This window comes from Amycolatopsis saalfeldensis, assembly GCF_900110575.1.
Classification (GTDB): Bacteria; Actinomycetota; Actinomycetes; order Mycobacteriales; family Pseudonocardiaceae; genus Amycolatopsis; species Amycolatopsis saalfeldensis.
The window spans coordinates 1-113,908 of the sequence record NZ_FOEF01000005.1; the positions used below are offsets into that span (position 1 = coordinate 1).

The window sequence follows — 113,908 nt, forward strand, 5'->3', positions numbered from 1 at the left end:
CGGCGCAACCGTTGCAGCTCGGCCCGCTCGGCCGCCTCCAGAGGCTTGTCGCCGTGGACCTCGGCGGCGGTGATCCGGCGTCGTTCGTCTTTGACCCAGACGCTGAGCATGCCCGCGTCGATGCCCAGCTCGCGGGCGACCTCGGTGATCGTGCGGCCGGAATCGATCACCCTGTGGGCAGCCTCGACCTTGTACTCGGCCGTGTAGGACCGGCGCTTGCGAGGAGGCATGGGGACATCCTTTCAGCAGGACAGCTGGTCCTGCTAACTCGGTGTCCACTACCCGGGGTGAACCTCAAGCAGCGCGGAGCCGGACGTGCCGTGCCAAGGCATGCAGTCCGGGTTGGTGGCGTAGCGGAGCGAGTTGTCCTGCTGGTAGCCGCCCTCGCGCAGGTGCGGGACCACGGCCTCGGCGGTGCAGGCGAAACGGCGGCCGCTGTAGGCCATCGCCAGCGAGTCGCCCGGCCGCGCGGGGGTGGAGCTGAGCCGGAAGATCTTCGCGCCCTCGGCCGTCAGCTGCGCGTAGGTCTTGTCCAGGCGGTAGAGCGCGATGTCGGTGCCGGTCATCGTCGCGTACTCCAGGCGGTTCGCATGGGCGGTGGCACCGGGATAGCCCTGACGATCGTCGACGGACACCTTGCGGTCGGCGGGCTGATCCACCAGCGCCGCCCCCGGCGCGGGGCGCTGTCCCTGCACGCAGTGGCCGTTGGTGAGCAGCAACGCCGGATCGTCCGGCGCGGAAGTGGCGGTGCGGACCACCGAGCCCATGCAGCCGGACAGGTCCACCGCGCCCTCGACGTTCGGGATCGGGTCGTCGGGCGGCACATCGGTGCCGCTGATGATGCCGTTGATCCAGTCGACGTGTTTGGTGACGTCGGTGAAGAGCGTCGGCGCGTGGTCACCGCCGGGGCCGCTGACCACGCCGGCCAACGTCCACTGGCCGCGTTCGCGGACCAGCGCCGGCCCGCCGGAGTCCATGTTGGTCGCGGCGACGCTGCCATCGCGGCTGCCGACACACAGCTCTCCAGCGCTGGCCGACGGGCAGGTCGAGATCGGCTGCACGGCGGTGTCGGCTTCCCGCAGTCGCGTGGGGAAACACGCGGGGTTGTTCATGTCGTCGCAGGTCATGCCCCAGCCCAGGATGCGGGCGGGCGTGTTGTCCCGCGGCGTGGCCGAGGCGATCCGGATGGGCTTGGCCTTGACCGGGGCCTTCAGGTGCATCAGCGTGAGGTCCTTGCCCCAGATCCCGCCTTCGTCCTGGAAGTTCGACAGCCGGTAGAAATGGTCGACCCGGGCGACCTCGCCGCCGGACGTGGTGTCCAGAGACCCGATGCGCACCTGCCAATCACGGGGGACGCCCACCTTCGCCAGGGTCGGCGTCCTGGCGCAATGGCTGGCGGTCAAGACCCATTGCGGCGCAAGGACTTCCACTCCGCAGCCGTGCCCGTCCGCGCGCGGTGGCGCGGGATAGGCCGGCTGGAACGAGCCCATGAACGAGTACGCCTGGGTCGACTCGGTACCGCCGACGACGGCCTGCGCCGGGGCATTCAGCACGGTTGTGGTCAGCGCGAGAGCGGCGCCGACCGGTAGGAACAGAGATCGAATTCGCATGCACGGCAGCATGTTCGGCCGATGTCCGCGTGGTGCGATCGCAGTTCGACCGTTCCGTAACAGGCTCACCGCGAGCCGCCGTCCGGCTGGGAACGTGGTGCGTGGGTCGGTCGGATGGCCGGGGACGTCCGGCCGGAAGACCGATGCGGCCGGGTCCGCGGGACAGTTGACTCGGTCCCATGAATCTCATCGGGAAGAGGACGGTCCGGGTCGGCGCGGCGGTGGCCGGGGTGGCGGTGGCGAGCACGCTCGCGGGGTGCGGTCTCAGCGAGGCCGTCACCGAGAAGGCGAACGGCCACGTCAAGGCGGTCGACTACCGGACCGGCACGGAGGGCAAGGCCGACAAGGACGTCCAGCTGCCGGGCTGGGTGCCGGACCAGGCCCAGTCGGTCTCGGAGGCCATCCGGACGACCGGTTCGGAGCGGATCCTGCGCTACACCGCCGCCGGCACCAAGCTGCCGGGCACCTGCCTGCCGAGCGCCGCCCCGAAGACGGCGCCCACCCTGACCGCGGACTGGTGGCCGAACGGCCAGGAGACCAAGACCACCACCATCTGCGACGCGGTCTGGCACATCTCCACCGACGGCACCACGGTGTACGCGTACAAGCCGGAGACGATCGATCAGCGCGGCGCGAACTGACGCGGCACGGGAAAGCGCCGGGTTCGCCGGAACAAAGAAGGCCGGGGCCGCCCACTGCGGGCCGCCCCGGCCTTCCAGTCCACTGTGGTCAGTCCTTCGGTGGGGTCAGCTCGAGCACGGTGGCCTTCGCCTGGCCGCGCGGCGTGCGGTAGGTGATCTCGTCGCCCGCCTTGGCGCCGACCAGGGCCAGTCCCAGCGGGCTGTCCGAGGTCAGGGAGTCCACGTCCTCACCCGGGATGGTCACCACGTTGAGCACCTCCTCGTCGCCATCGGCGTAGCGGAGGGACACCCGAGTGCCGTCGGGAAGCAAGTTGCTGTCGTACGCGCCGTGCTCCAGCTTCGCGGACACGTCGGCGATCTGTCGTTCCAACCGGGCGGCGGACTCCGCGCGGTCGATCACGTCCGCCTGGTCCGCCGCGTCCCCCGTGCGTTCCTGTTCACCCGGCTGCGGCGCGAGCGCCGCCCGTTGAGCGCGCAGGTCGGCTATTTCCTTCTCCAGCTGCCGGCGCGCTGCCGGGCTGAGCCCCTTGTCCCCTGAGATCACCATGCCGCGCATTGTCCGCGTTGCGGACCGGGGTGGCCAATCCGGTTTTTCACCCGGGGGAGCAAGCTGGGACATCTGCCCTAGGATTCGGGCCTGTCGTCCTGAATAACGTAACGAGGATCACCGTGAGCGCCGTACCCGGTCGCAGCGCAGAGCTGTCGCCCAACCAGCTGCAGAAGCAGGAGCAGATCGTCGAGGCCGCGCGTGTGGTGCTGGCCAGAGACGGGCTCGCCGGGTGCACGGTCCGCGCCATTGCCGACGCCGGGCCGCTCACCAAGAGCGCGGTCCACTACTACTTCGCCGACATCGACGTGCTCATCGACCGCGCGATGGCCGCGCACATCAACACCTTCGCAGCCGGTTTGCGCACCGTCGCGGAGAAGCACGAGGACCCGCGCGATCGCCTGTTCGCCGTCACCGAGGCGTACCTCGCGGAGTTCGCCGAACGGCCGAACGGCGCGTTCCTCTGGTTCGAGTACTGGATCGCCGCGGGCCGCGCGCAGCATCCGCAGGCCATCGACGCGATGCTGACGTCGATCACCGAGCTGCTCACCGAACTGCTGTCCCCGCTGGACGTCGACGACCCGCGCGCCCGCGCCCGCGCGCTGCTGTCGTACCTGCTCGGCGCGGTGGTGCAGCAACGTGTGCGGCCGCGGCCCGTCGAAAGCCTGCGCGCCGACGTCGAGGCGCTCTGCTTCGCGAACTATCGCTGACGCCGCTTAGGGTGCGGGCATGCCTCTGTTCTCCTTCGAGGGCGCCAGCCCGCAGGTTCACCCGGACGCTTGGATCGCCCCCACCGCCACCCTCATCGGCGACGTGACGGTGGAGAAGGGCGCCTCCGTCTGGTACGGCGCCGTGATCCGCGCCGACTTCGGCCCGATCGTGATTCGCGAGGGCGCGAACGTCCAGGACAACTCCGTGATCCACTCCGGCGGCGGGACCCCGACGGAGGTCGGGAAGAACGTCACCGTCGGGCACCAGTGCCTGGTGCACGACTGCACCGTCGGCGAGCAGGCCCTGATCGGCAACGGCTCGACGGTGCTGGACAAGTCCGTGATCGGCCCGCGCTCCCTCGTCGCCGCGGGCGCGACCGTGACGCCGGGGACCGAGGTGCCCGCCGAGACGATCGCGATGGGCAGCCCGGCCAAGAAGTTCGTGCCGCTCACCGATTCCGCGCGGCTGTGGGTGGAGCACAACGCCGGCATCTACCAGGACCTCGCGCGGCGCCACCGCGACGGCTCCGAGCCTGTGTAGCCGATCCCGGCGTCGACTAAACTGCGGCACGCAGCTGCGACTGGCGCCATCAGAGGTGGAGCACCACCGGGAAGCGACGACGAGGCCGGCACCGCGCGCCTGGGTGAGGGCCACTGCAGAGCCGGAGTACGCCATGACCCATCAGCCTGCCCTGTCCGCACTCGCCGCGACGGACCCGAGGATCGCGGAGCTCGTCGAGGACGAGGCCCAGCGACAGCACGACAAGATCCGCCTCATCGCGTCGGAGAACTACGTCTCGCAAGCCGTGCTCGAGGCCACCGGCACGGTGCTGACCAACAAGTACTCCGAGGGGTACGCGGGCCGGCGCTACTACGAGGGCCAGCAGTTCGTCGACCCGATCGAGACGCTCGCCATCGAGCGCGCCAAGGCCCTGTTCGGCGTCGACCACGCGAACGTGCAGCCGTACTCCGGCTCCCCGGCGAACCTGGCCGCGTACCTCGCGTTCGCCCAGCCCGGCGACACCGTGCTCGGCATGGCGCTGCCCGACGGCGGCCACCTGACCCACGGCTGGAGCGTGTCCGCGACCGGCAAGTGGTTCAACCCCGTGCGCTACGGCGTGCGCAAGGAGACCGGGCGCGTCGACTTCGACCAGGTGCGCGACCTCGCGCGGCAGCACCGGCCGAAGCTGATCTTCTGCGGTGGCACGGCGATCCCGCGCACCATCGACTTCCCGAAGTTCGCGGAGATCGCGCGTGAGGTCGACGCCGTGCTGGTCGCCGACATCGCGCACATCGCCGGGCTGGTCGCCGGCGGGGCGCACCCGTCGCCGGTCGGCCACGCGCAGGTGATCACCACGACCACGCACAAGACCCTGCGCGGCCCGCGTGGCGCGATGATCCTTTCCGACGCCGACCACGCGAAGGCCGTCGACAAGGCGGTGTTCCCCGGTCTGCAGGGCGGCCCGCACAACCACACGACGGCGGCCATCGCGGTCGCGCTCGGCGAGGCGCAGCAGCCCTCGTTCGCCGAGTACGCGCACGCCATCGTCGCGAACGCCAAGGCGCTGGCCGACGCCCTGGTCGAGCGCGGCTACGACCTCGTCTCCGGCGGCACCGACAATCACCTGCTGCTGATCGACCTGACGAACAAGGCCGTGCCCGGCAAGCCGGCCGCGCAGGCGCTGGACCGGGCGGGCATCGAGCTGAACTACAACACGGTGCCGTTCGACCCGCGCAAGCCGTTCGACCCCTCGGGCATCCGGCTCGGCGCCTCGGCCATCACCACGCGCGGCCTCCGGCCCGAGCACCAGCCGCAGGTCGCGGAGTGGATCGACCGCACCGTGACGGCCGCGGCGGCCCAGGACGAGGCCGCCCTCGGCACCATCGCGGCCGAGATCCGCGAGTTCCTGACGCCGTTCCCCATCCCGGGCTACTCGGCCTGACGTTCACCGCCGAAAGGGCCGTCCGCTGTCGCGGGCGGCCCTTTTCGCTGGTCAGCGGCCGGAGACGAGCGTCACAGGCAATTTGCTTGCCCAGTACAAGCTTTTCGGGAACACTTGCACCCGGCAAGTAGTTGAGGGGTACAAGCAACTACTCCGGAACCTCAGGGAGACCCGATGAGCGACACCATTACCGCGGAAGGGGGCGCCGCGACGAACGGCAGGCTTTCGCACCGCCAGATCCTCACCGTGCTGTCCGGGCTCATGCTCGGCATGTTCCTGGCAGCACTCGACCAGACCATCGTCTCGTCGGCGATGAAGACGATCGCCGACGAACTGCACGGGCAGAGCCTCCAGGCCTGGGCCACCACGGCCTACCTGATCACCGCGACGCTTTCGACGCCGCTGTACGGCAAGCTGTCCGACCTCTTCGGCCGCAAGCCGATGTACCTGACGGCGATCTCGCTGTTCCTCGTCGGCTCACTGGCCAGCGGCATGGCGAGCTCGATGTACGAGCTGGCCGCGTTCCGCGCGTTCCAGGGGCTCGGCGCCGGCGGCCTGATGTCGCTCGCGCTGGCGATCATCACGGACATCACCGCGCCGCGTGAGCGCAGCAAGTACCAGGGCTACTTCATGGCGGTCTTCGGCATCTCGAGTGTCGCGGGCCCGGTCGTCGGCGGCTTCTTCGCCGGCCTCGACTCGTTCGCCGGCCTCACCGGCTGGCGCTGGGTGTTCCTGGTGAACGTGCCGATCGCGCTGGCCGCGCTGGTCGTCGTCAGCAAGGTGCTGAACCTCCCGCACGTGCGCGTCAAGCAGCGCGTCGACTTCCTCGGCGCCGGTGCGCTGGCGCTCGGCCTGGTGCCGCTGCTGGTCGTCGCCGAACAGGGCCGTGAGTGGGGCTGGGGCTCGCCCACTTCGCTGGCGATGTACGCGGTGGGCTTGATCGGCGTGGTGCTGTTCATCCTGCAGGAACGCCGCATGGGCGACGCCGCCCTGCTGCCGCTGCGGCTGTTCAGCCGTCCGGTGTTCCGGGTGGCCACGATGGTCACGGTGATCCAGGGCATCGGGATGTTCGGCGCGATGATGTCGCTGCCGCTGTACCTGCAGATCGTCAAGGGTGCTTCGCCGACCCAGGCCGGCCTGCAGATGCTGCCGCTGACGCTCGGGATCATGGTCGCCAGCCTCGGCAGCGGCGCGCTGATCTCGCGGACCGGCCGGTACAAGGCGTTCGCCGTGACCGGGCTCGGCCTGATGGCGGCGGCCCTGTTCGGGCTCGCGACGATCGGCGTCGACACCCCGCTCGGCGTGGTCATGGCGATCGCGTTCGTGATGGGGCTCGGCCTCGGGTCTTCGATGCAGACGCTGCAGCTGGCGGCCACCAACGACGTCTCGCCCCGGGACATCGGTGTGGCGACCTCGTCGGCCACGTTCTTCCGGCAGATCGGCGGCACGGCGGGCACCGCGGTGTTCCTCTCGATCCTGTTCGCCACGGTCGGCGACCGGATCGCGGCGGCCGTCCGCTCGGCGCTGGCCTCCCCGTCCTACGTGGCGGCGCTGGCCCAGCACCCGGAGTTCGCGAAGCAGATGGCGGGCGGCGTTGACGTCAACGACACGTCGTTCCTCTCCTCGCTCGACCCGGTGCTCGCCCGGCCGATCCTCGAAGGGTTCGCCAGCTCGATGAGCACGGTGTTCGTGGCCGGCGGGATCGTGCTGACGATCGGCTTCGCGCTGGTCTGGCTGCTGAAGGAGAAGCCGCTTTCGGACAAGTCGGCGATGGAGCAGCGCTCGGAGGAAGACGCCGCCCAGCTGGCGCTGGCGCACTGACCCGGCTCCGCTGAAACGCCGAAGGGCCGTTCACTCAATTGAGTGAACGGCCCTTTTCGCGTCGGCGGTCAGTGCTCTTCGCCGTTGATCTCCAGCTTGGCGAGGCGGTCGGTCTCACGCTCGTAGGAGCGCCCGATCTCGGCCTCGGCCTCGGCGCGCCCGACCCACGACGAGCCCTCGACGCTCTTGCCCGGCTCCAGGTCCTTGTACACCTCGAAGAAGTGCTGGATCTCGAGCTTGTGGAACTCGTTGAGGTGGTGGATGTCCCGCAGGTGCTCGAGGCGCGGGTCGTTCGTCGGGATGGCGAGGACCTTGTCGTCCGGGCCCTTCTCGTCGGTCATCCGGAACATGCCGATCGCGCGGCAGCGGATCAGGCAGCCCGGGAAGGTCGGCTCCTGGACCAGCACGAGGACGTCCAGCGGGTCGCCGTCCTGGCCGAGGGTGTCGTCGATGAAGCCGTAGTCGGCCGGGTACTGGGTCGCGGTGAACAGGGTCCGGTCCAGCTTGATGCGCCCGGTCTTGTGGTCGACCTCGTACTTGTTGCGCTCCCCTTTGGGGATCTCGATCGTGACGTCGAACTCCACGGCCGTCCTCGCTACTTCTCGAATCTCGGTATCCCACGCGTCGTGGGCGGCAACCGTAATCACCTCATTGACGTCACTAGTGTGGACTACGCCCCGCCGGTCGGTCCCATGGATGTCGGCTAGGCGGCATGTGAGCTTGGCCCCTCCCCGGGGCAGGTGAGAAGGAGTGGTGGGTGCCGGACAACGACCAGCCGATGTGGCCCGAGGGCGACGAAGACACGTCGTCACGCGGCGGCGGCGCGACGGCTCGCCTCCCGATCCCGAAGCCCGGCCAGACCGTCACCGACCGCCTCGCCGTGCCGAACGTCACACCGGGCCCGCCCGGCTCGTGGTTCAAGCCGAACGTCCCACCGGACCTGATCCCAGGCGTGAACACCCCCGACGACGGCGCGGCTGCGGCGGGTTCGCCGGGGGGTTCGCCCGGTGGTGGCGGGCCGGTGGCGGCGGGTTCGCCGGGGACTGGTTCGCCGGGGTCCGGTGGGCAGGCAGCTGGTGGCCAGTCGGGTTCCGTGGGGCAGCCCGGGTCGGGTTCTCCGTCGGGTTCTCCGGGGCTGGGCGGTCAGCCGGGTTCTGGCGGTCAGCCGGGGCCAAGCTCTCCGGGTTCCGGCAGCCGGCCGGGTTCTGGTGGTCAGTCGGGACTGGGTTCGTCGGGGCCGGGTAGTCAGCAGGGTGCCGGGGGTCAGTCAGGACCGGGTTCGCCTGGGCCGGACAGTCAACCGGGTTCGGGCGGTCGGCCGGGGTCAAGCAGCCAGCAGGGTTCTGGTGGGCAGAGCGATCAGCAGGGACTTGGCTCACCGGGGCAGAGCGGTCAGTCGGGGCGGGTTTCACCGGGGCAGGGTTCGGGGCAGCCGCAGCCGCCGTCGTGGGCGCCGATTTCGCCGTCGCCGCAGGGGGCGCAGGCTCAGCCCTCACCTCAGGCGCCGCGGCAAGAGCTCGCTGATCGTCTGGGTAATGACTCGCGCTCTGCCGACGCCGGTCGCGCGGGCGACCAGCAGCGTGCCCAATCGCAGTCATCGCAGAACTGGCAGCCACAGCAGTCCCAACAGCCACAGCAGGCGCAGGGGCAAGAGCCGGGTTCGGCGCAGCCATCGCAGGGGGACCAGGGCCGGTCGTCCCAGCAGAACCGGCCGGAGCAGCAGAACCAGTCGTCCCAGCAGAACCCGCTGTCTCGGCGGAACCAGCCGGAGCAGCAAAACCAGCTGTCCCAGCAGAACCAGCCGGGGCAGCAGAACCAGCCGGGGCAGCAGAACCAGCAGGACCAGTCGAACCAGCAGAACCGGTCGTCCCAAGGGCAGTCTCAGGCGGAGCGGCCGGACCAGTCGACGCAGCAGTTGCCGGTCCGTTCGCAGCAGGTGCCGTGGGTTCCGGTCGAGCGTCCGGCCCGGAAGGGTGAGGCGCAACGCGAGGAGGCTCGTCCGCCGTCGATCTGGACCGATCGTCGCGAGGAGCTGACCGGCGAGCCGCAGAGCCGTGGCGACCAGCCGGCGGAGTCACTGTGGACGGACCGGCACAGCGGCCGACCGGGCCAGGAAACCCAGCCCCGTCCGGACTCCCTCTGGATCGACCACCACACCAAGCACGCCGACGAGCAGCCGTCGGACAGCACCCGCAGCGAGGGGATCGGCCAGCGCCAGGACAGCGTCCCGGCCGGTTCGCGTCCAGACGGCCTCGGCAGCCAGCGCCCCGCCGGGCAGTACCCCGAGGGACAGCGCTCCGCCGGCCAGCGCCCAGACGACCAGCGACCTGACAGCCAGCGCCCCGGCAGCCAGCGGCCCGAGGGCCAGTGGTCCGACGACCAGCGCTCCGGCGGCCAGGGCCCCGGCAGCCAGCGGCCCGAGGGCCAGTGGTCCGACGACCAGCGCTCCGGCAGCCAGCGGTTCGACAATCAGCGACCTGAGGGCCAGCGACCCGACGACTCCCGGCGCGACGGGCCCCGCGAAGACCAGCGGTGGAACAGCTTCCGCAGCGAGGCGCCGGACCAGTTCCGCGATGACGGCCAGCCGGGTCAGCGGCCCGGTGACTGGTCACAGCAGATCGAACTGCGGGAGGGGCACGGCGACGAGCCCGGGGACCGGCGGGGTCTGCCGCCCGAGCCGCCGCGGGGGATGGTGCCCTCGGCGTCGTCTTCGGTGAACCAGGCTCGGCCGATGCGGATCGAGCCGTCGGGGGAGCAGTTCCCGGCGGAGGCGACCGTCGGGATCGAGCGGCCCAGTGAGGGCTTCCCGCTGCTTTCCGGCCAGCCCGGTCAGCAGAACCAGCCCGGTCAGCAGGGTCAGTACGTCCCCCATGGCCAGGACCACGACCCGGCCGACGACCGCGGATACGGCGACGGGCCGCCCCAAGAGCCGCCGTACGAGCCGTACTCACCCGCCGAGCCGCCGCGGAAACGCAAGCGTGGCAAGAAACTCGTGGTCATCGGCGCCGTTGTGGTGCTGCTGCTCGCGGCGGCCGGAGTCGCGGCGGCGATGCCGAAGGTGTCCACGAAACTCGGCCTGCCTTGGGCGCCGGCGAACGCGCCCAAGAGCGACATCCCGGATCCCGCGTCGGTCAGCCTCGCGTTGCACGGTCCGGACACGACGGGGCAGGGACCGTCGGCGGGCGGGGTGGGATCCGCGCTCTCCGGCCCGGCCGCCAACAAGGCGCTCGCCCAGCTCACCGGCAGCGTGATCGACCCGGCCACCGGCGATGTCCTCTGGGACCACGGGTCCACGACCGCGCTGACGCCGGCGTCGACCACGAAGATCCTCACCGTCTCGGCCGCGCTGCTTTCGATGGAGCCGACCAAGCGGCTGACCACGAAGATCGTCCAGGGCGCGCAGCCCGGCACGGTGATCCTGGTCGGCGGTGGCGACCCGAGCCTGACCACACTGCCGATCGGCACGGACTCGCCGCTGTACCCGGGCGACGCGCACGTCGACGACCTCGTCGCGCAGGTCAAGAAGGCCACCGGCGGCGACGTCAGCAAGGTGCAGCTCGACCTGAGCGCCTACACCGGCCCCCAGACCGCCCCCGGCTGGGAACCCGGCGACGCGCCGTCGACCTATGGCGCGCCGATCGTCCCCGCGATGACCGACGGCGGCCGCATCAACCCGAAGGTCGACGAGACGCCGCGCTCGGGCACGCCCGCGACTGCACTGGCCCAGCTGATCGCCGGCAAGCTCGGCGCGCAGGCGGGCGGCACGGCCAAGGCGCCGGACGGTGCAAAGGTCCTGGGCCAAGTCCAGTCCGCGCCGTTGCCGGACCTGGCCTACGCGCTGCTGCAGATCTCCGACAACGTCCTCGCCGACGCACTCGGCCGTCAGGTCGCCATCACGGCCGGTGCCGACCCGTCGTTCACGGGCGCGGGCGAGTCCGTGAAGAAGGTGCTTCAGGACCATGGGTTCGACGTGAGCAATCTGCAGCTGTTCGACACCAGCGGGCTGTCGAACCAGAACCGGGTGCCCGCGCGCCTGCTCGCGCAGATCCTGGCGGCGGCGGCCGCGCCGGACGGCAAGTCCGCGGACACCGCCAAACTCCGTCCGCTGCTCGCGGGCCTGCCGGTCGCGGGCAGCCCGGCCGGCACCCTCGGCCCGCGCTACCAGTCCGGTGACTCCGCGGCGGGCAAGGGCTGGGTCCGCGCCAAGACGGGCACCCTGACCTCCGTGAACACCCTCGCGGGCTACGTCCTGGACAAGGACAACCGGGTCCTGGTCTTCGCGTTCATGTCGAACGGCTCGGACAAGAACCCGGGCCAAGCCGCGCTGGACGTCCTGGCGACGACACTGCGCAACTGCGGCTGCCACTGACAGAAACCGGCGCGCCAGCGCGCGGCGACTGAACTGTGCTGCTGCGCTGCCGCTGGTCGGGGTGGCCTGGGTGGGGTTTTGTCGCTGGCCGGACCGACTGGCGCCGAGTGCTGCGATTGGCCGAGGCCACCGGGGTGGCGGCCTGCGGCTGGCCGGAGCTGCTGGGGCGGGTGCTGCAGTTGGCCAGAGTTACCAACACAGAGCGCCGCGAATGGCCGGGGCCGCCAGGACAGCGTCCCGCGACTGATCGGGGCGCCGGTGCCGGGTGCTGCCGTCGACCCGTAGCCGCCGGCGTCGGGTGCTGCCATCGACCCGACGTTGCAGAGGCAGGGTGCAGCGACCGGCCAGAGTGGCCCGAGCAAGGCACCGCTCTTCGCCGCAGTAACCGGTGCAGAGTGCCGCCGCCGGCTACAGCAGCCAGCGCGCAGTGGCCCGCGGCCGAACAACCAGGCAGGCCAAGGGCCGACCTCGGCGTGTTCAGGTTCCGGTCAGGCCCACGCACCCTCCCCGGTCTCAGCTCACCTCAGGCCACTTCCCCTGCAGCACAAGGGAAGTGGGCAAAGCCGGGCATTCCGCCTCCGTCGGGCCCGCTCCCCACATGCACGGCACTCGCACCGTCCCCTCGACTCAGATGATCACCACCTCGCCCTCCGCGCATGGTCCCGTTGCGAACCTCGACACCTGGTACCCCCTCATTTCCGTCATGGGACCAGTGCACCACCCGGGTACGACATTTTCCGGCGCCCGAGGATCCGAACGCTGCGCTCAGGCTGGAAAAGGGGCCGGGGCCGGGTAGCGTCAGAGGGGTGAGCCAGGAAACCGAGACCCGCCGGCGGCCGATGGTCGACTGGGACCTCGCGGCGTCCACTGGGGCGTTGCTCGTGCGGGGCGGACCGCAGGTCCCCCGCGACGTTGCCGAACAGGCGGTCGTCGACCTGCGCGAGCTGACCGTCGAGGCCGAGGGGCATGTGCGGGGGCTCACCGGGCTCGGCCGGGATCTGCCGTTGCTGCCCGGCACCGTCGTCGACCGGGCGGGGTGGGTGCGGGCGGCCGCGTCCGGGCTCGACGCGCTCACCGGGCGCGCGCTGCCCGAGGCGCAGAGCGGCCCGCTCGGGCCGATCCTCGCGGGCGGCGCCGGAGTGCAGACCGGGTTGGTGCTGTCCTTCCTCGCTTCTCGCGTGCTCGGCCAGTACGACCCCTTCGGCGGCCCCGAGCGCGAAGGCGAGCTGTTGCTCGTCGCGCCCAACGTCGTTGCCGCGGAGCGGGCGATGCAGGTGCCCGGCCGCGACTTCCGGTTGTGGGTCTGCCTCCACGAGTGCACCCACCGCCTCCAGTTCACCGCCGTGCGGTGGCTGCGCGACTACTTCGCCGACGAGGTCGAGCGCCTCGTCACCGGCATCGCCGGCAACTCCGCCGACGGCCTGTCCGACCTGGTCGGACGCCTTCCTGAGGCGCTCAAGCAGCGGGGCAAGGGCGTCGGCATCGCCGAACTCCTTCAGTCGCCGAAGGAGCGCGCCGTCTTCGACCGTCTCCTCGCTCTCTCGACGCTGCTGGAGGGCCACGCGGACTACGTGATGGACGCCGTCGGCCCGCAGGTCGTGCCCAGCGTCGACACCATCCGCTCGCGCTTCACCGCGCGTCGCAAGGGCGGTGGCCTCTTCGACCGGATGCTGCGCGCGTTGCTGGGCATGGACGCGAAGATCCGGCAGTACGAAGAAGGTGCGAAGTTCACGAAGCACGTCGTCGACGCCGTCGGCATGGACGGCTTCAACGCGGTCTGGCGCTCGCCGAACACCTTGCCGACCCGGGCCGAGATCACCGATCCCGCGGCTTGGGTACGGCGTCTGCACGGGTGAGCGCGGTCGCGGCGGTCCGCAAGGCGGTGCGGGATTTCCTCGGCACCGTCGAGCTTCCCGCCGAGTTGTGCGTCGCCGTCTCCGGTGGTGCGGACTCACTCGCGCTGGCCGAGGCGACCGCGAACGCCGGACGGCTCCGCCAGATCCCGACGCGTGCCCTCGTCGTCGACCACGGGTTGCAGCCGGGCTCCGCGAAGGTGGCCGAAGAGGCGGCGGCGCGGGCGAAGCAGCTCGGCGTCGAGAGCGCCGAAGTGTTGACCGTTCGCGTAGAGGGACGCGGTGGCCCCGAAGCAGCCGCGCGCACCGCGAGGTACGGCGCGCTCCACGAAGCCCGCGGCGAGGCTCTCGTGCTGCTAGGACACACCCTCGACGACCAAGCGGAAACCGTCCTGCTGGGCCTCGGCCGCGGCTCCGGGCCGCGGTCGCTCGCGGGGATGCGGCCGTACGACCCGCCGTGGGGACGGCCGCTGCTCGGCATCACCCGCGAGCAGACGCGGCTGGCCTGCGCCGAACTCGGCGTCGAGCCTTGGCAGGACCCGCACAACGCCGACCCGCGCTTCACCCGCGCCCGCCTCCGGGCCGAAGTGCTGCCGCTGCTGGAGGACGTCCTCGCCGGCGGGGTCGCCCCGGCGCTGGCCCGAACGGCCGCACAGCTGCGAGACGACACCGAGGCGTTGGACACAGTGGCTGACCGGATCCTCACCCGCGCGGGCGGCTCCGAAGGCCTGGACGTGGCCGTGCTGGCCGCCGAGCCCGCGGCACTGCGGAGGCGGGTTCTCCGCAGGTGGTTGCTGGACTCCGGGGTGCGCGAGCTCACCGACGCGCACCTGCGGTCGGTCGACGCGCTCGTCGTCCGCTGGCGCGGGCAGGGCGGCGTTTGGCTGCCGGGCAAGTTGGAGGCGAGACGGGGCCATGGCAGGCTCTCGCTGAACGGACCCGAACCCACCACCCGAGGGGAATGACCCGTGTACGAGGGCGAGATCGCCTCCGTGCTCATCACCGAGCAGCAGATCAACGAAAAGATCGCGGAGCTGGCGGCCAAGATCGCCGCGGATTACCCCGAGAACGGGCAGGGCGAACTCCTGCTGGTCGGCGTCCTCAAGGGCGCCGTCATGTTCATGACGGACTTCGCGCGGGCGCTGCCGTTGCCGACCCAGCTGGAGTTCATGGCTGTGTCGTCGTACGGCTCGTCCACGTCGTCTTCCGGGGTGGTGCGCATCCTCAAGGACCTCGACCGCGACATCGCGGGGCGGCACGTCCTGATCGTCGAGGACATCGTCGACTCCGGCCTGACGCTGTCGTGGCTGCTGAAGAACCTGGCGAGCCGGAATCCGGCGTCGCTCGAGGTCGTCTCGCTGCTGCGCAAGCCCGACGCCGTGAAGGTGGAGGTGCCGGTGAAGTACATCGGCTTCGACATCCCGAACGAATTCGTGGTCGGCTACGGCCTCGACTACGCCGAGCGCTACCGCGACCTGCCCTACATCGGCACGCTGGACCCGCGGGTCTACACGTCGTGACGAACGCCCGGTGAACCTCACCGGGCGTTCGCGCGTGTGGATGGCGGAGGCGGTTTGTCCACAGGTTCGCGGAACCTGTTGCGGCGATCACCCCCGGTACGGAACCCTGGGTCAGGCGATCGCGTCATAGGTGCCGACCAGGTGCGTTAACCTATGCGAAGACCTATTGCCATGCGGGCGGGGCGAGCTCGCGCGGGGGAACGGAGAGAGGGCAGATGGGCAACAGCAGCTTGGCCGACGCCAACGCGTTCAAGAACGCCGCCGCCAACGGTCAGGTCGGCATCGATCCTGACGCGGCACAGACTGTGCTGAACAAGATCCGCACCGGCAAGGACGCGATCGAGGCCCTGCTCAACAGCTCGGGCTCGCTGGCGCAGCCGCCGAAGCTGGGGGCCAACCCGGTCGGCCAGGCGATGGCGGCGAAGTTCGTCCAGCGCGCCGACGGCGGCGGCGACTCCTACGCCTCCGCGCTGAAGAACCTGCTCGACCAGTACGAGGCGGCCGAGCAGGGCATCGTCACGGCGATGTCGAAGTACCACGAGATCGACCAGTCCGCCGCCGACCCGTTCCGCAAGGCCTGACGTCCGAGGGGGATCACCAGTCATGGCACCGAATCACGACAACAGCGGCACCGGGCAGCAGCAGACGCCGCTCTCGCCGGGGACGTCCGGCACGCCCCTCGTCCCGATGGGCGACAACTCCGAGTCGCAGAGCATCGTCGCGTCCGCGCGCTCCAGCGCCGGCGGTTTCGAGATGGGTGGCGACCGCGCCATCGCCAACCCGCCGAACTGGAACTCGCAGCAGAGCCAGGAGCTCTACAACGGCGCGGTCACCGACAACGACCCCGGCACCGCCGAGGCCACCGGCCAGCAGTGGACCAAGCACGGCACCGAGCTGAAGCAGGCGTCGGACCACCTCTACAACGCGATTTCCGAGCTGGGCAACGCCTGGGTCGGCCATGGTGCTGCGGGTGCGCAGGGCGCGCTCGTGTCCATCGCCAACTCCGGCCAGCAGGCCTCGGACGCCGCGCACACGATGGCCGACCGCCTCGGCAAGCAGGCCTCGGCCGCCGCCGAGGTCAAGAAGATGCCGGCCCCGCGCGACTTCGACCCGAAGCAGGCGATGGCCGCCGCGCTGGCCGGCGGTCCCGCCGCGATGGCCGCGGACCAGAAGGTCCAGGCCGACGCCGCGAACGACGTCAAGGCGCAGCAGGTCGCGTTCTTCAACGCGTACACGCAGTCGATGAGCGAGGTCGACGGCTCGACCCCGAGCTTCGGCCCCGATTCGCTCGGCATGAAGCCCACTGCCTCGCACTTCAACGGCAACTCGTTCAACTCGCTCAACGGCGGCTCGCACTCCGGCAACATCGCCGGCGGGCCCGGCGTGGGCACCCCCGCTTTCGGCGGCCCGGTCGGCGTCGGCGCCGGCGGTCACGCCAGTGCCCTCGGCACCGGCGGCCCGCACGTCACCGGTGATTCGGGCACGTACGGCGCTTCCGGCGCGGCCCCGGCCGCCCTCCCCGCGGCGGGCTCGGGTGCCGGTGCGGGCGCGGTGAGCGGCGCTGCCGCGATCACCCCGTCGGCTCCGGCCGGCGGCGGCGGTGCCGGTGGGGTCGGCTCGGCACTCGGACTGGGCGCGGTCAGCGGCGGCCTCGGCTTCGCCGGCGCCAAGCTGGGCCAGGGCACCCGCAGCGGGTCTCGGAACAACGAGGAGAGCACGTCCGCGGCGGCCGAGCACCAGAACGGCCAGAGCGCGGCTTCGGCGGTTCCGCAGCAGGGCGGTGTGGTCCCCGCCGGCGGCACCATCGGCGGCCAGACCGCGGCACCCGGCATGGGCGGCAGCATGGGCGGTATGGGCGGCGGCATGGGTGGCGGCCAGGGCCAGGAGGACGAGGAGCACACGCACGCGTCGTTCCTCATCGAGCCGGACCCGGACGACGCCTTCGGCGCCAACGAGGCCACCCCGCCGCCGGTCATCGGCGCGTGGTCGGACGAAGACGACGACTGAAGCCTTTCCCACGGGCGCGCGGCCTTTCCGGCCGCGCGCCCGTGTTTTTCCTGAAACGCTGGTGTGACAAGGGGCTGGTCGATGCCGAACGCGGAGCTGCTCACCCCGCTCGAGCTGGACTTCCTGTGGGAGTCGGCCGGGATGGGGGAACTGCCGTACCCGCTGCGGGTGCGCTCCCACGGGGGCACCGTGGACGAACGGGCCGCGCTGCGCGGGCAGGCGCTCAACGGACTGGCACAACGCGGGCTGGCGGACGGGCGCGGGCGGCCGGAACCGCACGTCGAGGACTTCTTCGGCATCCTCGCCTCACCCGACCTGAGCCTGGACTCCGTCCAGCTGATCGACCCGAACGCGGAGCCGCTGCTGGCCGTCGCGGGCGCGCTCGGCGGCCAGGGACTGCTGGCCGTCCAGGACACGCGTGGACTGCACCTTCAGCCCTGTCCGGCGGACGGCCTCGCGACGGCGATCGTTTCGCTGCTGCCGGGCGCTCCGCGCGGCACGGAGAAGTCGATCACGGTGCCGTTGGAACAGCTCGTGGGCGCCTCGGGCGTCGACTTCATGCAGCGGCGCGGCAACCAGGTGGACGCGTCGGGCCGGGCCAGCGTGGACGAGGACCGCAAGGCCCTCGCGCGGCTGCACGCCCAGCCCCGGCTGCGCGGCGGCCAGGTCGGCGCCAACGCCCGCAACCGCATGGGCGGCCGGAGCCGCTCCCCGGTGCTCAGCTGGTTCGACACCGAGAGCGGGCGGTACTTCACGCAGGCCACCAGCGGCCGCGACGGGCGTGACTGGATCACCATCGCCCCGGCCGACGCCGCCACATTGCGCCACCGTCTCGGCGAGATGCTCTCCGGCGCGGCACAGGCGAGCACCGCCGCCTTCTGACGGTCCGGCCCGCGGACGGGCCGGTCCCTGTTCACGTGGAAAGCGTTGACCCGGGCCAGGCCCTCCGCGCTACGCTGAGCCAGAGTTCGATCCTGGAGAGTGAGCAGCACCGCATGCAGCAAGAGTTCTTCACCCCGCTGGCGTTCGACTTCCTCTGGGAGTCCATGAAGCTGGGCGAGCTGCCGTACCCGCTGCGGGTGCGGTCGCACGGCGCCACCGAAGACGAGCGAGTCTCGCTGCGGCACCGGGTCGACGTCGAGCTGAAGGCGCGCGGCGTCCGCGATTCCCGCGGTTACGTCGAGCCGCGCCTCGACGACTGGCTCGGCCTGCTCGCCCGCGGCCCGGTGTCGATCGACGCGGTGCACATCCCGCAGTTCCAGGCCCACCCCATCGCGATCCTCGCCGCGGGCGACGACCGCACCGGCGTGGTGGCGATCCAGGACGGCGACGGCATCTGGCTGCGCGGCGTCCCGTCGGACGGTTTGGCGTCCGCGGTGATCGACCTGCTGCCGGCGGGACCCCGCGGCAGCGAGGCCTCCGTCACACTCCCGCTCGACGAGGCGCTGAACACGCGCCCGATCCGCGTGCCCGTCTCGGCTTCGAGCGGGCCCGCCGAGGCCGAGGAGAAGGGGCGCCGGGGGAGGCGTCAGTCACTAAGCGAGCGCGTGACGGTCGACCCGAAGGAGACGTACGGGCTGATCTCGGGCCAGCCCCGGCAACGCGGCGGTCAGCTGGCAGCGAACAGCCGGTCGTCGCTCGGGAGCCGGCAGCGGTCCCGCGTGCTCGGCTGGTTCGACACCGCCACCGGGCGTTACCTGAGCCTCTCACGTGCGGGTTCGGACGGCCGTGAATGGGTGACGGTGGCTCCGGCGGATCCCAAAACACTGCGTACGCGGCTTGGTGAGATGGTGGCGTCTGTGGCGGTTGACACACGCTAGGGTGACCGGGTCCGGAACGATCCGGGAACCCTGGTGCGGTATCGCCCGTTGACCTGCGTGAGGCTCATCGGGGTCCAGCGTCCGCCCGGACGGTACCCTGATGTAACCGGTGCGGGAGCACCATGGGTTGTCAAGATCGTGATGGCGGGTATCACAGGAGCCGCCCAACCAGGGAGGGTCGAGGCCACCAGGGCCGAGTCGTATGAACCGGAAGAGCGTGCTCAGGAACCCACTGCTGTGGATCGTCGCGGGGTTGCTGGCGTTGTTCGCCTACAACACGATCTTCGACAGCGATCGTGGATACACCCAGGCTCCCATCTCAGTGGCTGATCAGCAGATCAAGCAGAACCACGTCAAGGAAGCAAGCCTCGAGGACAAGGAGCAGCAGGTCAAACTGCTGCTCACGCAGAAGATCGACGTCGACGGGACGCAGACCGACCAGATCGTCGCGCAGTACCCGGCGAACGCTTCGCAGGAGATCTACGACAAGATCCTGGCGGCGAACAACGGCGGTCAGCCGATCAAGTTCACCACCAAGGTCACGCAGCAGAGCATCCTGACGCAGATCCTCATCTTCGCGATCCCGCTGGCGCTGGTCCTCGGCCTGCTGATGTGGATGATGAACAACGCGCAGGGCGGCGGCAACCGCGTCCTCAACTTCGGCAAGTCCAAGGCGAAACAGCTGAACAAGGACATGCCCAAGACCACCTTCGGCGATGTCGCGGGTGCGGACGAGGCTGTCGAAGAGCTGTACGAGATCAAGGACTTCCTGCAGAACCCGGCGCGATATCAGGCGCTCGGCGCGAAGATCCCGAAGGGCGTGCTCCTGTACGGGCCGCCAGGCACCGGTAAAACGCTGCTCGCGCGAGCCGTCGCCGGTGAAGCGGGAGTGCCGTTCTACACGATCTCCGGCTCGGACTTCGTCGAGATGTTCGTCGGTGTCGGTGCCTCGCGAGTGCGTGACCTGTTCGAGCAGGCCAAGCAGAACGCGCCGTGCATCATCTTCGTCGACGAGATCGACGCGGTCGGCCGCCAGCGCGGCGCCGGCCTCGGCGGCGGGCACGACGAGCGCGAGCAGACGCTGAACCAGCTGCTGGTCGAGATGGACGGCTTCGACGCCCGCGGCGGCATCATCCTGATCGCGGCCACCAACCGGCCCGACATCCTGGACCCGGCGCTGCTGCGCCCGGGCCGGTTCGACCGGCAGATCCCGGTGTCGGCACCCGACATGCGCGGCCGCCGCGCGATCCTCGAGGTGCACGCCAAGGGCAAGCCGATCGCGCAGGGCACCGACCTGGGCAGCCTGGCCAAGCGGACCGTCGGCATGTCCGGCGCCGACCTGGCCAACGTGCTGAACGAGGCCGCGCTGCTCACCGCCCGCAAGAACGGGCACGTGATCGGCGACGTCGAGCTGGAGGAGTCGGTCGACCGCGTGGTCGGCGGGCCCGCCCGCAAGAGCCGGATCATCTCCGAGAAGGAGAAGAAGATCACGGCCTACCACGAGGGCGGGCACGCGCTCGCCGCGTGGGCGATGCCGGACATCGAGCCGGTCTACAAGCTGACGATCCTGCCGCGCGGTCGCACCGGTGGGCACGCCCTGCTCGTCCCCGAGGACGACAAGGAGCTGATGACCCGCTCGGAGATGATCGGCCGGCTGGTGTTCGCCATGGGCGGGCGCACGGCTGAAGAGCTGGTCTTCCACGAGCCCACCACCGGCGCGTCGGCCGACATCGAGCAGGCGACGAAGATCGCGCGCTCGATGGTCACCGAGTACGGCATGAGCGCGCGGCTCGGCGCGGTCAAGTACGGCCAGGAGCAGGGCGACCCGTTCCTGGGCCGCTCGGCCGGCCGCCAGGCCGACTACTCGCTCGAGGTGGCGCACGAGATCGACGAGGAGGTGCGCAAGCTCATCGAGACCGCGCACACCGAGGCGTGGCACGTGCTCAACACCTACCGCGACGTGCTCGACGAGCTGGTCATCGAGCTCCTGGAGAAGGAGACGCTGACCCGCAAGGACCTGGAGCGGATCTTCGCGACGGTCGAGAAGCGCCCGCACATCACCGTGTTCAACGAGTTCGGTGAGCGGACGCCGTCGGACAAGCCGCCGATCAAGACCCCGGGCGAGCTGGCGATGGAGCGCGGCGAGCCGTGGCCTCCGCCGGAGAAGGAGAACAAGCCGGTCCGCCAGCCCGAGCCGACCCCGGTCGGCACCGCGCCCGGAGCCGGCGACCTGCCCGGCGGGCCGCCGTACCCGGCCCCGGACCCGAACGCCAACCCGTACGCGCCGCCGCAACCGGGCGCGCACCCCAACGGCGGCCGTCCGAACGGTGGGCCGAACGGCACCGGTTACCGGCCCCAGTCGTATGGTGGTCAGCAGCCGGGCGGTCCGGCAGGCGGCTACTACCCGGGTGGCCCGGGTGGTGCGCAGAGCGGGCCGCCGAACTACGGTGCGCCCCCGGGGTGGACCCCGGCGACGTCGCCGGGCGGCAACCCCGGCCAGCAGTCCTGGCGTCCCGCCGAAGACCGTCCGTCTGAGCAGGGCTGGTTCGCCGATGGGGCGAACGGCCAGCAGCCGGACGAGGGGCAGCAACGGCGTGACGTGGACGGACCAGACAAGCAGTAACAACGGCGTGGCCCGCCCGGTCTTCGATCAGGACCGGGCGGAGAACGCCGTCCGCGAGCTCTTGCTCGCCTGCGGCGAAGACCCGGACCGGGATGGCCTCAAGGACACCCCGGCCCGGGTCGCTCGCGCTTACCGGGAGATGTTCAGCGGGCTGTACCTCGACCCGGCCGAGGTGCTGGACAAGACGTTCGACGAGTCCCATGAGGAGCTCGTGCTCGTCACCGACATCCCGATGTTCTCGACCTGCGAGCACCACCTGCTCTCCTTCCACGGGGTCGCGCACGTCGGCTACATCCCGAACGCCAACGGCAAGGTCACCGGGCTGTCCAAGCTGGCCCGGCTGGTCGACCTCTACGCGAAGCGGCCGCAGGTCCAGGAGCGGCTGACGTCGCAGGTGGCGGACGCGCTGGTGCGGAAGCTGGAGCCGCGCGGGGTGATCGTGGTGATGGAGGCCGAGCACCTCTGCATGTCGATGCGCGGGATCCGCAAACCGGGCGCGCGCACCACCACTTCGGCCGTACGGGGGCTGTTGCGGACGTCCGCGTCCTCGCGGGCCGAGGCGATCGAGCTGATCAAGGGGCGAAGGTGAGCTCGCTGCCCGCGCCGGGGCGGTGCGCGGTGATGGGGGTCCTCAACGTGACCCCCGATTCGTTTTCGGACGGTGGCCGTTACCTCGACACGGACCAGGCGCTCGACCACGCCCGCCGGATGTGGGCGCGCGGCGCGGACCTGATCGACGTCGGCGGCGAGTCCACCCGGCCCGGCGCGTTGCGCGTCGACGCCGAGACGGAGGTCGCGCGGGTGCTGCCGGTGATCCGGCAGCTGGCCGGTGAGGGCGTGGCGCTGTCCGTCGACACCACCCGGGCCGCGGTCGCGGCGGCCGCGCTGGAGGCCGGCGCGCGGGTGATCAACGACGTCTCCGGCGGCCTCGCCGACCCGGGCATGGCGCACGTCGCCGCGGACAGCGGGGCACCGTGGGTGCTGATGCACTGGCGCGGGCACAGCAAGGACATGAACGCGCTCGCCAGCTACACCGACGTCGTCGCCGAGGTGCGGGCCGAGCTGCTGTCCCGAGTGGACGAAGCCCTCGCGGCCGGGGTGAAGCCGGACGCCATCGTGCTCGACCCCGGTCTCGGCTTCGCCAAGCAGGCCGAGCACGACTGGGCGCTGCTGCACGGGCTGGACTCCTTGCTGGAGCTGGGTTTCCCGGTGCTCGTCGGTGCTTCGCGCAAGCGGTTCCTCGGCCGTCTGCTGTCCGGAAAGGACGGCGAGCCACGGCCGCCGTCCGGCCGGGAGGACGCCACTGCCGCCCTTTCGACGCTTGCCGCCGCGGCGGGTGCTTGGGGGGTGCGCGTGCACGAGGTGGGTGCTTCGCTCGACGCGGTCGCCGTCGCGGCCGCCTGGTCACGAGGACGGGCCGATGGCTGACCGCATCACACTCACCGGGCTGCGGGTGTTCGGCCGCCACGGCGTCTTCGAGCACGAGAAGCGCGACGGGCAGGAGTTCGTCGTCGACATCACCGTGTGGCTCGACCTCGGCCCGGCCGCGGCCTCCGACGACCTGACCAAGACCCTGCACTACGGCGAGCTGGCGGAGCTGGCGGCGGGCATCGTCGCGGGCGAGCCGTACGACCTGATCGAGAGCGTCGCGGGCCGGATCGCCGACGGGGTGCTGCTCGACGCCCGGCCGAACGCCGTGGAGGTCACCGTGCACAAACCGTCCGCGCCGATCCCGCTGACTTTCGACGACGTCGCCGTCACCGTCCGGCGGGAGCGGTGAGCCGCGCCGTCCTCTCGCTCGGCTCGAACCTCGGCGACCGCCTCGGGTACCTGCGCGGCGCGGTCGACGCCGTGCGGCCGTGGCTGGTCGCGGTGTCCGGCGTCTACGAGACGAAGCCGTGGGGGGTCGAGGAGCAGCCGGACTTCCTGAACGCCGTCTGCGTCGTCGACGACCCCGCGCGTGACCACTGGGCCTGGCTGCGCGCCGGGCAGGCAGCCGAACGGGCCGCCGGCCGGGTGCGCGAGCAACGCTGGGGCCCGCGCACGCTGGATGTCGACATAGTGACAGTCGACGGCGTCCGCTCGGACGATCCCGAACTGCTCCTGCCGCACCCGGGCACCCCGGACCGTGCGAGCGTCCTCGTCCCCTGGCTGGAGATCGAGCCGGCGGCGGTCCTGCCCGGCCACGGGCCCCTGGCGGACCTGCTGGCGCTGCGGCCGGAGTCCGATCGCGCGGGGGTCGTCCGGCGGCCGGACCTCTCGCTGGCCTGACGCCGGACTCCCGATTCGGGCGACGGCGCGCCAAACCGCATGCCCAGGGCCCCTCGGTACGGTGGGGCCATGCACTTCACCCGGCCCCGCGACCTGGTGGTGGCCGCGGTACTCGGCCTCGTCCTGATCTACGTGGTGTTCCAGTTCGCGTACGGCGACCTGCCGCAGCTCCCGCTGCTGGCCGGGGTCACCTTCGCGGTACTCGCTGTGATCGAGGTGATCCTGGCTTACTCGATCCGGTCGAGAATCCGTGGCGGACGAGTGGTCGGAGCGATCGGGATTGCACGCTCGGTAGCGCTCGCCAAGGCGTCCTCGTTGGCCGGGGCCTTCATGACGGGGGCCTGGGTGGCCGCGTTCGCCTATGTTTTTCCGCGACGTGACGAACTCGTCGCGGCCGTCTCGGACAGCCGCTCGGCGGTGGCCGGCGTGGTGTGCTCCGCGCTGCTGGTAGCTGCGGCTTTGTGGCTGGAGCACTGCTGCCGGACCCCCTCGGAGAGCGATCGGGGCGGCACTCGCGGGACGACCGGTTAGCGATCGAAATCGGCCGCTCGAAGTACCGACTAGGTCTCGTTCGGGTCACTGGAAGGTACGGTGTCAGGCATGACCGGCGTGGGTGACGACTCGCGCGGCCGCCTTCTGGGTAGGCCGTGGCTTGTTGTCGGATTCCTCCTCGTCATCGGAGCCACTCTCGCACTGGTGCTCAGCAACGACCTCCGGTTCCTCCGGCTGGGCATCGTCGCCGCCCTCTGGGCCGCCCTGATCGGCGCCTTCCTGGCCGTGAGGTATCGCAAGCACGCGGCACACAGCGAGGACACGGTCGCCGAGGCGCAGGCGGTATACGAGTTGGAACTGGAACGCGAGATCGCGGCTCGGCGTGAGTACGAGCTGGAGATCGAAGCCGAAACGAGGGAGGCCGCACAGGCCCATTCGCGCGAGGAGCTCGAAGCTCTGCGCGCCGAGGTGTCCGCGCTGCGGGACAGCCTGCAGTCGCTGTTCGGCGGCGAGGTGCTGCTCGAGCGGGTCGCGCTGACCGCGCAGGCCACGCGCATGCGCGCGCTGAACGACGAGCAGCGGCTCGTCTCCGCGGGTTCGGAGACCAAGAACGGCAACGGCAAGAAGCCGGCCCAGCTGATGGCGCCGAAGAAGCCGGCGGTCGAGGTCAACGAGCGGCCGACCGAGCTGATGGACCGCGTGCTCGACTCCGCGGCCGTCGAGCGCCGGCGCAAGCCGTCGAACGGCGCGGGCCCGCACGGCCCCGGCGGCCAGCAGGGGCCGAACGGCAAGCCGCCGTCCACCGTCAACACCCAGCGCACGCAGCAGATCTCGCGGCCGAAGCCGGGCAACCGCCCGCAGCCGGAACCGCAGGAGTCGGCCGCCGCGCGGGCGGTCAAGGCCGCCGAGTTGCGGGCCGAGGCCTCGCGCCGGGAGGCCTCCGAGTCACAGCCGACCCGCACTGTCGCGCCGGTCGCGAAGCCCGAGTCCTCGTCCGCCGAGGCGACGCGGCACGTGCCGCGCCCGCAGCCGCGTCAAGAGGAGCGGCCCGCCGAGGAGTCCCGGCCCGCGATGCGTCCGGCTTATCGCGCGGAGATGTCCCAGCCGGAGATGCGACGCGTCGAGGCTCGTCCGTCCGAGGCATCCCAGTCCGGGATGCGGCGGGTGGAGCAGCGTGGCGAGGCGTCGCAGTCGGACATGCGCTGGGTGGAGCCACGCTCGGCCGAAGCGTCGCAGTCCGGGATGCGGCGGGTGGAGCAGCGTGGCGAGGCGTCGCAGCCGAGCATGCGCCGGGTCGAGCCGCCCGTTTCGCGTTCCGAGGTGTCGCGGCCGGACCTGCCGCGGGTGTCGCCTGCCGCCGGTGAGGCCACGGCCACCTGGAAGCCCGCTTGGGACGGTGGCCGCAAGCCGGGTGAGAACCTCAGCGCCGCGTTCCAGAAGCGGGACGATTTCGCGGAGCGGCCGCGTCCGTCGGCGAAGCCGGACAACCCGCCGAAGCCGCGTACGGACCTGCCGTCGCTCGACACACCGGTGCACGTGCCGGACCCCGCGCCGCGCAAGCCTTCGCGGCTGGAGCAGTTCTCGCGCGCGGACCTTTCGCCGCTTTCGTCCGAGCCGACCCCGGCGCCCACGTCGCGGCACGGTGCGCACCGCTCGTCGGACGAGGAGCCGGCCGAGTCGTCGGTGAACCCGACGCTCCCGGAGGCCGTCCGCAGCAGCGTCGCGAACAAGGGCGGTGGCCGTCGCCGCCGCTCCGACGACGAGTCCACGCCGACGCCCGAGCCCACCGGTGGCGGCCGCCGTCGCCGCGCGGACGGCGAGCCGCCGTCGTGGGAGGGCATGGGGTCTTCGCCGAGCCACCGCGAGGCCAAGCCCGAGCCGCAGGAGCCGAGGCCGGCCCGTGGCCGCCGTTCCGCGGAGGACGCTCCGCAGAGCGGTTCCCACACCGCGGGCCGCTCCGTGACGGAGTTGCTGGCCGCCAACGGAGCCGACGCCCCGAGCCCGCGGCGTCGTCGCCGAGCGGAAGACTGACGCCGTTCTCGGCTGATCGCCTACACCGGGCGACCGGGCAGTTTCACGACTGCCCGGTCGGCCGGTGGTTTTTTCGGTGCTGACAAGGCGATTCCGACAGTTGGGCGACCAGGCACGACAGCACCTCCCCGCCCCCGTAGGGTGACTGCCCGTGAGCGGATCCCTCTCCAGCGCACCGGGCGCCGTCCGGAGCCGGCTGCCCCGCCGGGTCACCGTCCTGCTGCCCGTGCTCGGGCTGCTCGTGGTGGCCCTCTGCGGCCTGTTCCTGTTCGGCCTGGCGACGGCGCGGGTCGGCTGGCTCGCGGTGGCCATCGGGGTGGTCGCGGCGCTGGTGCCGGTCGGGGTGGTCGTCGCGGGATTCCTGTGGGTGGACCGGTGGGAGCCGGAGCCCGCGAAGCTGCTTCTGGCCGCCTTCGCGTGGGGTGCGTGCGTTGCGACGATCACCGCGCTGCTCATCAACAGTGGCGCCGAAGCCGTGGGCGACATGCTGCTCGGCAGCGGCGCCGGCAGCAAAGTCAGCGCGCTCGTTTCCGCGCCTCTCGTCGAGGAAGCGGTGAAGGGCGCTTTTGTCCTGTTCATCTTCTGGCGCCGCAGTTCCGAGTTCGACGGGATCGTCGACGGCATCGTGTACGCGGGCTTCAGCGCCGCCGGTTTCGCGTTCACCGAGAACATCTACTACTTCGGCCGCGCGTTCGCGGATTACGGCTTCGGCAACGGCGCCAACGCCGGCGTCCTCGCCGCCTTCTTCCTGCGCGGGGTGCTTTCGCCGTTCACGCACCCGCTGTTCGGCGTGATGACGGGCATCGGGTTCGGTGTGGCGGCGCGGACCAGGCAGAAGGCGGTGCGGATCCTCGCGCCGCTCGGCGGTTACGTCGTGGCCGTGTGCCTGCACGCGCTGTGGAACAGCTCGGCGATCCTCGGCGGCTCCAAGGCGTTCCTGACCGTCTACTTCCTGATCATGGTGCCGCTGTTCATCGGCGTCTTCTACGTGATCGTGCTGCAGCGCCGCCGGGAACAGCGGATCGTCGCCGCCGCGCTGCCGAGGATGGCCGCGGCGAGGTGGATCGCGCCGTCGGAGGTCGAGCTGCTGGGCAGTCTGTCCGGACGGCGGGCGTGGCGGCGCCAGGCCCGCCGCGAGTCCGGCAAGGCCGCGGCGAAGGCCGTCGGCCAGTACCAGGCGAGCGTCACCGAGCTGGCCTTCCTGCGCCGGCAGCGACTGCGGACCGACGACGACCGCCGGCGTCAGGACGAGCTGCTGCGGACGCTGAGGTCGGCGCGCGCCGAGGCCGTCCGTCTGGCGACGGACCCCACTGGGTGAAGCTGGTCACCTTCAACTCTGTCCGCCGGGCGGATCGGGGCTACTCTCGCGCCGTCGTCTGGTACCCGCGCCGTAAGAGCGGGACTGGAACGAGCCAAGGGAGTCAGCGAGCCATGAGCGTCCACAGGCGCACGCCATGATCGAGCCGGCGGATGGACCAGCCACGCCGAGCGTCAGCGAAGTGGGCCCGTGAACCGGCCCGCCCGCCTCGCCGTGGGCGTGGTGTCGACCGGCCGGGTCGGCAGCGTGCTCGGCGCGGCGCTGGCCCGCGCGGGCCACACCGTGGTCGCCGCGTCGGGGCTGTCCGCGGCGTCCGTCGCCCGGGCCGAGCGCCTGCTCCCCGACGTCCCCCTGCTGCCGCCCGACGAGGTCGTCCGGCGCGCGGACCTGGTGCTGCTGGCGCTGCCCGACGACGCGCTCGCGGGCATGCTGCGCGGCCTGGTGGCCACGGAGTCGCTGCGGGCGGGCCAGATCGTCGTGCACACCTCCGGCGCCCACGGCGTGGACGTCCTCGCGCCCGCCGCCGAGGCCGGCGCGCTGCCGCTGGCGCTGCACCCGGTGATGACGTTCACCGGCCGCGCCGAGGACCTGGAACGGCTGGCCACCGCCAGCATCGGCGTCACCGCGACGGCCGAGGACGAGGCGGCGTGGAACGTCGGCGAGGCGCTCGCCGTCGAGATGGGCGCCGAGCCGGTGCGCATCCCCGAGGAGTCCCGCGCGCTCTACCACGCGGCGCTGGCCCACGGCTCGAACCACCTGATGACGCTGGTCGCGGATTGCACGGAACTGCTCCGCAAGGCCGGAATCGGGCAAGCGGAACGACTCGTCGCACCGCTGCTTTCGGCGGCACTGGATAATGTCCTCCGACACGGCGACCGGGCCTTCACCGGTCCGGTCGCGCGTGGTGACCTCGGCACCGTCCGCAAGCACCTCGCGGTGCTGACGGAGGCGTCGCCGGAGATCGCCCCCGCCTACCGGGCACTGGCCCGGCGCACGGCGGAGCGGTCCCGGGCCGCCGGACAGCTCGACCCGGCGGCCGCCACCGAGCTCACCGAACTTCTCGACGACCCCGCCGAAGGACAGAACCCGTGACCACACCGAAGTTCCAGCGCGGCACGTTGAACACATTCCAGCCGCCCGAGCACATCAGCCAGGTGAGCCACGCGCTGCGCGCGGTCGGCCGCAAGGTCGCGCTCGTGCCCACCATGGGCGCCCTGCACGACGGGCACCGCGAGCTGCTGCGCCGCGCGAAGCGGGTGCCGAACACGATCGTCGCCGCGTCGATCTTCGTGAACCCGCTGCAGTTCGGCGAGGGCGAGGACTTCGAGGCCTACCCGCGCCCGCTGGACGTCGACCTCGCCACCCTGGCCGAAGCCGGCGTCGAGCTGGCCTTCACACCCAAGGCGTCGGACCTCTACACCGAGGGCGCGGCCGTCACCGTGCACCCCGGCCCGCTCGGCGACGAGCTGGAGGGCGCCGCGCGGCCCGGCCACTTCTCGGGCGTGCTGACCGTCGTGGCGAAGCTGCTCAACCTGCTTCGCCCGGACTACGCGTTCTTCGGGGAGAAGGATTACCAGCAGCTCGTGCTGGTGAAGCGGATGGTGCGGGACCTGAACATCGGCACCCACGTGATCGGGGTGCCGACGGTGCGCGAGCGGGACGGGCTCGCGCTTTCTTCACGCAACGTCTACCTGACGCCGGAGCAGCGGGAGGACGCCGTGGTGCTGTCCGCGGCGCTGTCCGCGGGGGCGCACGTCGGGCGCGACGGGGCGGAAGCGGTTTTGGACGTGGCCCGCCGGACTCTGGCCGCGCGTCCCCAGGTGGCGGTGGACTACCTGGAATTGAGGGGAACCGATCTCGGGCCGGCGCCCGTCGACGGTGAGGCACGGCTGTTGATCGCCGCCCGGGTGGGGAGCACCCGGCTGATCGACAACGTGGGACTGCTGCTCGGAAACGCGGTGGAGCATCCGAGCGTGGAGCTGGACGCAGGGGAATAAGGGAGAGTCCACGATGTACCGCACGATGCTGAAATCCAAGATCCACCGGGCCACGGTGACCCAGGCGGATCTGCACTACGTGGGGTCGGTGACCGTCGACGAGGACCTGATGGAGGCCGCCGACCTGCTGCCGGGCGAGCAGGTGTCCATTGTGGACGTCACCAACGGGGCCCGCCTCGAGACGTACGTGATCAAGGGCGAGCGGGGCAGCGGCGTGCTCGGCATCAACGGTGCCGCCGCGCACCTGGTGCACCCGGGCGACATCGTCATCCTCATCGCCTACGGGCAGATGGACAACGCCGAGGCGCTCGAGTACGAGCCGCGGGTGGTGTTCGTCTCCGAGGACAACCGGATCGTCGAACGCGGCGCGGACCCGGCGCACGTGCCGGAGGGCTCGGGGCTGCTGTCGGGCACCGTCCTGCTGCCGGACGAGGACATCATCGCGTTCCCGGTGGCGGAGACGGCCGACGCGCGCCGCCTGGACGCGCTGCTGCACGCGGAAAGCTGAATCAACCCCACCGCCACCGGCGGGAAAGCAGTAAAGGAAAACGCGTGCTGCTCACCGTCGACGTCGGCAACACCAACATCGTGCTCGGCCTGTACGAGGGGCAGCAGCTCGTCGGCGACTGGCGCATGCGCACCGACGCGCGCATCACCGCCGACGAGCTCGCGCTCACCATGCGCGGCCTGCTCGGCGCGCACGCCGACGCGGTCACGGGCATCAGTGCGCTGTCCACGGTCCCGGCGGTGCTGCGCGAACTGCGCGTGATGCTGGGCCGCTATTACGCGCGGCTGCCGAAGATCGTCGTCGAGCCGGGGGTGCGCACGGGCGTGCCCCTGCTCGTCGACAACCCCAAGGAGGTCGGCGCGGATCGGCTGGTGAACACCCTCGCCGCCCACCACCTGCACGCCACCGCCTGTGTGGTGGTCGACTTCGGCACGTCCACGAACGTCGACGCGATCTCCGCCAAGGGGGAGTTCCTCGGCGGCGCGTTCGCGCCCGGGATCGAGATCTCGGTGGACGCGCTGGCCGCGCGCGCCGCGGCGTTGCGCAAGGTGGAGCTGGTGCCGCCGCGGTCGGTGATCGGCAAGAACACCGTGGAGTGCCTGCAATCCGGCATCCTCTACGGCTTCGCGGGCCAGGTCGACGGGCTCGTCCGCCGGATCGTGCGCGAGCTGGAGCCGGACGGCGCCCGGCCGGTCGCGGTGATCGCGACCGGCGGGCTGGCGCCGCTGGTGCTCGGCGAGTCGGAGACGATCAAGGAGCACGTGCCGGACCTGACCCTGATGGGCCTGCGGCTGGTGTACGAGCGCAACGTGCGTTGAGCCTTCAGCGCAGCCCCAATGCAGCCCCTAGTGCAGCACCTTCAGCCCGACCACCCCGGCGACGATCAGGACCAGGCAGGCGATCCGGCCGAACGACGCCGGGTCGTGCTGGGCCACGATGCCGTAGACGGCGGTCCCCACCGCGCCGATCCCGACCCACACCGCGTAACCGGTGCCGAGCGGAATGGTGCGCAGCGCGTACGCGAGACCGCTCATGCTGAGCAGCAGCGCGACGCCGAAGGTGATGATCGGGATGGGGCGGCTGAAACCCTTCGCCGCGCCGAGTGCGGCAGCCCAAACGGTTTCGAGTACGCCGGAGACGATGAGCACGAGCCAGGACATGAGCGGAGCCCTTCGCAGTGACTTTTCAGGGGCACTGCGTCGTCTTGTCCTGACCGGGTACGACGCTCTCGTCCGGGACGCCGAGGCGTCACTGATGAAATTAGCACCGCCCGGGCCGCGCGGCGGGTGACCTTCGTCGCCGGGGTCAGAGCCGCCGGGCGCGGAACACGGTGGTGAGCAACGGCAGGTCGAACTCGCCGTTTCCGGTCGCCGGGTTCGAGAGCAGGTACGCGCGCGCCGCGGCGAGGATCCGGTCGCGCTCCGCCGGCTCGGCCACCAGCAGGTGCGAGTGGGTGGCGACCGTCGCCAGCAGCGAGTCGACCGTCCGCCGTTGCGCGTGGTGGAACCGGTTCTCTTCGAACGGCGCGAAACCCGGTGGCGTGTCCAGCGTCCGCTCGCCGCTGGCCCAGGCCTGGCTCACGCCGCTGCGCACGATGGCGGAGAACTCGGCGACCCACGGCACGCTCACGTCGTCGTGATTCCACAGCGGCTGCACGATCCCGCCCGGCCGCAGCACCCGCGCGATTTCGGCGAACGCGGGCTCCAGGTCGAACCAGTGCAGTGCCTGGCCGATGAACACCGCGTCCACCGAAACATCGGGCAGCGGGATTTCCTCGGCCTTGCCGAGCAGCGCGGTGACGTCCGGCAGCAGCCGGGTCAGCTCGGCCAGCATGCCCGGGTCCGGCTCCACCGCCGTCACCGAGACGCCCAGCTCCACGAGGCCCTGCGTGAGCTTTCCCGTGCCCGCCGCCAGGTCCAGCCCGTCCTTCGCCGGGTGCGCGACGCCTTCGAGGCCCCAGGCCAGCGCGGCCCGCGGGTAATCGGGCCGGTGCTCGGCGTAGGCGGCCGCCTCTTCGCCGAACGACGAGGCGCGCCGGGAGTGCAGTTCCGGGTCATGCGTGGGTTCGGTCACAAGATCTCAGCGTAATACTCGAAAGGCCCGGGCCCGCGGCGCGAAGGGTAATCCGGTTGGCGTAGGCGGCCATCGGCTTCGTACGCTATGCGCCATGACCGAATTCCCCGCGTCCGACGCGCTGCCCGATGACGACCTGCCCGAACAGATGCGGGTGCGCCGGGACAAGCGCGACCGGATAATCGCGGAGGGTGCCGATCCTTACCCCGTCGAGGTTCCCCGCACCCACTCGCTCGCCGAGATCCGGGCGGCGCATTCGGATCTCCCGGCCGACACCGGCACTGGTCAGACGGTCGGCGTCACCGGCAGGGTGATGTTTCTCCGCAATACGGGCAAACTGTGTTTCGCCACTCTTCGTGAGGGTGAGGGCACGGAACTGCAGGCGATGATCAGCCTCGCGAAGGTCGGCGAGCAGGCGCTCGCGGCGTGGAAGTCCGATGTCGATCTCGGTGACCACGTATTCGTCGAGGGCGAGGTGATCACTTCCAAGCGCGGTGAGCTTTCCGTGATGGCGGACAAGTGGCAGCTCACGTCCAAGGCCTTGCGCCCGCTGCCCGTCGCGCACAAGGAGCTGGCCGAGGAAACGCGAATCCGGCAGCGTTATGTCGACCTGATTCTGCGCGACCGGGCGCGTGATGTGGTGCGCACCCGCGCCGGCGTCGTGCGCTCGTTGCGCGAGTCGTTCCACCGGCGTGGATTCACCGAGGTCGAGACGCCGATGTTGCAGACCCTGCACGGCGGCGCCGCGGCTCGGCCTTTCGTCACGCATTCGAATGCGTTCGACCTCGAGCTGTACCTCCGGATCGCGCCCGAGCTGTACCTCAAGCGCTGTGTGGTGGGCGGGATCGAGAAGGTTTTCGAGATCAACCGGAACTTCCGCAACGAGGGCAGCGACTCCTCGCACTCGCCCGAGTTCGCGATGCTGGAGTACTACGAGGCCTACGCCACGTACGACACCAATGCCGTGATGACGCGGGAGCTGATCCAGGAGGCCGCGGAGAACGTCCTCGGTACCCAGATCGTCACCCTCGCCGACGGCACCGAGTACGACCTTTCCGGCGAATGGACGACGCTCGGGATGTACGAGTCGCTCTCGGCCGCGCTCGGTGAAGAAGTGACGCCGGAGACATCGGCCGAGGCGCTGCACAAGTTCGCCGAAGCGCGTGCTATCGAGGTCGATCCGAAACTCGGTCACGGCAAACTCGTGGAAGAACTGTGGGAACACCTCGTCGGCGACGATCTTCAGGCTCCCACTTTTGTCCGTGATTTTCCGCTCGAGACCTCGCCTCTGACCAGGCAACACCGCACTCGCGCGGGGGTCGCGGAGAAGTGGGACCTCTACATACGCGGTTTCGAACTCGCGACCGGTTACTCCGAACTGGTGGACCCCGTGGTGGAACGCCAGCGGCTGACCGAACAGTCCCGGCTGGCGGCCGGGGGCGATAGCGAAGCCATGCCTCTCGACGAGGATTTCCTCCGGGCCCTCGAGTACGGAATGCCCCCGAGCGGCGGTGTCGGAATGGGTGTCGACCGGCTGCTGATGGCGCTGACCGGGCTCGGTATCCGGGAGACGATCCTCTTCCCGCTCGTCCGGCCCGAATAGCCGTCGCGCAGAACCGCTGAGGTTTATCTCAATCGAGATTTGCACAGGTCGGGGTGAGCGGGTATTAATACAGGTGTCAAAGACTTCTGTCCCGGGGCTCGCCCCGTACCCAGATCATTCGCGTAAGCCCCCGCAGGAGGAAACAGATGGCACAGAAGGTGCTGGTCTCGCTGGTCGATGACCTCGACGGCAGTGAGGCTGAAGAGACTCTCGAGTTCGGTTTGGATGGCGTGAGCTACCAGATCGACTTGTCCTCGGAAAACGCCGAGGAGTTGCGCGACGCGCTCGCCCAGTACGTCGAGCACGCCCGCCGCGCCGGTGGTCGTAAGCGCGCGGCCCTTCGTCCGGTCGCGGGCGGGAAGGCGGCGGCGCGGCCGGCCACGGTCGACCGCGAGCAGAACCAGGCGATTCGCTCTTGGGCGCGTAAGAACGGCTACCAGGTTTCCGATCGCGGACGCATCCCGTCCGAGGTCGTGGAGGCTTACCACAAGAAGAACTGAGGGGCTCTGACGCTTCGAAGCGGCCGCCGGGTTATCTCCGGCGGCCGTTTTTGTTGTCCGTTTCCTGTCCGGTTCCGCGGTGTGCCGGCCGGTGCTCACGCCGCCGCCTCGTTCGGCCGGTATATCCGGATCACCCACGTGCCGGTCCGAGGCGCGCCGATCGGCCGCCATTGTTTACCCGGTGTCGGCGGTCGAGTACTCGACGAGTCGGCGTGCCCGACCGCTTTGCCGTCGGCAACTTGTCGATTGCAGCGATCATTTCCCCGCCGGGACCCCATTTCCGCACGGATTCCGCCAATTCGCCGCCGGGCCGCGCACCTGCGGGACCCCGCGAGTGGTGATCCGGCCTGGACCTGCTGGAAGTCCACCCGGCCGGGCTAATCCTTCAGCGGGCGCAGACCCGCGGGCACTCTCCGCACTCGGCTTCGCCGGGCAGCAGGTAGGAGAAGCAGCAGCTCTCGCGACGGCGAGCCCACTCGCGGTGGCCGTCCGGGCCGTCGGTGAGCCGCAGGGTCGAGGCCGAGGTCAACGGACGATGACGCTCGTCGAGCACCAGTGCCGCGTCGGCGACGCCCGCGCCCTCCGCGTCCTGGGTGCCGCCCTGGCGGCCGGCCCACCAGAGCGAGTTGTCGAGCGCGTCCGTCGCGGCGGCCCACAGCATGCGGCGGCCGAGCCGGGTTCCCGGCGCGTACGCGCGGACGAATCGGGCGGCGTGGGCCACGTACTGGGCCCGCAGCACGCCGGCCAGCGCGCGCTCGTCACGCACCACTGTCGCCTCCGGGCGGGCCGAGCCGGGATCGGTGGGCAGGCAGTAGAACGCGTCGCCCAGCACCGCCATCCCCTCCGGGTGCGGGCGGTCTTCGCCGAGGCCGAACGCGAGGAGTTCCGGTTTGAGGGAAGGAACCCGGCGCTCGTGGTGCAGCAGCAGCGCGCCGACGTACGCGGGCACGTGGAGGTACCAGGACATGACGTAACTGGCGGCGGTCTGCGAAGGCGCCGAGCCGTGCTCCCCGATCAGCCACGAGGACAGCACCTCGCGCCACTCGTCGAACAGCACCGGCCGCGCGAGCAGGTCGGCGCAGCGGAACCAGTCGGCCGGCACGTCGCGTCGCAGCTCCCCGCGCTCCTGCAGCCCCCCGACCCGCAGCAACGAGGAGGCGAGGCCGTCGCCGACATCGCGGGCATCGCGGAAGGACCGCTGCTGGTTCACCGCGGCCCTCCTGTCCGCCAACCTCATTAGGCCTGCCTAACCTTACAGGCGATCGCCGACTACGCCAATCGGGTGCCCAACTGGTGGAACTCGCAGCGCACAGGGCGTGTTCGCGGTGAGCGGACAGGGGGCCCCGAGCGGAATCCGGGTGGCGGTTCGCACGTTCTCCTTGACGTAAAGGTGCAGGGCAACCGGATGATGAGGGGTGACCGGACGGTCACCGGCCGGGTGCGAAAGGACCACCGAGAGCAGTAGTGGTACGTCAGCGCGACCGCGCGGCTACTACAGTGGTCTGCACGGTGCTGTCCGTCGTGGGTTCGTTCCACGAAGGAAACGGGCCGCCGACGCAGCAGTCGAGGGAGTGCGCATGTTTGAGAGGTTCACCGACCGCGCGAGGCGGGTGGTCGTCCTGGCCCAAGAAGAGGCCCGGATGCTCAACCACAACTACATCGGCACCGAGCACATCCTCCTGGGTCTGATCCACGAGGGTGAGGGTGTCGCCGCCAAGGCGCTGGAGTCGCTGGGCATTGCCCTCGAGGGAGTGCGCCAGCAGGTCGAGGAGATCATCGGCCAGGGCCAGCAGGCGCCGAGCGGGCATATCCCGTTCACGCCGCGGGCGAAGAAGGTGCTGGAGCTGTCGCTGCGCGAAGCGCTGCAGCTCGGCCACAACTACATCGGCACGGAGCACATCCTGCTGGGCCTGATCCGCGAGGGCGAGGGTGTCGCCGCGCAGGTGCTGGTCAAGCTGGGCGCGGACCTGAACCGGGTGCGCCAGCAGGTGCTGCAGCTGTTGTCGGGTTACCAGACCGGCGAGAAGTCGACCGAGTCCGGCTCCGGCCGCGGCGAGGGCACGCCGTCGTCGTCGCTGGTGCTGGATCAGTTCGGCCGCAACATGACCGTGCTGGCCCGCGAGGGCAAGCTCGACCCGGTCATCGGGCGCGGCAAGGAGATCGAGCGGGTCATGCAGGTGCTGTCGCGGCGCACCAAGAACAACCCGGTCCTGATCGGTGAGCCCGGCGTCGGCAAGACCGCCGTGGTGGAGGGGCTGGCGCAGTCCATCGTCAAGGGCGAGGTCCCGGAGACGCTGAAGGACAAGCAGCTCTACACGCTGGACCTGGGTTCGCTGGTCGCCGGCTCCCGGTACCGCGGTGACTTCGAAGAGCGCTTGAAGAAGGTGCTCAAGGAGATCAAGACCCGCGGCGACATCATCCTGTTCATCGACGAGCTGCACACGCTCGTCGGCGCGGGTGCCGCGGAGGGCGCGATCGACGCGGCGTCGATCCTGAAGCCGATGCTGGCCCGGGGCGAGCTGCAGACGATCGGCGCGACCACGCTCGAGGAGTACCGCAAGTACATCGAGAAGGACGCCGCGCTGGAGCGCCGGTTCCAGCCGATCCAGGTCGGCGAGCCCTCGCTCGAGCACACGATCGAGATCCTGAAGGGCCTGCGGGACCGGTACGAGGCGCACCACCGCGTCTCGATCACCGATTCGGCGCTGGTCGCGGCGGCGACGCTGGCCGACCGGTACATCAACGACCGGTTCCTGCCGGACAAGGCGATCGACCTGATCGACGAGGCCGGCGCCCGGATGCGGATCCGCCGGATGACCGCGCCGCCGGACCTGCGCGAGTTCGACGAGAAGATCGCCGACGTGCGCCGGGACAAGGAGTCCGCGATCGACGCGCAGGACTTCGAGCGGGCCGCGCGGCTGCGGGACGAGGAGAAGACCCTGCTGGGCCAGAAGGGCGAGCGGGAGAAGCAGTGGAAGGACGGCGACCTCGACGTCGTCGCCGAGGTCGACGACGAGCAGATCGCGGAGGTGCTGGCCAACTGGACCGGCATCCCGGTGTTCAAGCTGACCGAGGAGGAGACCACCCGGCTGCTGCGCATGGAGGAGGAGCTCCACAAGCGCATCATCGGGCAGGAGGACGCGGTCAAGGCCGTGTCCCAGGCGATCCGCCGTACCCGCGCCGGGTTGAAGGACCCGAAGCGGCCGTCGGGGTCGTTCATCTTCGCCGGGCCGTCGGGTGTCGGCAAGACCGAGCTGTCGAAGGCGCTCGCGGCGTTCCTGTTCGGTGAGGACGACGCGCTCATCCAGATCGACATGGGCGAGTTCCACGACCGCTACACGGCCTCGCGGCTGTTCGGTGCCCCTCCCGGCTACGTCGGGTACGAAGAGGGTGGCCAGCTGACCGAGAAGGTGCGGCGCAAGCCGTTCTCGGTGGTGCTGTTCGACGAGATCGAGAAGGCGCACCAGGAGATCTACAACACGCTCCTGCAGGTGCTGGAAGACGGCCGGCTCACCGATGGCCAGGGCCGCACGGTCGACTTCAAGAACACGGTGCTGATCTTCACCTCGAACCTGGGCACGTCGGACATCTCCAAGTCCGTCAGCCTCGGCTTCTCCTCCGGAGCGGACGTGTCGAACCGCTACGAGAAGATGAAGCAGAAGGTCAACGAGGAAATGAAGAAGCATTTCCGGCCGGAGTTCCTGAACCGGATCGATGACATCATCGTGTTCCACCAGCTCACCCAGGACCAGATCATCCAGATGGTCGACCTGATGATCGGGCGGGTGGAGAAGCAGCTCAAGGCCAAGGACATGGAGATCGAGCTGACCGGGAAGGCCAAGGCACTCCTGGCCAAGCGCGGCTTCGACCCGGTGCTGGGCGCGCGGCCGCTGCGTCGCACGATCCAGCGGGAGATCGAGGACCAGCTCTCGGAGAAGATCCTCTTCGGCGAGATCGAAGCCGGCCAGATCATCCTGGTCGACGTCGACGGCTGGAGCGGCAACCCCGAAGACCGCGACGACGAAGCCCACTTCACCTTCCGCGGTGAGAAGCGCCCGTCGTCCGTCCCGGACGCGCCGCCCGTCTCGATCGGGGCCGTCGGCCACGACGAGAACCACGAAACCGAAGCGGACTGACGTCTCGGCCGATCAGTTCACCAGGAGGGCGGTTCCCCATCGGGGAGCCGCCCTCCTGGCTTGTCCGCGCAGGGTCGCCCGTTCGTGAGACGATGCCCGAGGCCTTCGGGAGGGGAGCGAGTGGACGTCCTGTCGATCGATTTCGGCACTTCCAGCACGGTCGGCGTGCTTTCGGCGTTCGGCCGCGGGCCTCGGGCGATCGAGGTCGACGGTTCCGTCACCATGTCGTCCGCGGTGTACGCCGGTGACGACGGGCTGCTGGTCGTCGGGCAGGACGCCGAGCGCCGAGCGCGGCTCGACCCCAGCCGGTTCGAGCCGAACCCCAAGCGCCGGATCGACGACGGCCGGCTGCTGCTGGGCGAGCGCACCTACGACGTCGCCGACGCGTTCGCCGCCGTGCTCCGGCGGATGGGCGAGGAGACCGAGCGCCAGCTTTCGCGTGGGCCGGGGCAGGTCCGCATTTCCCATCCCGCGGGCTGGGGTGCCGCCCGGCAGCAGACGCTGCGTGACGCCGCGACGCGGGCCGGGTTCACGAACGTCCACCTCGTGCCGGAGCCCGTCGCCGCGGCCGCCCATTACGCGACGTTGCGTACCCAGACCCCGCATAACGGCCCGCTCGCGGTGTACGACCTCGGCGCCGGGACGTTCGACTGCGCTGTGGTCGGCATCGGCACCCAGGGCTTCTCGGTGCTCGCCGAGGACGGCCTGCCCGACCTCGGCAGCCTCGACATCGACCAGGCGCTGCTGGTCCACGTTGGACGGTCGGTCTCGCACGCCGACCCCGCGCAGTGGCAGCAGCTGCTGCGCCCGGAGAACACCGGCGACCGGCGCCGTCGCCGCGCGCTGCTGCAGGATGTCCGCGACGCCAAGGAAAGCCTCTCGCGCCACCAGCAGACCGAGGTGCCGATGCCCGACCCGTTCGGCGATGTGCTCGTCACGCGCGCCGAGCTGGAAGCGCTGGTGCGGCCGAGCCTGCTGCGCAGCGCGGAGCTGCTGGCCGCCACGATCCGCCGCGCCGGCCTGGCGCCCGGGCAGCTCGGCGGCGTGTACCTGGTCGGCGGGCCGAGCCGGATGCCGCTGCTGGCCGGGCTGCTCGGCTCGACCCTCGGCGTCGTCCCGACCACTCAGGACCAGCCGGAGACCGCGGTCGCGTTCGGGCTGCACCACGTGCCACTCGGCGACGGCGGACCGAGCCTCACCGTGCCCGCCTTCGCCCCGGTCCGCCCGCCCGCGGCCCGGCCGGATCAGGCCTGGCCGTCGCCGCGGCAGAGCCAGCCGGTGGCCGCCTATCCGGCGCCGCACCAGAGTCAGCCGGTCGCCGTGCAGCAGAGCCAACCTGTTGCGCCGCAAGCGTTTCAGCCGCCTTCCCAGCAGTCGCCGGTGCAGTTGTGGCAGCCGCCGAAGAAGAGCGCCAAGAAGCCGATTCTGATCGGGGCCGGGGCGCTGGTGCTCGTCGCGATCGTCGCGGTGGTGCTGGTGCTGACGCTCGGCGCCGGCTCCGGCACTCCGGCCGTGGCGAGTGGCTGCGAGCAGACCGGCGCCCCGGACAGCCTGGGGTTCACGCCGTGCGTCCGCCCGCTCGCGGGCACCGTCGCCAGCCGGTCGTCGTGCGCCCCCGCGGAAGTGCTCGCCCGCACGGTCTCCGCGCAGAACGCCGTGACCTGCGAGTTCGGCTCCGGGACCGGGGCGGGCAAATCCGTGACGTACTACCAGGGCCTCAGCCTCGACGTGCTCGAAGCCGGCGCGCAGACGCAGATGGGCGGCGGCAGCAAGATCGTCCGCGGCACCTGGTCGGGCGGCGGGATGCAGGGCCGGTACGTCGCGGGCATCGGCCAGCTCGCCGGCCTGCTGATCTTCGAAGCCGACGGCCGGCCCGCGTGCGGGATGCTGGTGAGCGTCGACGCCGCCAAGGCCAAGGAAACCCCCGAGGACCTGGTCCGGTTCTTCACCGAACAGCTCAAGCCGGGTGTCGCCTAGTTCAGTGTCCCGGCGGACACCGTGAGGTCCTCACGCACGGACAGGACCGTGTCGACCACCGCGTTCAGCGCCGCCGCCGACTGCTCGACCGGCAGGCTCGGCCCGCCGTCGGGCACCTGGTCCGGTGACGAGGGCACGTGCACGAAACCGCCGCGCAGGCCGGGGAAGTCCGTGGCCAGCAGGTGCATCAGGCCGTAGAAGACCTGGTTGCACACGTACGTCCCGGCGGTGTGCGAAACCGAGCCGGGCAGGTTCGCCGCGCGGATCGCCGCCACCGCGGCCTTCACCGGCAGCGACGTGAAGTACGCCGCCGGGCCGCCCTCGACCACGGGCACGTCCACCGGCTGCGCGCCGGCGTTGTCCGGGATGCGCGCGTCGACGAGGTTGATCGCGACGCGCTCCGGCGTCACGTCCGCGCGGCCGCCGGCCTGACCGACACAGACGACGACGTCGGGCCGGTGCCGTTCGATCGCGGCCCGGAGCGCGGGCAGCGACGCGTCGAAGGCGCACGGCAGCTCCACGGCCACCACCTCCTCGCGCCGCGCGGCCACCAGGGAGACCGCCTCCCAGGACGGGTTGGTCGCCGAACCGCCGAACGGCTCGAACCCGGTCAGCAGCACCGTCATCCGTGTTTCTCCCTCCGAACGCCGTGAAGGCCTCCCCACCAGAGTAGGGAGGCCTTCACGAACCGGCGGGGTCAGGCGGTGGGCTTGAGGCCACCCGGGTAGAGGTACTGGTCGGCGGGCTTGCCGCTGCCGTAGATCCACGCGTCGAAGAACCCCTGCAGGTTCTTGTGCGACACCGACTCCGCGTAGTGCTGGAACTCCTGCATGCTCGCGTTTCCGTTGTGGTGCAAGCTGTTCCAGGTCTTCAGCACCCGGTCGAACGCGGCCTGCCCCATGTACTTGGACAGCGCGTGCAGCGCGAGCGGGCCCTTCGAGTACACGTAGGTGAACTCGTTGCCGGGGCCCATGTCGTACAGCTTGCCGTTCCAGAACGCGGTGCTCGCCGTCTTGACCTGGTCGAGGTACTGGGCGTCGAGGTCGACCCCGTCCTTGGCCTGCGACCACAGCCACTCCGCGTACGAGGCGAAGCACTCGTTGAGGCAGACGTCCTTCCAGTGGTCCACGGCCACGGTGTCGCCGTACCACTGGTGCGCGTTCTCGTGGACGATCGTGTCGACGTTGCCCGCGCGGCCCGAGTAGATGGGGCGGCTCAGCGTCTCCAGCGAGAACCCGATGGGCTCGGCCAGGAAGATGCCGCCCGCCGCGTCGACCGGGTACTTGCCGAACTTCGACTCCAGGAAGTCGAGGATCTCCGGCAGCTTCGCCTCGGCCTGCTTGGTGGAATCGGGCGTGCCGGGCGCGAAGGCGCTGACGATCGGCGTGCCGTCCTGGCGCTTCTGCCGGTCGAACGTCCACTTGTCGATGGCGACGGTGGTCATGTACGGCGCCACGGGCGTCGACTCGGCCCACATGTGGGTGGTGCCGTTCGCCGTCTTGTGCGAGCCGACCTCACGGCCGTTCGCGATCACACCCCACTCGTCGGGGACGGTGATGGCGAGGTGGAAGGTCGCCTTGTCGCGCGGGGTGTCGTTGACCGGGTACCAGGTGGTGGCCGACTTCGGCTCGCCCGCGGCGAACGCGCCGCCGGACTTGCCGAACTGCCAGCCGTTGGCGCCCAGCGACGGGTCCTGGATCGGCGCCGGCACCCCGTGGTAGGCGATCACGGTCCGGAACTGCTGGCCGCGGAACAGCGGCCGGGACGGCTTGATCACCAGCTCGTGGTCGCCGGTGCGGCTGAACTCCGCGGTGCGCCCGTCGACCTTGACCGAGTCGACGGTGAGGCCCCTCAGGTCGAGGTCGAACGAGCTGAGCGACTGCGTGGCCCGGGCGGAGACGGTCTGCAGGCCGGTCAGCTGGTGGGTGTCCGGCGCGTAGCCGACCTTGAGGTCGTAGTCGGCGACGTCGTAGCCGCCGTTGCCGTCCTGCGGGTAGTAGCTGTCGCCGGCGCCGTCGGACCCGGGCGTCGGCGCGCCCCAGCCGTCCTGGCCCGCCGAGGCGACCCCGCTGGTCAGGCTGAGCGCGGCCAGCGTGGCCGCGGCCATCACGGCCGGACGACGCCAGCGGTGCTGCAAAGTCATGGACGCTCCTGTCTGCACATCTGCTGCGTGGAACCCGGCTGCAACTTATCTCCCGGCCCGGCCCACACTCAGCTGGTTCGGGCTTTTTGTCGTAAAAGTCCACACTTCCGTCGGTTCCCGCCCGGCCGTTCGTGCTCCGTCCGGGCGACGGTCTGGAAAGCTGGTGTCATGCGCCTGGCGCTGCTGGGGCCGCTGCGCGCGGCCGGTGAAGACGGCACCCCGATCGACATCGGCGGGGCCCGCCTTCGCATGCTCCTGGCCCGGCTCGCCCTGGACGCCGGCCGGGCCGTTTCCGCGGAGGCGCTGATCGACGGCCTGTGGGGCGACGAGCCGCCTTCGGACGCCGCGAACGCGCTGCAATCGCTGGTCTCGCGGCTACGCCGGGCGTTGCGGCCGGCCGGCGCCGAGCTGGAGTCCGGCTCCGGCGGTTACCGGCTGGCGCTCGAAGCGCGGGCTGTCGACGTACACCGCTTCGAACGCCTGGCGACCGAAGGGCGGCGCGAGCTTTCCGCGGGCCACGACACCCGCGCGGCCGAGCTGCTGCGTGAAGCCCTCGGCCTGTGGCACGGCGACGCGTTGGCCGACGTCCTCGACGCGCCCTTCGCGCCCGCGCCCGCGACGCGGCTGGAGGAGTTGCGTACAGAGGTCACCGAGGACCGGTTCGAGGCCGAACTGCGCCTGGGCGGCCATGCCGACGTGCTCGCCGACCTGACCACGGCGGCGGAGGCGCATCCGTTGCGTGAGCGTCTGGCCGGCCTGCGGATCCGGGCGCTGTGCGCGGCCGGGCGGCAGGCCGACGCGCTCGCCGTCTACGCCACCCTGCGGGCGACGCTCGCCGACGAGCTGGGCGTCGACCCGTCGGCGGAGCTGCAGGAGGTGCACCTCCAGGCGTTGCGCGGTGAGTTCGCCCCGGCTGCCCCGGTCGCGGACCGGCTGCCGGTGCGGCTGACCAGCTTCGTCGGCCGTGACGACGAGCTCAAGCTGCTGGCCGAGCTGCTGGCCGGATCCCGGCTGGTGACGCTGGTCGGGCCGGGCGGCGCGGGCAAGACGCGGCTGGCGACCGAGGCGGCCTCGCGGCATCCCGCGCACGGCCGCGGCCGCGTCTGGTTCGTGCCGCTGGCCGGCGTCCGCGACTCCCACGACGTGCTGGGCGCGTTGCTCACCGCGCTCGAGGTCCGCGACATCCGCGCCGGCGAGGCCGAGGTGCTGCGGCGGCCGGTCGACCTGCTCGACCATGCCGTGGAGGCGCTGACCGGCGGGGATTCGTTGCTGGTGCTGGACAATTGCGAGCACGTGGTGGACGTCGCCGCGCAGCTGGCCGACGATCTGCTGCGCCGCGTGCCCGGGCTGCGCATCCTCGCCACCAGCCGGGAGCCGCTCGCGATCACCGGGGAGGCGCTGTGCCCGCTCGGTTCGCTGGAGGTGCCGGCGGAATCGGCGTCGCCGGGCGAAGTCGGGGTGCTGGACTCGGCGCGGCTGTTCCTGGACCGCGCCGTCGCCGTCCGGCCGGATTTCACCCTGAACGAGTCCACAGTGGACGCCGTGATCCAGATCTGCCGCCGCCTCGACGGGATGCCGCTCGCGCTGGAGCTGGCCGCGGCGCGGCTGCGGTCCATGCCCGTGGCCCGGATCGCCGAGCGCCTCGACGACCGGTTCCGCCTGCTCACTTCGGGCAGCCGCACCGCGTTGCCGCGCCAGCGGACCCTGCGCGCGGTCGTCGAGTGGAGCTGGGACCTGCTCACCGACGCCGAGGTGACGCTCGCCCGGCGGCTCGCGGTGTTCGCGGCGACGTTCGACGAGACCGCCGTCGAGCAGGTCTGCGCCGACGACAAGCTGCCCGCCGGCGAGATCGGCTACGTGCTGGGCTCGCTCCTCGAGAAGTCCATTGTGGACACGATTGACGTCGGCGGCGAGCAGCGGTACCGGATGCTCGAAACGCTGCGGGTCTACGCGACCGAGCGGCTCGTCGACGCGGGGGAACGGGAGGCGCTCCAAGCCTCGATGGTGCGGTACTACCTCGCACTGGCCGAGCGCCTCGACCCGATGCTGCGCTCGGCCGCCCAGCTCGAGGCGATCGACGTCTACGAGCGGGAGAACGACAACCTGACCGGTGCGCTGCGTGCCGCGATCGAGATGTCCGACGCCGATTCGTCCGGCCGCCTGCTCTTCGGTTTGGTCTGGTACCTCACGATTCTCGGCCAGAGCGAGCGGGCGCGGGCCTACTCGGACGAGGTGCTGGCCTTCGGCGACCGGTTGCCCGCGGACACCGCGGCGGGGCTGCGGCTGATCCGGATGATGATGCGGGCGGTGATGGGGCCGGAGCAGCTGGAGGGTGCCGAGGACCTGATCGAGGACTGCGTCCGCACCGGCGCGGTGGACCGGAACCCGTGGTTGTGCGTCGCGCTGCCGATGGTCGCTTTCCTCAGTGGACACCGGGAGCTGGCCCGCCGGGAGATCGAGCGGGCGCTGAACACCTCGGACGACTGGGGCCGGGCCGCGGGCCGCTGGGCGGAGAGCTTCCTGCTCAGCGACCTCGGCGAGCTGGAGGCGGCGGAACAGGCCCGCGAGGAGGCGCACGCGGGGTTCGCTGCGGTCGGGGACCGGTGGGGGCTGGCCATGACGCTGAGCTTCCGCGCGAACAGCCTTTCGGAGCGCGGCGATCGTGAAGGGGCCATCGCGGCCTACACCGAGGGGCTGCGGCTGGCACTGGAACTGCGCTCCGACGACGACGCGGTGCAGCAGTGGTGGCGGCTGGCCATCGAGCGGTCCCGCGCCGGGGACCACGCCGGGGCCTGGCGGGAGCTGGAGGCCGCCGAGCGTTACGCGGCGGGGAATCGTCAGCTGCTGATGCTCCTGTCGTTCGGCCGGGCCGAGATCCTGCTGCGCGAGAAGCGGCTGCCCGAGGCCTGGGCCATGACGCGCGAGATCGAGGCCATGGCCGGGACCTGGCCGTTCCCCAGTGAGTTCGAGGCGGAGTGGCTGGGGCTCTACAGCGCGGCGATCCACCTGACCGAACACCACCCGGACCTCGCGGAGCCCGGTGCGGTGGCGGTGATCCGGTCGGTCGTCCGGCGATCGGACATGCCGGACCTGGCCCGGGTGGTGGAGCTGCTCGCGCAGATCCGCTTCCAGCAGGGCCGGGGCGAGGTCGCCGCCCGGCTGCTCGGCTTGTCGGCGGCGGTCCGCGGGCGGTTCGACCTCGGCAACCCCGAGGTGGTCACCCTGATCGGCGAGCTGGAGGCGGCGCTGGGGCCGCGGTACGCCGAGATCGTCGCGGAGATCCGGGCGCTGCGGCGCGAGGACGGGATCGCCTGGCTGATGTCCGAAGTGGACACTGACGCCTGAGCCGCGGACGGCGGCGGGCGGTCTTCCCGGCACCCCCGCGCCAGGAAGACCGCCCGCTCCGGCACCCCCGTGCCGCCCCCTTCACACCCGCCGGCGGTAGGCCCAGGTGGCCAGCGGGAAGAAGACCAGGATCAGGCCGACCATCCAGGCCAGCGCGCCGCCGAGCGGGCCGGCGACCGCCCCGCCGTTCATCAGTCCGCGCAAGGCGTTGGCCATCAGGCTCACCGGGCTGATGTCCGCCCAGGCGGCCAGCCAGCCGGGCATCGTGGCGGTGGAGACGAACACGTTGCTGCCGAAGGTCAGCGGCATGACGAACACGAACATCAGGCCCTGCGCGGCACCCGGGGTCTTCATCAGCATCCCGACGAACACCGAGGCCCAGCAGAAGGACAGGCCGAACGCCACCACCAGCAGGATCGCGACGACGAACTGGCCGGGGTCGGTGCCAAGCCGGTAGCCCATGATCGTCGCGACGATCATCAGCACGGCCAGGCAGACCAGGTACCGCACGATGTCCGCCAGCACCGCCCCGATCAGCGGCGCCGACCGCGCGATCGGCATGCTGCGGAAGCGGTCGAACACGCCCTTGTTCACGTCGGTGTTCAGCTGGACGCCGACGCTCAGGCTGGCCTGCAGGATGTTCATCACGATCACGCCCGGCACCAGCGTCTGCAGGTAGTTCGTGATCGAGCCGCCGAGGGCGTTGCCGAACAGGTAGGTGAAGATGAGCAGGAAGATGATCGGCATCAGCGTGACGTCGGCCAGCTGCTCCGGGTTCTTGCGGATCTTCAGGATTCCGCGCCACGCCAGGGAAAGCGCGTGCTGCGCCCCCTTCGCCGGGCTGATGTGCCGCGGCGGCTCCAGTGCCAGGGTCGTCACGACGGGGTCCTTTCCAGTGAACGGTCCGAAGCGGGCTCTTCGGCGGTGTGGCCGGTCAGCGCCAGGAACACCTCGTCGAGGCTCGGCAGGCGCAGGGCCAGCTCGTCGGAGGTGATGCCGGCCTCGTCGAGCTTGCGGACGAGCGTGGACAGCAGCACCGGGTCGGACACCGGGGCGGTGAGCAGGCCGGTGTCGTCGTCGCGCGTCGGGCGCACGCCGGTGAGGTTGGCCAGGATGCGGAAGACCGCGTCCAGGTCGGCCATGGAAGTGGGCCGGACCTGCAGGGTCTGGCCGCCGGTGCGGCGCTTCAGCTCGTCCGCGCGGCCGTCGGCGACCACGCGCCCGCGGTCGATCACGGTGATCTTGTCGGCCAGCTGGTCGGCCTCTTCGAGGTACTGCGTGGTGAGCAGCACGGTCGCGCCCTCGGCGACGAGGTTGCGCACCACCGCCCAGACTTCGTTGCGGGCGTGGGGATCGAGCCCGGTGGTCGGCTCGTCGAGGTAGAGCACCTCGGGCCTGCCGACCAGGCTCGCCGCCAGGTCGATCCGGCGCCGCATGCCGCCGGAGTAGGTGCGGACCGGGCGTTTCGCCGCGTCGGACAGCTCGAACCGCTCCAGCAGCTCCTTCGCCCGGGCCCTCGCGTCGGCCCTCGAATAGTCGAGCAGCCGGCCGATCAGCATCAGGTTCTCGGTGCCGTTCAGGTCCTCGTCCACCGACGCGTACTGCCCGGTGAGCCCGATCAGGCCGCGGACGCGGACCGGGTCCTTGACCACGTCGTAACCCCCGACCGTGGCGTGCCCGGAATCCGGCTTGAGCAGTGTCGCGAGGATGCGCACCGCCGTCGTCTTGCCCGCGCCGTTCGGCCCGAGCACCCCCACCACCTTGCCGAACGGGACCTCCAGGTCCACCCCGTCCAGCGCCTTCGTCTCCCCGAAATGCTTGACCAGGCCCTCGGCCCGGATCGCATGCGACATTCTTGGTGCCTCCTCCTGCTGTCGCTTGAGTACCACTGTGGGCGGGGGCGCTGTCAGCACGCGCACAGCGCGCTGTCAGCCGCTGTGAAGGTCTGGTGGAGGAACGGTGCGGTCCCCACCCGTGGCGAACGGGGGTCGGCATACTCAAGGCCATGGTGATCGACAACGAGGTGCGCGTGCGCCGGCCGCGAAACCGGCTGGTCACGGGCCTGCTGCTGCTCGCCGGGGTGCCGTTTGCGCTGCTCACGGCCCTGCGCACGGTCGGCTACGACGGCGGCTGGTACACGCTGGCGCTGCTGTCCCTCACGCCGTACGCGGTGGTCTACGGCCTGCTGCTCGGCGGGCTGGCGCTCGCGCTGCGCCGCTGGTGGACGGGCGGGATCGCGCTCGCGATGGCCGTCCTGCTGGCGGTTTTCGTCACCCCGCGGGTGCTGGCCGACGACCAGCCCGCCGTCACCGGTCAGACGCTGCGCGTGATGTCGTCGAACCTCTACCTCGGCCGCGCCGACCCGCAAGCGATCGTGAACCTGGTCCGGGACAACCACATCGACGTGCTCAACCTGCTCGAGCTGACGCCGGCCGCGGTCGCCGGGCTGACGCAGGCGGGCCTGTTCGCACTGTTGCCGAATCGCGTGCTGCACCCGGCTTCCGGCGCGAACGGCTCCGGCATCGTCTCGCGGTTCCCGCTCACCGAGGAGAACTACACGGGCGATTCCGCCGCGAAGCAGCCCGGCGCGCTGGCCGACCTCGGCGGGGGCACGACGGTGGAGCTGGTCGCGGTGCACCCGCTGTCCCCGGACAGCGGCGCGGACCAGTGGGAGGCCGAGATCAAGGACCTCTCGCGCGCCGCCGGCGAGCACGGCCTGCGGATCCTGGCCGGCGACTTCAACGCGACGCTCGACCACGCCGCGTTGCAGACCGTCCTGACCCGCGGCTACCAGGACGCGGCCGATCAGCGCGGCGACGGCCTGCTGCCCACCTGGCCCGCCGGCCGGGTCCCGCTGGTGACCCTGGACCACGTGCTGGTCGACAAGCGCGCGGCCGTGCAGGACTACCGCGTGCTGGACGTGCCGGGCACCGACCACCGCGCGGTGTACGCGCAGGTGCGGCTGCCGTGAGCGTCGAGCTGAGGTCCGCTCGAGGACCGGCGGAATTCCCGAGGCTGCTGGAGATCTGGCGCAGCGCCGTCGAGGCCACGCACGACTTCCTGACGCCCGAAGACGTCGAGTACTACGCGGCGCTGATCCCGGGTTACCTGCCGGAAGTGGAGCTGACCGTGGCCGTGGTGGACGGGCAGGCGGTCGGCTTCTCCGGCACCGGCGGCGGCGAGCTGCACATGCTCTTCGTGCACAACGACTTCCGCGGGCGCGGCGTCGGCACGGCACTGTTGCGTGCGGCGCTGGCGCGCTACCCGGCGTTGACCCTGGACGTCAACGAGCAGAACCCGCAGGCAGCCGGTTTCTGTGCGCGGCAAGGGTTTGTGGTCGCGGGCCGGTCTGAAACCGACGGTGAAGGCCGCCCGTTCCCGTTGCTGCACCTCAAGCGGCCGCTCACCCGAGACTGAGCAACGTCTCCAGCGCCCCGGCCGCGATCGAGACGCCGCGGCCGTGCCGGACTTCGGGCTCACGCGGGTTGATCCGGACCAGCGCGCCGTTCGCGGCACTGGCCAGCTCGGCGTACCGGCGGACGGTGGGCACGGCCTGCCCGGCGCCCAGCTCGACCACCACGAGGTCCCGGTGCTCCCGCCGCCACGCGGTCAGCTCGTCGAGCTGCTCCTCGCTGCGGTGCGGCACCCAGGAGAAGTCGCCGAACATCAGGATGTTGGGCCGGGCCAGGCCGCCGCAGCGTGGGCAGGACGGGAGCGGCGGCCGGGCGCGCATGGTCGCCTCGTCGATGTCGATGTCCACATCGGATGCCGGCCAGATCTCATCCGCGCAGCCGTCGACGCACTGGAGGTGGTGGATCGAGCCGTGCGCCTCGGCGACGCGCGGGAAGCCGGCCGCCTGGAACTGGCCGTCCACATTGGACGTGAACACGCGCGCGCCGCCGGGTTTCGCTTCGCCCCACGCGCGCAGCAGCTCGAATCCGCGATGCGGCACGGTCCGGCGGTACAGCGCGAGCCGGTGCCCGTAGAAGCCCCACGCCAGCTCGGGGTCGTCGGCGAAGTGCCGCGGGTCGGCCAGCTCTTCGAAGCGCAGGCCGAGCTGGGCGTACGGCGGGTAAGCCCGCCAGAACCCCTCGCCACCGCGGAAATCGGGCAGCCCGGAGTCCACGCCCATGCCGGCACCGGCGCAGACCAGCAACGCGCCGGCGCCGTGGATCAGCTCGGCCGCGCGGGTGAGTTCCTCACTCACCCGGCTTGGACGCCTGGACCACCTCGAACTCCAGCAGGTTCGCGCCGGAGGAAACCGGCTTCGCCCGCTCGCCCGCGTGGGCCTCGCGCGCCGGTCCGGCCGCCCAGGCCTGGTAAGCCTCTTCCGTCTCCCACTTCGTGTAGACGAAGTAGCGCGTCTCGCCGGAGATCGGGCGGAGGAGCTCGAAGCCGAGGAAGCCCTCCTGGTTGTCGACGGCGTGCAGCCGCGCGGCGAAGCGCTTCTCCAGCTCGGGGCCGGCGCCTTCGGGGACCTCGATTGCGTTGATCTTGACCACTGCCATGCCCCCAGCCTACTGACCCTCCCCGACAGTCGGCCCGGCCTGAGGGGTCCGATCCGTGTCACCATGGGAGGCATGGGGGAAGAACACGAGCTCGCCCGCGACTTTCAGCGCCTCGTCAAAGCCGCCGCCGATTCGGTCGCGGGAGGCCAGTCCAACGAGCTGATCGACCGGGTCACCGGGCACCTCGGCGTGCCGCTGGCGCAGGCGCTGGTCGTCACGCGCGTCTTCGAGGACTGGGAGCACGCGAACATCCAGGCCGGCGTCGACGCGTACCTCGCCGAGCACGGCACGGTCACCGACTGGTTCGGCATCGCCGGCGGGCAGCGTGGCCACGAGGACCTGGTGGGCATGCTGGTCGCCGGGCGGAACCACGGGCTGTACGAGCTGGGCGCGGTCGACTACCGCACGGCGGCGGTCGGGCCCGAGGCGGCGGCGGACGTGGTGCAGCTCGGCCTGGTGGGCACCGTCGCGCCGGACGGCGCCCGGGTGCTGATCGGCGTCCGCGGCGCGAATCCCCAGTACGGCCAGATGCAGTGCCGGCTGGAGGTGCTCTCGGGCAGTCGCGCGGCGGCCACCGCGGCGCGCGACCGCATCGAGCAGCTGATGGTCGAGCACGACGTGCTGCGCGGCCAGGTGCTGGCGTTCGGCGTCAGCGAGCACCGTGGCAACGAGCTGCTCACCTTCCTGCCCCGCCCAGCGCTGGACGAGGGTGAGGTGGTGCTGCCCGAGGGCGTGCTGGACGCCGTCGAGCGGCACACCATCGGCATCGCCGAGCAGGGCGCACGGCTGCTCGCCGCCGGCCAGCACCTCAAGCGCGGCCTGCTGCTGCACGGGCCGCCCGGCACCGGGAAGACCCACACCGTCCGGTATCTGATGGGGCGGCTGCCCGGCAGCACGGTGGTGGTCCTGACCGGCACGGCGATGCGTTTCGTCGCCAAGGCGGCCACTCTCGCGCGCCGGCTCCAGCCGAGCGTGGTCGTGGTCGAGGACGTCGACCTGATCGCCGAGGACCGCAGCCACCACTCGGGCGGCGGCCCGCTGCTGTTCAGCCTGCTCGACGCGATGGACGGCGTGGGCGGCGACGCCGACGTCACGTTCCTGCTCACCACCAACCGCGCGAGCCAGCTGGAGAAGGCGCTGGCCGACCGGCCGGGCCGGGTGGACCTGGCCGTCGAGATCCCGCTCCCCGACGCCGCCGGCCGCGCCGCGCTGCTGCAGCTGTACTCCCGCGGGTTGAACGTGACCGCCGACCTGGCGCCGATCGTCGAGGCCACCGCGGGCGTCACGGCTTCGTTCGTGAAGGAATTGCTGCGCCGCGCGGCTCTGCGCGCCATCACCGTCCGGCCGGACGACCCGCAGGTCACGGTCGTCGACGCCGACCTGACGGAGGCGCTGGCCGAGATGAAGGACGCTCGTGGCGCGCTGACCCGCTCGCTGCTCGGCAGCTCCGATCAGGAACGCAGGGAGCCGGGGTAGAGGTCGGCGTCGTCCGGCCGTTTCGCGCCGCGGAACCAGTCGTCGACGAACGCGGTCAGGTTCTGCCCGCTGACCTTCGACACCAGCTGCTCGAACTGGTCCCACGTCGCGTTGCCGTGGCGGTGCTCGGCGGGCCACTCGTGCAGCAGCCGGTCGAACGCCGTCTCGCCCATCCGCCGCCGCAGCGCGTGCATGGCGAGGATGCCCTTGTCGTACACGCCTTCGAACTCGTGGCCGGCCCCCATCCCGGTGAGCTTCTGGCTCCAGAAGTCCGTGCTGTCGTGGGTGATTTCGACGGCCGCGCGGTAACGGTCGTCCAGGTTCTGGCCCTCGCGCTCGGCCCAGAGCCACTGCGCGTACGACGCGAAGCACTCGTTCAAGCAGATGTCCGACCAGGAATCCAGCGAAACCGAATCGCCGAACCACTGGTGCGCGTTCTCGTGCACCAGGGTGAGCAGCTCGGCCCACTTCGCGTACGTCGGACGCGTCTGCGTCTCCAGCGAGAAGTGGATGTCCTCGTCGAGGTAGATCCCGCCGGCGGCGCTCTGCGGGTACGGGCCGAACTTGCCGGCCAGGAAGGCCAGCACGTCGGGCAGCTGGCTCCCGGTGCCTTCGCGGGCCTCGGCGCCCGGCGCGTACGCGGACACCACGGGCGTCCCGTCCGGCAGCGTCGAACGCTCCACGGTGAACTTGTCGATCGCGATGGTGGTGAGGTAGCTGGCGATCGGGTTCGGCTCGGTCCACGTGCTGGTCGTCTTCCCGGCCGTCGTCGAGCTGCCCTGCTCACGGCCGTTGGAGATCACCGTCCAGCCCGCCGGCACGTGCGCGGTAAGGGTGAAGGTCGCCTTGTCACGCGGGGTTTCGTTGACCGGGAACCAGAACGCCGCCGAGTGCGGCTCGCCCACCATGTACGCGCCGCCGTCCGCCGAGCGGCTCCAGCCGTTCTCGCTGGCGCCCTCGTGCGCGGTCTTCGACGGGTCCCCGCCGTAACGGACCCGGGTGTGGAACGTCGTTCCCGCGCGCAGCGGCGAAGGCGGCGTGACCACCAGCTTGAGGGCCTTGTCACGGCTGAACTTCGCCGGGCCGCCGTCGATCTCGACCGACTGCACGTCGAGGCCGCGCAGGTCGAGGTCGAAGCGGCTGAGGTCCTGGGTGGCCTTCGCCGTCACCGTGGTGTCGCCGTCGAGGCGCCCGCTCGCCGGGTCGTAACCGACGCCGACGTGGTAATCGAGCGCGTCGTAACCGCCGTTGCCGTCGCCGGGGTAGTACGGATCGCCCGCGCCGGCGGCGCCCGCCGTGGGATGCATCGGCGGCGGATCGTCCGTACTGCACGCGGAAAGCGCGAGCACGCCGACGAGGGCGATGGCGACGAGGCGGCGGCTGCGCATCGTTCCACCCTAAGCGGTGCGATGTGATTGGCTGGCTGGCAAACGGGCGGGAGACACGATGCGACCAGGGCTGATCCACTTCGGCGGCGACTCCGGCACGGGCGTGTCGGTGGTCTTGCTGCACGGGCTGATGGGCCGAGCCCGGACGTGGTGGCGGGTCGCGCAGTGGCTCAAGCCGTACGGCGAGGTGTACGGCCTCGACGCGCGGGGCCACGGCCGCGCGCCGCGCACCGGGCCGTGGACCACGGAGCAGTTCGCCGCCGACGTCGCCGAGGTGCTGCGCGAGATCGGCCCGAGCGTGCTGATCGGGCACTCCATGGGCGGGCTGCACGCGTGGGCGACGGCGGCGGCGCACCCGGACCTGGTGCGCGCCGTGGTCAGCGAGGATTTCGCGCCCGACCAGCGCGGCCGCACCGTGGAGACCTGGCGGGGCTACTTCGAAAGCTGGCCGTCGGCGTTCGAATCGCTCGCCCACGTCCGCGAGTTCTTCGGCCCGGCGGGCGACTACTTCACCGAGTGCGTCGAGGAGCGCGACGACGGGTACCACCTGCTCGCCGACCTGCCGGACCTCTACGAGATCGCCGCCGAGTGGGGCCGCCGCGACTACTGGTCCATTGTGGACGGAATCCGGTGCCCGCTGCTGGTCGTGGAGGGCGAGGACACGGCCATGCCGGCCGGCCAGCAGGCCGCGGTCGCCGAGCGGGTGCCGGGCGCGCGGCACTTCGTCGTCCCCGGCTCGGCGCACCTGCCGCACGCCGAGGCGCCGGAGACCTACCGCGGGGCCGTCGAGGCGTTCCTGGCCGGGCTTTAGGGCCTGGCCCGGTCGGCCACGTGTACCGCCCTCGCTGGCACACGTGACCGCCGGATCAGCGTGACGAGGCCAGCTCGGCCCGCCACGCCGCTGTCGAGCGGCCGGACGGCACGATCAGCGGCCAGACGTCCGAGCCGAGGAAACCCGATTCGTCGGCCGCTTTCGCCGCCGTGCAGCTGTCCCGGGAGAGGCCGTGCGCGGCGGCCAGCGCGGTCACGGCGTCCTTTGTGGACCGGCCGAACACCCCGTCGGCCGGCACGCCGAACCCGGCGGCGCGCAGGAACGTCTGCGCGGTACGCACGTTCGGTCCGGTATCGCCGGGTTTGAGCAGGGGCCACTCCGGCGCGTCCGCACGCGAGACGGCCACGCCCAGCACGCCGCCGACCGCCGTCCGCAGCTCCGGGAGCCGGTTGTAGAGCACCTGGCCGCAGCACTCGGTGGAGTTGAAGTCGCGGTGGCCCTTGATGAAATCGGGGGTGATGCCGTACTGGTCGGCGATGTAGGCGATCAGCTTGACCAGCGAGTTCCACAGCGCCACCGGCACGTCGACGCTGGTGTACAGGCCCTCGTTCTCGATGCCGAGGCACTCGCTGTTGTGGTCGGCGACGTTCGCGCCCTGCACGTGCTGCGTGCCGCCGCGCAGGATCTCCAGGCTGCGGTGCCTGCCCTCGGTGACGTACCCGCCGCGGCTGTTCGTGAACTGCTGGCCGGTGTCGATCCAGCCGCGGGTGTCCATGTGGAAGTTCTGGATGTCGCGGGAGATCTGCAGCGCGTGGGCCAGCGAGTAGTCGGTGTTGTTGCCCGGGTCGACGGTGTGGTGCACGACGATGTAGGTCGGCTTGTGGTTCTCCACCACGATCGCGCCGGACGCGGGCCGCGCGTTCCACTCCGACGTCGGGTGGATGTCCGGCACGGCCTGGTCACTGGCGCTCGCGGTGCGCGCGGCGGCCAGCCCCAGCGCGCCGGCCGCGGTGATCGTGAGCCCGCCCCGGAGAACGGCGCGGCGAGTCGGTTCCCCCATTGCGAAATCCCTCCGCCGGAACTGCGTCGGGGGGAAACTAACCCGGAGGCAAGATCATGACAACTTCTTACCGACTTTCGTCGTAACGCGTTAGTGTTCCCCGGGCAGCGCGAACAGCCCGCCGGACGTCTGTTCCAGCAGCCCGTCGACCAGCAACGAGTCGAGGCACCGGTCGCGCTGCCCGGCCTCGTGCCAGACGAGGTCGAGGCGGCCCTTGTCCACCGGGCCTTCGCTGCCGCGCAGCACGTCGAGCAGCAGACCGCGCACCTGCCGGTCGGTGCCCGCGAACTTCTGCACAGGCTTGGCCGGCCCGGCGTACGCGGGTTTGCCGGCGCGCTGCCACGCGCAATCCTCGTAGATCGGGCAGTCGGCGCAGCGCGGCGAACGCGCGGTGCAGATCAGCGCGCCCAGCTCCATCAGCGCGGCCGACATCTTCGCCGCGGGCGCGTCCTCCGCCGGCAGCAGCACCTCGACGTCGGCCATGTCGCGGGTGTTGGACGCCGGACCCGCGTCGCCGGCGCCGTGCACGGCTCGCGCGACCACACGTCGCACATTGGTGTCCACCACCGGCGCGCGCTTGCCGTACGCGAAGGCCACCACCGCCCGTGCGGTGTAGGCGCCGATGCCCGGCAACGCGAGCAGAGTGTCCACATCGGACGGCACGACGTCGCCGTGCTCGGCCGCGACCACCGTGGCCGCCGCGTGCAGCCGCAGCGCGCGACGCGGGTAGCCGAGCTTGCCCCACGCGCGCACCACCTCGCCGGTGGTCTCCGCGGCCAGCGCCGAGGGCACCGGCCAGCGCGCCATCCACTCCAGCCAGATCGGCTGGACCCGCGCGACCGGCGTCTGCTGGAGCATGATCTCGCTGACCAGCACACCCCACGCCGTGCAGTCCGGCTCCCGCCACGGCAGGTCCCGCCCTTGTTCGGCGAACCAGTCGAGCAGCACATCCGCGTCCACAGTCACCCGGACAGTGAAGCCGATGCGGTTCACTCCACCTCGGTCAGGCTCCCGGTCTTCACGTCGTAGACGAAACCGCGCACGTTGTCGGTGTGGGCCAGGAAGTCGCTGCGCCGCACCCGCTCGATCGACACCCGCACGCTGTCCTCGACCTTGCGGAACGCCTCGACCGACCAGGTCGGGCGCAGCCCGGTGGCCTGCTCCAGCTCGTCCTTGAAGTCGTCCTCGGTGACCATCGAGAGGCCGCAGTTGGTGTGCTGGACGATCAGCACCTCGCGGGTGCCGAGCTTGCGCTGGGAAAGCGCCAGCGAGCGGATCATGTCGTCGGTGACCACGCCGCCGCCGTTGCGCAGCACGTGGGCCTCGCCTTGGATCAGGCCGAAGATCTCGAACACCCGCACCCGGGCGTCCATGCAGGTCAGGATGGCGACCTGCAACGAGGGCTTGGGCGAGGAGCGGTCGCCGGGCACGACGTTGCCGAGTTCCTCGTTACGCTTGAGCAAGATGTCGATGGAGGTCATGGTCACCTTCCGGCCACACTTCCCCGACTACGCGGGCGGTCCCTCCCATGGAACCCGGCCGCGGCCCCGGACACAATGCGATAGGTGCGAAGTCACGGTGAATCAGGGGGCCGGGAGGGCGGTCTCAGCCGCCGAACCAGGGCTCCTCGACCGTGCGCGGCGGCGCCGAAGTACGGCCGATCCGCAGCTCGGTGGGCAGGGTGATCACCTTCGGGCCGACCCGCTCGGCCGAGCCGAGCAGCAGCCGTCCGGCCACCTTGCCCTTCTCCAGCACCGGCTGGTGGACGGTGGTGAGGCCGGAGCGCTCGGCCTCGGAGATGCCGTCGAAGCCGGTGACGGTGAGGTCCAGCGGCACGCGCAGGCCGCGTCGCTCGGCCTCGGCCAGCGCGCCGAGCGCGAGGATGTCGGAGGTGCAGATCAGGGCCGTGACCTGCGGGTACGCGTCGAGCAGCTGGCGGGCGCCGGACGCGCCGTCGTCCACCGTGTGGTCGAAGCGCTCGACCACCGGCACGCTCGCCCAGTCGACCCCGGCCTCGGAGAACTCCGCGGCCAGCGCCTCCAGCCGGGTGCGCTGCACGTGGAAGTGGGCGCTGCTCTGGCGCTGCGGGTTGACGAAGTCGTCGTTGCGCTCGCGGCCGAGGCGCATGCAGAGGACCCCGACCTGGCGGTGGCCGAGTGAGACGAGGTGCGAGGCGAGCTTGGTGACGGCGGCGGCGTCGTCCGGGCCGACGCGGTCCACACCCTCGACGCGGGGCTGGTCGATGATCACCGTGGGCACGGGCCGCTCCAGCACCGCGGCCAGATGCGGGTCGTCGTCCGGCACGGAGTAAACGACAAAACCGTCGACCCCGGCGCGGTGCACGGCCGCGACGTCCTCGCGGCCGGGGCTCGCCGGCACCAGGTGCAGGCCGACCCCGGCGTCCTCGCAGGCGAGGGCGAGGCCTTCCAGCACGCCGACGGCGGCCGGGTCGCGGAACGCGTAGGAGAGGTTCTCGGTCAGCAGCAGCCCGACGGCGCCCGCTTTGCGCGTGCGCAGCGATCGGGCCACCGGGTCGGGACCGGGATAACCGAGCCGTCGCGCGGTCTCGAGGACCCGGCGGCGTAGTTCCGGGGACAGCTGGTCCGGCCGGTTGTAAGCATTGGAAACGGTGGTCCTGGACACCCCGAGTTCCGCCGCGAGCGACGCCAGTGTCGCCTGCCTCCGGGTGCGAATAGGACGTCCCATCAGCAAACCGTAACGGTTCAGATCGTTTTCCAGAAGCGACACCCCTGTGGTGAGGGTCTCGATCCGCACAGTGACGAGACCGGGCTCCGGCACCCGGTCGAGCAGCGTTGTCATCCGGATGGGGTAAAGTGAATCTGACAACGGTTTCCATTAGCTGTTCGGCCCCGACCCAGGAGAGTTCTCGATGAGTTCCCGCCGCACCAGGAGCGTGCTCGCCGCCGCTTCGGCTCTGACCGTGTTCGCGCTCGGCGCGTGCTCCAGCACCGGCACTTCGGACGGCTCGGGCTCCGGGTCCGGTTCGGGCTCGGGCGACCAGATCAAGGCCGTCGCCGCCACCGACGTGTGGGGCAGCGTGGTTTCGGCCGTCGGGGGCGACAAGGTGCAGGTCAAATCGATCATCCACGATCCGTCGGCCGACCCGCACTCGTACGAGTCGACGGCGGACGACGCGCTCGCCGCGCAGACCGCCCAGCTCACGCTCGCCAACGGCGGCGGCTACGACGACTTCTTCGGCAAGCTGACCGCGCAGGCGAGCGGCGCCAAGAAGCTCGTCGCCTACGACATCGCCGCGACCGGCGACGAGAACGAGCACATCTGGTACGACCTGCCCGGCGTCGAGAAGGTGGCCGACCAGGTCGCGAACGCCCTCGGCGAGATCCAGCCCGCGTCGAAGCAGCTGTTCCAGGACAACGCCAAGGCGTTCAACGGCCAGGTCGAGGGCCTGCTGAAGAAGGCCGTCGACCTGGGCGCGGCGCACCCGGGCACGAAGGTCGTGGTCACCGAGCCGGTGGCGCACTACCTGCTGGAGAGCGCCAAGATCACCGACTCGACGCCGAAGGCCTTCTCGGACGCGGTGGAGAACGACACCGACGTGCCCGCCGCCGCCGTCAGCCAGTTCACCCAGCTGATCAAGGGCAAGCAGGTGAAGGCGCTGGTCAACAACGTCCAGACGGTCACCCCGCTGACCCAGCAGGTCGTCGGCGAGGCGAAGTCCTCCGGGGTCGCCGTGGTCGATGTGGCCGAGACGCTGCCGGCGAGTGTCACGGGCTACATTGACTGGATGACCAAGGAAGTGGACTCGCTGTCCGGGGCGCTGAACAGCTGATGTCCGCCGCGCTTTCGCCGGTCCGCCCCGCGGTCCGCGTCCGCGGGGCCGGGCTGGCGTTCGGCCGCCGCACCCTGTGGTCCGGCCTGGACCTCGACGTCGAGCCGGGCGAGTTCCTGGCCATCCTCGGGCCCAACGGCTCCGGCAAGAGCAGCCTGCTGAAGGCGTTGCTCGGCATGCAGGGGCTCTCGTCGGGCAGCGTCGAGATCGCCGGCGGCCGCCCGGGCGGCGCCAACCGCAAGGTCGGCTACATCCCGCAGCAGCGCGCGATCGACGACGCGCTGACGCTGCGTGGAGTCGACCTCGTCGGTCTCGGCCTCGACGGGCACCGCTGGGGACCGGGTTTGTTCGGTCACGGGGCCAGGCGGCGCCGGGTCGCCGAAGCGATCGAGGCCGTCGGCGCCACGGCGTACGCGAGGCAGCCCGTCGGCCGGCTTTCCGGCGGCGAGCAGCAACGGCTTCGGGTGGCGCAGGCGCTGGTCGGCGACCCGTCCGTGCTGCTGTGCGACGAGCCGTTGCTCTCGCTCGACCTGGCGCACCAGCGCGCGGTGAGCGAGCTGATCGACCGCCGTCGCCGTGAAGCGGACACCGCCGTGTTGTTCGTGACGCACGAGATCAACCCGGTGCTGTCGTTCGTCGACCGCGTGCTCTACCTGGTGAACGGGCAGTTCCGCATCGGCAAGCCCGACGAGGTGATGAACACCGAGGCGCTGTCCGAGCTGTACGGGACGCGGATCGAGGTGCTGCGCGTCGGCGGGCAGATCCACATCGCCGGTGCGCAGAGCGCGTTGTGCGAGGAAGAACCGCACCACCACGAACAGGAAGTTGCAGGCTGAGTTGTGGACGGCATGTTCGACTTCGCCAAGACCTGGCAGCTGATCACCGCACTGCCCAGCGTGCAGACCGCGCTCATCGCGGCCGCCGTGCTCGGCCTGGTCGCGGGGATCCTCGGCCCGCTGATCGTGATGCGCCGGATGTCCTTCGCCGTGCACGGCACTTCGGAGCTGGCGTTCACCGGCGCGGCGGGCGCCCTGCTGATCGGCGTCGGCGTGGAGTACGGCGCGCTGGCCGGCGCCGTGGCCGCGGCCCTGCTGCTCGGCATCCTCGGCACCCGTGACGCCGACCGCGACTCCGTGATCGGCGTGATCCTGTCCTTCGGCCTCGGCATGGGCGTGCTGCTGCTGTCGTTCTACAAAGGACGGTCGGCCAACAAGTTCGGCATCCTGACCGGCCAGATCATCACCGTGGACAGCACGAACCTCACCGCGCTGGTCATCTCGGCGGCGGCCGTGCTGCTGGTGCTCGCGTGCGTCTACCGGCCGCTGCTGTTCGCGAGTGTGGACCGCAACGTCGCCGTCGCGCGCGGCGTGCCGGTGAAGACGTTGACGGTGGTGTTCGCCCTGCTCGTGGGGGTTTCGACCGCGCTGAGCGTGCAGATCGTCGGCTCGCTGCTGGTGGTCGCCCTGATGGTGACCCCGGCCGCGGCCGCCGCCCGCGTCACGGCCAGCCCCCTGCGCGCCACGGTGCTGTCCGTCGTCTTCGCGGAAGTCGCCGCACTGGGCGGGATCATCCTTTCGCTGGCCCCCGGCAAGCCGGTGAGCGCCTTCGTCACGGCGATCTCGTTCCTGATCTACCTGGTCTGCCGCGTGATCGCCTGGGCCCGCGACCGCCGCACCGGCGTCCGCTCCAGCCCGGCCGACACCGTCGAAACGGCGCCGGTGCCGGTCGGCTGAGTGGAGCCGGTCAGTACCCCTGCACCCACGCGGTGCAGACGACTTCCTGGTTGTACGTGATGGGGTTCTGGAACCACGCGCAGGCGCGGTAGCGCAGCCCGCCCTGCCTGGGCGTGAACTGGGTGTAGCCCTGCCCGACGGCGAGGTGGTTGGCCTGGTTGCTGTCGATCCACACGTCCTGCGGGGAGCTCTTGGCCGCCTTGACGATCCCGGCCGGGTAGGCGGTGACGCTGACGAACCCGCCGTTGGCGTCGGTTCGGCAGTTCCGGTAGTCGCCGTGGTCGATGCAGCCCTGCAGGGCCGAGGCGGCCGGCGCGGTGAGGGCGGCTCCGCCGAGGAAGGCACCGGCGATGACCAGCGTGGACGCGATGATGTTCGGCTTCTTCATGAAAACGATCATGACATCCCGATGATCTTCGCGTAGGCGTTTTACCCGGATTGGGTGCCCTCAGCGCACGGGATGCGCGGCCAGCGCCGTCTTGACCGCCGAGATGAACCCGTCGTCGGTGAACGGGACCAGCCCGCCCGCGACGTTGCGCTCCACCGCCTCCAGCACGACCACCTGCGAGTTCACGAACTGGTCCACCGCACCGGCCTGGGTGGTCTTGTCGGTGGAGTAGGCGAGGTAGGTCAGGTTCGTGAACGCCGCGTCGAGGTACCGCGAGGACGCCAGGCTGAACGAGTCGCCGTAGACCAGCGTCGGCTTGTTCACGGTGCCGTCGAGCGGGCCGGACTTGCGCTGCACCGGCTGGTCGATGCTGCCGATGAACCCCGTCGCGCGATCGTTGACGCCGTCCGGGAGCAGGCTGTACTGCGTGTTCGTCTTCACGCCCGACTTGCCGAGCAGCAGCGGCAGATCGGCGACGGCGTCGTACTGGCCGTCCGGGGCGGACATCCACGAACTCGTGCTGCCGGGCTGCACGGCCTCCGCCAGCGCCCGGGTCAGGACGAGACCGCCCTCGTCACGCCAGTGCGTGTCGTTCGGCGCGTAGATCGGGTGGCCGACGTGTGCCGCGGACGCCGCCAGCGCCGGGCGCAGGTCCAGCGAGCGGCCGACGGTGGTCATCTTGTACCAGTCGTTCGGCGCCGCGGCCTGCGAGCACTCCTTGCCCGGGTAACTGCCGGGCAGGAACTGCGGCACCATCGTCGACTTGTCCGGCGTCACCGCGAAGACGAACTTCCGCCCCGACGCCTCCACCGCGTCCCGCAGCTCGTTGACCTTCTTCAGCGTGGTGTCGATGTCCTGCGTCGGCGTGCACTTGGCCTCGGCGTCGTAGCCGTAGTACAGCCAGCCGTCCAGGCCCTGCACCACCTTGCGGTAGCCGGCCTGGTTGCTGCCGGGCACGCTCGGCGCCGTCGGGCCCGTGTTCGGCGCGCCGGGCTGCTGCAGCGGCGGCGCGGGGATCGGGCCCGCGTTGGCGGCCGGGCCCTGGTCGAGCGGCGCGTCCTCGCCGAAGAGCGAGCGGCTGATCCCGTCGGCGGCCGCGATCGCGCCCGCCCGGAACGACAGCTGGTCGGTGGCCCAGGTCGGCAGGTCGGTGAAGAAGTTGAACCCGCCGGCCAGGCTCGGGAAGCTCGCGAGCTTGTGGTTTTCGATCTCGCCGGGCCGCACTCCGAACACCCACAGCAGCGTCGGCGTGGTGAAGAACAACAGCGCCGCGACCAGCGCCGTCATCTGCCGCTTGCCGTGCCGCGGCCGGTGGAGCGCGTGCTCGCGAGGCAGGTAGGCCTCGTGGACGGCGGGCAGCTGTTGCTGGTGGTGTTCGGGCGGCACGCGTTCACGGTAGCCACTCGGGGTGAACCGGGTGTGGGCAACCGCCGAACTCAGCCGAGCATGAGCAGGACCTGCAGCTCGCCGACCAGGAAGCCGATCACCCCGCCGACGGCGATCAGCTTCCACTCGTCCTGCCGGAACGCCGGGCGCAGCAGCCCCTCGAACTCCAGCGGGGTCAGCGCGAGCATCCGCTGTTCCACCATCTTCGCGACGTCCATCGCCTCGGTCAGGTAGCCCTCGGCGTAACGCGCGGTCTGCGGCAGATCGGTCAACGCCCGCGTCGCCGCCGCGTGTTTCATCTCCTGCAGCCGCCGCCCGCCGACGGCCAGCGCGAGCATCGGCTTGGCGACGCTGGCCTGCTCGTCCACGGCGTGCCCGACGGTCCGCTCGACCATCGCCACCAGCCGGTCGGACTTCGGGCCGCGCAGCAGCGCGTCGAGCAGGTTCGGCACGGTGAGCACCTCGTTGGCGATCAGCTCGCCGTACTGCCGGGCGACCTCGGCGCGCCGGCGCTGGAACTTGCCCTGCAGGATCACCCGGCCCACGCGCACCGGCTCCCGCGGCACGAAGATCAGCTTGATCGCCAGCCAGTCGGTGAACAGGCCGATGCAACCGCCGAAGATCGGCAGCACCAGGGGCTGGCGGGTGAGCGCCCAGACGATGGCCTGGACCAGTCCGAGCCCGAAGCCGAAGAAGATCCCGGCCCGCGCGATGAACGTCATCTCCGGCCGCGAGGTCTCGCGGATCAGCCGGACCAGCAGGGCCTTGTCGCGGGTCAGCCGCTCGACGGTCATGTGCCGGACGTCGAGGACCTCGTCCAGGTTGTCGCGCACCTCGTCGAGGAACTCCTGCACCAGCCGCGGCGCCGACGCCTGCACCTGCTTGATCAGCATCTCCTGCGCCAGCGTCGGCAGCACCTCCCACAACCGGGGGTGGTGCTCCTCCAGCACGTCGCGCGCGATGCCGTCGACGGCGCGCAGCAGGGGCTGTTCGAGCTCGCGGGTGATGATGACCGGGTCGATCTTGCCGAACACCTCGTTGATGTCCAGCAGGTTCGCGGTGAGCAGCTCGGTGGCGACCGCCGCCATCCGACCGCCGTGCTTGGGGACCACGCCCTGCCAGCCCAGCAACGGCTTGATCCCGACGAACTCCAGCGGGCGGAACATCATCTCGATCGCGACGCGCTTGGTGACGTAACCGATCAGCGCGGCGATGAACGGCATCGTGGCGTACACCGGCCAGTGCCGCGCGAGGTCGTCCAGGACCGCGTCCACCCGGCCTCCTCCCCGCATTCGCCGGACGAACCGTATCGCACGGAGGCGGGTTCAGTGCAGCAGCAGCAACGCCTGCAGCTCGCCGACCAGGCCGCCGATCACCGCGCCGACGGCGATCAGCTTCCACTCGTCCTGCCGGAACGCCGGCCGTAACAGCTGCTCGAATTGCAGCGCGTTCAGCCGGCGCATCCGGTCGACGATCGTGTTGCGCACGTCGAGCGCGTTGATCGCGTAGTGCTCGGCGTGCCGGATGGTCTCGGGAACGCGTTCGGCCGCTTTCCCGGCGGCGGCCTGTTTCATTTCCTGGAATCGTTTCGTGCCGACGGCAATCGCGACGAACGGCTTCACGACACTCGCCTGCGCGTCGATCGTCTTCTGCACTTCGCGGGTGATCAGGGTGAAGAGCCGGTCGGACTTGGGCCCGCGCAGCACGGCTTCCAGCAGGTTCGGCACCGTGATGATCTCGCGCGCGATCATGTCGCCGTAATCGGCGGCGACCTGGTCGCGGCGCTTCTGGAAGACGCCCTGCCAGGTGTAGAGGCCGAAGAACCGGCACGGCTCCCGCGGCAGGAAGATCATCTTGAGCGCCAGCCAATCGGTGAACCAATGAACCGCATCTCCGGCCGCGAGATGTCGCGGATCAGCCGGTTCAGCAACGCCTTGTCCCGCACCAGGTTCGTCACCACCATGTGCTTGAGGTCGAGCACGTCCTCGATGTTTTCGGAGATTTCCCGCATGATCTTGGTGATCGCCCGCGGCGCCTCGGCCTGCACGCGTTTGAGCAGCAGTTGCTGCGCGGTCGCGGGGAGGACTTCCCACAGCCGTGGCTGATAGGTCTCCATCACCTCACGGGTGACGTCCTCGACCACCCGCAGCAACGGCTGTTCGATCTCCTTCGCCACCTGCGCGGGGTCGAGCCGGGCGAAGATCTCCTTGGGGTCGACCAGATTCGTGGTCAGCATCTCGGTCGCGGTGCTCGCCATCCGCTCGGCGTTCGCCGGCAGCACGCCCTGCCAGCCGAACACCGGCCGGATCCCGGCGAACTCGACGGGCCGGAACATCATTTCGATCGCCACGCGTTTCGTCACGTACCCGATCAACGCCGCGACAAACGGCATGGTCGCGTAGACCTGCCAGTGCTGCACCGCCATTGCCTCCCCGTGTCGATCAACCGGCACGGTAGCTGGCACGGTTCAGTGCAGCAGGAGCAGGACCTGCAGTTCGCCGACCAGTCCGCCGATGATCGCGCCGACCGCGATGAGCTTCCATTCGTCCTGCTTGAAGGCCGGGCGCAGGATTCCTTCGAACTCGATCGGCGTCAGCTGCCGCATCTTCGTGACGACGGTGTTGCGAATGTCGAGCGCGTCGGTGGCGTAACCCTCCACGTATTTCACCGTTTCGGGAAGGTACTCGATGGCTTTCGCGGCGGCGGCTTTTTTCATCTCCTGGTACTGCCGCCCGCCGACGGTGAGCGCCACGAGCGGTTTCGCGATGCTCGTCTGCGCGTCGATGGTCCGCTGCACCTCACGCGTGATGAGCGAGAACAGCCGGTCGGCGCGCGACCCGGTGAGCACGGCCTCCATCACGTTCCGCACGGTGAGGACCTCGTCGGCGATCAGGGCGCCGTAGTCGGCGGCCACCTGCATCCGGCGTTTCTGGAACATGCCCTGCCAGGTGAAGAAGCCGAACCGGCGCGGCTCACGCGGGTAGAAGATCATCTTGAGCGCCAGCCAATCCGTGACGAAGCCGGTGACGAAACCGAAGATCGGCATGATCAGCGGCTCCTTCGTCAGCGCCCACGCGACGAACTGCACCAGCCCGATCACGAACCCGAACCAGATGCCGGACCGGGCGATGAAGCGGAACTCGGGGGTGGCGACGTCGCGGATCAGCCGGCAGGTGAGCGTTTTGTCGCGGACCATGGCGTTGATCAGCATCTCGTTGACGTCGAGGACGTCGTCGATGTTGGCCGAGACCTCACGCAGCAGCCGCTTCACGACCTCGGGCGCCTGCGCGCGGACCTGGTCGACGAGCAGTTGCTGGGCGCGCGTCGGGAGCAGCTCCCACAGCCGCGGCTGGTAGGTCTCCATCACTTCGCGGGTGACGTCGTCGACGGCTTTGAGCAAGGGCGTTTCGAGTTCCTTGAGCATTTCCTCCGGGTCGAGCCGGGCGAAGACCTCGCGGGGATCAAGCAGGTTCTTGGTCAGCAGGTCGACGGCGGTGGCCGCCATCCGCCGGGCGTTCGCCGGGATCACGCCCTGCCAGCCGAAGACCGGCTTGATCCCGACGAACTCCAGCGGCCGGAACATCATCTCGATCGCGACCCGTTTGGTCAGGTAGCCGATGAGCGCCGCGATGAACGGCATGGTCAGGTACACGTGCCAGTGCGTCGCGATGTCGTCGAGGATCCCCGTACCGTCCATTCAGGTCTCCCGCTCGTTCACCTGTTCTTCGGTTGACCAAGGATGCCATGCGTGACGAGGGGTTAGGCGTTTCGTAATGCAGCCGTTTGGCGGTACGCGCCGAAGGACCCCGGCTCACTAAGGTGGCCCGATGGTCGCGCCCGAGAAGTCCGAGCCCACCCCGAAGAGCGCCCCCTTCGCCGTCACCGTCAGGGGCTACGACAAGCGCCAGGTGGATGAGCGGCTCAACGAGATCACCAAGGAACTCAGGGAGGCCGCCCGCAGCCGCGACGAAGCGATCGCGACGTCCGGCGAGCTGTCGAAGGCCCTCAGCTACGCGCAGAACGAGCTGGGCGAGACGAAGGCCGCGCTCGTGCGGCTGAGTTCGAGCCCGTCCGGTGCCGGCGCGATGGCCGAGCGGGTCCGCATGATGATGCAGCTCGCGGAGGAGGAGATCGACGACCTCCGCAAGGCCGCGGAAGCCGACGCCGCCTCGACCCGCGCCGAGGCCGACAAGTACGCCCACGAAAGCCAGCGCACCACCGAGAAGCTGGCAAAAGACGCCGAAGCCGAACGCGAACGCCTCCTGGCCGAAGCCAAGTCGGACATCGAGTCGCGTACCGCTGCGGCGGACGCGGACATCGAATCCCGCACAACGGCGGCGAACGCCGACATCGAGTCGCGCACGGCTGCCGCCAACGCCGACATCGAGTCCCGCACCACCGCTGCCGACCGCGCCCGCACCGAGGCCGACGAGGCCGCAGCCGCCGCCCGCGCTTCAGCCGACGCGGCCGCCGCCGAAGCCCGCGCTTCGGCTGACGAAGCGGCGGAAGCCGCAGCCGCCGCCCAGCGCGCCGAAGCCGACCGCGTGGCCTCCGAAGAGATCACGACCAAGAAGTCCCAGGCCGACGCCGCCCTCGCCGACGCCCTGCAAAAGCAGACCGAGGCCACCGAACAGCGCACGCTGGTCCTGAGCCTCCGCACGAAGGTCGCCGACCGCCTGGCTGCCACCGACGCCGCCGTCCAGGAAGCCATCCGCCTCCTGACCCCGTCCGACGAGCCAGCCGACCCGACCGCGGACTCCGCCGACTCCGCCGACTCCCCAACGACCGACGCTGCTCCCGCTTCTGCTCCCGCCTCTGCTTCCGCTGGCGCCACATCGGCCGAAGCTTCCCCGTCCGACAACTCAGCCCCCGCTTCCGACACCACCTCGAAGAAGACCGCGTCCTCCTCGACCCGCTCTGCCCCGCAGGCCAAGTCCGCGAAGCCGACCGCCACAGCCAACTAGCCAACCACGACGCCAACCAGCACCCACTCCAACGGCCGACTGACTCCGACCACAATCCTCATTTGACCCAACGCGCGGGCCCACCCTCTTCCAGGGCCCGCGCGTTTCTGCGCCCAGCCCTCCGCGACGGACATCGCTCCGCTGCTTTCCCGCACGACCCCGGGCGGCACAGTCCGACCCGAGAGCACGAAGGTGGTCTACGCCCCTCTCCCCTCGCCCCTCGCCTGCGACCGGTGCTCCGCGCCTCAGCCCAGCGCCAGCGGACGCGCCCAGACCCGCGCCCCTCACCCGCGCCCCTCATCCCCACCCGCGACCAGCGTTCCGCGCCCCCGCCCAGCGGCGGTGGGCGCGCTAGCCCGCGAGCCTCACCCTCACCCTCACCCTCACCCTCACCCTCACCCGCACCCTCACCCGGTGCTCCGTGCCTCTGCCCTGCCTCGGCGGACGCGCCCTGTCCAGCGACCCGCACCAGTGCCCACGCCCAGCGCCACTGCCCGCGACCCAGCTCGGGCTCGGGCTCGCAGAGTGTCGGCTGGCTCCAGCTCCGGCCCGCGCGGTGTCGGCTTGCCTGCTCGGGCTCAGAAAGCGTCGGCGGCTCCGCTCCGGCTTGGGCCCGCAAAGCGTCGGCTGGCTCCGGTTCCGGCTTGGGCACGCGCGGTGTCTGAGTGCCCGGCTCGGGTTCGGAGAGTGTCGGCTGGCTCCGGCTCGGGCGGTGTCGGCTTGCCCGGTTTGGGCTCGCAAAGTGTCGGCCGGCTCCGGTTCCGGCTTGGGCACGCGCGGTGTCTGAGTGCCCGGCTTGGGTTCGGGCTCCCGCGGTGTCGGCTTGCCTCGCTCGGGCTCGCAGAGTGTCGGCTTGCTCCGGCTGGGCACACGATGTCCGCTTGCGCGGCTCGGGCTCCGGCTCGCGCGGCTCCGGCTGGCCTGTGTCGACCCGTGTCGGTGTCGGCTCACCGGTGTCGGTCCGCCGGGCGTCAACTCGGCTCGGCCTCGAGGTGCTCCATCCAGGCTCGCCAAAGCCCCGGCCGGCCCGGTCAATGGCTGCCAGCCCCGGCACCCGGTCCAGGCGTCGCGCATTCAGCCCATGGCCGTCGCGTGTAGCTCGTCGTCGATCCACCCCCTTTGGTGGAGTGCGGTGCAGAAGTGGCGGTAAGAGGCCGACAGTGCCTCCCGCTCCGCCGGCACCGGTTCGACCAGCGTGTCCTCCTGCGGTGCCACGCAGGCCTCGGTGAGACCGCCCGGCAGGATCCCGGCAGCGGCGAGCAGCGCGGCGCCGTAACCGGTCTCCGCGTGGGGTGCGACGCGAATGCCGAGGCCGGTCGCGGTAGCGCGAATCTGCGTCCACAGTGGACTCCGGCTGCCGCCGCCCGCCGCCAGGAGCGGCCCGTGCACGGAGATCCCGAGGCGTCGCAGGTGGTCCAGCGCCAGTCGCTCGACGAACGCCACTCCCTCCAACCTCGCGCGGTGCAGCTCGACTTCGTCGGCTGGTTCGCCGAGGACAAAACCGGCCGCGCCGGCACTGGCAAACGGGAACCGTTCCCCCTTGCGCCGCAATGGAAACACGACCACGCCGGCCGGTCCACGCGCCTCCGCGGCAGCATCCAGCGCGGGCAACCCGGCGCTGGCGGACACCGCCTCGCCGCCTGTGTTCGACGCCCCGCCCGGCAGCCACCAGCCGTCCGGATGACGGTGGCTGTACATCACCCCGGTGGGGTCCGGGACCAGCGACTCGGTGACCCCCTTCAGCACATACGTGGTCCCGAGAATCCCGACGAACCGGCCCGGCGCCACCGCGCCCGCCGCCAGCTGGCCCGCGCACCCGTCGGTCATGCCGGCCACCACGGCGCACCCTTTGGGCAGCCCCCCGACCGGCCGGGCCACGAGGCCGAGCACCGTCGTCGGCGCGACCACGGGCGGCACCATCGCGGACGGCACCCCCAACCCCTCGAACACCTCGCCTGGCCATTCACCGGCGAGTGGGTCGTAGCCGCTCTTGAGCGCGTGTGACCAGTCCGCGGCGACGGGGCCGCCGACGAGCTTCGCCGCGACGACGTCCGCCGTGTGCCGCACCGCGACCGCGCCGGTGTGCTCGGCCAGCCAGGCGATCCGCCCGAGCGCGGCGGTCGGTGCGACGCCGGATCCCAGCGCCTGCCAGCGTTCGGCACCCAGCTCGGCCGCTTTGGCGTTGTAATCCGCGCCGCGACGGTCGTCGTACATCAGCGCCGGCGTGACCGGCTCACCGTCGGCATCGACCCCGACGATCGTTCCCGAGGTCGCGGCCACCGCGACGGCCGCGACCTCGGCACCGCGGCCCGGCAACGCCGCGGTCACCCGCGACAGCGCCGATTCGACGGCCGGCCACCAGGCCCTCGCGTCCTGCTCGCTGTGGCCGGGCACGGAACGCGCCGGTGCCGGCAGCTCGGCCGCGGCCGTCGCCAGCACCACGCCGCCGCCCACCGCGAAGGCCCGGACCCCCGCGGTGGCGACGTCGATCCCGATGGTGACCGGCTCGTTCACGCGGTACTGACCTGCTCCCCGGCGTCCTGCAGGCTGACGTCGCGCGTGATCGCCTGCTCGGTTTCCTTCGGCAGCTTCAGGAATCGCACCAGCACGGCGGCGACCAGGTACAGCGCCGCGAAGATGATCACCACTCCACCGGCCCCGGCCGGCCCGAGGAACAGCGACACGATCGCCGGGCCGACAAACGCCGCCGCGCCGGCGCCCAGGTTCAGCAACGCCATCGCCCCGCCCTTGTGCTCTGGTGCGAGCGAGGGCAAGAGCGCGGAGATCGGCACGAACCCGGCGAGCGTCGCCCCGTACAGCGCGCCGACGATCAGTGCCAGCCAGTAGTACTGCGCGCCCATCGCGATCGGGACGAAGTACAGCAGCAGGATCGAGATCGCACAGCCGATCGCGCCGAACCAGAAGATGGTGGTGCGCCAGCCGATCCGGTCGCTCAGCACGCCGAAGATCAGGTTGAAGAAGATGTTCGTCCCGTAGATCACGGACACCAGCAGCAGCCAGCGGTTCTCGCCGAACCCGATCTGGCTGATGAAGATCGTCGGGAAGAACACCAGCATGCCGAACTCGGGCGCGGTGTTGATCACCCGCACCAGCATCCCGATGCCGACCCGCGGGTTCTTCCACGCGATCGAGACGCTGGAAACGAGGCTCTGCACGGGTTTCACGTCCGGCGGTGCGAGGCGCTGGAAGCCGGTGCGCTGCCGCACGCCGAGCACCGCGATCAGCCCGCCCAGCGTGAGCAGGCCGACCGACACCCACAGCGTGCCGTAGTGCCCGAACAGCGGGTTGGTGAAGCTCGCGACGAGCGCGCCCAGCGTCGGCAGGCCGCCGGTGAACGCGAAGTAGAACCAGCCCACCGCCGCGCCCAGCCGGGCCACCGGCGCCACCGCCGTGATCCACACCAGGAAGCCGAACGCGAACATCGGATAGCCGAAACCCCTGATCCCGTAGCAGATCAGCATCAGGGTGTAGTTCCCGCCGCCGAGCCCGACGGTCAGGAACAGCACGTCGAACACCAGCCAGACGGCCAGCCCGATCAGCATCACCCGGCGTGGTCCCCACAGCTCCGACAGCGCACCGGACAGCCACGACGCCAGCATCACCGCGACGCCGTACACCGTGATCACATACGAGGCCTTGATCTCCGTGCCCGCGCCGTTGTCCGCCATGTACGGCGCGATGAAGCCCGACTCGACCCCGTCGCCGATCATGAACAGCAACAGGCCGACGTAGCCGAGGAACAGGGGGGCGGGCAGCCCCCATCGCGTGAGCAGGCGGGTGAAGCCACCCTCTGGCCGGGACAACCCCGCTGTTGCCGACTGGTTCATACACGCCTCCATGACGTCGAATCCAACGTATCATGGACCGTGTTAACTTCGCACGCAAGAGTGTTAGCGAAACCGGCTCTTCACTCGCGCTCGGAGGCGACCTGCACCCGGACCCGACTCCGCAGCTCATCGACCAGATGCGCCTGGATGTCGTAGTCGATGATGAGCTGGTCGAAATCCTCCAGTGGCGCGAGCCGGTGCAGGGCCGAGCGCTCCATCTTGGTGTGGTCCATCAGCAGGACCTTCTTCCGGGCGCTGGCCAGCATCGCGCGCTTGATCATCACGATCTCGGGCTCCTGGTGGAACGTCATCTGCGAGTTCATCGCCGAGGTCGAGACGAACGCGACGTCCACCGAGAGCCGTTCGATCGCCTCCAGGCTCTGCATGCCGAGGAACGAGTCGTGGGTGATCGAGTAGTCCCCGCCGATGCAGATCAGCCGGACCTCGTCGACCTCTTTCAGCTCGTCGATCGCGCCGAGGTAGTTGGTGGCGACGGTCAGCGGGGTCACGTTGTGCAGCAGCCGGGCCAGCGCGAGCGCGCTCGTCGAGTCGTCGAGCAGCACGGACATGCCGGGCTCGACGTGGTCCAGCGCCTGGAGTGCGATCAGGCGCTTGGCGGTGGCGTTGGCGCTCATGCGGTACTCGGCGTTGCTTTCGAAGACGGTCGACGGCATGGCGGAAACGCCGCCTCGGTATTTCCGCAGCAGGCCGCGGCGGGCGAGTTCGTCGACGTCGCGGTGCACCGTCATGTTGCTGACCCCGGTGAGGTCCACCAGTGCGTTGATCGACGCCGAGCCCTGGCGGAACACGTAGTCGACCACCGTTTGCTGACGGGTTTCGCGCGTGTGCGCGACGGGTTTCTCACTCGACATGACGTGATTATCGCGTGTCGAGTGGCAGGTTGAAGCGCAGCAGGGCCGTGCGGTCGCCGTCGATCTCCAGTTCGGTCACGGCGGCGTTGCCCAGCTGGGGGAACACGGTGCGGTAAGCGGCGAGCGGGATGCCGAGCAGGTGGCAGAAAGTCAGTCGCAGCAGCGTGTTGTGCGCGACCACCAGCGCGAGCCCGTGGCCGTGCCGCGCGATCTCCCGGACCGCGCGCGCCCCGCGCCGGGCGGCCACGTGCGGGTCCTCGGCGCCGGGGAACGAGCCGGCGACCGGATCGGCCAGGAACCGCTCGATCACCCCGGGGTCGACGGCCCGCACCTCGTCCCTGGTGCGTCCTTCGGCGATTCCGAAGTGGGTTTCCCGCAGGTCGTCGACGATTTCGGGGGTCAGGCCGAGTGCCTCCGCGGCGGGCGCGATCGTGCGGCGCGCCCGGTCTTGCGGCGAGCAGAACAGCGCGGTCGGCTTCACCTCGGCGGCGAACCGCGCGAGCGCTTCGGCCTGGCGAAGACCTTCCGCCGTCAACGCCACCTCGCTGCTGCCGGCGTACCTGTTCTCGGCGTGCCATTCGGTCTGTCCGTGCCTGGCCAGCAGCACTCGTGCGCCCACGGGGTTGCTCCTTTTCGTGTGAACCACCCTTGCGAACTTCTCATCATCGATGTTAACTTAACATGGTCCGTGTGAAGCGGTCGGCTCTTGCGAAAGGATCTGGTGGATGACGCTCGAAGCGGTGGTGTTCGACCTCGACGGTGTGCTGGTCGACAGTGAACACCTCTGGGAGGAGAACTGGGTCGCGTACGCCGCCCGTCACCGGGTCGAGTGGACGGCCGAGGACACGGCTTCGGTGCAGGGCATGAGCGCGCCCGAGTGGGCTGCCTATCTCGCGCGCCGCTGCGGGGTTCCGGAGCGGGCCGAAGAGGTGGAGCGCGCGGTGGTCGACGGCATGATCGCCGCCATCGAGGCAGGCGAGGCCCCGCTGCTGCCGGGCGCCGGCGAGATGGTGCGCGAGGTCAGCGCCCGGGTGCCGGTGGCGCTCGCGTCTTCGGCGGCGCGCCGGGTCATCGACGCCGTGCTGGACAAACACCAGCTGACCGCCGAATTCACCGCCACCGTCTCCAGCGCCGAGGTCGCGCGCGGCAAGCCGAGCCCGGATGTCTACCTCGAAGCGGCCGCACGGCTGGGGCGCTCCGGCGAGGACTGCCTCGGGGTGGAGGACTCCGGCAACGGCATCCGGGCGGCGGCCGCGGCCGGGCTCACCGTCGTCGCGCTGCCGAACCCCGCCTACCCGCCGAAGCCGGACGCGCTGGAGCTGGCCAGCGTGGTGGCCGAGGACAACCACGACGTCCGCCGGAAGCTGCTGGCCTACCTGGCCGGCGAGCCAGTGGCGGCGAGGGACTGACCATGACCACCTTGGGCACCGCGGACACGTTCAAGCGGCAGTGGCTGGACGGGTTCGTCACCGCGTACGGCCGCACTGTCCGCAAGGTGCCGGACGCGTACGGCGTGATCCGGCGGGAGGGCGGCACGCGGCCGGGCAAGGTCGCGGTCGTGATCGGCGGTGGCTGTGGGCATTACCCGGCGTTCGCCGGGCTGGTCGGGCCGGGCCTCGCCGACGGCGCGGTGGTGGGAGACGTCTTCACCAGCCCCAGTGCCGAGCAGGTCTACCGCACGGCGCGCGCCGCCGATACCGGTGCGGGCGTGCTGTTCGGCTTCGGGAACTACCAGGGCGACGTGCTGCACTTCGGCCTCGCCGCGCGAAGGCTGGCTGCCGAGGGCGTCAAGAGCCGCACGATCCTGGTCACCGACGACATCGCGAGCGGCCCGGCCGCCGAGCCCGAGCGCCGCCGCGGCGTGGCGGGCGACTTCCTCGTCTTCAGGATCGCCGGGGCGGCGGCGGAACGCGGCGACGACCTCGAGTCGGTGCACGCGGTCGCGGAGAAGGCGAACGCGCGCACCCGCACGTTCGGAGTCGCGTTCGGCGGCTGCACACTGCCCGGCGCCGCGGAGCCGCTGTTCACCGTCGCCGACCGCGAGATGGAGGTCGGGCTCGGCATCCACGGCGAGCCGGGGGTCCGCACGGTCGGCCGGCTCTCCGCGGCCGAGCTGGCCGACGAACTCGTCGACGGGCTGTTGCCGGAGCTGCCGGCCGGCGGCCGGGTGGTGGCGCTGCTGAATGGGCTGGGCCGCACCAAGTACGAGGAAATGTTCGTCACCTACACGCGGGTGCACGAGCGGTTGGCCGAAGCGGGCCTCAGCCCCGTGCACACCGAGGTCGGCGAATTCGTCACCTCGCTCGACATGGCCGGGGTCTCGTTGTCGATCCTGGTGCTCGACGACGAACTGGCCGAGCTGTACGCGGCGCCGTGCGACACGCCGGGTTACCGCACCACCGGCGCGGAGCTGTCACAGGTGCCGCTGGAGTCCACAGTGGACGAACTGCTCGCGGAGACCGAGCCCGGCACCGGGCTCGTCGACCGTGTCCTCACTGCCGCGCTGCGGAGCATCGAGGAGAACGAAGCGGAGCTGGGCAGGCTTGACGCGGTCGCCGCGGATGGTGATCACGGGCTCGGCATGACCCGCGGGATGCGCGCGGCCGTTGTCGCCGCACGGCGGAACGAAAGAACGGTGTCCGAAGCCTTGCTCGCGGCGGGAACCGCCTTTGCCGACGCCGCGGGCGGTGCTTCCGGTGCCCTCTACGGTGTGCTGCTCGCCGAGACAGGCGCGGGCCTGAGGGCACTCGCCGCGGAGGAGATCACCACGGCTGCACTCGCCGACGCCGTCGATGGTGCGGTCCGGGCGTTCACCGAGCTGGGCAAGGCCGAGCCGGGGGACAAGACGATGCTCGACGCCATCGAGCCGTTCCGCGCCGAACTGCGTGAACGGGCCGGGGCAGACGTCGTCGAGGCTTGGCGGAAGGCGGCGCGGGCGGCGGTGACCGCGGCTGAGAACACCGCGCATCTGTTGCCGGCGAAGGGGCGTGCGGCACGGCTGGCGCAGCGGAGCAAGGGGCACCCGGATCCCGGTGCGGTCTCGTTCTCCCTGCTGGTGACGGCCGTCGGCGAAGAGCTGGGAAGGAGCGTGGGCTGATGCGGATCGTGGTGGCGGCGGACAACGCCGGGGTGGAGCTGAAGAACCAGCTGCGGGACCAGCTGTTGGCCGACGACCGGGTCGAGTCGGTGGCCGACCTCGGCGTCGCGGATGCGGAGGACGACCGGGCCTATCCGCTGCTGGGCCTCGCCGCGGCCGAGGCGATCGCCGGCGGCGAGGCGGACCGCGGGGTGCTGGTGTGCGGCACCGGGATCGGTATGGCCATCTCGGCGAACAAGGTGCCGGGCGTACGGGCGACCGTCGCGCACGACTCCTATTCCGCCGAGCGCTCGATCAAGTCCAACAACTGCCAGGTGATCACCTTCGGCGCGCGCGCGATCGGGCCCGAGGTGGCGAAGAAGATCGTCGCCGAATGGGTCGGCTACCGCTTTGACCCCGCTTCGGCCAGCGCGAGCAAGGTCGAGCACATCACCAAGTACGAGAACGCCCGTTGAACCGGGGCCAGGTCGTTCAGTCGGCACAGAGCGAGTGAGGGAGCAGAGTTGCACATTCTCGCTGCGGGAGACCATTTCGTCGGCCCCGGTCTGCTGGCCGGCGCCGTCCGCGCCGAGCTCGGCGGTGGCCATGAGATCACCGAGCTCGCCCTGCCGTGGCCGGTGGAGCCGTTCGGCCCGGTCGGCACGGTGCTCGAGGCCAGCGGCACCGAGGCGCAGGTGATCGAGGCGCTCGCGGGTGCCGAGGTCGCGGTGACGCAGATGGCGCCGTTCACCAAATCGGTGTTCGCCGCCGCGCCGGGGCTCAAGCTGGTCTCGGTGTGCCGGGGCGGGCCGGTGAACGTCGACCTCGCGGCGGCGACGGAGGCCGGTGTCGCGGTGACGTACGCGCCGGGCCGGAATGCCGGTGCGGCGGCAGAGTTCGCCGTCGGCATGATCCTCGCCGCGATGCGGCGGATCGCGACGTCGTCGGCCGAGCTGCTGCGCGGCGCCTGGCGCGGCGACTACTACGCCTACGACCAGACCGGGCTCGAACTGGGCGGCACGACGGTCGGGCTAGTCGGTTACGGGGCCATCGGCTCCCGCGTCGCCAAGGTCTTGCTCGCGTTCGGTGCCGAAGTACTGGTCGCCGACCCCTTCGCGGACCCGGCGGCGATCGCGGCCGACGGCGCGCACCTCGTGGGGCTCGACGAGCTGTTGCGTCGCAGCTACGTCGTCAGCCTGCACGCGCGGCTCACCGAGCAGACGCGGCACCTCATCGACGCGAGCAAGCTGGCGCTCCTTCCCGAAGGCGCAGTGCTGGTCAACACCGCGCGCGGCGGCCTGCTGGACTACGCGCCCCTTCCAGAGGCCTTGCGCTCCGGCAAGCTCGGCGCGCTGGCACTCGACGTGTACGACGTCGAGCCACCGCCCGCCGACTGGGCGCTGCGCGAAGCTCCGAACGTGATCGCCACCCCGCACCTCGCCGGGGCGAGCCGGCAGACAGCGGAGCGGGCGGCGGCGATCGTGGCGGCCGAGGTCGGCCGGTACGCCCGCGGTGAGCGACCGGCGAACCTCGCCAACCCCGAGGTGTTCGGGCGGCAGCCATGATCGTCGGGGTCGACATCGGCACGTCGCTCACCAAGGCCGTGGTGTTCGACGAGGACGGGACGTCCGTCGCGAGCGCGTGCACACCGTCCGAGGTGCACCACTTCGCCGGCGGCTGGGTCGAGCAGGATCTCGACCAGGTGGTGGCCACGGTCGTCACAGTGGTGCGGGAGGTCGCCGCCCGGTTGCCGGGCCCCGTCACCGCGCTGGCGCTCACCGGGCAGGGCGACGGCATGTGGCTGCGCGACGAGTCCGGGGCCGCGGTGCGGCCCGCGATCTCGTGGCTCGACGGCCGGGCCAACAGCCTGCTCGCGCGGTGGCAGGCCGAGGGCGTAACCCGGGAAGTCTTCCGCCGCACCGGATCCGGTATGTTCCCGGGCTGCGCCGCCGCGATCATGTCCTATTTGGACACCCACGAACCCGAGGTGCTCGACCGGGCCGTTGTCGCCGGCTACTGCGTGGACGCGGTGCTGCAGCGGCTCACCGGCGAGATCGCCGTCGACGTGTCCGACGCGTCGCTGCCGTTCCTCGACCCGGTCACCCGGCGGTACGACGAAGCCGCCATCGAGGCCTGCGGGCTCGGCCACCGGCGGGCCCTGTTCGCCGAGCCGGCGCCGGCCAAGTCGGTGTTCCGGCTCGACGCGCGAGGGGCGGCCCTGCTCGGCCTGCCGGTGGGGCTGCCGGTCACCGCCGGGCCGTTCGACCTGCCGGCCAGCGCGATCGGGGCCGGCGTGCGGGAAGCAGGCGACGGCATCCTCACGGCGGGCACCACGCTGGCGTGCCAGGTGCTCACGGCCGACACCACGTTCGACGCCGAGGGCGAGCCGGCCGGGATGTTCCTCTGCACTCCCGACGAGGCCGAGTACTTGCGCGCGATGCCGGCGATGGTCGGCACCGCGGGCATCGACTGGGTGTGCGCGCTGCTGGGCATCGAGGTCGCCGAGATCGACCCACTGCTGGCGAGCAGTGAGCCGGGCGCGCGTGGGGCCAGGGCGTTGCCGTTCCTGTCGGTGTCGGGTGAGCGCGCGCCGTTTGTCGACGCCGGCGCGCGGGCGCAGTTCGCCGGGATCAGCCTCGAGACCGGGCGGGCGGACCTGGTGCGGGCGCTGTGCGAGTCGATCGCGTATGCGGCGCGGCACTGTTTCGAAGCGGCTGGGCTGTCTGGCCGGCTGTATGCCTGCGGTGGCGGTGTGCGGTCACCGGAGTGGATCCGCATCTTCGCGGACGTACTCGGCCGGCCGATCGTCATCCCGAGCGACCCGGGGGTGGGGGCGCGCGGCGCCGTGCTCACCGCCGCGGCAGCGCTCGGCACTCCGTTCGACCGCGAGCGGTGGGCAGCGAACTCGCGTGTGGTGGAGTTCCGGCCCGAGAATGTGACTGCGTACGAGCGCGGTTACGCCGACTACCAGGCATCCCTGTCCGCCGCGCGTGGTCTCTGGAGGCTGTGAATGATCCTGGCGGAGGAACGAGCGGCGGTCTGTGAGTACGCCCGCCGGATGACGGCCGACGGGCTGGTGGTCGGGACGTCCGGCAATGTCTCGGCGCGAGACGGGGCGCTGGTCGCCGTCACGCCCACGGGAGTCGACTACGCCGGGCTCGAGCCGGCCGATATCCCGGTCGTCGGGCTGGACGGCGAGATCGTCGAGGGGGAGCTGAAGCCGACCAGCGAGCTGCCCATGCACCTGGCCGTCTACAACCGGGCCGTGGACCCGGACGGTGCTTCGGTGACGGCCGTCGTGCACACGCACTCGGTGCACGCCACCGCGGTCTCGACACTCCTCGACGAGGTGCCGCCGATCCACTACATCCTCGCGACGATCGGGCCGACCGCGCGGGTCGCCGAGTACGCGACGTACGGCACGGAGGAGCTGGCAGCCTCGATGCTCAAGGCCCTCGACGGCCGCCGTGGTTGTCTGCTCGCGAACCACGGCACCGTGGCGTACGGCGACAGTCTCGGCGCGGCGTACCACCGGGTGCAGCAGCTCGAGTGGGTCTGCCGGCTGTGGCTGCTGGCCCGGTCCGCGGGCAGCCCCACGCTGCTGCCGCCCGCGGAGATCGAGCGTGTGGTCGAGAAGCTGAGGGGGTACGGCCAGGGCTGAACCGAATCGGGTCAGGACGCCGCGAGCGTGCTGTCCACGGCGTGCACGGCGTCGAGCAGTTCGACCACCGTCGGGTCGTCCACGGCTTCCTTGATGCAGCGCCACAGCTGGAGGTTCGCGGTGGCCCAGCGGGAGTACGTGGCGCTGGCCGCCGGGTTGTAGAAGTAGTAGCCGTTGTCGTGGACGTCGCACTGTTCGCCGACGATCTTGTGAGCGAGGTCCCGGAGGCTGACGTTGTTCTCCTGCAGATAGCGGTGCGCGAGCACCACGGGGGTCACGGGCAGCGCCTTGAACAGCGTGTCGGCGTCGCTCAGGGCCTGCGCTTCCAGCGAGATGTGCCGGCCGCGGTTGGCCATCTCGGCCTCGTCGATGAGATCGTCGATCCAGCCGGCGACGTCGTCGGGCACGCCGCAGTCGGCGAGCAGGCCCAGCCGCAGGTCGCTCCCGGCGGCGGCGGGCGAGTTGCGCAGGACGAGGTAGTTCACGTCGTGGACCAGAGCGGCCACCTCGACCACGGCCGCGTCGGCGCCGTTGGCCGTCGCGAAGCCGACCGCCTTCGCGCGGACGAAGCTGACGTGGTGCCAGCCGTGGAACGGCAGCCGTTCGGCATACCGCCAGCACAATTGCTGGACGCGGTTCTCCACCGCGGTGATGGTCGCCGGGGCGATCGTGGCCGCGGCGACGGCCGGTGCGGCGACCGTCGGCTGAACGGTGTTCTTTTGCGCGCGCATACATCTCTCCGATCCCGGCTTCGGCATTCAAGCGGGTGGAGCAATGGTATGCGCCCGTGACGGCGGGGTGTAGCTAGAGTCGGTCGGCCAGGTCCCCCAATCGGACCTCCACCGGAACGTGACGATGCCCGATTCCTGTGGCCGGGTCGTAGGAGAGACTGGAAATGCTCACCGGGTGTGATTTCACCAGGAAAGTCATGGTTCCTTCGGCGGCTTCGGGAATCCGGTGGAACTCGTCGGCGAGCATGATCGAACACGCGCCTGTCCGGCACAACGTCCGGCGCCGGAGTTGCGCGGACGTGATCAGGCCGCTGTCCCCGTCGCGGGTCGTGGAGTAGCGCTCGTGCAGGTAGTTGCCGCGAAGAATGGTGGTGCAGAAGTGATACCTGTGGTTGTGCACGGAATCGGCGTAGCCCTCGCGCCAGTCCTCCTGCGGTTTGTATTCGTGCAGCCAGAACGAGAACGGATCGTCCGGATCATCCCGTAGGCACCAGGCGAAATGGGTTGTCGTCTCGCGGGAGCTGCGGAGGATGGCCGCGGCGTTTTCCGGGTTCGGCGCCCGTAGCAGTGCGCGCAGCTCATCGCGCAACGCCGTTTGCGAAGCCCATTTTCGGAACCAGACGTCCACGGTGCGCCAGTCCTGGGCCAGCGGGAAACCCGCCGTGCGCAGCCGTGTGGCCAGGTGATCCAGTGGGGACAAGCGAGTGAGCAAGACGGCTCAGCTCCCTAGTTCGGCTCGTGCGGAGAACTCCGCGCGGAAGGCGTGGAACCTTCCCTCCAAGTCACGGAAATTCTCCTCGGACAAGTCGGATCCGGTGATCTTTTGGAACAGGACAAGGAAATCGGCCCGCGTCGTCGAGGAGGTGATGCGGAAGTGGCGGCCGGTCCGCGATTGGGAGAGGCGCAGGAACTCGGCGCGTTCCATGTTGTAGATGAAGGAGCCCTCGGTGAACCGCAGCGACCGCGGGTACAGCTTGGTCGCGCCGCGCACATCGCTGTACAGCGTGACCCACACGCTGGCGTCGAACATCTCCAGCCGGTCCAACGGCGGGTCGGCGACCACGGTGATGTCGACCTGCGCGCACCGGCTGCGGGCCAGGAACAGCCCGACGAGTCCAATGTGGATCTCCTCGTGCAGGCCGCTCTGGATCGCCTCGTAGTCGACCTCCGCCGCCTCCCGCCGCAGCAGGTAACGCGCGCGACCGCTGATGGAACCGGCGTCGCGCGGGTCGGCGATCACGGCGTGCAGCTCACGATCGGTGCGGGTCAACAGAAGCCGGGCGGCCGCGTGCCGTCCGGAGAAGCCGCGGAAGAAGTACTGGCGCGTGTTGTCCAGGTCCGACATCAGCATGCGGTTGAACGCGGGGTCGGGGTCGGTCGTCGCGTCGAACACGTGCGTGGGGAAGAACTCCTTGTTGAGCGACCGGTATTCGGCGCTGAGGTCTTCGAGCGCGCGTCGGCTTTCTTCGATCAGCGGAGTCACCATCGCGCGCTGCGACGCGCTGGCGGTGATCAAGGTTTGTCCGAAGCCGACCAGCGCGGAGATCAGTGTGCCGGTGCCCAGGGAGGTGACGAGCGTTTTCCCCGTGCCGGCGTCCATCATGCTGGAGATCCACAGGCTCAATACCGCGATCACGACGAGCACGGTCAGTAACAACGTGGTGCGGGTCCAGAAGATCTCCTGCAGGGAACTCCGGTGCGGACGGCCGGCTTCCGCGACCACGGTTCACCTCCTTGAACCACTCGAACGGACGAGTGCGTTGCGTATCGGTTCGAGCGCGGGGAGTTACTTTACGCGCTTGGGGTGACCGGCGAAATAAGAAATTCGGGGGACAATATTCCAGGTGCAAAGTGACTCTGGGCAAGAATTTTCACGTTTTGCGGTTTTCTCCGAAACGCCGAAAACCCCGTCGGAGGGAGCCGGGCGAACCTCCCCGCGCGGGCGGTGCCCCCGTGTCACCGAATGCAGACAGTCACCGGGACTTTGCTGTCAGAATTGGTAGTAGAGGAATGGGCTGAACGTCCCCGTCGCGACCAGGATGGCGGCGTAGACGAGGCCGACGGTCATCACGCCGACGCGCAGGGCCGTCGCGCCGCGGCTGCGCGAGGATTCCAGCAGCGGGCCGGTGACGGGGTGCGCCGGGAGGAAGAAGACGGCCAGCGCGGCGATGAGGATGAGCAGCCGCTGGTTGGTCAGTGCGCTTTCGACGACGTCGCCGAGGCCGCCGAAGTCCGGCAGGAGCATGTGGCCGATCATGGCGAGCGCGTGGCCGAGGTCGGCCGAGCGGAAGAACACCCAGCCGAACACCACGAGCAGCAGTGTCAGCGCGCGGCGCGCGATCCGGGCGACCGGGCCGGCCGGCGTCTCGGCGAGGTTGAAGCGGCGTTCGATCACCAGCAGCGCGCCGTGGTAGCAGCCCCAGATCAGGAACGTCCACTGCGCGCCGTGCCAGAAACCCGTCAGCACGAAGACGATGCACAGGTTGCGGTACGTGCGCCCGGCGCCGGAGCGGTTGCCGCCCAGCGGGATGTAGACGTAGTCGCGGAACCAGCGTGACAGCGACATGTGCCAGCGCCGCCAGAATTCCGTGATCGTCACCGACGAGTACGGGCGCGCGAAGTTTTCCGGCAGCCGGAAGCCGAGCATCCGGCCGAGGCCGATCGCCATGTCGGAGTAGCCGGAGAAGTCGAAGAACAGCTGCAGGGTGTAGCCGATGGCGCCGAGCCAGGCCGTCGCGAACGTCATCTGGTCCGGCGGCGTCGCGAAGCACGCTTCGACCATCGGGCTGAGCGAGTCGGCGACGATGGACTTCTTGCACAGCCCCAGCGCGAACCGCGGGAAGCCGGCCGCGATGTCGTCGAGCCGGTGCGACCGCTGCTGCGGCAGCTGGTCGGCGATCTCGCGGTACCGCACGATCGGCCCGGCCACCAGCTGCGGGAACATCGCGATGTACGCCGCGAACGCCACCGGGTTGCGCAGCGCGCGCCGCTCGCCGCGGTAAATGTCCACGACGTACGAGATGTGGTGGAAGGTGTAGAAGGAGATCCCGATCGGCACCACGATGTTGGCGACGTCGAGGTCCCCGCCGAACCAGTGCGAGACGGCCGCGATCTGCTGCGTCGCGAACCCCGCATACTTCCAGATCACCAGCACCAGCACGTCGAGCGTGACGACGCCGATCAGGATCCGCCGGCGCCGCGTCCCCCGCAGGTCCCACGGGCTCGGCTCGAGCGCGGGCCCGGCGAAGAAGTTGACCGCCATGCACAGCAGCAGCAGGAAAATGTACGGCCCGGCGCCGATCACGTAGAACAGCAGACTCGCGACCGCGACGATGCCGTTGCGCCAGCTCCGCGGACACACCAGCACGGCGACCAGCACCGTGGGCATGAAGTACCACAAGAACAGCGGCGAAACGAACGACATCGGTGACGGACCCCCTCGGTTCCGGAGCTGACCTTAGCCCGAGTGGGTGTCGCGATGGAGCGAAGCCCGCAGTATCCCGGCGCGAATCACGGAGCGTGCCCGACGGCTCCCCCCGGCTCCGCCCGCAGCCCCCGCTCCGACCGCCGCTCCCGCCCTCGAACCCAGCCTCCGCCCTCGAACCCAGCCTCCGCCCTCGAACCCAGCCCCCACCCTCTCCTGGGGGGCGTCCCCAGTCCAGTCTATCGGCGGGGGCCGACGGGAACTGCCGAGAGCGAGATGGCGGGCGGAGTTGTCCACAACTGGGGCTGGGTGTGGATGATTCTCGGCTGGGGCTGGGGCTGGGGCTGGGGCGCGGACGGGCTGAGGCTGAGGTGGGATTGGACCGGGTACGGAGTTGGGGGCTGAAGCCGGGCTGTTGGAGCTAAGGCTGGGGCTGGAGTTGGGGGCCGTGGCTGGGCTGGGGTAGGAGCCAGGGCCGGGCACGGAGTCGGGGCTGAGACTGGACCAGAGCTGGGCCATCGCCATGGGCTGGGCTGGGGTTGGGCAACGGCTGGCGCTGAGGTCGGACCGGGGCTGGGCTCAGCCGGGGTCGGACCGTGGACTGGGCTGGGCATGGGGACCGGGATCAGGGCCGGGCACAGGCGACCTGGACTGGGCAACGGACCGAAACTGGAGAAAGGACCGGGGCCGGGCAAAAGGACCCGGGCTGGGCACGGGACCCGGGGTTGGGCGGGGACCGGGGCTGGGCACGGGACCCGGGTTGGGCAGGGACCAGGGCTGGGCAGGGGACTTCGGTTGGGCAGGGACCGGGGTTGGGCGGGGCCCGGGTTAGGCAGGGACCAGAGCTGGGCAGTGGACCGGGTTGGGGCCGGAGAACCGGACTGGGCAGGGGACTTCGGTTGGGTCGGCGACCGGGCTGGGCAGGGGACTTCGGTTGGGCAGGGACCGGGTTGGGCAAGGACCGGACCGAGCAAGGGACCGGGAATGGCCAAGGACCGGACCGAGCAAGGGACCGGCCACAGGACCAAGACCGGAAACGGCCCCCAGACCCGAACCCGACACCCGCAGCCAAAGCAACTCGAGCCGCGCCCCGGGCAAGGGCGCGGCTCGAGAAAGACCCCAGGGAGGCGCGTGTGCGAGGCCCCAAAAGGACCCGCAGCGAGCAGGGGATCGGAAGAGTCAGATGCGGCCGGCCAAGCGGCGGCGGCGGGCGACTTCCGCGAGGAGGACGCCGGCGGCGACGGAGGCGTTCAGGGATTCCACGCCGGCGGCCATGGGGATCGAGACGGTGGCGTCGCAGGTTTCGCGGACCAGGCGGGACAAGCCGCGGCCCTCCGAGCCCAGCACCACGACCAGGGGCTCCGACGCCAGGTCCAGCGCGTCGATGTCCACGGTGCCGTCCGCGTCCAGGCCGACGATCATCAGGCCGCTTGACGCCCATGACTTCAGTTGGCGCGTCAGGTTTGTGGCGACCGCGATGGGCAGCTTCGCTGCCGTTCCCGCGCTCGTGCGCCACGCCACGGCTGTCATGCCCGCGCTGCGGCGCTCCGGCAACAGCACGCCGTGCGCGCCGAACGCGGCGGCCGAGCGGATGACGGCACCGAGGTTGCGCGGGTCCGTCACGCCGTCGAGCGCGACGAACAGCGGGGTGTTGCCCGAATCGCGCGCGGCGGTCATCAGGTCGTCCGGGTGCGCGTACTCGAACGGCGGCACCTGCAAACCCAAGCCCTGGTGCATGGCGCGGTTCGTCTTGCGGTCGAGTTCCTCGCGCGGGATCTCCAGGATCGAGATGCCCTTGTCGCCCGCCAGGCGGACGGCCTCGTTCACGCGGTCGTCGATCTCGATGTTCAGGGCGACGTACAGCGCGACACCCGGCACGTCCGCCCGCAGCGCCTCGACGACCGGGTTGCGGCCCGCGATCAGCTCCGGCTTGTCGGCCTTCTTCTGCCGCGACTGCTCACGCGTCTTCGCGGCGTTCGCGGCGCGGTACGCCTTGTGCCCGGGCCGGTCCTCGGCCTTGGGCGTGGGGCCCTTGCCCTCGAGCGCCTTCCGCCGCTGCCCGCCGGAGCCGACGACCTGGCCCTTCTTGGTCCCGGTCTTGCGGATGGCGCCCTGACGCCGTGAGTTGCCTGCCATGTAACGAGTCCTTAATCCGCCGCAGCGGCGATCAGGAGTTCCTGACCGTCCACTGCGGACCGTTCGGGGTGTCCTCCACCACGATGCCCGCCTGCACCAGGCGGTCACGGGCGGCGTCCGCGCGCGCGAAGTCCTTCGCCGCGCGGGCCTGCTGCCGTTCGGCGAGCAGGCTTTCGACGAGCTCTGCCAGCGCCTCGCGGACCGGGGTGTCGGAACCACCCTCGGACCAGCGCGCGGACAGCGGGTCGAGACCGAGCACATCGGTCATCGCACGCACCGAGGCGGCGAGTTCGAGCGCCTTGGGGGTGTCGCCCTCGTCGAGGGCGGCGTTACCGTCACGCACCGTGTTGTGCACCACGGCGAACGCGGCGGGGGTCGCGAGGTCGTCGTCCAGCGCGGCGGCGAACTCCGGCGCCACCCGGCCCAGCGGCACTTCGCCGGCCGAGGCCGCGCGCCGCAGGAAGCCCTCGATCCGCCGGTAGCCCTGCGCCGCCTCCGCGACCGCGCCGTCCGAGTACTCGATGGTGGACCGGTAGTGCGGCTGCACCAGGTAGTACCGCAGCTCCGGCGCCCGGTAGCGCTCCAGCATCGCCGGGATCGACACGGTGTTGCCCAGCGACTTCGACATCTTCTCGCCGGACATGGTCACCCACGCGTTGTGCAGCCAGTACCGCGCGAAGCCGTCGCCGGCCGCGTTGGACTGCGCGCGCTCGTTCTCGTGGTGCGGGAACACCAGGTCGACGCCGCCGCCGTGGATGTCGAACTCGGCGCCGAGGTAGTTCGTCGCCATCGCGGAGCACTCCAGGTGCCAGCCCGGGCGGCCGTCGCCCCACGGCGTCGGCCACGAAGGCTCGCCCGGCTTCGCGCTCTTCCACAGCGTGAAGTCGCGCGAGTCACGCTTGCCGCGCGTCGGCGTCTCGCCCTGCTGGACCTCGTCGAGCTGCTGGCCGGACAGCGCCCCGTAGCCGTCGAAGGACTTCACCGAGAAGTAGACGTCGCCGTCCGCCGCGTACGCGTGGTCGCTGTCGATCAGGCGCTCGATCAGGTCGATCATCTGCGTGATGTGACCGGTCGCGCGCGGGTTGACCGACGGCGGGAGGCAGCCGAGCGCGTCGTAGGCCTGCTCGAACTCGCGCTCGTGCTTGGTCGCCCACTCCCACCAGGGACGCTCCGCCTCGGCGGCCTTGGTGAGGATCTTGTCGTCGATGTCGGTGACGTTGCGCACCAGCAGCACGTCGAGTCCACTGTGGAGCAGCCAGCGGCGCAGCACGTCGTAGTTCAGCACCCCCCGCACGTGCCCGATGTGGGGCACGCCCTGCACGGTGGCCCCACACAGGTAGATGGACGCCGTTCCGCTGCGGACGGGAACGAACTCCCGGGGGGCACGGGTCGCGGTGTCGAAGAGGTGTAGGGCCACCCTGAGAGGGTACGGGGTCGGTGTGGGCGACGTCGCAGGCCCAAGGGCTCGTGAGTGTTTACGACGGTTGGAACCGTCCTAGCCACTCACGAGTCGGTCAGCGCAGGCCGTGGGCCCGCAGTGCGCCGAGCAGGGCGTCCGGACGCTCGGTGGTGGGCAGCGGGTCGACCAGGGCGAACTCGCAGCCCAGCGCGCGGGCGCCGCCGTCGGCCTCCTCGCTGTCGCCGACCATCAGGGTCTCCTCGGCGCGCACGCCGAGCCGGTCCAGCGCGGTCCGGAAGATCTCCAGCTCCGGCTTGATGGCCCCGACCTCGAACGACAGGATGAACTCGTCCACGTGCGCGTCCCAGCCGCGCTGCGAGAACGCCGGCCGGATGTCGAACGCGATGTTGCTCAGCACCCCGACCTTGCGGCCCTGGCCCGAGACGGCCTTCAACGCCGCCTCGGTGTCCGGGTACGGCGTCCATTCGCCCGGCGTGATCAGCCGCCGGTACAGCGCCTCGGCCTGCTCGGGGCGGGGGACGCCGGAGCGGCGCAGCACCTCGAGGTACACCTTCCGGTGCAGCTCCGGGTCGCGGTCGCGCTGGTGCCACGCGTACTGGTGCTCCTCGTCGAGTTCGACGACCTGCCCGACGGGCGCGGTCATGCGCCGCATCAGCTCGGTCTGCGCTTCGACGTCGAGCGCAGTGCCGTCGGCGTCGGCGAGCCCCTCCAACCAGAAAGCGTTCTGCTCGAGCCGGAAGAGCGTGCCTGAGAAGTCGAACATCACCGCGTTGATGGCCACGGGCCAAGCCTAGCCAGAAAACCGGGCGTTTCGCCGCCGGGTTGTGGCGTCCGGCTCATCCCGGCGGCGAACTCATCCCGGCGGCGAACCCGGCTCAGGCGGCGTTGCCGGTGATCTTCTCCGGGATCACGCGCACGAGCACGCGGACGTTCTCCGGCGGCTCGGCCGGGTAGTCCTTGCCGGTGTACTTGTGCGCCAGCTCGTTGATCAGCTCGCGCCCGCCCTCGTCGGTCATCTCGACGCGGCCGCGGATCTCGACGTAGTTGTACGGGTTCCCGGTGTCGAAGACCGAGACCGAAACGCGCGGGTCGCGCGCCATGTTGCGTTCCTTGAGGCGCCCGCGGACGGTCGCGAAGATCAGCGTGTCGCCGTCGCGCTTGGCCCACAGCACGGACGTCTGCGCGGAGCCGTCCTTGTTGATGGTCGCGACCACGGGGAAGTTGTTCCCGTCGAGCAACGCCTTGGTGGCGTCGTTGAAAGTCAGTGCCATGGCTTGAAGCCTAAGCGATCAAGGCCGGACGAGTAGCGCCGTCGCCACCGCCGCGATGCCCTCGCCGCGACCGGTGAGGCCGAGCCCGTCGGACGTCGTGCCGGCCACGCTCACCGGTCCGCCGACGGCCTCGCCGAGCACCTTCTGCGCCTCGTCGCGCCGCTTCCCGACGCGCGGGTGGTTGCCGATGATCTGCACGGTCGCGTTGGCCACGCGCCACCCGTCCGCCTCGACGAGCGCGCGGACCTCCGCGAGCATGCCGGCGCCGTGCGCGCCGTCCATCCGCGGGTCGCCGGTGCCGAAGACCGCGCCGAGGTCGCCGAGCCCGGCGGCGGACAGCAGCGCGTCGCACAGCGCGTGGGACGCGACGTCGCCGTCGGAGTGCCCCGCGCAGCCGTCGACGCCCGGCCACAACAGCCCGGCCATCCAGCATTCGCGGCCGGGCTCGATCGGGTGGACGTCGACGCCGTTGCCGACGCGCAGGTCGTTCACAGGGGCTCCTCGTGACCGTGCAGGGCCACCAGGGCCTCGGCGAGGGTGAGTTCGAAGGCGCTCGCGACGCGCATCGCGTCGGGATGGCCGGGGACGGTGGCGGCGCCGGCCAGGACGGCGGCGTCGAGGACTTCGTCCGTTACGAGCGCGGCCCGGAACTCCGGCAGGGGGAAGCCGACGGGGGTCTGCGCGGTGCGGAGCCCGTCGCGGTCGACGGTGCCGGTGATCAACCTCGCCTCGCCGGTGGACTTCACGGTGTCGGCCATGGGCAGAACCGGGACGACGACGCGGCCGGCACGCACCGCGCCCAGTACGTCACGGATCGTCCCTTGTGGAGTGAACGCCCGGAGCGCGTCGTGCACCAGCACCACCGCGTCCGGGGAAAGCGAAGGCTCGACGGCGGCGAACGCCGACCGGAGCGAAGGGCCGGGGACGATCCGGGCGCGGGCCGGCAGATCCCCGAGCGCCCCCGAAAACGAAGCAGCACACCGCTCGGGGACCACCACGGCCACCAGATCGATCTCCGGTGTGCCGAGCAGCCCCCGCACGGTGTGCGCGAGGAGAACTTCACCGTTCACCACGGCCAGAGCTGCCTCTGGATCCGCGGTCCGGTGTGCGACAGTCACGAACACGACGCTCTGCACCAGCTGGCTCATCAGGTCGTGATCGTAGAGAGGCGGCTGCCCGGTGCCTCCGCCGGGCGAGCCGGATGACCCGGGGGTCAGACCGTCGCGGTTTCCAGAACCTCGTCGAGGAGGACTTCCGCTTTGTCCTCGTCGGTGCCCTCCGCGAGCGCGAGCTCGCTGACCAGAATTTGCCGCGCCTTCGCCAGCATCCGCTTTTCACCGGCTGAAAGTCCGCGGTCCTTCTCTCGCCGCCAGAGGTCGCGCACCACTTCGGCCACCTTGTTCACATCGCCGGAGGCGAGCTTCTCGAGGTTGGCCTTGTACCGACGAGACCAGTTCGTGGGCTCTTCGGTGTGCGGAGCACGCAGCACGTCGAAAACCTTGTCCAGTCCTTCTTGCCCGACGACGTCACGCACACCGACGATCTCGGCGTTGTCAGCAGGCACGCGAACCGTAAGATCCCCTTGCGCGACTTTGAGGACGAGGTACTTCTTCTCCTCGCCCTTGATCACGCGGGTTTCGATGGCTTCGATGAGTGCGGCACCGTGGTGCGGGTAGACGACGGTCTCTCCGACCTTGAAAACCATGTGTCCTCTGCCCCTTTCGCTAATGCCATCTTAGCACGGTCCTCCGAAGCCCACCTAGTGCCCCGGGATCGTCGTCGCAGGTCAGCGGCCTGGGCGGGGGTTGACAAATCTTCCGGCCCCGTGCTCATGCAGGTGACGGGAATGCGCTGATCAACAGCAGCGAATTCCTAATTGGACGGTTGATCTTCGATGGCGCCGCGCCCGCAAGGCGGACCGGTTCCGCGCACGCGAGGGTCCCCGGCTAGTCTTCGTCGTGACGAGGCCGTGAGATGGAAGGACTCCGACGTGAGGCTGCAGAATCGCCGCGTGTTCGGCGCAGGTGTGTCGGCGCTCGGCGCCGCGCTCGTGCTCGCCGGCTGCGGAGCCGGTCAGATCACCCAGACCGACACTCAGCAGCCCGCGGTCAACGGCACCTACGCGCAGGTGAAGACGATCGTCCTGCGCGACGCCGCGGTGCAGTACCCGGCACAGGGCGCCGCCTACTCGGCCGGCCAGTCCGCGCCGCTCACGCTGACGTTGGTCAACCAGGGCCCGAAGGACGACAAGCTCGTCTCGGTCACCTCCGACGCGACCGACGGCCCGGCCACGGTCAGCGGCTCGACGGCCATCGTCGCCGGCCACTCGCTGGTGATCGGCCCCTCGGACGCCATCGAGGCCACGAACCAGCAGGACGCGCCGTCCTCTTCTTCGGTGCCGTCGAGCAACACCGCGCCGCCGTCCGACACCGCCCCGCCGTCCTCGACCGGCGAGACCGCGGCGCCCACGTCTTCGGCGCCGACCCAGGTGGGCGTCGGCTCCGTGGTGTTGCAGAACCTCAAGCAGCCGCTGTGGCCGGGCCAGACGATCAAGGTCACCTTCACCTTCCAGAACGCCGGCCCCGTGGTCGTCACGCTGCCGGTCGCCGCGCCGGCCCACGACCAGGCCCAGGGCAACGCCGCGGCGGGTCACTGATTTCTGTCGGTGCCCACCGCTAGCCTCGGCGCGTGGTGAAGAAGAGCAGCACTGTCTACCGGTGCGCCGAGTGCGGGCACGAGGCCGCGAAATGGGTCGGGCGCTGCCCCGAATGCCAGGCCTGGGGCACGCTCGAGGAGCGTGGCGGCGCCAATCCGGCGATCACGAGGGTCGCGGCCGGGGCGCCGAGCGCGCCCGCGCGGCCGATCGCCGAGGTCGACGTGGAATCGGCCCGGGCCAAGTCCACCGGGGTGCCCGAGTTCGACCGGGTGCTCGGCGGCGGGCTGGTGCCGGGCGCGGTGGTCCTGCTGGCCGGTGAGCCCGGCGTCGGCAAGTCGACCCTGCTGCTCGAGGTGGCCTACCAGTGGGCGGTCACGGCCGGGCGGTCCCTGTATGTCACCGGCGAGGAGTCGGCCGGGCAGGTCCGGCTGCGGGCCGAGCGCACGGGCAACGTGCACGGCGAGATGTTCCTCGCTGCCGAGAGCGACCTGGCGGCGATCCTCGGACACGTCGACGCCGTGAAGCCCGGGGTGCTGATCGTCGACTCGGTCCAGACCATGGCGTCGCCGCAGGTGGAGGGCTCGCCGGGCGGGGTCACGCAGGTCCGCGCGGTCACCGCGGGGCTGGTCGCGCTGGCCAAGGAGCGCGGGCTGCCCGTGGTGCTCGTGGGGCACGTCACGAAGGACGGCTCGGTGGCCGGGCCGCGGGTGCTGGAGCACCTGGTCGACGTCGTCCTGCAGTTCGAGGGCGACAAGCACTCGACGCTGCGGATGGTGCGCGGCGTGAAGAACCGCTTCGGCGCGGCCGACGAGGTCGGTTGCTTCGAGCTGACCGAGGGCGGCATCGTCGGTGTGCCGGACCCGTCGGGGCTGTTCATGAGCCGCACCGCGGAGCCGGTGCCGGGCACGGCGATCACCGTGGCCGTCGAGGGGAAACGGCCGCTGCTGGGCGAGGTGCAGGCGCTGGTTTCGAGCACGAGCATGCCGCAGCCCCGGCGCGCGGTGAGCGGGCTGGACTCGGCGCGGGTCGCGATGGTGCTGGCGGTGCTGGAAAAACGCGGCAAGCTCAAGCTCGGCGACAAGGACGTGTATGTCGCCACGGTCGGCGGCATGAAGATCACCGAACCGGCCATCGACCTCGCGCTGGTGCTCGCCCTGACCTCGTCGCTGCACGAGGTCGCGCTGTCGCCACGGCTGGTGTCGCTGGGCGAAGTCGGGCTGGCCGGCGAGGTCCGGCGAGTGCCGAACGTCGCCCGCCGCCTCGCCGAGGCGTCCCGGCTGGGCTTCACCCACGCGCTGGTGCCGCCGGATTCGGGCAAGCTGCCGGACGGGATACGGGTGCTGGAGGTCGGCGACGTCGCGAGTGCGCTGAACGCCGCCAACCACGCCCAGTAGCGGGCTCAGTCCCCGGAGCCGTCGGTGATGTCGTAGCGGTAGGCCGAAGTGCTGATGGCCCGCCCGGCGGAGAGGCCGTAGACGCTGTTCGTCGCGACGGTCGAGGCACGCAGGACGGTCGACGTCTCCGCGTCGACGGTGATGAGCAGCTCGTGGTCGCCGGCGGGAAAGGCGAAGTTCACCGTCCCACCCGTGCCGGTGGTCTTCACCCCGTGCATCTGGGCCAGCGCCGTGACGAGTGCTTGGCGCAGTGGCCGCGGGGCCAGGCCGCTGGTGAGCACCGAGAGCGCCAGCCCGGCCTGCCCCTCGGAGCTCCCCGCCGGGGACGGATTGAGCGGCGTCGTCACGGCCGCCGGCGGGCTGATCGGGAACTCGCTGGCCGGGGAGATGGTCCGGTTCGACGTGACCGGGGGGACCGCGCCCTTCGACATGGCGGTCTCGACATCGACGTTGACCGGCTGGAACAGCGGGACCGGGCCGCCGGGGAACGGGCCGGCCTCGGCGGCCTGAGCGATGCGCAACAGCAGCTGCGCCGGATTCGACGGCAGCCCGGCGATGAACTCCGCGGTCGGCTGATGCCAGCCCTCGGGCGCGGCGGTCCAGCCGGGGGAACCGGGAATCGATTCGGTGAACACCCCGGCGGCGGCGGTCTGGACCTCCGACGCGGGGCCGGGCAGCGCCGCCTGGTCGGCGGGCATCCCGCCGATGATCGTCGCCTGGCCGGTCCGGGTCCACCGGCGTTTCCAGACCTCACGCGGGTCGGGCGGGATCCACACTTCGAGGCGCTCCCGCACGGCGAAGACGCTGCGGTGGCTGACCCATTCGAGCACCGTGTAGTCGTTGGTGACGTGGGTGTACTGGCCCGCGACCGGCCGGTTGTCCGAGGTCGGCGTGGTCGCGGGCCGGACCTCCGACGGGTCGCCGAGGTTGCTCGCCACGACCACGCCGCCGGTCAGCACGGCGACCGCGGCGGCCACGGCGATCCAGCGCCAGGCGCCCGAACGCTTCTTCGACGGAGACGCCGGGGCGGTCAGCCCGTCGCCGCTCTCGCCTGCCGCCGCGCGCAGCAGTTTCGCCCGGGCGCGGTCGAGTTCGCCGGCATCGGTGTGGACCTGGGGGTGCAACGCGGCGAACGCGTCGTCGAGTTCGGCTTCGGACCACAGGTGCCGGATGTTGTCGTCGCTCACAGGTCGATCGCCTCCTCGGTTCTTGCCGTTTCGGCCGCGTTCGCGCGCAGCCACCGCCTCAGCCGGTGCAGCCGGGAGCGGATCGTGCCGGGTGGCACGCCGAGTGCTTCGGCGACCTCCGACGGTTCGAGGCCGGCCCAGGCGACGAGCAGCAGCGTGTCGCGGTCGGCCACGCTGAGCTTGGCGAGCGCACCCGCCAGCTGAGCGGCGCGCGTCTGGGCGTCGACCTGCTCCGCGACCCGGCTGTCGTGCCCGGCCGTGCTGCCGTCGCCGGTCCGCGCGAGCCGCGCGGTCGCCCGCAGCGCGCGGGTCTCGCTCCGCACGTGGTGGCGCAGCAGGTTCGTCGCGATGCCGTACAGCCAGGACCGCGCCGTGCCCAGCTCGGGCCGGTACGAATCGCGCCGCCGCAACGCGACGAGGAACGTCTCCCCGACGAGGTCGTGCGCCGGCTCGTCACCGATCCGCCGGGCGAGGTAGCGGTGCATCGACCGCGCGTGCGCGTCGAAGAGCCGCCCGAACACCGGCCCGGGGTCGGGCCCGCCCAGGTCCGGCCGGTCGAGCGCGTCCGGCTCTCGACCCTCGGGGATCACCTGCATGCCCGGTATCGCCCGCAGCGGCCCGGAGCGTTCACGGGCGGCCTGCTTTCGTCGTTATCGGAACATCAAGGATGTTTCGCCCAGAACTACCAGATCGGGTGATCGCTGAAGCGTTGCAGCGTCGCGACCGAGGGGCGGACGTAGAACAGGCCCGCACCGTAACCGAGCACGCCCAGCGCGAAGTTCGCGCAGGTGGCCAGCAGGTCGCTGGCGCCGAGGCGGTTGTGGTCGTGCCAGAGGTCCACCAGCGCCGACGCGGTGAGGGCCAGCAGGCAGGTCACGACCAGCGCCAGGAAACAGGCGCGCAGCAGGGTGCGGGTGAACCGGGCGCGGGGGACGACGAGGTAGTCGCCCAGCAGGCATCGGCGGGCGCTCAGCACCACGGCGGCAGTGGCCAGCACGGACAGCACCGGCAGCAGCAGGGCGACCCGTCCGACGAAGGCGTCCGGCAGCGCGTGCCCGTGCAAAGGACCGTTCACGAACACCGTCAGCGCCAGCACCAGAATCGTGCCGACGGCCAGCGCGACCCCCGTGACCAGCGATCCTCCGCGGACCCGGGCGGCGAACAGCGGTGGCAGCGGCGCGTACCCCTCGGCCTGCTGACCGTAATACTGCTTCACCGCCCACCTCCGTGCCGAGACGAAACGAACGTGCAGATGCCCGTGAATCCCAGCTTAAGCGACCATGACGTAAGGAGCTCACCACTCTTGGGCCATGTCACCGGGCCGTGCTAACGACGAGGAGCCCGTACCGCCGACTGGCGGAACGGGCCCCTCGAAGTGGAAAACGGCGTCAGGCCTTCTCCGCCAGCAGGTTCGCGCAGCGGATCAGGCCGAGGTGCGAGTACGCCTGCGGGTGGTTGCCCAGCGAGCGTTCCGCGATCGGGTCGAACTGCTCCGGCAGCAGGCCGGTGGGGCCGGCCGAGCTGACGATCTGGCTGAACAGCTCCTCGGCCTCGTTGCGGCGGCCGGTGTGCAGATAGGCCTCGATCAGCCAGGCCGCGCAGATGTGGAAGCCGCCCTCGCCGCCGGGGAGGCCGTCGTCGCGGCGGTAGCGGTACACGGTCGAACCGCTGCGCAGCTCGGCCTCGATCGCCGTCACCGTGGACTGGAAACGCTCGTCGGCCGGGTCGATCAGGCCGGTGAGCCCGACGAACAGCGACGCCGCGTCGAGGTCCGTGCCGTCGTAGGCGGTGGTGAACGCCTGGACCTCGTCGTTCCAGCCGTGCTCCAGCACGTCGGCCTTGATCCGGTCGCGCAGCTCGGGCCAGGCCCCCGGCACGCCGCGGCCGTACTCGTTGCCGAGCTTCACCGCGCGGTCGATCGTCACCCAGCACATCACCCGCGAGTACACCCGGTGGCGCGGCACATGCCGTTCCTCCCAGATGCCGTGGTCCGGCTCGTTCCAGCGCCGCGTGACGGCCTCGGCCATCGCGCGCACCATCTGCCAGTCCTCGTCACGCAGTTCGCCGCGCACCTCGGCCAGCGTCGTGACGAGTTCGACCACCGGGCCGAACACGTCCAGCTGCACCTGGTGGTTGGCCAGGTTGCCGACGCGCACCGGCCGCGAGCCGGCGTACCCGGGCAGCGACTCGATCACGGCCTCGGCGCCGATCACGCTGCCGGACAAGGTGTACAGCGGGTGCAGCCGCTCCGGACCGGCCAAAGTGGACAGCACGCCGTGCAGCCACTCCAGGTAGCCCTCGGCCTCCGCGGTGGAGCCGAGGTGCACCAGCTCGCGCACGGTCATCGCGGCGTCGCGGACCCAGCAATAGCGGTAGTCCCAGTTGCGCACGCCGCCGATCTCCTCCGGCAGCGACGAGGTCGCGGCCGCCAGCACCCCGCCGGTGTCGGTGTTGACCAGGCCGCGCAGGGTCAGCGCGGAGCGCCGGACCAGCTCGGTCTGCACCGTCGGCAGCTTCAGCTTGGCCGCCCAGTCGCTCCAGTAGCGGCCCGCGCGATCACGACGGTCCATTTCGGACAGTTCGTGGGCGGTCAGGTCCGTGGTGCCGCAGCGCAGCTCCAGCACCACCGGGTTGTCCGGCTTCGGCTGCACCAGCGCGGTCGCGGTGTCGTGCAGGCCGTCGGAGGTGATGGTCCACTCGATGCCCGGCGCGCGGAGCACAAACGGCTCCGACGTGCCCAGCACCCGCAGGCCCTCGCCCTCGGCCACCAGCTTCACCGGCACCCCGCCGAACTCCGGCCGCGGCGCGAACACCACCTGCGCCGCCGCCTCACCCGAGATCACGCGCACGATGTCCGTGCGGTGCGAAGGGCTTTCCGGCTCCAGGTAGTCCGTGACGAGCAGACGCGACCAGCGCGTCTCCACCGTCATCGTGTTCGGCAGGTACCGCTGGCCCAGCGGCAGGCCGTTGCGGTGCGGCTTGATCGAGAAGACCCCGGCCCCCGGCCCGCCGAGCAGGTCGGCGAACACCGCGGGGGCGTCCGGGCCCGGGTGGCAGAGCCAGGTCAGCTTCGCGTCCGGCGTGACGAGCGCGACCGAGCGCTCGTTGGCCAGCATCGAGAGCCGCTCGATCGGCGGCGCCGACTCGCCGTAGAGCCAGTTTCGCCGTTCTTCCAGCACAAACGCGAGCACCAGCGCGACGTCGACGGTGTCCGGCACGCGGTAGGCGGCCAGCGTCTCGCCGTCGCCCACCTTGATGCCGAGGTCGGGGCCGGACAGGCGGGCGAACGCCTTCTCGTCGGTCACGTCGTCGCCGAGGAAGATCGCGGCGGTCGCGCCGACCTGGTGGCGGAGGGTGTCGAGCGCGTTGCCCTTGTCCGTCTGGACGACCGCGAGCTCCACCACCTCCTTGCCGTCTGTGGTGGACACGCCCGGCCAGGTGCACGGGCCCTCGTGCACGTCGGAGAGCACGCGGCGGCCGGCCTCGTGCTCGGCCCGGCGGACGTGCACCGCGATGCTCGCGGGCTTCACTTCGAGCGACACACCCGGCACGTCGAGCACCAGCGACTCGAGTTCCGACTCGAGCCGGCGGTGCAACGCACGGGCCTCGTCGTCGAGGGCGTGGATGAACCCGATGTCGAACTCGGACCCGTGGCTGCCGACGAGGTTCACCTCGGACGGCAGCCGCGACAGCGTCGCCAGGTCGCGCAGCGCCCGGCCCGAGATGACCGCGGTCGTCGTCTCGTGCAGGCCGGCCAGCGATCTGAGCGCCCCGACCGACTCGGGCAGCGGCCGGGCTTCGTCCGGGTTCGCGGTGATCGGAGCCAATGTGCCGTCGTAGTCGCAGGCGACCAGCAGGCGCGGGGTACGGGCGATCTGCACGATCGTGCGCCGTAACTCCGCAGGCAACGCCTCGGCGGTCAACACTCCTCCTAAGGAGGTCCAGCGCGGTACGGGGGGAGGGTCAGTCGACCGGCTCCGCACCCAGCGCCTGCAGGAACGAGCGCGCCCACCGGTCGACGTCGTGGGTGAGGACCTGTCGACGCATGGCGCGCATCCTGCGTCGGCCCTCGGCGGGGTCGAGCGTAATGGCAGCCTCCAACGCGTTCTTCACCCCGTCCAGATCATGCGGATTGACCAGGAACGCACTGGTCAGTTCGGACGCCGCGCCGGCGAACTCGCTGAGCACCAGCGCGCCGCCGAGATCGTGGCGGCAGGCGACGTACTCCTTGCACACGAGGTTCATCCCGTCGCGCAGCGGAGTCACCACCATGACGTCCGCGGCGGAGAAGAACGCGGCCAGCTCGGTGCGGTCGACGGATTGGTGCAGGTAGTGCACGACCGGGTGACCCACGCGGGCGAACTCGCCGTTGATCCGGCCGACCATCTGCTCGATCTCGCCGCGCATCCGCTGGTAGTGCTCCACGCGCTCGCGGCTCGGGGTGGCCAGCTGCACGAAGGCGACGTCCTCCGGCCGCAGCCGCTCCTCGTGCAGCAACTCGTGCATCGCCTGCAGGCGCAGGTCGATGCCCTTGGTGTAGTCGAGGCGGTCGACGCCGAGCATCACGGTCTTCGGGTTGCCGAGGTCGCGGCGGATCTCCTTGGCGCGTTCGATCACGCCCTTCGTGCGCGCCAGGCTGTCCAGGCCGGCGGCGTCGATGGAGATCGGGAACGCGCCGACGCGCACGGTGCGGTCGCCGACCTGCACCATGCCGGGCCGGGACCGGACGCCGACGGCGCCGCGGGTCGGCTCGAGGCCGACCAGCTGGCGGGCCAGCCAGAGGAAGTTCTGCGCGCCGCCGGGGCGGTGGAAGCCGATCAGGTCCGCGCCGATCAGGCCGCGCACGATCTCGGCGCGCCACGGCAGCTGCATGAACAGCTCCACCGGCGGGAACGGGATGTGGAGGAAGAAGCCGATGCGCAGGTCGGGTCGCAGCTCACGCAGCATCGTGGGCACCAGCTGCAGCTGGTAGTCCTGGATCCACACGGTGGCGCCGGTGGCGGCGACCTCCGCGCTCGCCTCGGCGAAGCGGCGGTTCACCTTCACGTAGCTGTCCCACCAGGCCCGGTCGAACACCGGGCTCTCGACGACGTCGTGGTAGAGCGGCCAGAGCGTGGCGTTGGAGAAGCCTTCGTAGTAGTCCCGGACCTCCGCCGAGGAGAGCGACACCGGGTGCAGCACCAGTCCGTCGTCGTCGAACTCGTCGACGTCCACGTCGGGCACGCCGGGCCAGCCGACCCAGGCGCCCTTGCGCGATCTCAGGAACGGCTCCAGCGCGGACACCAGTCCACCGGGGCTGGCCGTCCAGCGCTGGCCGCCCTCCGAAGTGCGTTCCAGGTCGACCGGCAGCCGGTTGGCCACCACGACGAAGTCGGCCGACGGGGTGGTCTTCTGCTCTGCAATCGCTTCGGTCACTACAGCTGCTCCCTCGTTCTCCTCGGGTCGCGGCCCCAACCGAACCCTATCGCGCACAGGGTGACCGGACAGTGACCAACCGATTACTCCAAACGCCGGTCCGACGGCTCCATCGGCCCGGCCATCCGCGGTCCGGCCAGCTTCCGCTCCAGCCGGCCGAGGCCCGTCCGGACCGGCTGTGCGAGGTATTCGCCCAGGACAACACCGGCGGCGAGCGCCAGTCCGACGGCGACAGCCGTCATCAAGGTGGAGATGTTGCCGCCCGGCTCGACCCCCAATTGGTATAGACCACGATAGGTGGAAAGGCCGGGGAGCAGCGGAGTGATCCCGGACACGGCTACGACGAGCGGCGTAACCCGGAGCCGCCGCGAGAGCACGCCCCCGCAGAAGCCGACGAGGGTCGCCGCGATGGCCGACGCGCTCACGGCCTGGAAGTGGACGAGGACCAGACCGCCGTACACAAACGCGCCGATGGCCCCGGCGGCCGCGGCGACGAGCAGCGCGCGCAGCGTCGAATACGAGGCGAGCGCGAAGCAGGCGGCCGCGCCGGCGCCGCCGAGCACGACAACCGGCAGGTGCTGCAGGGTCGAGTTGGTGACTTCCGGCAGCGGCGTGCTGGGCAGCTTGAACATCACCGCGATCTTCAGCGCGAGCACGACGCCGGTGATCAGGCCGGCACTCATCAGCGCCGTTTCCATGGTCCGGCCGGCGGCTGTGACGTAGTAGCCGGTGATCGCGTCCTGCACCGCCGAGACGGTGGAGAGCCCGGAAAGCAGCACGGTGACCGCCGCGGCGACGACCAGCGTCGGTTTGTCCGTGGTGAGCAGGCCGCTGTTCACGATCACCATCGCGGACAGCGTCGCGACCAGGCCGCCGACCACCTGCTGGAAGAAGAACGGCAGGTTGAAGCGGTTGAGGTACCGGCCGAGCCGGTCGATCACCGACGAGATCACGAACGCCACCGCGGCGATGTCCGGCCCGCCGCCGAGCAGCAGCGTGATGAACGCGGCCAGCCCGCCCCACGCGACGGTCGCGACCCAGCGCGGGTACGGGTGTGACGCGGAGGTGACGCGCTGCAGCTCGGTCTGCGCCTCTTCCGCGCCGATGTTGCCGCGGACGATCTTGCGGACGAGGATTTCGGCCTCCGTCAGCCGCGTGTAGTCCAGGCTGCGTGAGCGCACGACGCGCAACGACGTGACGGGCGCGAGGTCGGTGCCGCGGTGGCAGGTGACGGTGATCGACGTGAAGATGACGTCGACCTCGCAGTGCGGCAGCCCGAGCGCGGAGGTGAGCGCGAGGATCGTGGCGGTGACGTCGGACGCGCCGGCGCCGCTGGCCATCTGCACCTCGCCGATGCGGAGGGCGAGGTCCAGGACGAAGTTGACGGTCGCGTCGTCGGGCGGCTGCGGGCCGAGCGTTTCCCCGCCGTCGACGGCGGGCTGCTCGGCCGTCGGCGCCTCCAGGATGTGCCACGCGCGGCGGCGCAGCAGGTTCGGCCGATGGCGCTGGCTGGACCGCGGGTGCGGAGGCTCCAGGATCGGCCATCGTCTGCGGTGAGCCCCCTGGTCGGCGTGCTCGTTGATCTTCATGATCGATCCCACCTCCTCGTCGTTCCGCCAGGACCATCGGCCGTCCGGCCCCGACCGTTGCACGGATCCGGAAGTGGCGTCCACCACGTTCTGCGACGATCGTGCCGCAGCGGCTCCGGACGCGCTGTTTTCGCCGCTGGGGGCTGGGAGCCGACGCCCGTTCCCGGGTGTCGATATACTTCGGCCCGCGCCTCGCGGCGCAGGCCGACATAGCTCAGCTGGTAGAGCAGCAGTCTTGTAAACTGCAGGTCAGGGGTTCGAGCCCCCTTGTCGGCTCCCTACTTCATTTCACCGGGAAGTAAACGGCGACGTCCGCCAGAGCGTCCAGCGTGCACGGCGGCGATCTCGAGCGGAACCCCACGCGCACGACCGAGACCACGGCGGCGTCGCCGTGACCGTCGCCGACCGCCATCAGCATCCGGTCCAGTGCGGTGCACGGCGTACGCGCCAGGAACTCCCGCACTTTCCCGTCCGACGCCGCGAGGCAGTCGAATTCGTGTTCGGCCTGCTTCTTGAGCCGTTTGAGCTTGAACCGGCCCAGCGCCTCGTCGGGTTTCCCGTTCTTCGCCGACTTCTGCGCTTCGGCCTTGCGCGTCTTGAGCGAACGGCCGGGCAGCGAGTCGACGACGTCGCCCGCCAACGCGATTCCCCCTCGTTTCGTTCGTGAATCAGCACCTGCGTGTTCCCATTCTCGGTGCTTTCCCGGCGGCCGGACTCGTCGGTTAATGGACAGAAACGTGACACCGGCATTGTTTCTGCAACGGGTCCGCGGTGCGTGCCGATTAACGGTTCATCAGTGGCGGAAATCGTCGGGGAGTGAGTATGGAAATCGTCAGCAGCGCGCCGGCTCCGGTGCTCCGTGAGTCGGACGGGGCGGTCGACGGCTACGTCGCGCTCGGGTCCGCCCCGCGCCCCGAGGGGCTTGACCGTGAACTCGCGGACGCCGTGGCCGCGGCCCGCACTGGCGACGCGGCGGCCGTGCAAGCGTTGCTGCGCTTGATCAAACCGACGGTGGTGCGGTACTGCCGGGCGCGGATCGGCGGGCGGGACCTGTCCTACCTGTCCGCCGACGACGTGGCGCAGGAGGTGTGCCTGGCGGTGCTGAAGGTGCTGCCCTCGTATCAGGACCGCGGGGGCTCGTTCCTTTACCTGGTGCGGGCGATCGCCGCGAACAAGGTGGCCGACGCGTTCCGCGCGGTGGCGCGGGACCGGTCGAACCCGGTGCCGGAGCTGCCGGACCGCCCGCTGGTCTTCAACGAACCGGAGGCACACGCGTTGCACGACGACCTCGGCGCCCAGCTCGGCCGGTTGATGTCGGTCCTGCCGCGAGTGCAGCAGGAGATCCTGGTGATGCGGATCGTGGTGGGCCTGTCCTCGGCCGAGACGGCGGTCGCGCTCGGGATCTCGCCGGGGAACGTGCGGATTTCGCAGTACCGCGCGCTGACGAAGCTGCGGGCGATGATCGGGGACCGCGACCGGGATCTGTGAGCGGCGACGGCTAGTCGGATTCGAGGATTTCGGCCAGCCGGAGGGTGTCGGCCAGGTATCGGTCGTAGGGGAAACCCTGCTTCAGCAAGGCGAGCCGGAACGCTTCGGCGAGGGGTTTCCCGTTGGCGTGGTAGGCCTCGCGACCGGTGGCGGTGAGTTCAACGAGCCGCCTCCGCGCGTGCAGCGGGTCCTGGGTGACCCGGACCATCCCGTCCTGCTCGAGTGGCCGCAGCGCGCGGCTGATCGCCGGGTCGGAGACCCCCAGCGATTGGGCGAGCCGGTGCTGGGTGGCCGGCTCGACGTCTTCGAGGGCGCCCAGCAGCCGCAGCTGGCTGTACGTGAGTTCGCCGTCCTGCCCGGTGTGCCGGCGGGCGGCGTCGCCCATCAGGGAGACCACCCGGTGCAGCAGGTCTGAAAGTCCATCGTCCACGACGTCAGCCTACCTCAGTGTTGACGAGTTAATATTAACCATGCAAGACTCATCGGCATGACAGCAACGACCTACCTCGCCCAAGCCGCGTTCCCCCTCATCTGGATGGTGATCCCGTGCGTCGGGGCGCTGGTGCGCACCCGCCGCGTCCGCGATCGCGCCGAGCGGCTGGAGATCTGGCAGCGGTGGTGGGCGATCGGCGCACTCGGCTTCGGCAGCCTCTGGATGACCTTCTCGTTCCTGGCCATCCCGGACGCCATGGCGGAGGCGATCGGCTTCACCCGCACCCCGTTCACGTTCGAGATCGCTTTCGCCAACCTCGGCCTGGCGCTCTTGGGCTTCCGGGCCGCTTCGGCCTCTTACCGCGAGCGGATGACGATCGGCTTCAGCTCCGGCATGTTCCTCTGGGGCGCCGTGATCGGCCACCTCTACCAGTGGATCGCCAACGGCGACACCGCTCCGGGCAACGTCGGCGGCGTGCTCGCCAACGACATCCTCATCCCGGCGGTCGTGATCGTCCTCGCCTGGCGGTCGCGCTCCGCCGCGCAGAACGGCTTCGCGGACCGGTCGGACGCGCCTCGCGGCGAAGCCTCCCGGCCCGTCGCCGGGTGACCGGTCAACGGAAATCCGCCCCAGATCCCCCAGGCCCGGATCCCCCAGCGCCCCGGGACCGCGATCGCGGCCCCGAGGCGCTTTCTCGTAGCAAACCGGCTCCCCAGCCGGGAAAAGGAAAAGCGGTCAGGAGGCCATGGCGAGGCGGACGCGGCGGGTGCGCCGGTAGGAGACCAGCTCGCGGACGTCGTCGGTGGTGATGATGCGGACGGCGTCGGCGGTCAGCTCCGCTTCGGCGACCTGCAGCTGCCAGGACTTCAGGCCCGGCGCCGGCTCGTGCCAGAACCACTGGCCCCGCGTGAGCTCCTCGGCGGCCACGGTGGTTTCTTCGGTGTTCATGCCCGGAGCCTATCCAGCACCACCGACAGAAAACGGCCCCGGTGGCCCCGCGGCGATCAAGTGGCTGATCACGGCGTCGGCCGGTCCCGCGGAGCCGGGCCGGCCGTGACCGCGGCCACCTCCCGGGCCCGGGTGTTCGCCCACCGTCCCGCGTTCCGGCCACTGGTTTTTGCGGCCCGCCCGTCACTGGCCTAGGCTGCGCCGGTCACCGGAAGAACCGGAAGAACAGGAACGGCGCGATGCCCCTGCCCGACTCCGGGTCGTACCGAGATGTCGACCTGCCGACGATCCTCCGCATGGAGCGCAGACTGCCGTGGCTCGGCTGGCCGCACCTGCCGCTCGGGCTGCTGGTCTGCGTCGCCGCGATCCTGGCCGCCTACCGGATTCCGGTGGCCTACCAGACGATCACGGCGCTGGTCGCGGGCGCCGGTGCCGCGGGCGGGTTCTGCGGGTACGTCTGCGGTCTGGTCATGGTCAGCCAGCCAGATCTGGTGAAGACGGGACGGCTGCGCTGGCGCCGCACCCGTTTCCTGCGCGCGGTGCTCTTCCTGATGGCCGTGCTCTCGGCGGCGTCGCTGGTGGTTTTCGTGGTCTGCCACATTTCGCTGCTCGCGGGGGCGTCCGGCGTCCGGCCGTTCACGTTCTCCTTGCCCGCCGGGGTCTACCTCGTGCTGGCGCTGGCCAACACGGTTCTCGCGGGCGTCGAGACGCTCAAGGTTTCGCGGGTGCTCGGCAGCACGGCGCGCGAGACTCCGGAGCCCGCGCCTTCGCCGGTGCCGCGGGTGCGGCTCGGGAACTGAAGTCCGCTGTGGACTAATAGCTCAGATTCGGTGCCGTAGCAGGACTTCCTGCGTCACGGACGCGGCGAGCCGGCCGTCGGTGGTGAAGAACTCGCCGTGGGCCAGGCCGCGGGTGCTCGCGTAGGTGGGGCTGTCCATGTCGAACAGCAGCCATTCGTCCGCGCGGAACGGGCGGTGGAACCACACCGCGTGGTCCAGCGAGGCCAGCTGCGGGGTGCCCGGGTCGCCGCGGTGCGGGAGCCAGGCCGTGCCGGCCAGCCGGATGTCGGAGATGTAGGTGAGCGCGCAGACGTGCGCCAGCGGCGTGTCCGGCAGGCTGTCCTTCGCGCGCACCCACATGCGCTGGCGCGGGCCGTGGCCGATGTCCGGCAGGCCCTCGACCGGGTCGGAGATGAACCGGACCTCGATCGCGGCCAGCACGATCGGCGACTCCTCGGTCTCGATCACGGCGATCTCGTCCGGGCCCGGCACCTCCGGCATGCGCGCCTGGTGCTCGCTGCTCTCGGCCGCCTTCTGGAAGGACGCGGACAGGCTGAAGATGCTCTCGCCGTTCTGGATCGCCACCACCCGCCGGGTGGTGAACGAGCCGCCGTCACGGGTGCGCTCGACCTCGTAGATGATCGGCATGTCCGTGCGGCCGCCGCGGATGAAGTAGCCGTGCAGCGAGTGGACGCCGCGCTCGGCGGGCACCGTCGCACCGGCCGCGGTGAGGGCTTGGGCCGCGACCTGGCCGCCGAACGCCCGCTGCGGCGAGCCCTGGTGGCACGAGCCGCGGAACAGGTTCTCCTCGAGTCGTTCCAGCTTGAGCAACTGGGCCATGCCGAGGTGTGCGGGGTCCGTCATCACGCGCCCCATCCTAAGCGCCCGCTCAGTCTTCGCTCGGGGAGAGCCGCTCCAGCAGCGTGAGCAGGGCGGCGGGGTCCTCGACGTGGGCGTTGTGGCCGAGGCCGGGCAGAGTGACGGCGTCCGCGGCCAGCGCTCGCAGCTGTTCCGGCCGGGACATCGGGTCGTCCGCGCCCGCGGCGAGCACCACCGGACAGCGCGCGCCGGCCAGCAGCCGCGGCAGATCCGGCGCGCCGACGCCGAACGCGGCCTGGTCCAGCGACAGCCGCCAGCCGTCGGCTTCGGTGACGCCGGCTGGGTCGGCGGGCGCGAGTCCGGTCAGGCCGGCGACTTTGAGGTACGCGACCTCGGCGTCCGCCCTGGTTTCGAACACCCTCGGCGGGCGCGCCGCCATCGCCGCCGCTTTCGCCAGCTCTTCGACGCTCCACTCGACCTTCACCCCGAGCGCGAGCACCCCGGCCACGTCGAGGCCGTACCGCCCGTTCGCCAGTTCCAGCGCGACGACGCCACCGAGCGAATGCCCGGCGACGACCACGGGACCGGCCTCGTCCAGGCCCTCGGCGACCTCGGCCGCCAGTGCCTCGAACGAGTACTCCGGCAGCGGCGCCGACCCGCCGTGGCCCGGCAGGTCGGGGACCAGCAGCCGGCGCCGCAGCAGCTCCCCGAGCCGGTCCCAGACCGCGCCGGTGGCGCCGAGCCCGTGAAGCAGCAGGAAGGGCGGCTCGCCGGATCCGCCGGCCCGGAGCTTCAGCTTGTCCACCAGTCGGATCCTGCCCGAAGCCGACGTCGGACGGCTAGGGTCGAAGCGTGTCGAGCGCCGCGATCGCCGACCCGGACACGTATGTCTCGGGCGTGCCGTACGAACTGCTCGCTCAGCTGCGCCGGGAAACCCCGGTGACCAGGATCGGCGACTTCTGGGCGGTGCTGCGCCACTCCGACGTCCGCCACGTGCTGCGTAATCCGCAGACGTTTTCCTCGCAGCTCGGCGGCACGCAGATCCGCGACCCGGCCACGGCCGAAGACCTGCGGTACGTGCGCCGGATGATGCTGAACATGGACGCGCCGGACCACGGCCGCCTGCGCGGGCTGCTGACGAAGGCGTTCACGCCGCGCGCGATCGGCAGGCTGACCGAGCGGATCGAAGGCTGGGCGCACGGGCTGGTCGCCTCCGTCGCGGACCGCGGCGAGTGCGACTTCGCCAAGGACATCGCCGCCGACCTGCCGCTGCTCACGCTGGCCGAGGTGTTCGGCGTGCCCGAGCGCGACCGCCGGCTGATGTTCGACTGGAGCAACCGCGTGATCGGCTACCAGGATCCCGAGTACGCGGTGAGCGCGACCGTGCGGCCCGAGGACGTTACGGAGATCGCCCGCGCCGCGCTCGCCGTGCGCCCGTCGCCCGGCCCGGACGGCGCGATGCCGGACCCGCGCACGCGCGCCGGGATGCCGGACCTTTACGCGTACGCGAACGCCCTCGGCGAGCACAAGCGCGCCCACCCGGGCGACGACGTGATGAGCAACCTGATGCGCCACGTCGACGACGAGGGCGGCCGCGTCTCGATCGACGAGTTCGAGAACCTGTTCTGGCTGTTTTCCGTGGCGGGCAACGAAACCCTGCGCAACGGCCTGCCCGGCGGGATGTTCGCGCTGCTCTCGCACCCGGAGCAGTACCGGACGCTGCGAGAGGACCGTTCGCTGCTGCCGGGCGCCGTCGAGGAGATGTTGCGCTGGTGGACGCCGGTGATGCACTTCCGCCGCACCGCGCTCACCGGCACCCGTCTGTCCGATGTGGACATCAAGGCCGGGGACAAGGTGGTGGTCTGGTTCTCCGCGGCGAACCGCGACGAGACGGTGTTCGACGACCCGGACGCCTTCGACGTCACCCGCGCCCCCGGCGACCACCTGACTTTCGGCCACGGGCCGCACTTCTGCCTCGGCGCGCAGCTCGCGCGCGTCCAGATGCGGGCCCTCTTCACGGCCGTGCTCGACCAGCTGGGCGAGGTCCGCCTGGCCGCGGACCCCGTCCGGCTGCGGTCGAACTTCCAGAACGGCCTGAAGAGCCTTCCGATCCGGTGGGACTGAACGTCTTCGGATCGTCAGCGCTGTTCGTTGAGCTTGCTGACCACATCCTGAACGTCTTGCCGCAGCGTGGAAAGCGTGTCCTGCAGCTGCGTGACGAGGCCGTGCGACGAGCCGTCGACGGCGCCGGGCACCGGGTACACCTGGTTCTCCGCGGGCAGCGGGACGCCGGGGCAGGTGGTGCTGCCCGGGCGGGAGTTCTTGGTGAGGAAGGTGTTCACCAAGCCGTCGACACACGGATTGCCGCTGAGCGCGTACTGCCCGTGGAACGGCGAGTTGTCCACCGACACCAGCGGGACCCCGGCCGAGCGCGCGGCCGCCTTCGCCTGCTCGTACCCGGTCTGCGGGTCGAATTCCCCTTGCACCACCAGCACGTTCGGCCGGACCTGGGCCGGCAGGTCCGGCAGCTCGTGCTGCGGCGCGTCGGACCAGAAGCCGCACGGCTCGGTGATGCCGTAGGACCAGCCGTACAGCGGGTCCACCGGGCCCTGCTGGTCGCTGAGGTGCTTGTACCAGCTTGACGAACGCGTCGGCTGGTCGCCACACGCCACGGCGAAGCGGGTTCCGCCCACCTGCGAGTAGTCCGGCGCGGGCGAGCGACTGACGATATTTGCGACCGTCAGGTCGGCGGCCGGGACGCCGAACGTCGCCCGTGATTGCGTGTCGAGCTGGCCCGCCAGCGTGGCCGGGGGTGTGGCCGCGGTGCCGTTGAGCGCGGCCGCGCCCTTCGTCAGCACCAGCACGCCGAGCAGCCACTGGATCCGGCTGCCGTTGCCGACGAAGAGGTGGTCGAAGTTGTCCGGCGCAAGGCCCTTCGTCTTGTAGTACGCGCGGATCTTCTCCCACGTCTGCTTGACCTCGGCGGGGGTCTTGCCCAGCTGCGCCGGGAACTGCCGGGACAGCCACGGCAGGTAGACGTCGTCGAACTGGCGCTGGTCGATCACCGGGAACGCCTCGAAATCGGCCTGCAGGCGGCCCTGGAAGTTCACGCTGGAGTCGAGCACGACCTTGCCCGCGTGCTCGGGGAACATCGACGCGTACTTCGCGCCCAGCCAGGTGCCGTAGGAGTAGCCGAGGTAGTTCAGCTGCTGGTCGCCCAGCAGGGTGCGGATCAGGTCCATGTCGTGCGTGGTCTGCCAGGTGGTGATGTACGGCGCGAGCGCGTCGCTCTGACAGGACTCCGCGATGGCGCGTGCGGTCTGCTGGTGCATCGCGATGCTCGACGCCGAGCGGTCGCGGGCGTCCAAGGGCGCCTTCGGCAGCCGCCCGTTGGGCACGTCGCACACGAAACCCTTGTCGGCACCGCCTTCCTGGCCGGTGCCACGCGGGTCCATGCCGATCAGGTCGTAGAGCTGGTTGACCGACGGCTCCAGGCCGGCCAGCGCGCCCGCGAGCGAGGTGCCCTGCCCGCCGGGGCCGCCGGGGTTCACCAGCAGCGAGCCCTGCCGTTCGCCGGTGGCCGCGACCCGGCTGATCGACACCTTGAGGTCGACGCCCGCGGCCGGGTCCGCCCAGTCCCGCGGGACGGTGATCTCCGCGCACTGCGCGGGTTTCGCGCCGTTCGCGGGCTTGAACGCGCAGCTGCCCCAGGTGATCTGCTGGCCCGTGTAGGGCGCAAGCGGATCACCGGCCGCGAAAGCCGCGGCGGGCAGCGCGGCCGCCACGACCGCCGCGGTGACCGCGACCAGCCCTGCTCTGGAAGTTCGCACCGGAGTTCCTTTCGTCCGTCGGTCGGATCGGGTTCGAGTCTCGCGGGCGCGCGGACGCGGATTATCGGCCCGAAGTACGAACTTCCGTTGCCCCATCAGCCCTGAGAACGAGGACCGGCGCGCGCCCGGCGGCGGCAGCGGTGATGATGGGGCCATGACCACTTCCCGGCCTTCTGAAGGGCGCGGGCTCGGCGTGGTGGGCCGGCGGATCGTCCAGTACGCGCTGGACCAGCTGCTCGTCGCCGTCCCGCTGGTGCTGCTCGCGACGCTGGTGGTGCTGCTGTTCCGCCCGGCGGGCCTGGCCGCGCTGGTCCCGTTCCTCACAGTTGTCGCCTTCACGGTGCTGGTGCTGGACTTCGCCGGCCTCTGGTTCTTCGCGATCTGGTGGCCGCACCGCCACCACGGTCAGACGCCCGCCATGCGGTGGCTGCGCCTGCGCGTCGTCACGCTGGAGGGGGAGCAGCCCCCGTTGCGGGCGTTCGTGATCCGGACGGTGCTCATGCTGGTGGACGGGTTCGCCTGGGGTCTGGCGGGAGCCGGGCTGATGCTGTGCACACCCCGGCGCCAGCGGATGGGCGACCTCGTCGCCGGGACCGTGGTGGTGAAAGTAGCGCGGGCGCACGAAACCGGGCCGGAGTCAGCGGACGAGGCCGCTCTCCCACGCCCAGATGGCCATCTCGGTGCGGTTGCGCGCCCGGAGCTTGCGCTGGGCCGCGGCGAGGTGCGTTTTGACCGTTGAAAGGGAGACCACCAGCGATTCGCAGATCTCGGCGTTCGTCTGACCGCGCGCGACTGCCTTGACAACGTCCACTTCGCGCTGTGTCAGCGGACTGTCCGGTTCGGACTGTTGACGCGGGACGCTGCCGACGAAGTGGGACAGCAGCCGCGTTGTGATGGCTGGCGATACCAGCGCTTCGCCGTGTGAAGCGGCGTGCACGGCCTCGATGAGCAGCGTCGCGCCGGCGTCCTTCAGGAGGAAGCCGCACGCTCCGGCGCGAAGGGCCGCGTGCACGTTCTCGTCCAGGCCGAACGTGGTCACCATGACCACGTGCATCGGGTCCGCGACCTCGGGCCCGGCCAGCAGCTTCGTGGCCTGAAGCCCGTCGATGCCGGGCATCCGGATGTCCATCAGCGTGACGTCCGGGCGCAGCTCGCGGGCGAGGCGGACGGCGTCCTGGCCGTCCGCGGCCTCGCCGACCACCTCGATGTCCGGCTCGCCCTCCAGGATCAGCCGGAAGCCGGTGCGGACCATCGCCTGGTCGTCGGCGATCAGGACGCGAACCGGCACTGGGGGCTCCTCGAAGACGGGGTCACGCGGGTCCGAGCGGGAGCCGCGCGGCCACGCGCCACCGGTGCCCGGCCTCCGGCCCGGCCTGAACCGTACCGCCGACGGCGCTGACCCGTTCGGACATGCCGATCAGCCCGTAACCACCGGGGCGCGCGGGCCGGGCGGCCCCGTCGTTGACCACCTCGACGGTGAGGCTGTTGCGCTGGTCGTGGCCCACGCTCACGCGCACCTCGGTCGCGCGCGGCGCGTGCCGCCGGACGTTCGTGAGCGATTCGGTGATCAGCCGGTGCACCGTCGTGACCACCTCGGGCGCGGCGGTCAGGTCGGCGAGACCGTCCGGGACCTCGAGGCGGACGCTGCCGTCGTCGGGCACCGCACGGTCCACGGCCGAAGCGAGCCCGGACGGTGGCGCGAACAGGTTCTCCTCGTCCGTGCGGAGCGTGCCGACGAGCCGTCGCATCGACGACAGGGCCTCCGCGCCGGCCGTCTCGATCTCGGCGAACGCCGTGGTGTCGCCGCCCTGGCGCTCGGTGACGCGGTGGGCGGCCTGGACCCGCACGACGATGCCGGTGATCTGGTGGGCCACCAGGTCGTGCAGCTCGCGGGCCAGGCGGAGGCGTTCGGCGGTGCGGACTTCGACGACCTCGGCGCGGGCGCGGGCGTCGGCGTCACGCAGGATCAGGCCGACGGCCAGCGCGGCGCCCCAGGCCAGCGCGGCGGCCGCGGCGAAGAGGGCTTCGGGCGAGCCGATCCCGTAACGGAGGATCGGCGCCGCCACGGTGGCCAGCCCGCCCAGCGCGGCCTGGACGAAGGCCGGTTTCGGCGCGAGCCGGTGGCAGGCCGCGCCCACGACGAGCGCGATGGCCAGCGCTTCGGCCGTGCTCGGCTGGGGCGGGAGGCGCTGGCCGAGCGCCGCGATCACCGCCGTGATCACCGTGCCCAGCAAGGAAAGCGCCGAAACCGCGGTGGCGACCGTGGCGGTCTGCTCCGGGAACCGTCGGCGAAGCACGGCCAGCACCGCGACCACCGGGGCCAGCCCGGGGACGAACACCATGGCGATCCCGGCCAGGCCGCCCACTGCCGGGCCGGACCGGAGGAACAGGACCGAATCGAGCACGACCAGGACGCCGAGCGCGACCGACTCGGCGAAGAGCGGACCGCGACGGCCGGTCCAGGGGAGTTGGCCGATCATCGGGCCCCGGGCGTGGTCATGGTGTCGATCGTGCCCGCTTCGCGGCCCGGCTGCCTCCTGCGTGGGACCGAAACCGGGTCGGCCGCGGGTACGAGGTCGTCAGCCGAAGCTCACCTGGGACAGGTAGAAGTCGAGGAAGTCGGCGTCGCCGGTGAGAAGTGCGGTTTTGCCGGCTCGGCGGCCGTAGCTGATCAAGAGCAGGTCGGTGACCGGCGCTTCGACGGTCACGGTGGGCTCGGCGGGGGCGCCGGGGTGCCAGGCGAGGAGGTCGCCGGTGAGGTCGATGGTCCAGCCCTTGCCGCTGTCGGTTGGTGACAGGTGGACGGTGCGGCCTTCGCCGAGCAGGGCGCGGCGCTCGGGGAAGTAGTCGAGCATGACGGGCAGGGAGCCGAGTTCCAGCCACTCTTCCATGGCGTCCACCGCGACGTCGTGGTCCAGCGTGAACTCCGCGCCGACGGCCAGGGTCGCGTCCGCGCGGTGCAGGGCCGTCTCGTTCATGAAGCGCCGCGCGTAGAAGGCGGCGCGGGGCGGTCCGGCGGGGACCGGGGTGACCACGCGGGCGTCCGGACCGGCTTCGCGCAGCGTGGCGGCCAGGGCGCGGGCGCCGTCCGGCAACCAGGACGGGGCTTGCGGGGTCGAGCCGAGGTGCCGCAGCTCGTCGTCGGGCGGCAGGTTTTCCGCGCGGGTGCGGACGGTCTCCTCCGCCCAGCGGTGCCCGGCGCATATGTGGTTGAGCAGCTGCCCCAACGTCCACTCCGGGCAGGAGGGGACGGTCGTGCCCAGGTCCGCCCCCTCGACGGTGGCCTGCAACAACTCGGTCTGCGCGACGATGGCGGCGCACTGGCTGGGGAAGTCCATCACTGCGGTGTCCTCTCCGTGATCCGGTGATTCACGGGTTGGTCGGAGCCGCCGCGGCCGTCCGGACACGGGTGGGAGGTTATTTCTCCGTGCTCCACGCGTCGCCCCACTCGGCGTCACGGGCGGCGCGGTAGCGGGGGCCCTGCCGTTTGGACACGGTGCTGCCGGGGGCGAGGCCGTCCACCGTGCACAGGTCGAGCTGCACCCAGCCCTTGTGCTTGCGCGGGTGCCGCAGGATTCGCGCGTCCGGGCGGTCGAGGCTCCGGACGGCCGACGCGACGACGTACGAGAACTTCTCGTCTTCGAAGCCCAGCGTGCTCGCCTTGATCCGCCGGTGCAGGCCCGAGCGCGGCAGCCGCGCGGCGAAGTGACACCAGTCCTCACCCGGGCGGATCGGGCACTCGCCGTCGTGCGGGCACGGCGCCACGACACGGCGGTCCATGCCGCGCAGCACCTCCCGCGCCGCGCGGATCCGCGCGAAGCCCGCGGGCGTGCCCGGCTCGATCAGCGCCACGGTGCCGGCCTTCGCGGCCAGCCAGCGGACGACCTCCTCGCGCCCGCGCTCGGGCAATTCGCCCAGCACGTACGACATCGTCACCAGGTCGGCCTCCGGCGCGGCGGACGCCGGGTCCACGAGCCCACGCTGCCAGGTCGTGCCCCGGACAGCCGCCGAAACAGCCGTCGACGCGAGCTTCCGCCCGAGGGTGAGCGCCCCGGCGACCTGCTCGATCACCGTGCACTTCTCCAGCGACGGCCACACCTGGGCCGCCGCCCAGACCGCCGCGCCCGTGCCGCCGCCGATGTCGATCTGGGTCCGCGGCGCGAAGCCCGGAGCGGCCGCCGCTGCTTCGTCGAACGCCGCGGCGACGGCTGCGTACGTGGCCGGCATGCGATAGCCGGCGTACGCGGCGACGTCGATTTCCGAGGACAGGATCGGCGACGTCGCGGCGTCGCCCTGCCGGTAGCGCGTGCTGAGCTTGTCGACCGCCTGCGCGAGCCGTGCTTCGGGGAACCGGCCCAGTTCGCCCTCGAGGGACGAGCGGAGGTCGTCGGGGAGTAGCGCCACGAGCGGGAATTCTCCCACGCCCCTTCCACCCCTCGGACAGCCGTCTGACCTGCTAGTTTCGGCTCCGGGAAAAAAGTTCGGCCGCCGTGTCGATTTGGCGGCCGGCCGATCGACGCGTCAGTGAAGGCAACCGAGAGAGAGGATCTTCCGATGCGGTTCATGGTGATCATGAAGGCCAGTGAAGAGAGCGAAGCCGGCCAGATCCCGAGCACCGAGTTGCTCACGGAGATGGGCAAGTTCAACGAGGAGCTGGTCCGCGCCGGGGTCATGCTGGCCGGCGAGGGGCTCACGGCCAGCGCCGATGGCGCGCGCGTCAAATTCGGGGGCACGGCCGAGCCCCAGGTCGTCGACGGGCCGTTCGCGGAGACCAAGGAGCTGATCGCCGGCTTCTGGATCCTGCAGGTCCGCTCGAAGGAGGAGGTCATCGAGTGGGTCAAGCGCGTGCCGAACACCGACGGCGCCCACCACGAGATCGAGATCCGGCGCATCGCCGAAGCCGAGGACTTCGGCGACAACATGACCCCCGAGCTGCGTGAGGCCGAGGAGCGGCTGCGGGCGGAGAGCGCGAAGAACTGAGCCGTCCCGAACGGGGTGACGGCGTGCCCGCCCGAGGGTTGCCCTCGGGCGGGCGGCCCTGTGTGATGGGCCGGTGGAGACGCAGGGGGCGGTTCGGACGCGCGGCGCCGTCGAGGCGGTGTGGCGGATCGAGTCCGCACGCGTCATCGCGGGGCTCGCGCGGATGGTGCGTGACGTCGGGCTGGCCGAGGAGCTGGCGCAGGACGCGCTGGTCGCCGCCCTGGAGCAGTGGCCGGAGACCGGGGTGCCGCGCAATCCCGGCGCGTGGCTGACGACCACGGCGAAGCGGCGCGCGATCGACCACTTCCGGCGGAACGAGAACCTCGGCCGCAAGCTCGACGAGCTGGGCCGCGAACAGCGCGTCGGCGAAGGCGTGCTGCCGGACTTCGACGCCGTGCTCGACGAGGAGCACATCGAGGACGACCTGCTGCGCCTGGTGTTCACGGCCTGCCACCCGGTGCTGTCCACCCAGGCCCGCGTGGCCCTCACCCTCCGGATGCTCGGCGGGTTGACCACGGACGAGATCGCCCGCGCGTTCCTGGTGAAGGAGTCGACGATCGCGCAGCGGATCGTGCGCGCGAAGAAGTCGCTGGCCGACGGATGCGTC

The 113,908-nt window shown here is 70.9% G+C and carries 106 protein-coding genes, 1 tRNA gene, 1 pseudogene and 2 riboswitches (1 of these 110 cut by a window edge); of the genes and pseudogenes, 54 read left to right on the forward strand and 54 right to left on the reverse strand.

The window, feature by feature from the left end; translation table 11 throughout:
- Window positions 1–230, reverse strand: a 230-nt coding sequence (locus BMY97_RS13310; RefSeq protein WP_143086195.1) for a transposase, incomplete at its 3' end; no start/stop codon positions are given.
- A 48-nt stretch (window positions 231–278) separates the two neighbouring features.
- The gene (locus BMY97_RS13315) at window positions 279–1,610 is read right to left on the reverse strand and encodes a S1 family serine peptidase (protein WP_091617487.1); all 1,332 of its coding nucleotides are present in this window, start codon (window positions 1,608–1,610) and stop codon (window positions 279–281) included.
- A gap of 179 nt (window positions 1,611–1,789) precedes the next feature.
- On the opposite strand from BMY97_RS13315, the gene BMY97_RS13320 reads away from it, so the two are divergent.
- Window positions 1,790–2,251, forward strand: a complete 462-nt coding sequence (locus BMY97_RS13320) for a hypothetical protein (protein ID WP_091617131.1) — start codon at window positions 1,790–1,792, stop codon at window positions 2,249–2,251.
- Between the two features lie 88 nt (window positions 2,252–2,339).
- On the opposite strand, the gene BMY97_RS13325 is transcribed toward BMY97_RS13320, so the two are convergent.
- Entirely contained in the window at window positions 2,340–2,798 is a 459-nt protein-coding gene (locus BMY97_RS13325) for a GreA/GreB family elongation factor (protein WP_091617488.1), read from the reverse strand.
- Between the two features lie 122 nt (window positions 2,799–2,920).
- On the opposite strand from BMY97_RS13325, the gene BMY97_RS13330 reads away from it, so the two are divergent.
- The 4 genes from BMY97_RS13330 (at window position 2,921) to BMY97_RS13345 (ending at window position 7,272) form a co-directional block, all read left to right on the forward strand.
- Entirely contained in the window at window positions 2,921–3,508 is a 588-nt protein-coding gene (locus tag BMY97_RS13330) for a TetR/AcrR family transcriptional regulator (protein WP_091617132.1), read from the forward strand.
- Between the two features lie 19 nt (window positions 3,509–3,527).
- On the forward strand, window positions 3,528–4,049 hold the full coding sequence (locus tag BMY97_RS13335) for a gamma carbonic anhydrase family protein (RefSeq protein ID WP_091617133.1): 522 nt from the start codon (window positions 3,528–3,530) through the stop codon (window positions 4,047–4,049).
- Between the two features lie 26 nt (window positions 4,050–4,075).
- Window positions 4,076–4,161: riboswitch (ZMP/ZTP riboswitch) on the forward strand.
- Between the two features lie 21 nt (window positions 4,162–4,182).
- Window positions 4,183–5,451: a serine hydroxymethyltransferase gene (locus tag BMY97_RS13340; protein WP_091617134.1), complete on the forward strand. Its 1,269-nt coding sequence runs from the start codon at window positions 4,183–4,185 to the stop codon at window positions 5,449–5,451.
- 174 nt (window positions 5,452–5,625) lie between these two features.
- Window positions 5,626–7,272, forward strand: a complete 1,647-nt coding sequence (locus BMY97_RS13345) for an MDR family MFS transporter (RefSeq protein ID WP_091617135.1) — start codon at window positions 5,626–5,628, stop codon at window positions 7,270–7,272.
- Window positions 7,273–7,340: 68 nt separating this feature from the next.
- Here the strand turns inward: BMY97_RS13345 and BMY97_RS13350 are convergent, their stop codons facing one another.
- Window positions 7,341–7,856, reverse strand: coding sequence for an inorganic diphosphatase (locus BMY97_RS13350; RefSeq protein WP_091617136.1), 516 nt, complete (start codon window positions 7,854–7,856; stop codon window positions 7,341–7,343).
- A gap of 1,352 nt (window positions 7,857–9,208) precedes the next feature.
- On the opposite strand from BMY97_RS13350, the gene dacB reads away from it, so the two are divergent.
- The 20 genes from dacB to BMY97_RS13455 all read left to right on the forward strand — a co-directional run bounded on the left by dacB (window position 9,209) and on the right by BMY97_RS13455 (window position 30,899).
- Window positions 9,209–11,641 (forward strand): D-alanyl-D-alanine carboxypeptidase/D-alanyl-D-alanine endopeptidase, encoded by a 2,433-nt coding sequence (gene dacB, locus BMY97_RS13360; protein ID WP_245787305.1) that lies wholly within the window; start codon window positions 9,209–9,211, stop codon window positions 11,639–11,641.
- 839 nt (window positions 11,642–12,480) lie between these two features.
- Complete coding sequence (locus BMY97_RS13365) at window positions 12,481–13,497, forward strand: zinc-dependent metalloprotease (RefSeq protein WP_091617490.1); 1,017 nt, start codon at window positions 12,481–12,483, stop codon at window positions 13,495–13,497.
- Window positions 13,494–14,459, forward strand: coding sequence for a tRNA lysidine(34) synthetase TilS (gene tilS, locus BMY97_RS13370; RefSeq protein WP_091617138.1), 966 nt, complete (start codon window positions 13,494–13,496; stop codon window positions 14,457–14,459). Before BMY97_RS13365 ends, tilS begins: the two co-directional genes overlap by 4 nt.
- Window positions 14,460–14,462: 3 nt before the next feature.
- Complete coding sequence (gene hpt, locus BMY97_RS13375) at window positions 14,463–15,014, forward strand: hypoxanthine phosphoribosyltransferase (RefSeq protein ID WP_091617139.1); 552 nt, start codon at window positions 14,463–14,465, stop codon at window positions 15,012–15,014.
- A gap of 215 nt (window positions 15,015–15,229) precedes the next feature.
- On the forward strand, window positions 15,230–15,595 hold the full coding sequence (locus BMY97_RS13380; protein WP_091617140.1) for a hypothetical protein: 366 nt from the start codon (window positions 15,230–15,232) through the stop codon (window positions 15,593–15,595).
- Between the two features lie 22 nt (window positions 15,596–15,617).
- Entirely contained in the window at window positions 15,618–17,021 is a 1,404-nt protein-coding gene (locus BMY97_RS13385) for a hypothetical protein (protein ID WP_245787306.1), read from the forward strand.
- An 81-nt stretch (window positions 17,022–17,102) separates the two neighbouring features.
- Complete coding sequence (locus BMY97_RS13390) at window positions 17,103–17,903, forward strand: ESX secretion-associated protein EspG (protein WP_091617141.1); 801 nt, start codon at window positions 17,103–17,105, stop codon at window positions 17,901–17,903.
- A 113-nt stretch (window positions 17,904–18,016) separates the two neighbouring features.
- The gene (locus tag BMY97_RS13395; protein ID WP_091617142.1) at window positions 18,017–18,841 is read left to right on the forward strand and encodes an ESX secretion-associated protein EspG; all 825 of its coding nucleotides are present in this window, start codon (window positions 18,017–18,019) and stop codon (window positions 18,839–18,841) included.
- 202 nt (window positions 18,842–19,043) lie between these two features.
- Window positions 19,044–21,464, forward strand: a complete 2,421-nt coding sequence (ftsH, locus tag BMY97_RS13400; protein ID WP_091617143.1) for an ATP-dependent zinc metalloprotease FtsH — start codon at window positions 19,044–19,046, stop codon at window positions 21,462–21,464.
- Window positions 21,436–22,053, forward strand: coding sequence for a GTP cyclohydrolase I FolE (gene folE / locus BMY97_RS13405; protein WP_091617144.1), 618 nt, complete (start codon window positions 21,436–21,438; stop codon window positions 22,051–22,053). The genes ftsH and folE overlap by 29 nt, the downstream gene beginning before the upstream one ends.
- On the forward strand, window positions 22,050–22,892 hold the full coding sequence (gene folP, locus BMY97_RS13410) for a dihydropteroate synthase (RefSeq protein WP_091617145.1): 843 nt from the start codon (window positions 22,050–22,052) through the stop codon (window positions 22,890–22,892). The genes folE and folP overlap by 4 nt, the downstream gene beginning before the upstream one ends.
- Entirely contained in the window at window positions 22,885–23,244 is a 360-nt protein-coding gene (gene folB / locus BMY97_RS13415) for a dihydroneopterin aldolase (RefSeq protein ID WP_091617146.1), read from the forward strand. Before folP ends, folB begins: the two co-directional genes overlap by 8 nt.
- Entirely contained in the window at window positions 23,241–23,735 is a 495-nt protein-coding gene (gene folK, locus BMY97_RS13420; protein WP_091617147.1) for a 2-amino-4-hydroxy-6-hydroxymethyldihydropteridine diphosphokinase, read from the forward strand. The genes folB and folK overlap by 4 nt, the downstream gene beginning before the upstream one ends.
- Window positions 23,736–23,804: 69 nt before the next feature.
- Complete coding sequence (locus BMY97_RS13425) at window positions 23,805–24,266, forward strand: DUF3180 domain-containing protein (protein WP_091617148.1); 462 nt, start codon at window positions 23,805–23,807, stop codon at window positions 24,264–24,266.
- 69 nt (window positions 24,267–24,335) lie between these two features.
- Window positions 24,336–26,258, forward strand: coding sequence for a DUF6779 domain-containing protein (locus BMY97_RS13430; RefSeq protein ID WP_091617149.1), 1,923 nt, complete (start codon window positions 24,336–24,338; stop codon window positions 26,256–26,258).
- Between the two features lie 196 nt (window positions 26,259–26,454).
- Window positions 26,455–27,576, forward strand: coding sequence for a PrsW family intramembrane metalloprotease (locus BMY97_RS13435; RefSeq protein ID WP_425425276.1), 1,122 nt, complete (start codon window positions 26,455–26,457; stop codon window positions 27,574–27,576).
- A gap of 189 nt (window positions 27,577–27,765) precedes the next feature.
- Window positions 27,766–28,668, forward strand: a complete 903-nt coding sequence (locus BMY97_RS13440) for a Rossmann-like and DUF2520 domain-containing protein (RefSeq protein ID WP_091617151.1) — start codon at window positions 27,766–27,768, stop codon at window positions 28,666–28,668.
- Window positions 28,665–29,573, forward strand: a complete 909-nt coding sequence (gene panC / locus BMY97_RS13445; protein ID WP_091617152.1) for a pantoate--beta-alanine ligase — start codon at window positions 28,665–28,667, stop codon at window positions 29,571–29,573. The genes BMY97_RS13440 and panC overlap by 4 nt, the downstream gene beginning before the upstream one ends.
- Window positions 29,574–29,586: 13 nt before the next feature.
- Window positions 29,587–30,081, forward strand: a complete 495-nt coding sequence (panD, locus tag BMY97_RS13450) for an aspartate 1-decarboxylase (protein ID WP_091617153.1) — start codon at window positions 29,587–29,589, stop codon at window positions 30,079–30,081.
- A gap of 44 nt (window positions 30,082–30,125) precedes the next feature.
- The gene (locus tag BMY97_RS13455) at window positions 30,126–30,899 is read left to right on the forward strand and encodes a type III pantothenate kinase (protein ID WP_091617154.1); all 774 of its coding nucleotides are present in this window, start codon (window positions 30,126–30,128) and stop codon (window positions 30,897–30,899) included.
- Window positions 30,900–30,926: 27 nt separating this feature from the next.
- Here the strand turns inward: BMY97_RS13455 and BMY97_RS13460 are convergent, their stop codons facing one another.
- Together BMY97_RS13460 and BMY97_RS13465 are read right to left on the reverse strand one after the other, a co-directional pair.
- Complete coding sequence (locus tag BMY97_RS13460; RefSeq protein ID WP_091617155.1) at window positions 30,927–31,241, reverse strand: DMT family transporter; 315 nt, start codon at window positions 31,239–31,241, stop codon at window positions 30,927–30,929.
- A gap of 33 nt (window positions 31,242–31,274) precedes the next feature.
- A riboswitch (guanidine-III (ykkC-III) riboswitch) is annotated at window positions 31,275–31,336 on the reverse strand.
- Between the two features lie 50 nt (window positions 31,337–31,386).
- Complete coding sequence (locus tag BMY97_RS13465; protein ID WP_091617156.1) at window positions 31,387–32,154, reverse strand: class I SAM-dependent methyltransferase; 768 nt, start codon at window positions 32,152–32,154, stop codon at window positions 31,387–31,389.
- Window positions 32,155–32,248: 94 nt separating this feature from the next.
- Between BMY97_RS13465 and lysS the strand changes: the two genes are divergently transcribed.
- Both lysS and BMY97_RS13475 read left to right on the forward strand, forming a co-directional pair.
- Complete coding sequence (gene lysS / locus BMY97_RS13470; RefSeq protein ID WP_091617157.1) at window positions 32,249–33,757, forward strand: lysine--tRNA ligase; 1,509 nt, start codon at window positions 32,249–32,251, stop codon at window positions 33,755–33,757.
- Window positions 33,758–33,903: 146 nt separating this feature from the next.
- Window positions 33,904–34,257: a histone-like nucleoid-structuring protein Lsr2 gene (locus tag BMY97_RS13475; RefSeq protein ID WP_091617158.1), complete on the forward strand. Its 354-nt coding sequence runs from the start codon at window positions 33,904–33,906 to the stop codon at window positions 34,255–34,257.
- 385 nt (window positions 34,258–34,642) lie between these two features.
- On the opposite strand, the gene BMY97_RS13480 is transcribed toward BMY97_RS13475, so the two are convergent.
- On the reverse strand, window positions 34,643–35,467 hold the full coding sequence (locus tag BMY97_RS13480) for a (2Fe-2S)-binding protein (RefSeq protein ID WP_091617159.1): 825 nt from the start codon (window positions 35,465–35,467) through the stop codon (window positions 34,643–34,645).
- A 367-nt stretch (window positions 35,468–35,834) separates the two neighbouring features.
- Between BMY97_RS13480 and BMY97_RS13485 the strand changes: the two genes are divergently transcribed.
- Together BMY97_RS13485 and BMY97_RS13490 are read left to right on the forward strand one after the other, a co-directional pair.
- The gene (locus BMY97_RS13485) at window positions 35,835–38,393 is read left to right on the forward strand and encodes an ATP-dependent Clp protease ATP-binding subunit (RefSeq protein ID WP_091617160.1); all 2,559 of its coding nucleotides are present in this window, start codon (window positions 35,835–35,837) and stop codon (window positions 38,391–38,393) included.
- 120 nt (window positions 38,394–38,513) lie between these two features.
- A complete protein-coding gene (locus BMY97_RS13490) occupies window positions 38,514–40,370 on the forward strand; it encodes an Hsp70 family protein (protein WP_091617161.1) in 1,857 nt (618 codons plus the stop codon).
- On the opposite strand, the gene pcp is transcribed toward BMY97_RS13490, so the two are convergent.
- Together pcp and BMY97_RS13500 are read right to left on the reverse strand one after the other, a co-directional pair.
- A complete protein-coding gene (gene pcp, locus BMY97_RS13495) occupies window positions 40,367–40,996 on the reverse strand; it encodes a pyroglutamyl-peptidase I (protein ID WP_091617162.1) in 630 nt (209 codons plus the stop codon). The genes BMY97_RS13490 and pcp overlap by 4 nt on opposite strands.
- A gap of 71 nt (window positions 40,997–41,067) precedes the next feature.
- Window positions 41,068–42,513, reverse strand: a complete 1,446-nt coding sequence (locus tag BMY97_RS13500) for a M1 family metallopeptidase (RefSeq protein WP_091617163.1) — start codon at window positions 42,511–42,513, stop codon at window positions 41,068–41,070.
- A gap of 168 nt (window positions 42,514–42,681) precedes the next feature.
- On the opposite strand from BMY97_RS13500, the gene BMY97_RS13505 reads away from it, so the two are divergent.
- Window positions 42,682–45,858: an AfsR/SARP family transcriptional regulator gene (locus BMY97_RS13505; protein WP_091617164.1), complete on the forward strand. Its 3,177-nt coding sequence runs from the start codon at window positions 42,682–42,684 to the stop codon at window positions 45,856–45,858.
- Window positions 45,859–45,939: 81 nt separating this feature from the next.
- Here the strand turns inward: BMY97_RS13505 and BMY97_RS13510 are convergent, their stop codons facing one another.
- The gene (locus BMY97_RS13510; protein WP_091617165.1) at window positions 45,940–46,737 is read right to left on the reverse strand and encodes an ABC transporter permease; all 798 of its coding nucleotides are present in this window, start codon (window positions 46,735–46,737) and stop codon (window positions 45,940–45,942) included.
- Entirely contained in the window at window positions 46,734–47,711 is a 978-nt protein-coding gene (locus tag BMY97_RS13515; protein WP_091617166.1) for an ATP-binding cassette domain-containing protein, read from the reverse strand. The genes BMY97_RS13510 and BMY97_RS13515 overlap by 4 nt, the downstream gene beginning before the upstream one ends.
- A 152-nt stretch (window positions 47,712–47,863) precedes the next feature.
- On the opposite strand from BMY97_RS13515, the gene BMY97_RS13520 reads away from it, so the two are divergent.
- Window positions 47,864–48,829 carry an endonuclease/exonuclease/phosphatase family protein gene (locus BMY97_RS13520; protein ID WP_091617167.1) on the forward strand — a complete coding sequence of 322 codons (966 nt, stop codon included), beginning with the start codon at window positions 47,864–47,866 and terminating at the stop codon, window positions 48,827–48,829.
- Window positions 48,826–49,275, forward strand: coding sequence for an acetyltransferase (locus tag BMY97_RS13525; RefSeq protein WP_091617168.1), 450 nt, complete (start codon window positions 48,826–48,828; stop codon window positions 49,273–49,275). The genes BMY97_RS13520 and BMY97_RS13525 overlap by 4 nt, the downstream gene beginning before the upstream one ends.
- Here the strand turns inward: BMY97_RS13525 and BMY97_RS13530 are convergent.
- Window positions 49,262–50,065, reverse strand: coding sequence for an SIR2 family NAD-dependent protein deacylase (locus BMY97_RS13530; protein ID WP_091617169.1), 804 nt, complete (start codon window positions 50,063–50,065; stop codon window positions 49,262–49,264). The two genes, BMY97_RS13525 and BMY97_RS13530, sit on opposite strands and share 14 nt — an antisense overlap.
- A complete protein-coding gene (locus BMY97_RS13535) occupies window positions 50,058–50,366 on the reverse strand; it encodes an antibiotic biosynthesis monooxygenase family protein (protein ID WP_091617170.1) in 309 nt (102 codons plus the stop codon). The genes BMY97_RS13530 and BMY97_RS13535 overlap by 8 nt, the downstream gene beginning before the upstream one ends.
- Window positions 50,367–50,429: 63 nt before the next feature.
- Here BMY97_RS13535 and BMY97_RS13540 point away from each other — a divergent pair, with 63 nt between their 5' ends.
- Window positions 50,430–51,842, forward strand: a complete 1,413-nt coding sequence (locus tag BMY97_RS13540) for an AAA family ATPase (protein ID WP_425425267.1) — start codon at window positions 50,430–50,432, stop codon at window positions 51,840–51,842.
- Here the strand turns inward: BMY97_RS13540 and BMY97_RS13545 are convergent.
- The gene (locus BMY97_RS13545) at window positions 51,818–53,230 is read right to left on the reverse strand and encodes a M1 family metallopeptidase (RefSeq protein WP_091617172.1); all 1,413 of its coding nucleotides are present in this window, start codon (window positions 53,228–53,230) and stop codon (window positions 51,818–51,820) included. The two genes, BMY97_RS13540 and BMY97_RS13545, sit on opposite strands and share 25 nt — an antisense overlap.
- 58 nt (window positions 53,231–53,288) lie before the next feature.
- Between BMY97_RS13545 and BMY97_RS13550 the strand changes: the two genes are divergently transcribed.
- The gene (locus BMY97_RS13550; protein WP_177231326.1) at window positions 53,289–54,041 is read left to right on the forward strand and encodes an alpha/beta fold hydrolase; all 753 of its coding nucleotides are present in this window, start codon (window positions 53,289–53,291) and stop codon (window positions 54,039–54,041) included.
- Window positions 54,042–54,096: 55 nt separating this feature from the next.
- Here BMY97_RS13550 and BMY97_RS13555 read toward each other — a convergent pair whose 3' ends face one another.
- The 4 genes from BMY97_RS13555 to BMY97_RS13570 all read right to left on the reverse strand — a co-directional run bounded on the left by BMY97_RS13555 (window position 54,097) and on the right by BMY97_RS13570 (window position 57,768).
- On the reverse strand, window positions 54,097–55,062 hold the full coding sequence (locus tag BMY97_RS13555) for a peptidoglycan recognition protein family protein (RefSeq protein WP_091617173.1): 966 nt from the start codon (window positions 55,060–55,062) through the stop codon (window positions 54,097–54,099).
- Window positions 55,063–55,152: 90 nt separating this feature from the next.
- The gene (locus tag BMY97_RS13560; RefSeq protein ID WP_091617493.1) at window positions 55,153–56,028 is read right to left on the reverse strand and encodes an HhH-GPD family protein; all 876 of its coding nucleotides are present in this window, start codon (window positions 56,026–56,028) and stop codon (window positions 55,153–55,155) included.
- Between the two features lie 23 nt (window positions 56,029–56,051).
- Complete coding sequence (locus BMY97_RS13565) at window positions 56,052–56,543, reverse strand: beta-class carbonic anhydrase (protein ID WP_091617174.1); 492 nt, start codon at window positions 56,541–56,543, stop codon at window positions 56,052–56,054.
- A 124-nt stretch (window positions 56,544–56,667) separates the two neighbouring features.
- Entirely contained in the window at window positions 56,668–57,768 is a 1,101-nt protein-coding gene (locus BMY97_RS13570; RefSeq protein ID WP_091617494.1) for a LacI family DNA-binding transcriptional regulator, read from the reverse strand.
- A gap of 184 nt (window positions 57,769–57,952) precedes the next feature.
- Here BMY97_RS13570 and BMY97_RS13575 point away from each other — a divergent pair, with 184 nt between their 5' ends.
- Genes BMY97_RS13575 through BMY97_RS13585 form a run of 3 tightly spaced genes read left to right on the forward strand, consistent with a single transcriptional unit; the run spans window position 57,953 to window position 60,606 of the window.
- Window positions 57,953–58,873, forward strand: a complete 921-nt coding sequence (locus BMY97_RS13575) for a metal ABC transporter solute-binding protein, Zn/Mn family (protein WP_091617175.1) — start codon at window positions 57,953–57,955, stop codon at window positions 58,871–58,873.
- Window positions 58,873–59,709 carry a metal ABC transporter ATP-binding protein gene (locus BMY97_RS13580; RefSeq protein ID WP_091617176.1) on the forward strand — a complete coding sequence of 279 codons (837 nt, stop codon included), beginning with the start codon at window positions 58,873–58,875 and terminating at the stop codon, window positions 59,707–59,709. Before BMY97_RS13575 ends, BMY97_RS13580 begins: the two co-directional genes overlap by 1 nt.
- 3 nt (window positions 59,710–59,712) lie before the next feature.
- Complete coding sequence (locus BMY97_RS13585; protein ID WP_177231327.1) at window positions 59,713–60,606, forward strand: metal ABC transporter permease; 894 nt, start codon at window positions 59,713–59,715, stop codon at window positions 60,604–60,606.
- A 10-nt stretch (window positions 60,607–60,616) separates the two neighbouring features.
- On the opposite strand, the gene BMY97_RS13590 is transcribed toward BMY97_RS13585, so the two are convergent.
- The 5 genes and pseudogenes from BMY97_RS13590 to BMY97_RS13610 form a co-directional block, all read right to left on the reverse strand.
- Complete coding sequence (locus BMY97_RS13590) at window positions 60,617–60,994, reverse strand: hypothetical protein (protein ID WP_143086196.1); 378 nt, start codon at window positions 60,992–60,994, stop codon at window positions 60,617–60,619.
- Between the two features lie 60 nt (window positions 60,995–61,054).
- Window positions 61,055–62,380: an alginate O-acetyltransferase AlgX-related protein gene (locus tag BMY97_RS13595; protein ID WP_091617178.1), complete on the reverse strand. Its 1,326-nt coding sequence runs from the start codon at window positions 62,378–62,380 to the stop codon at window positions 61,055–61,057.
- Window positions 62,381–62,430: 50 nt separating this feature from the next.
- Complete coding sequence (locus BMY97_RS13600) at window positions 62,431–63,654, reverse strand: DUF445 domain-containing protein (protein ID WP_091617179.1); 1,224 nt, start codon at window positions 63,652–63,654, stop codon at window positions 62,431–62,433.
- A 51-nt stretch (window positions 63,655–63,705) separates the two neighbouring features.
- Window positions 63,706–64,805 (reverse strand): annotated as a pseudogene (locus BMY97_RS13605) (DUF445 family protein).
- A 42-nt stretch (window positions 64,806–64,847) separates the two neighbouring features.
- Complete coding sequence (locus BMY97_RS13610; protein WP_091617180.1) at window positions 64,848–66,077, reverse strand: DUF445 family protein; 1,230 nt, start codon at window positions 66,075–66,077, stop codon at window positions 64,848–64,850.
- A gap of 130 nt (window positions 66,078–66,207) precedes the next feature.
- Here BMY97_RS13610 and BMY97_RS13615 point away from each other — a divergent pair, with 130 nt between their 5' ends.
- Window positions 66,208–67,344 carry a coiled-coil domain-containing protein gene (locus tag BMY97_RS13615; protein ID WP_245787307.1) on the forward strand — a complete coding sequence of 379 codons (1,137 nt, stop codon included), beginning with the start codon at window positions 66,208–66,210 and terminating at the stop codon, window positions 67,342–67,344.
- Between the two features lie 1,074 nt (window positions 67,345–68,418).
- Here BMY97_RS13615 and BMY97_RS13620 read toward each other — a convergent pair.
- The 4 genes from BMY97_RS13620 to BMY97_RS13635 all read right to left on the reverse strand — a co-directional run bounded on the left by BMY97_RS13620 (window position 68,419) and on the right by BMY97_RS13635 (window position 72,683).
- On the reverse strand, window positions 68,419–69,858 hold the full coding sequence (locus BMY97_RS13620; RefSeq protein ID WP_091617181.1) for an FGGY-family carbohydrate kinase: 1,440 nt from the start codon (window positions 69,856–69,858) through the stop codon (window positions 68,419–68,421).
- Window positions 69,855–71,192, reverse strand: a complete 1,338-nt coding sequence (locus BMY97_RS13625) for an MFS transporter (RefSeq protein ID WP_177231328.1) — start codon at window positions 71,190–71,192, stop codon at window positions 69,855–69,857. Before BMY97_RS13625 ends, BMY97_RS13620 begins: the two co-directional genes overlap by 4 nt.
- Window positions 71,193–71,272: 80 nt before the next feature.
- A complete protein-coding gene (locus BMY97_RS13630) occupies window positions 71,273–72,064 on the reverse strand; it encodes a DeoR/GlpR family DNA-binding transcription regulator (RefSeq protein WP_091617182.1) in 792 nt (263 codons plus the stop codon).
- A gap of 7 nt (window positions 72,065–72,071) precedes the next feature.
- Complete coding sequence (locus BMY97_RS13635) at window positions 72,072–72,683, reverse strand: histidine phosphatase family protein (protein ID WP_091617183.1); 612 nt, start codon at window positions 72,681–72,683, stop codon at window positions 72,072–72,074.
- A gap of 106 nt (window positions 72,684–72,789) precedes the next feature.
- Here BMY97_RS13635 and BMY97_RS13640 point away from each other — a divergent pair, with 106 nt between their 5' ends.
- The 6 genes from BMY97_RS13640 to BMY97_RS13665 are packed head-to-tail and all read left to right on the forward strand — an operon-like array spanning window position 72,790 to window position 78,801.
- Window positions 72,790–73,473 (forward strand): HAD family hydrolase, encoded by a 684-nt coding sequence (locus BMY97_RS13640; protein ID WP_091617184.1) that lies wholly within the window; start codon window positions 72,790–72,792, stop codon window positions 73,471–73,473.
- Window positions 73,474–73,475: 2 nt separating this feature from the next.
- Window positions 73,476–75,161, forward strand: a complete 1,686-nt coding sequence (locus tag BMY97_RS13645; RefSeq protein WP_091617185.1) for a dihydroxyacetone kinase family protein — start codon at window positions 73,476–73,478, stop codon at window positions 75,159–75,161.
- On the forward strand, window positions 75,161–75,616 hold the full coding sequence (locus BMY97_RS13650) for a ribose-5-phosphate isomerase (protein WP_091617186.1): 456 nt from the start codon (window positions 75,161–75,163) through the stop codon (window positions 75,614–75,616). The genes BMY97_RS13645 and BMY97_RS13650 overlap by 1 nt, the downstream gene beginning before the upstream one ends.
- 48 nt (window positions 75,617–75,664) lie before the next feature.
- A complete protein-coding gene (locus BMY97_RS13655) occupies window positions 75,665–76,705 on the forward strand; it encodes a 2-hydroxyacid dehydrogenase (RefSeq protein WP_091617187.1) in 1,041 nt (346 codons plus the stop codon).
- On the forward strand, window positions 76,702–78,150 hold the full coding sequence (locus BMY97_RS13660) for an FGGY-family carbohydrate kinase (protein WP_091617188.1): 1,449 nt from the start codon (window positions 76,702–76,704) through the stop codon (window positions 78,148–78,150). Before BMY97_RS13655 ends, BMY97_RS13660 begins: the two co-directional genes overlap by 4 nt.
- A complete protein-coding gene (locus tag BMY97_RS13665) occupies window positions 78,151–78,801 on the forward strand; it encodes a class II aldolase/adducin family protein (protein WP_091617189.1) in 651 nt (216 codons plus the stop codon).
- An 11-nt stretch (window positions 78,802–78,812) separates the two neighbouring features.
- Here BMY97_RS13665 and BMY97_RS13670 read toward each other — a convergent pair whose 3' ends face one another.
- The 11 genes from BMY97_RS13670 to BMY97_RS13720 form a co-directional block, all read right to left on the reverse strand.
- Entirely contained in the window at window positions 78,813–79,532 is a 720-nt protein-coding gene (locus tag BMY97_RS13670; protein WP_177231329.1) for an HD family phosphohydrolase, read from the reverse strand.
- A gap of 73 nt (window positions 79,533–79,605) precedes the next feature.
- Window positions 79,606–80,244 carry a hypothetical protein gene (locus BMY97_RS13675; protein WP_091617190.1) on the reverse strand — a complete coding sequence of 213 codons (639 nt, stop codon included), beginning with the start codon at window positions 80,242–80,244 and terminating at the stop codon, window positions 79,606–79,608.
- Window positions 80,245–80,250: 6 nt separating this feature from the next.
- Complete coding sequence (locus BMY97_RS13680; RefSeq protein ID WP_091617498.1) at window positions 80,251–81,189, reverse strand: hypothetical protein; 939 nt, start codon at window positions 81,187–81,189, stop codon at window positions 80,251–80,253.
- Between the two features lie 333 nt (window positions 81,190–81,522).
- The gene (locus BMY97_RS13685; RefSeq protein ID WP_091617191.1) at window positions 81,523–82,956 is read right to left on the reverse strand and encodes an MBOAT family O-acyltransferase; all 1,434 of its coding nucleotides are present in this window, start codon (window positions 82,954–82,956) and stop codon (window positions 81,523–81,525) included.
- A gap of 1,179 nt (window positions 82,957–84,135) precedes the next feature.
- Window positions 84,136–85,092, reverse strand: a complete 957-nt coding sequence (gene rlmB, locus BMY97_RS13690; RefSeq protein ID WP_091617192.1) for a 23S rRNA (guanosine(2251)-2'-O)-methyltransferase RlmB — start codon at window positions 85,090–85,092, stop codon at window positions 84,136–84,138.
- A gap of 31 nt (window positions 85,093–85,123) precedes the next feature.
- A complete protein-coding gene (cysS, locus tag BMY97_RS13695) occupies window positions 85,124–86,509 on the reverse strand; it encodes a cysteine--tRNA ligase (protein WP_091617193.1) in 1,386 nt (461 codons plus the stop codon).
- Window positions 86,510–86,606: 97 nt separating this feature from the next.
- Window positions 86,607–87,293 (reverse strand): HAD family hydrolase, encoded by a 687-nt coding sequence (locus BMY97_RS13700; protein WP_091617194.1) that lies wholly within the window; start codon window positions 87,291–87,293, stop codon window positions 86,607–86,609.
- A gap of 94 nt (window positions 87,294–87,387) precedes the next feature.
- The gene (locus tag BMY97_RS13705; RefSeq protein WP_091617195.1) at window positions 87,388–87,783 is read right to left on the reverse strand and encodes a PPOX class F420-dependent oxidoreductase; all 396 of its coding nucleotides are present in this window, start codon (window positions 87,781–87,783) and stop codon (window positions 87,388–87,390) included.
- A gap of 18 nt (window positions 87,784–87,801) precedes the next feature.
- Entirely contained in the window at window positions 87,802–88,266 is a 465-nt protein-coding gene (ispF, locus tag BMY97_RS13710) for a 2-C-methyl-D-erythritol 2,4-cyclodiphosphate synthase (RefSeq protein WP_091617499.1), read from the reverse strand.
- A gap of 5 nt (window positions 88,267–88,271) precedes the next feature.
- Window positions 88,272–88,931: an IspD/TarI family cytidylyltransferase gene (locus tag BMY97_RS13715; protein ID WP_091617196.1), complete on the reverse strand. Its 660-nt coding sequence runs from the start codon at window positions 88,929–88,931 to the stop codon at window positions 88,272–88,274.
- Window positions 88,932–88,996: 65 nt separating this feature from the next.
- Window positions 88,997–89,488 carry a CarD family transcriptional regulator gene (locus BMY97_RS13720; protein ID WP_004559016.1) on the reverse strand — a complete coding sequence of 164 codons (492 nt, stop codon included), beginning with the start codon at window positions 89,486–89,488 and terminating at the stop codon, window positions 88,997–88,999.
- A gap of 285 nt (window positions 89,489–89,773) precedes the next feature.
- Here BMY97_RS13720 and BMY97_RS13725 point away from each other — a divergent pair, with 285 nt between their 5' ends.
- Both BMY97_RS13725 and radA read left to right on the forward strand, forming a co-directional pair.
- Window positions 89,774–90,439 carry a copper chaperone PCu(A)C domain-containing protein gene (locus BMY97_RS13725; protein ID WP_091617197.1) on the forward strand — a complete coding sequence of 222 codons (666 nt, stop codon included), beginning with the start codon at window positions 89,774–89,776 and terminating at the stop codon, window positions 90,437–90,439.
- Between the two features lie 32 nt (window positions 90,440–90,471).
- Window positions 90,472–91,833 carry a DNA repair protein RadA gene (gene radA / locus BMY97_RS13730; protein ID WP_091617198.1) on the forward strand — a complete coding sequence of 454 codons (1,362 nt, stop codon included), beginning with the start codon at window positions 90,472–90,474 and terminating at the stop codon, window positions 91,831–91,833.
- 5 nt (window positions 91,834–91,838) lie between these two features.
- On the opposite strand, the gene BMY97_RS13735 is transcribed toward radA, so the two are convergent.
- The 6 genes from BMY97_RS13735 to BMY97_RS13760 form a co-directional block, all read right to left on the reverse strand.
- Window positions 91,839–93,020: a hypothetical protein gene (locus tag BMY97_RS13735; protein WP_091617199.1), complete on the reverse strand. Its 1,182-nt coding sequence runs from the start codon at window positions 93,018–93,020 to the stop codon at window positions 91,839–91,841.
- The gene (locus tag BMY97_RS13740; protein WP_091617200.1) at window positions 93,017–93,616 is read right to left on the reverse strand and encodes an RNA polymerase sigma factor; all 600 of its coding nucleotides are present in this window, start codon (window positions 93,614–93,616) and stop codon (window positions 93,017–93,019) included. Before BMY97_RS13740 ends, BMY97_RS13735 begins: the two co-directional genes overlap by 4 nt.
- An 86-nt stretch (window positions 93,617–93,702) precedes the next feature.
- Window positions 93,703–94,236, reverse strand: coding sequence for a hypothetical protein (locus BMY97_RS13745; protein ID WP_091617201.1), 534 nt, complete (start codon window positions 94,234–94,236; stop codon window positions 93,703–93,705).
- 172 nt (window positions 94,237–94,408) lie between these two features.
- Window positions 94,409–96,943, reverse strand: coding sequence for a trehalose-phosphatase (gene otsB / locus BMY97_RS13750; protein ID WP_177231331.1), 2,535 nt, complete (start codon window positions 96,941–96,943; stop codon window positions 94,409–94,411).
- A 40-nt stretch (window positions 96,944–96,983) separates the two neighbouring features.
- Window positions 96,984–98,435 carry an alpha,alpha-trehalose-phosphate synthase (UDP-forming) gene (locus tag BMY97_RS13755; protein ID WP_177231332.1) on the reverse strand — a complete coding sequence of 484 codons (1,452 nt, stop codon included), beginning with the start codon at window positions 98,433–98,435 and terminating at the stop codon, window positions 96,984–96,986.
- 83 nt (window positions 98,436–98,518) lie between these two features.
- Window positions 98,519–100,024, reverse strand: a complete 1,506-nt coding sequence (locus tag BMY97_RS13760; protein ID WP_091617501.1) for a threonine/serine exporter family protein — start codon at window positions 100,022–100,024, stop codon at window positions 98,519–98,521.
- A 203-nt stretch (window positions 100,025–100,227) separates the two neighbouring features.
- On the opposite strand from BMY97_RS13760, the gene BMY97_RS13765 reads away from it, so the two are divergent.
- A tRNA-Thr gene (locus BMY97_RS13765) sits at window positions 100,228–100,300 on the forward strand.
- A 7-nt stretch (window positions 100,301–100,307) separates the two neighbouring features.
- Here the strand turns inward: BMY97_RS13765 and BMY97_RS13770 are convergent.
- Window positions 100,308–100,664 (reverse strand): hypothetical protein, encoded by a 357-nt coding sequence (locus BMY97_RS13770; protein WP_091617203.1) that lies wholly within the window; start codon window positions 100,662–100,664, stop codon window positions 100,308–100,310.
- A 182-nt stretch (window positions 100,665–100,846) separates the two neighbouring features.
- On the opposite strand from BMY97_RS13770, the gene shbA reads away from it, so the two are divergent.
- Complete coding sequence (shbA, locus tag BMY97_RS13775) at window positions 100,847–101,512, forward strand: RNA polymerase sigma factor ShbA (protein WP_091617204.1); 666 nt, start codon at window positions 100,847–100,849, stop codon at window positions 101,510–101,512.
- 10 nt (window positions 101,513–101,522) lie between these two features.
- Here shbA and BMY97_RS13780 read toward each other — a convergent pair whose 3' ends face one another.
- Window positions 101,523–101,942 (reverse strand): MarR family winged helix-turn-helix transcriptional regulator, encoded by a 420-nt coding sequence (locus tag BMY97_RS13780; RefSeq protein WP_091617205.1) that lies wholly within the window; start codon window positions 101,940–101,942, stop codon window positions 101,523–101,525.
- A 57-nt stretch (window positions 101,943–101,999) separates the two neighbouring features.
- Between BMY97_RS13780 and BMY97_RS13785 the strand changes: the two genes are divergently transcribed.
- A complete protein-coding gene (locus BMY97_RS13785) occupies window positions 102,000–102,554 on the forward strand; it encodes a DUF6790 family protein (protein ID WP_245787308.1) in 555 nt (184 codons plus the stop codon).
- 126 nt (window positions 102,555–102,680) lie between these two features.
- On the opposite strand, the gene BMY97_RS13790 is transcribed toward BMY97_RS13785, so the two are convergent.
- Complete coding sequence (locus BMY97_RS13790; protein ID WP_091617206.1) at window positions 102,681–102,893, reverse strand: hypothetical protein; 213 nt, start codon at window positions 102,891–102,893, stop codon at window positions 102,681–102,683.
- A 296-nt stretch (window positions 102,894–103,189) separates the two neighbouring features.
- On the opposite strand from BMY97_RS13790, the gene BMY97_RS13795 reads away from it, so the two are divergent.
- Entirely contained in the window at window positions 103,190–103,693 is a 504-nt protein-coding gene (locus tag BMY97_RS13795) for a hypothetical protein (protein WP_245787309.1), read from the forward strand.
- A 21-nt stretch (window positions 103,694–103,714) separates the two neighbouring features.
- Here the strand turns inward: BMY97_RS13795 and BMY97_RS13800 are convergent, their stop codons facing one another.
- The gene (locus BMY97_RS13800) at window positions 103,715–104,536 is read right to left on the reverse strand and encodes an acyl-CoA thioesterase (protein ID WP_091617502.1); all 822 of its coding nucleotides are present in this window, start codon (window positions 104,534–104,536) and stop codon (window positions 103,715–103,717) included.
- Between the two features lie 25 nt (window positions 104,537–104,561).
- Entirely contained in the window at window positions 104,562–105,296 is a 735-nt protein-coding gene (locus BMY97_RS13805; RefSeq protein ID WP_091617208.1) for an alpha/beta fold hydrolase, read from the reverse strand.
- Window positions 105,297–105,343: 47 nt separating this feature from the next.
- Between BMY97_RS13805 and BMY97_RS13810 the strand changes: the two genes are divergently transcribed.
- A complete protein-coding gene (locus BMY97_RS13810; protein WP_091617209.1) occupies window positions 105,344–106,615 on the forward strand; it encodes a cytochrome P450 in 1,272 nt (423 codons plus the stop codon).
- A gap of 14 nt (window positions 106,616–106,629) precedes the next feature.
- Here the strand turns inward: BMY97_RS13810 and BMY97_RS13815 are convergent, their stop codons facing one another.
- Window positions 106,630–108,321, reverse strand: a complete 1,692-nt coding sequence (locus tag BMY97_RS13815) for an alpha/beta hydrolase (protein WP_091617210.1) — start codon at window positions 108,319–108,321, stop codon at window positions 106,630–106,632.
- A gap of 154 nt (window positions 108,322–108,475) precedes the next feature.
- Between BMY97_RS13815 and BMY97_RS13820 the strand changes: the two genes are divergently transcribed.
- Complete coding sequence (locus tag BMY97_RS13820; protein WP_091617211.1) at window positions 108,476–109,060, forward strand: RDD family protein; 585 nt, start codon at window positions 108,476–108,478, stop codon at window positions 109,058–109,060.
- On the opposite strand, the gene BMY97_RS13825 is transcribed toward BMY97_RS13820, so the two are convergent.
- The 4 genes from BMY97_RS13825 to BMY97_RS13840 form a co-directional block, all read right to left on the reverse strand.
- The gene (locus tag BMY97_RS13825; protein WP_091617212.1) at window positions 108,959–109,609 is read right to left on the reverse strand and encodes a response regulator; all 651 of its coding nucleotides are present in this window, start codon (window positions 109,607–109,609) and stop codon (window positions 108,959–108,961) included. The genes BMY97_RS13820 and BMY97_RS13825 overlap by 102 nt on opposite strands.
- Window positions 109,610–109,631: 22 nt before the next feature.
- The gene (locus BMY97_RS13830) at window positions 109,632–110,801 is read right to left on the reverse strand and encodes a sensor histidine kinase (protein ID WP_091617213.1); all 1,170 of its coding nucleotides are present in this window, start codon (window positions 110,799–110,801) and stop codon (window positions 109,632–109,634) included.
- Window positions 110,802–110,900: 99 nt separating this feature from the next.
- Window positions 110,901–111,659, reverse strand: a complete 759-nt coding sequence (locus BMY97_RS13835; protein ID WP_091617214.1) for a maleylpyruvate isomerase family mycothiol-dependent enzyme — start codon at window positions 111,657–111,659, stop codon at window positions 110,901–110,903.
- A gap of 79 nt (window positions 111,660–111,738) precedes the next feature.
- Entirely contained in the window at window positions 111,739–112,743 is a 1,005-nt protein-coding gene (locus tag BMY97_RS13840; RefSeq protein WP_245787310.1) for a small ribosomal subunit Rsm22 family protein, read from the reverse strand.
- 132 nt (window positions 112,744–112,875) lie between these two features.
- Here BMY97_RS13840 and BMY97_RS13845 point away from each other — a divergent pair, with 132 nt between their 5' ends.
- A complete protein-coding gene (locus BMY97_RS13845) occupies window positions 112,876–113,301 on the forward strand; it encodes a YciI family protein (RefSeq protein ID WP_091617215.1) in 426 nt (141 codons plus the stop codon).
- Between the two features lie 163 nt (window positions 113,302–113,464).
- Window positions 113,465–113,908 carry the start of an RNA polymerase sigma factor gene (locus BMY97_RS13850; protein ID WP_245787324.1) on the forward strand. 735 nt of this gene lie beyond the right edge of the window, so the window shows 444 of its 1,179 coding nt (coding positions 1–444); it begins with the start codon at window positions 113,465–113,467; the stop codon falls past the right edge of the window.

Bases quoted from the DNA above. Each gene is read 5' to 3' on its own strand.
- BMY97_RS13315 (WP_091617487.1), bottom strand. From the start codon at position 1,610: ATGCGAATTCGATCTCTGTTCCTACCGGTCGGCGCCGCTCTCGCGCTG.
- BMY97_RS13320 (WP_091617131.1), top strand. From the start codon at position 1,790: ATGAATCTCATCGGGAAGAGGACGGTCCGGGTCGGCGCGGCGGTGGCC.
- BMY97_RS13325 (WP_091617488.1), bottom strand. From the start codon at position 2,798: ATGGTGATCTCAGGGGACAAGGGGCTCAGCCCGGCAGCGCGCCGGCAG.
- BMY97_RS13335 (WP_091617133.1), top strand. From the start codon at position 3,528: ATGCCTCTGTTCTCCTTCGAGGGCGCCAGCCCGCAGGTTCACCCGGAC.
- BMY97_RS13340 (WP_091617134.1), top strand. From the start codon at position 4,183: ATGACCCATCAGCCTGCCCTGTCCGCACTCGCCGCGACGGACCCGAGG.
- BMY97_RS13345 (WP_091617135.1), top strand. From the start codon at position 5,626: ATGAGCGACACCATTACCGCGGAAGGGGGCGCCGCGACGAACGGCAGG.
- BMY97_RS13365 (WP_091617490.1), top strand. From the start codon at position 12,481: ATGGTCGACTGGGACCTCGCGGCGTCCACTGGGGCGTTGCTCGTGCGG.
- BMY97_RS13380 (WP_091617140.1), top strand. From the start codon at position 15,230: ATGGGCAACAGCAGCTTGGCCGACGCCAACGCGTTCAAGAACGCCGCC.
- BMY97_RS13385 (WP_245787306.1), top strand. From the start codon at position 15,618: ATGGCACCGAATCACGACAACAGCGGCACCGGGCAGCAGCAGACGCCG.
- BMY97_RS13390 (WP_091617141.1), top strand. From the start codon at position 17,103: ATGCCGAACGCGGAGCTGCTCACCCCGCTCGAGCTGGACTTCCTGTGG.
- BMY97_RS13395 (WP_091617142.1), top strand. From the start codon at position 18,017: ATGCAGCAAGAGTTCTTCACCCCGCTGGCGTTCGACTTCCTCTGGGAG.
- ftsH (WP_091617143.1), top strand. From the start codon at position 19,044: ATGAACCGGAAGAGCGTGCTCAGGAACCCACTGCTGTGGATCGTCGCG.
- folB (WP_091617146.1), top strand. From the start codon at position 22,885: ATGGCTGACCGCATCACACTCACCGGGCTGCGGGTGTTCGGCCGCCAC.
- BMY97_RS13425 (WP_091617148.1), top strand. From the start codon at position 23,805: ATGCACTTCACCCGGCCCCGCGACCTGGTGGTGGCCGCGGTACTCGGC.
- BMY97_RS13430 (WP_091617149.1), top strand. From the start codon at position 24,336: ATGACCGGCGTGGGTGACGACTCGCGCGGCCGCCTTCTGGGTAGGCCG.
- panD (WP_091617153.1), top strand. From the start codon at position 29,587: ATGTACCGCACGATGCTGAAATCCAAGATCCACCGGGCCACGGTGACC.
- BMY97_RS13460 (WP_091617155.1), bottom strand. From the start codon at position 31,241: ATGTCCTGGCTCGTGCTCATCGTCTCCGGCGTACTCGAAACCGTTTGG.
- lysS (WP_091617157.1), top strand. From the start codon at position 32,249: ATGACCGAATTCCCCGCGTCCGACGCGCTGCCCGATGACGACCTGCCC.
- BMY97_RS13475 (WP_091617158.1), top strand. From the start codon at position 33,904: ATGGCACAGAAGGTGCTGGTCTCGCTGGTCGATGACCTCGACGGCAGT.
- BMY97_RS13485 (WP_091617160.1), top strand. From the start codon at position 35,835: ATGTTTGAGAGGTTCACCGACCGCGCGAGGCGGGTGGTCGTCCTGGCC.
- pcp (WP_091617162.1), bottom strand. From the start codon at position 40,996: ATGACGGTGCTGCTGACCGGGTTCGAGCCGTTCGGCGGTTCGGCGACC.
- BMY97_RS13500 (WP_091617163.1), bottom strand. From the start codon at position 42,513: ATGACTTTGCAGCACCGCTGGCGTCGTCCGGCCGTGATGGCCGCGGCC.
- BMY97_RS13505 (WP_091617164.1), top strand. From the start codon at position 42,682: ATGCGCCTGGCGCTGCTGGGGCCGCTGCGCGCGGCCGGTGAAGACGGC.
- BMY97_RS13515 (WP_091617166.1), bottom strand. From the start codon at position 47,711: ATGTCGCATGCGATCCGGGCCGAGGGCCTGGTCAAGCATTTCGGGGAG.
- BMY97_RS13520 (WP_091617167.1), top strand. From the start codon at position 47,864: ATGGTGATCGACAACGAGGTGCGCGTGCGCCGGCCGCGAAACCGGCTG.
- BMY97_RS13535 (WP_091617170.1), bottom strand. From the start codon at position 50,366: ATGGCAGTGGTCAAGATCAACGCAATCGAGGTCCCCGAAGGCGCCGGC.
- BMY97_RS13540 (WP_425425267.1), top strand. From the start codon at position 50,430: ATGGGAGGCATGGGGGAAGAACACGAGCTCGCCCGCGACTTTCAGCGC.
- BMY97_RS13545 (WP_091617172.1), bottom strand. From the start codon at position 53,230: ATGCGCAGCCGCCGCCTCGTCGCCATCGCCCTCGTCGGCGTGCTCGCG.
- BMY97_RS13550 (WP_177231326.1), top strand. From the start codon at position 53,289: ATGCGACCAGGGCTGATCCACTTCGGCGGCGACTCCGGCACGGGCGTG.
- BMY97_RS13555 (WP_091617173.1), bottom strand. From the start codon at position 55,062: ATGGGGGAACCGACTCGCCGCGCCGTTCTCCGGGGCGGGCTCACGATC.
- BMY97_RS13565 (WP_091617174.1), bottom strand. From the start codon at position 56,543: ATGACCTCCATCGACATCTTGCTCAAGCGTAACGAGGAACTCGGCAAC.
- BMY97_RS13570 (WP_091617494.1), bottom strand. From the start codon at position 57,768: ATGGGACGTCCTATTCGCACCCGGAGGCAGGCGACACTGGCGTCGCTC.
- BMY97_RS13575 (WP_091617175.1), top strand. From the start codon at position 57,953: ATGAGTTCCCGCCGCACCAGGAGCGTGCTCGCCGCCGCTTCGGCTCTG.
- BMY97_RS13580 (WP_091617176.1), top strand. From the start codon at position 58,873: ATGTCCGCCGCGCTTTCGCCGGTCCGCCCCGCGGTCCGCGTCCGCGGG.
- BMY97_RS13590 (WP_143086196.1), bottom strand. From the start codon at position 60,994: ATGAAGAAGCCGAACATCATCGCGTCCACGCTGGTCATCGCCGGTGCC.
- BMY97_RS13610 (WP_091617180.1), bottom strand. From the start codon at position 66,077: ATGGACGGTACGGGGATCCTCGACGACATCGCGACGCACTGGCACGTG.
- BMY97_RS13615 (WP_245787307.1), top strand. From the start codon at position 66,208: ATGGTCGCGCCCGAGAAGTCCGAGCCCACCCCGAAGAGCGCCCCCTTC.
- BMY97_RS13625 (WP_177231328.1), bottom strand. From the start codon at position 71,192: ATGAACCAGTCGGCAACAGCGGGGTTGTCCCGGCCAGAGGGTGGCTTC.
- BMY97_RS13630 (WP_091617182.1), bottom strand. From the start codon at position 72,064: ATGTCGAGTGAGAAACCCGTCGCGCACACGCGCGAAACCCGTCAGCAA.
- BMY97_RS13640 (WP_091617184.1), top strand. From the start codon at position 72,790: ATGACGCTCGAAGCGGTGGTGTTCGACCTCGACGGTGTGCTGGTCGAC.
- BMY97_RS13645 (WP_091617185.1), top strand. From the start codon at position 73,476: ATGACCACCTTGGGCACCGCGGACACGTTCAAGCGGCAGTGGCTGGAC.
- BMY97_RS13650 (WP_091617186.1), top strand. From the start codon at position 75,161: ATGCGGATCGTGGTGGCGGCGGACAACGCCGGGGTGGAGCTGAAGAAC.
- BMY97_RS13660 (WP_091617188.1), top strand. From the start codon at position 76,702: ATGATCGTCGGGGTCGACATCGGCACGTCGCTCACCAAGGCCGTGGTG.
- BMY97_RS13665 (WP_091617189.1), top strand. From the start codon at position 78,151: ATGATCCTGGCGGAGGAACGAGCGGCGGTCTGTGAGTACGCCCGCCGG.
- BMY97_RS13670 (WP_177231329.1), bottom strand. From the start codon at position 79,532: ATGCGCGCGCAAAAGAACACCGTTCAGCCGACGGTCGCCGCACCGGCC.
- BMY97_RS13685 (WP_091617191.1), bottom strand. From the start codon at position 82,956: ATGTCGTTCGTTTCGCCGCTGTTCTTGTGGTACTTCATGCCCACGGTG.
- rlmB (WP_091617192.1), bottom strand. From the start codon at position 85,092: ATGGCAGGCAACTCACGGCGTCAGGGCGCCATCCGCAAGACCGGGACC.
- BMY97_RS13705 (WP_091617195.1), bottom strand. From the start codon at position 87,783: ATGGCACTGACTTTCAACGACGCCACCAAGGCGTTGCTCGACGGGAAC.
- BMY97_RS13715 (WP_091617196.1), bottom strand. From the start codon at position 88,931: ATGAGCCAGCTGGTGCAGAGCGTCGTGTTCGTGACTGTCGCACACCGG.
- BMY97_RS13720 (WP_004559016.1), bottom strand. From the start codon at position 89,488: ATGGTTTTCAAGGTCGGAGAGACCGTCGTCTACCCGCACCACGGTGCC.
- BMY97_RS13740 (WP_091617200.1), bottom strand. From the start codon at position 93,616: ATGCAGGTGATCCCCGAGGGTCGAGAGCCGGACGCGCTCGACCGGCCG.
- BMY97_RS13760 (WP_091617501.1), bottom strand. From the start codon at position 100,024: ATGAAGATCAACGAGCACGCCGACCAGGGGGCTCACCGCAGACGATGG.
- shbA (WP_091617204.1), top strand. From the start codon at position 100,847: ATGGAAATCGTCAGCAGCGCGCCGGCTCCGGTGCTCCGTGAGTCGGAC.
- BMY97_RS13785 (WP_245787308.1), top strand. From the start codon at position 102,000: ATGACAGCAACGACCTACCTCGCCCAAGCCGCGTTCCCCCTCATCTGG.
- BMY97_RS13790 (WP_091617206.1), bottom strand. From the start codon at position 102,893: ATGAACACCGAAGAAACCACCGTGGCCGCCGAGGAGCTCACGCGGGGC.
- BMY97_RS13795 (WP_245787309.1), top strand. From the start codon at position 103,190: ATGGAGCGCAGACTGCCGTGGCTCGGCTGGCCGCACCTGCCGCTCGGG.
- BMY97_RS13800 (WP_091617502.1), bottom strand. From the start codon at position 104,536: ATGACGGACCCCGCACACCTCGGCATGGCCCAGTTGCTCAAGCTGGAA.
- BMY97_RS13820 (WP_091617211.1), top strand. From the start codon at position 108,476: ATGACCACTTCCCGGCCTTCTGAAGGGCGCGGGCTCGGCGTGGTGGGC.
- BMY97_RS13830 (WP_091617213.1), bottom strand. From the start codon at position 110,801: ATGATCGGCCAACTCCCCTGGACCGGCCGTCGCGGTCCGCTCTTCGCC.
- BMY97_RS13835 (WP_091617214.1), bottom strand. From the start codon at position 111,659: ATGGACTTCCCCAGCCAGTGCGCCGCCATCGTCGCGCAGACCGAGTTG.
- BMY97_RS13845 (WP_091617215.1), top strand. From the start codon at position 112,876: ATGCGGTTCATGGTGATCATGAAGGCCAGTGAAGAGAGCGAAGCCGGC.